We start from the raw sequence: 115,343 nt of genomic DNA on the forward strand, positions 1-115,343 counted from the left end.
GTTAAGCCATTCAACCAAATTTCATAATTTTTAAAACCATCTTTTATACCTTCTTCCGAAAAATATTTTACCAATCCCACCGCAACGTGCGCCTTTCCGTGGGTTAATAAATTATGCGCCAAAATTTCTAGTTTGTTGGGTTGCATAATATCATCGCTATCCATGCGGGTAATAAGTTCGCCGTTACTTTTAGAAAAGGCAAGGTGCAGCGCATCAATAATACCCTGCCCTGTGTTTTTAAATAGCTGGATTCTTTCATCTTTACAGGCAAAAGCATTGACAATATTGAAGCTGTTATCGGTAGAACCATCGTCTACAATAAGTAATTCCCAGTTGCTATAACTTTGATTAAGTATAGAGGTTAAGCAGGGTTTTAAATAGGCTCCCGTATTTTTAAACGGAATTAAAATGCTGATGAGTGGGTTTTGCATGCCGCTAATTTAACAAAACCTTAGTAGAATAATATATAACATAATAGTAATTTCGACCTCACTTATTTATACAGTAAAAAGTAAGCAAGAGTGTATTGAAAATTCTTTGTATTTTGCTAAAATAAAGCCTGTGTAAATTACCGTTGTGCCAAGCTATATCTAGCACAGCATTAATTAAATTAAAAGTAATATATGAATATCAAGTTCCTTTCCGCATCTGTCATGATGGGGCTTTTGTTAGCCAGTTGTAGTGCAACAAAAAACGCAAAAAACGATTTAGCCGTAAGTTTACCAATAGAGACTTCTATTAATTTAAACAATGTGGTTAACGATAAAGCACCGGTAACCATTAATCCTGGCCGTTTTACAGTGCCTAGCGTAACCTATAGGTTACCAAGAGTGGTACAAGGCACTTATGCCGTTAGTGATTTTGGGAAATATGTGGACGATTTTAAAGCCTTAAATTATAAAGGTGAAAGTATGCCGGTGGTAAAGGTTGATAAAAATACCTGGACCATTGCCAACGCCAAAGAACTCGATAAAATAACCTATTTAGTAAACGATACTTTCGATATTGAAACCAAAGGCGGTATTGGGGGCGATGAGCCTTTTTCGCCATCGGGAACCAATATTGAGCCTGAAAATTATGTGCTTAATTTACACGGGTTTATTGGGTATTTCGATTCGTTAAAGAACAATCAATACAAATTAGAGGTTACAGGTCCATCAGGTTTTGTGCGTTCCTCTGCATTACAAACTGTAGATTCTAAAACCAGTACCGATGGAAAAAGCATAACCACCAGTTATTTTGCACCGCGTTATTTCGATATTACCGATAACCCAATGATGTATGGCGATTTGGATGTTGAAGAGTTTATGGTAGGCGATATTAAAATTGTATTGAGTGTGTATTCTCCAAATAAAGTGCATTCCGCAGCGTCTTTAAAAGAAACAATTTTTAAAATGATGCAAGCGCAAAAAGCCTTTTTAGGCGATGTTAATACCACCCCACGATACGATATTTTCTTATATTTATCTACTGGAGAAGATGATGCTCCAAAAGGTTTTGGTGCCCTAGAGCACCATAAATCTACGGTTGTGGTATTGCCTGAAGCCATGGATGAAGAGATGCTTGCTTCGAGTATGACCGATGTGGTCTCTCACGAGTTTTTCCATATTGTAACGCCGTTAAGTGTACACTCTGAAGATGTGCATTATTTCGATTATAACAACCCAACATTTTCCAAACATTTATGGATGTACGAAGGCGTAACCGAATATTTTGCTAATCTATTTCAAGTGAAAGAAGGCTTGATTTCAGAAGATGAATTCTTCAATAAAATGATGGAAAAAGTAGCGGCTTCAAAAGATTTAAACGATGCCATGAGCTTTACCATAATGAGCGAAAATGTATTAAAAGCTCCTTATAAAGATCAATACCTAAATGTGTATCAAAAAGGCGCATTAATAGGCATGTGTATCGATATTATGTTGCGTGAAGAAAGCAATGGGCAACGCGGTATTTTATCTTTAATGAAAGAATTGTCTAATAAATACGGGAAAAATAAACCGTTTGAAGACGATAAATTAATAGACGAAATTGTCGCCATGACTTACCCGTCGTTACGCGATTTTTTCGATAATCATGTTATTGGAGATATTCCAATTAGCTATAACACCTATTTAAATAAAGTAGGACTAGAAATTGGCGAAGGCCAAGTAGAAACGGGCTATGTGCAAAATGGAGGAACCCTTTTATTTGGTGCCGATCCACAAAAAGGACAAGTGTTTTTTACCGATGGCGTAACCGATAATAGTTTCTGGAAAGCCCAAGGCGTACAACCAAACGATGTGTTAAAAGCCGTCGATGGCGAGCTATTTACTATGGCAAATGCAAACGATTTATTACAAAAAATGTTTATGTGGACACCAGGAACCGATATAAATGTCACCTTGGAGCGCGATGGAAAAGATATTGAAATCAAGACCAAAACCACAAAATCTTATACTACCGGAAGCGGTATTTTTGTAAAGGCCGATGCTACCGATGCTCAAAAAACATTACGTGAAGCTTGGTTAAAAGGCTAGTCTTTTAAAACAACTTATAATTTAAAAAACGATTGATGAACGGTTAAGTTTATCAATCGTTTTTTTTTGGCGTTACCCGAAAAGGGTCGGGCTTTCCGCTATATCTTTTTACAATAGGATTCCGTTTTATTTCAACTATGAAAAGGAGATTAAACATAGGTCATAACCAGAAAAAAAGTAATCGTGATTTTTGTAAAAAGGATGCCGCATCAATCCCTAACGCACCCGTTTGCCAAGGTCGTTGTTTTATTATAGTTCGTTTTATGTATAAAAAAATTAGAGGCATTATTAGAAAAACCTAAAGATATAATTAGATAAAAAAGAGAAGAGCTATTTGTACATTTTCTATCTTTGCAGCATGAGTGAATTTAAAGATTTTTTTGAAGCCTTACAGCAAAGTGTACAAAACGATGAGTTTGTAAAATTAACATTAAGCAAACCGCTTAGAAAGCGTGAAGGCTTAATTAATGTATATATGCGTTTGTTTGTGGTCGATGGTAAAGACATTTTTCAACTTAAATACCGTCATACCGAAGAGGAACTGTATAAGCAGTTTTCTTTAAAAGAAGCCATTGCCGAATTGGAGATCTTGTTAACCGATACGTTTAGAACAGGAACCTTATTTACTTTAAACGAAGATTTATTAGTAACGGTTTCTAAGAAAAAACTAGTATCGTACAGAACCACAGCACCAAGTTTTAAAAATAAATTACCAGAAGTCCCATTAGAATCTTAGAGTTTTTCAAAAAGCAGAGGCTTTCGTTTTACTATTTCGCCAATAAGTTTTTCATAGCTTCAACCGAATCTGTATAATCCGACATTTTTCGTCCTTTTCCTAAATGAATTGGGATGGTGTTCATTCGGTTTGTTAAGTCGTTTATTGGCATGTTTTCTAAAGTTCCAAATTCATCTTTCCACCAATCCAATAGTTCAATACTTTGGTTTTGGAATCCAGCTGTACTTCGGTCGTTATCGGTTGGTAGAAAATTCAATTTACCAATCATAGTATCCAGCGTTTCAAAATTCATTGGGATACCATCATAAATAAATTGAGTACAAAGCGCCTCTTTAAAAGTTTGATCCATTTTTTTATAATCCGATGCTTTTATATCGGTGAGAATAACATTGTATTTCGTTAATCCGTTTGTAATAAGCCAGCATTTTTTTCAATTCACATAAAATATGGTGGCCTTCCATTTACCAAGAATTCCGGGATTAGATGCTTGTTCCGTTGAGATCAGTTTTTTTACTAACTTTTCTAACTTTTTTGTGGTATGGATGTGTGTTGTTTTCAAAATGGCAGGCTAATTTATTATAAAATCGCTTTCGTATAGGCTACTGTAATAGTCCTATAAAAATGGAAATATAATATAATCCTGTCAATATAAAAACGACACCGGCAACGGTTCGCATCACTTTTTCAATTTTGGTGATTTTATTATAGAATAGCCCAACTTTACCGGCCGTAAATGCTAATAAATAGGTGAATAAAATAACGGGTAATCCTGTGCCGAGTGCAAATATTATGGGTAAATACAATCCATCTGCCGATGCTATCGACATGGGAATTAGCATGCCGAAAAATAAAGCCCCACTATACGGGCAAAAGGCCAAAGCAAAAACCACACCGATTAAAAACGCGCCTAATAATCCTTTGTCTTTAAATTTATCGGATAGTTTGTCTTGAAAATTAGAGGTTCCTAAAAAATTAAGTTTGATAATATTCAGCATAATTAACCCAATAATAATGAGTAATGGGCCCAAAAATTTTTCACCATTCTGATTAAAAAACCGCGCAATATGAAATTTACTAGCCCCAAAATATAATATGAACCCAATAGCGGTATAACTAAAACCTCTACCTAAAGAGTATAGCAAGCCGCTTAAAAAGACTTTCCGTTTGCTCGAAATATTTTTAGAAATAAAGGCGGTTGCAGTAATATTGGTTGCCAATGGGCAGGGGCTTATGGCGGTCATAAGCCCCAAGATAAAGGCAGATACAATTGGAATGTTATAATTTTCTAAAAGTGATTTTAAAAAATCCATTTATAGCGTTTTTAGTGCGGTATCAATTTTAGTTTTTAGTGCTTTGGAAAAGGCGTCTTGGTCGTTTCCATTCATAAAAGCAAAATCGGTTAAATCCATTTTAGTTTCCGTTCCGTTTTTAATTACATTTATAATTAATGCGGTACCAGCAGCTTCAAATTTTTCGGCAACCTGTTCATTTTCTTTTTTATCAACATCAATTACTTGAAATGTGATTATATTGGTTTTTAGTTCTTTTGAAAAATAAGTATCTAAAGTATATTTTGTGTTGGCTTCAATAGCTTTACAGGTTACACATCTATGCGTCGAGTGAAAATCTAGTACTTCTATTTTAGAAACGGATTGATTTACAGCTTGAGCTTTGTCTTTGTTTTGTCCGTTACATGCTGTTAATAGGAATGTAAGGGTTAAAATGGTGATGAATTTTAATGTTTTCATAGTATGTTAATTATTGATGTTTTTATAGTATAATATTGAATAAATATCCCGAAATGATAATACAAAGTGTAACCACTCCAAAAAAGATTCCAATGAGTTTTAAGGTCATTACTTTCTTTAAAAGCATCGCTTCGGGTAAGGAGAGGCCAACAACGCCCATCATAAAAGCAATGGCAGTTCCTAGCGGAATCCCTTTAGCAACCAAAACCTGTGCAACGGGCAATATTCCGGAAGCATTAGAGTACATAGGCACGGCTAAAATGGTTGCAATGGGCACGGCAAAAAGGTTGTCTTTTGCCATATATTTTTCAAAAAAGCCTTCAGGAATATAGCCATGCATAAGGCCGCCAATAGCGATACCAACAATAACATAAGGAATGACACCTTTCAGGATATTCAGGACTTCATCCCAAATAATGGGCAAGCGTTCTTTTAAAGATTTTTTTTCAGCAATAAAGGACTCTTGTTCTTTTTGTGCATTGGCTAAAACGCCTTTTACCCATGGTGTTAAATAGGTTTCTAATTTTAATTTTTGAAGAATGACGCCAGAAATGGTTCCTAATAGAATACCACTAATAACATAAATAATAGTCGTTTTAACTCCAAATAACCCAATAAAAAGTCCGATAGCAACTTCGTTAACTAAAGGAGAGGTAATTAGAAAAGCAAACGTAACACCCAATGGAATACCACCTCTTACAAATCCTATAAACAACGGTACCGAAGAGCAGGAGCAGAAAGGCGTAACTACACCAAACAGACTTGCCATAAGGTATTCCAGGCCGTATAATTTATTTCTAGATAGGTAATTTTTAACTTTATCTATCGGAAAATAACTGTTTACAATGCCCATAAAAAAGATGATTACAAAAAGTAATATGAGAATTTTTACGGTATCGTAAATAAAGAAGTTGAGGGCTTCGGCTAAATGTTGGCCTTTGTTTAAGTTTAAAATATTATAAACAAACCAATCGGCTAAATGTTGTATCCAATCAAACATGATTCATTTGGTTTATAGTTCCTGAAATGGTACAGGATAATTTTATGGTATTATAGATAGTTCCAAACTTTTCAATATTCCTTTTTAATAAATCGGTATTCAATTTATTATCGTCGCTATAGATGGTTAAATTGTAGGTAATCTCGTCCAATCGTGGTGGGTTTTCTAGACGCGTAGCTTGGACTTCAAGCGTGGCTTTGGAATAGTTAAATGGCATCATACCCGAAAAGCGTTCCACATTTTTTAGCATACAAGCAGCAAAAGACCCCAAGAATAATTCTGCCGGATTGGGTAAAGTTTGCGCGGTTTTAGTGGTAGTGCCAAAATCGATTTGAGATGCTTTTATATGAATAACAGCATCTTCATTCCAAAGGGAGGATGCTTTGATATGATAATTCATAACTAAAGTTGTTTAGTTTAAAAGCGACAATACTTCATCTTTTGATGGGATTCTTCCTTTTATGGTGATCACATTATCTATTACCAAAGCGGGTGTGCTCATCACGTTGAACTTCATAATTTCTTCAATATCCTCCACTTTTTCAATGCTGGCATCTATGTTGTTTTCTGAAACAACATCTTGAACAAGACTCGTCATTGTTTTACATTTTGGACAACCGGTTCCTAAGATTTTAATTACTTTACTCATGATATTTGTATTTGTTTATCGTAAATAAACGATAAGGTTGTTAAAAAAATATCACTCAAAAAATTGTTGAAATAATGATTTTGCAATATTCCAATTTTCTTGATTGATACAATATTTTATTTTGGGTGGTTTTAATTCCCCTTGAATTAAACCCGCATTTTTCAATTCTTTAAGATGTTGAGAAATTGTAGATTGTGCTAAAGGAAATACTTCTACCAAATCGCCTGTAAAACAACAAGACTGATTGTCGAGATGTTTTAAAATAGCAATACGAGTAGGGTGCGCCAAGGCTTTAGCAAATTTTGCTAAGGCTTCGGTGTTTTCTTTATATTCTATAGGTTCTAAATTTCTTTTCATATTTCTTATCGCAAATATACGATTGGTTTTTTCGTTGGAAAATGACAAATATCATGTTCGTCTAAAGATATAGATTACAAGCTGGATTTAAAAAAAATAAAGCTCAAAAGAAAGAGTTCCTGTTGAGCTTTATAAAGTGATTCTAATTAATGAAGATAAGTTGTGTTTTATCTGTACCCATTAATTTACTGAGTTTATATTTATTTCAAATCAAATCGATCGGCATTCATCACTTTAGTCCATGCTTTTACAAAATCGATTACAAATTTTTCTTTGTTGTCGTCTTGTGCATAAACTTCAGCATAAGAGCGTAAAATAGAGTTAGATCCAAATACTAAATCCATACGGGTTGCGGTCCATTTTACAGTACCTGTTTTACGATTACGAATTTCGTATAATCCATTTTCTGTTGGCTTCCATGTGTTATCCATATCAGTTAAATTCACAAAGAAATCATTGGTTAAAGCTCCAATAGTATCTGTAAACACTCCGTGTTTTGTGTTGTCATAGTTTGTACCTAACATTCTCATACCTCCAACAAGCACGGTCATTTCTGGAGCTGTTAACCCCATAAGTTGCGTTCGGTCTAGCATTAATTCTTCAGGACTTACTACATAATCTTTTTTGCTATAATTACGATAACCATCAGCAAGAGGTTCTAAATATTCAAAAGATTCAGCATCGGTCATGTCATCTGTGGCATCTCCACGACCTGCAGAAAAAGGTACGGTGGTGTCAAAACCAGCCGCTTTTATAGCGTGTTCTAAACCAACATTACCGGCTAATACTATGGTATCTGCTATGCTAATTCCAAATTCAGCCGCAATAGGTTCTAAAACAGATAAAACATATGCTAAGCGTTTAGGTTCATTACCTTCCCAATCTTTTTGAGGGGCTAAGCGAATACGGGCACCATTGGCTCCACCACGCATATCCGATCCACGATAGGTACGTGCACTATCCCAAGCGGTAGCAACCATTTCTGAAATAGATAATCCCGATGCTGCAATTTTTGCTTTTACAGCTTCTACATCATAATCTGTAGTGCCAGCAGGAATAGGATCTTGCCAAATTAAATCTTCTTGAGGCACATCTGGGCCAAAATAATTCGCTTTTGGTCCTAAATCTCTATGGGTTAATTTAAACCAAGCACGGGCAAAAGTTTCCGAAAAGTATTCTTGGTCGTTCATGAATTTTAATGATATTTCCTTATATATAGGATCTACTTTCATAGCCATATCAGCATCTGTCATCATTGGGTTATGACGAATACTTGCATCTTCAACATCTACCGGTCTGTTTTCTTCTTTAATGTTCACAGGTTCCCATTGCCATGCACCAGCAGGACTTTTTACAGATTCCCATTCGTGGTTAAATAACATATCGAAAAAGCCACCATCCCATTTTGTAGGGTGTGTGGTCCATGCGCCTTCTAATCCGCTAGTTACCGTATAACGTCCCTTTCCAGATTTATAAGGATTATGCCAGCCTAAGCCTTGTTCTTCTACATTTGCTGCTTCAGGTTCTGGTCCTAAAATATTGGCGTCGCCATTACCATGTGTTTTACCAACGGTATGTCCACCAGCTGTTAAAGCAACAGTTTCTTCATCATTCATAGCCATACGTGCAAATGTTTCACGTACTTGAGCTGCTGTTTTTAACGGATCTTGTTGGCCGTTAACGCCTTCTGGGTTTACATAAATTAGCCCCATTTGTACCGCGGCTAAAGGATTTTCCATTGTAGAAGGTTTGTCTACATTATCATAACGCTCATCACTTGGTGCTAACCATTCTTTTTCTGCTCCCCAATAGGTGTCTTTTTCGGGATGCCAGATATCTGGACGTCCAAACGCGAAACCATAAGTTTTTAAGCCCATGTTTTCATAAGCAATAGTACCAGCCAAAACAATTAAATCTGCCCAACTTACTTTATTGCCATATTTTTTCTTGATAGGCCATAATAAACGTCTTGCTTTATCTAAACTCACATTGTCTGGCCAAGAATTTAAAGGCGCAAAACGTTGGTTACCAGTACCACCGCCACCACGGCCATCGGTTATACGGTACGATCCGGCAGCGTGCCAAGACAAACGAATCATTAACCCTCCGTAATGTCCCCAATCTGCAGGCCACCAATCTTGACTATCCGTCATTAAGGCGTGCATATCTTTTTTTAGAGCTTCAACATCTAGTTTTTTTAATTCTTCATGATAATCAAAATCGGCTCCTAAAGGATTTGTTTTAGTATCATGTTGATGTAAAATATCTAGGTTTAGGGCATTGGGCCACCAATCCATAACATTAGATTTTGTAGCGGTATTTGCGCCATGCATTACTGGGCATTTTCCTAAGGAGGAATTATTATTAGCTTCAGTAATTATTGGAGCTTCATTTTGTTGTTGATGGTGTGGGCATTTACTTTTATCATTTTCCATAGTGAAAGGGTTATGTTTTTAATATGTTTCTTAGTGTCAAAGTTAGTCTAATAGTTCGCTGTTAATTCTAGTGTTTAATTTTCATATTTTATTTAGTCATAAGAAAAATTTATAGATAAAACAAAATATATAGCTATATGTTATTTGTTGTGATGCAATGAAGAAATGAAATTAATAGATTGTTACATAGAGAAAGTGATATTTAAAATTGTAAAAAAATATGAATTTCATAATGCTCTAAGATAACTTATTTTTTAACCAAAGTCAAACGTAACTAGGGAATTAACGGGATACTTTTTAGGTCGATGTGTTTTATTATGATAAAACCGAATAGTTGTTTTTTGTTTTTGGTAGCATAAAAACTAAATATAGTGTAATTTATTTCATTCATTTTTTTGAATTTTACCGCTTTAATTTTAGTAAAACCTTGAATTTGGTTTAAGTAAAATATGTTTTGGTTCGTGTAGAAGTTTCTATGATTATTATTTGTTAATAAAAAAGAAAGCGACCTTTTTTAGGAGCTAATACATCTAAAATTAATACTATTGCGTATATATTAGCAGGTAAAGCAAAAGCTTTAGCATTTGCAATTAAACATTAAAAAACAAAGAATATGGAAAATAATAGTAAAAGTACAGGTTTAAAAATAGCATTAGGGGTGGCTTTGGTTTTATTTTTAGGAACTGGTTTTTATGCCTTAAATCTTAGTAAAAAAAGTAGTGAAGTTGAAAAAGAGTTAACCGAGCAAAAACGTTTGGTGATGGATGACCTTAATACTATGGCAAAACAATATGATGAGGCTATTAGTGAAAATAAAATATCAAATAATAATTTGATTGAAGCTAGAGGACGAATTCAAGGCTTAATAGATTCGTTAAAAATATCTGAAACCAATGTAAAAAGTTTGTGGCGATACAAACAAAAATATGTATCGTTACAAAAAGAAATGAATGCCTTACTAGCACAAAACGATTCGTTACGTGCACAAAACTCGTATTTAGCAACCTCTTTAGATAGTACACGCGTACGATTGGAGGAGCGTACCATGTTTAACGATTCTTTATTAAGTCAAAACACGGCTTTAGCCGAAGTCGTAAACAAGGCATCGGTTTTAGGTGCGTATGGATTAAAGGGTTCGGGAGTTATAGAGCGGGCATCGGGAAAATTAATACCAACCGAACGTGCTAGACGTACCGATAAAATTAGAGTGTGTTTTACAGTAACCAAAAATACATTAGTACAAAGTGGCGATCAAGAATTGTATGTACAAATTATAGATCCATTAAACCATACTTTGGGTTTAAATGAACAAGTTCAGTTTGATGAAACGATCCTGAATTATTCTCTAATTAGTAAATTTAATTATGAAAATGCAAGCCTAGATATTTGCGAATATATAGCCACAAAGGATAAAGAAAAATTTGAAGAAGGACGCTATGTGGTTAAGGTTTATAATGAGCAGAATTTAGTTGCCACTACAGAATTTACTTTGAAATAGATTTAATACGTATCACTTAATAATGAAAACTCAAGTTTTTTAGACTTGAGTTTTTTTATGTTGTAAATACAAAACAGATACCCCTGTATGTTGTTTTTCTTATAAAATTATAATTGAATAACTATTGTAACATGAATTATATAAAATTATTTTTAGGTTTAACCTTATTAACGACTTTTTTTTGTTGTGATAAATTGGACGAGTTAACCAAATTTGAAATGACTTTAACCGAAGAGGTGGTTATAAAATCTAATACCGTTATTAATTTACCTTTTTATGTAGAAACTCCCGATATAACGACCAATTCCGAATCTACTTTTGAGAGTAATAATACCCGTAAGGATTTAATAGAATCGATTACACTTACCGATTTAGAATTAAAAATAACGGTTCCCGAGACCGGAAATTTTAATTTTTTGAAATCTATTAAAATATACATGTCTGCTGAAAATGAAGACGAGATGGTGTTGGCTTGGCTTGATGAGGTGGTAGCAAATGATGCCGGTATTTTATTTTTGGAAACATCGACCGAGGATTTGAAAAACTATATTAAAAGTGACAAAATAACCTTGAGAACAGAAAGTGTTACTGATGAATTAATTACTGAAGACCACCATATTGATATAAAATCTACATTTTTCGTAGATGCTAAAATATTAGGATTATAGTATTTAGCCTTAAAATTTGAAAAGAATATGACCATTGGTTTAAGATTTAGCGCTGCGAACCATGCGCAAGGGATAGTAGTGGAAAGCCCACAGTAAACCCGATGGTAATCGGGTTTGCGAGGACTTGTAGCGGATAGCCCGACCCTTTAGGGATGCGCCCAAAATAAAGTTATTGGCTATGGTTTCTACTTAGAATTTTTTGCATTACCTTTGTTTTCCACAATACGTTTGGAACATTAATATGAGTCAAAAAGTTTTACTTAACGCTAAAGCCATAAATATCATTCTTCACAGATTGGCTTGCCAACTTATTGAAGGACATCACGATTTTTCGAATACCGTTTTAATTGGTTTACAGCCGCGTGGTGTGTTTTTAGCGAGCAGATTGGCTAAAATTTTATCTGAAGATTATAAGATTAAAGATATTAAATTGGGGTTATTGGATATCACCTTTTTTCGTGATGATTTTAGACGAAGTGATAAACCTTTGGAGGCCAATGCTACAAAAATTAATTTTTTGGTTGAAGATAAAAATGTAGTTTTTATAGACGATGTTTTGTATACAGGACGTAGCATTCGTGCGGCCTTAACGGCTATACAGTCGTTTGGAAGACCAAAAGAAATTGAACTTTTAACCCTTATTGATAGACGTTTTAGTAGACATTTACCCATACAGCCTAATTACCGTGGTCGCCAGGTAGATGTGATTAATAATGAAAAAGTGAAAGTAAACTGGATGGAACAGGATGGTGAAGATTCGGTTTATTTAATTGAGAAATAGTTTTTTTAAGCTAGACAAACAAAAATAAAACAACGGGCAACTTTTGGGGCCAACAGAATACTAAAATCATGAGCGAATTAAGTGTAAACCACTTATTAGGAATAAAATACCTGAATAAAAAGGATATTAAACTTATTTTTGAAACAGCCGATCATTTTAAAGAAGTGATAAACCGACCAATTAAAAAAGTGCCTTCGCTGCGTGATATTACCATTGCCAATTTGTTTTTCGAGAACTCTACCCGAACAAAATTATCGTTCGAACTTGCCGAGAAACGTTTGTCTGCCGATGTGTTGAATTTTTCCTCGGCACAATCATCGGTTAAAAAAGGAGAAACTTTAATAGATACGGTAAATAACATTTTATCTATGAAAGTGGATATGGTGGTTATGCGTCATCCAAATCCTGGAGCTGGTGTGTTTTTATCGAAACATGTTAAGGCTAGTATTATAAATGCTGGCGATGGTGCACATGAGCATCCTACACAAGCCTTACTAGATTCGTATTCTATTCGCGAAAAGCTTGGTGAGGTTAAAGGAAAAAAAATAGTTATTGTTGGCGATATTCTGCATAGTAGAGTGGCGCTATCTAATATATTTGCCTTGCAATTACAAGGGGCGGAAGTTATGGTTTGTGGACCAAAAACATTATTGCCAAAATATATTGGTAAATTAGGAGTAAAAGTAGAGACCGATTTAAGAAAAGCCTTAAATTGGTGTGATGTTGCTAATATGCTACGTGTGCAAAACGAACGTATGGATATTAGTTATTTTCCATCTACTCGAGAATATACCCAGCAATTTGGTGTCACTAAAGCATTACTAAATTCGCTGGATAAGAAAATTACCATTATGCACCCAGGCCCAATAAACCGCGGTGTAGAAATTACGAGTGATGTTGCAGATTCTGACCAAGCTATTATTTTAGATCAAGTACAGAATGGAGTAGCGGTTAGAATGGCAGTCATTTATTTATTGGCGTCTAAAATAAAACAGTAATTATGATAATTGATCAAAACGAAAATACAGCCATTATTACTCAAGAAAAAGCAACGAGTATCGAATTGGTAAAAAAAATACAAGCGTTATATCCTAAGTTTAAAAACAACAATATTATTGTTGCTTTAACGTCTTTAAATACTATTAGTTTGGCAGAGGTTGTGGAGTTTTTAGAATTATCTAAAACGCATCGTGCCGCAAAACATTCGTTTGTTATTGTGTCTAACCAGATTGATTTGGATGAAGCGCCTGAAGAATTGGCCATTGTGCCAACTTTACAAGAAGCTCACGACTTAATTGATATGGAAGTTATGGAGCGCGATTTAGGATTTTAATATGAGTAAATTTCATTTAGCTCAAGTTAATATAGCCAAATGTTTAGCGCCATTAAGCGATCCTATTATGCAGGGTTTTGTAGATAATGTGGATAAAATGAATGCCATTGCAGATATGAGTGAGGGCTTTATTTGGCGTTTAAAGGATGAAGATAAAGATGCCGCTGTGCTTGTTTTTAAAGAGGATGCTTTAATTATTAATATATCGGTTTGGGAAAATCGTGAAGCCCTTTTTAATTACACTTACAATTCTGGGCATATTGAAGTTTTTAAACGAAAAAAGGAATGGTTTAGCAAAATAAATATGCTACACATGGCTTTTTGGTATATTCCGGAAGGTTATATTCCAACGTTTCAAGATGCTAAAGATCGCTTAGATTATTTAAATACACATGGGGAAACACCTTATGCGTTTACCTTTAAAAGTAAATTTTCTGTTGAAGATACTTTACAATATAAACCACTAAATTAAAATTATGAAGCTCACTATTTTAGGCTGTTATAGCGCAACTCCAAGAGCTTTAACCAATACAACTTCTCAGGTTTTAGAAATTAATAACCACATGTTTTTAATAGATTGTGGCGAGGGCACTCAGGTACACCTACGTCGACATAAAATTAAATTCAATAGAATTAAGCGGGTGTTTATTTCGCATTTACATGGCGATCATTTTTTTGGATTGGTGGGCTTAATTTCAACCTTTAGATTATTAAAAAGAGAAGCCGATTTACATGTTTACGGACCAAAAGGCATTAAAGAAATTGTAACCTTACAAATGAAATTGGCCGATTCTTGGACCAATTATAATTTATATTTTCATGAATTAACTTCCAAGGAATCTGAATTAATTTATGAAGATGATGTGGTTGAGGTACATACCATTCCGCTAGAACATCGTGTTTATACAAACGGTTATCTTTTTAAAGAAAAGGAAGGTGAACGTAAATTAAATGTTTCTTTAGCCGAAGAAGCCAATATAAATGTAGCCTACTACCGAAAACTAAAACAGGGTTTTGATGTTGAAAATGAAGATGGCGTTTTAATCCGAAACGAATCGGTTACTAGTCCGGGTGCAAAACCTAAAAGTTATGCTTTTTGTAGTGATACGGTTTATAAAGAAGATATTGTTCCTATTATAAAAGATGTGGATGTGTTGTATCACGAATCCACTTTTTTAGAAAAACATGCCGATTTAGGTCCGAAAACAAAACATTCTACCGCAAAAGAAGCCGCAAGAATAGCTAAACAAGCTAATGTGGGAACATTATTGTTGGGCCATTTTTCTACACGATACGGTGGTTTAGAGCCGTTTAAAACAGAAGCTCAGGAAGTTTTTGATAACGTACAGTTAAGTGGTGATGGTAAAGTTTTCGATTTTAATTAACTTATGTCAAGACTTTCAGTTCTTCTAAGTTCTCCATCCAAGTAATAGCTTCATCGAGAGATTGGCAGCGCTTTACACTTTTTTTAGAAAAATGCTTTTCTAGAGTTGCTACTTTATAACTCGAGTCCGAGTAGGTTACAATACTAGCAGCAACCATAAATTGATACTTGTTGTGTACTTTTATCCAATTTTGCGGGTCTGTTGAAAAGCTGTTAATTCTATTTGAAATAAATCCAATTCGTGCATTTTTACCGTAAAAATTAAGAAGATCGGTAATTACAATTTCTGCTTTTTCCCAGTCGAAATGAATTTCTTCTTTCACTTCTGAAATTATAAATTTAGGACAAAGGTAATATGTGCCGAAAGAATACTCTAGTTTGTTATGCCTTAGGCTACTAAAGTATTTAGAGTTTTTAAATTGCATTGGTTGGTATTTGTGGATTAAATATAATAGAATTCAGGTGGTATAAAAAAGATATAAATCATATTTTTTTGTTAATTTGTACTTATGGAAAATGATTTAAGTAACTATAGAAAATCTTACGATAAAGGCGAATTACTTTTGGAAGATGTACCCGAAAATCCAATGGAATTATTTCAAAAATGGTTTCACGATGTCGATGTACATTTTACCGAAGATGAGACAAACGCGATGACGATTTCAACCATAGGACTGGATGGATATCCAAAAAGTCGTGTAGTGTTGTTAAAACGTTATACTTACGAAGGATTTATTTTTTACACCAATTATGAGAGTGAAAAAGGAAAGGCTATAGAAGCCAACCCGAACGTTTGTTTGTCTTTTTTTTGGCATGGTGCAGAACGTCAGATTATTATAAAGGGTAAAGCTGAAAAAATAGCCGAGAATATGAGTGATGGTTATTTTGAATCGCGCCCAGTTGGGAGCCAATTAGGTGCTTTGGTATCGCATCAAAGTGAAGTAATTCCAGATAGAGCTTATTTGGAAAATAGACTAGCTGAATTGGAAAAGGAATATGAAGAAAAACCTATTTTACGACCAAAATATTGGGGAGGTTATATCGTTAAACCTGTTGAAATTGAATTTTGGCAAGGCCGCCCGAATAGATTACACGACAGAATTCGTTATCAATTACAAGCCGATTATAATTGGTTAATAAACCGATTATCATCATAATAAAAAATAAATTGAGAGCATAAAAAAACCTCTATAGTGCAAAACTATAGAGGTTTTTTATAAGTTTTTATCCTATAACATAATAGATAAACTTAAAATAAGCTGGTCTGGACGTGTATCCAAAGTAGCTTCATTAGGGTTTATATTATTGTTAATTACTTTAGCTTCATTTTCTTTAAAACCACGTTCGTATCTCACATCAATTCCAATGTTATTAAAGTTAAGGCCAACTCCAAAATTGAGCCCAACCGAAAAATCTTCTTTAATATCATTAATAGTTATGGTATTATATTCTGTATCTAAAATATATTGAAAAGCTGGACCAGCAAAAACGCTAAGCGGGCCTAAAACTTTTACGCCTACCAATACAGGTGCGTCAAGTTTTTCCATTTCAAAACTGTCATTATCATAATCACTTTTAGTTTTAGTGTAAATCAATTCGGGTTTAAGGTATAGTTTGGTTCCAATTTTTCCAAAAACACCAACATGATAGCCTACATTTCTTTCTGGGTTTTTATATGTGTTTGTAGCAGATTCAAAATATTTACCATTGGCGTTGTAGTTTAAACCTCCTTTAATACCAATGCCACTGCCGGTTTGAGCAAATGCCGCCGTTGGTATTATTATAGCAACGACTAAAATTAAAATTAATTTTTTCATAATGTTTGTTTTAAGATTTCAGTTATTATAACAAGAACGTTGCCAAAGATATATTATTTCTTTTTTATAAATATGGCTATCGGTTTATAGTTAATTATCTTTGCCAGCAGATACAAAGATATAGATGAAATTTGAATTAAACGCAAAAGACCCGCAGAGCAAAGCTAGAGCAGGGAAATTAACAACAGATCACGGGGTTATTGAAACGCCAATATTTATGCCAGTAGGAACTGTTGGAACGGTTAAAGGTGTGCATCAAAGGGAGTTAAAAAATGATATTAATCCCGATATTATTTTAGGAAACACTTATCATTTATATTTAAGACCACAAACTAAAGTGCTTGAAAAAGCGGGTGGACTTCATAAATTTATGAATTGGGATCGAAATATTTTAACCGATTCTGGAGGGTATCAAGTGTATTCACTTTCGGCAAATAGAAAGATAAAAGAAGAAGGTGTTAAGTTTAAATCGCATATTGATGGGAGTTATCATACATTTACACCAGAGAATGTTATGGAAATTCAACGTGCCATTGGTGCCGATATTATTATGGCTTTCGATGAATGTACGCCATACCCATGCGATTATAATTATGCAAAACGCTCTATGCACATGACGCATCGTTGGTTAGATCGTTGCATTAATCATTTAGAAAAAACACCATTAAAATACGGTTACGATCAAGCGTTTTTTCCTATAGTACAGGGGAGTACCTATAAGGATTTACGCCAACAATCTGCCGAATATATTGCAAATTCAGGAGCTGTAGGAAATGCTATTGGAGGACTTTCAGTAGGGGAGCCCGCTGAAGAAATGTACGCCATGACCGATGTCGTTTGCTCTATTTTACCCGAGGAAAAACCGCGTTATTTAATGGGAGTTGGAACACCAATTAATATTCTAGAAAATATTGCGTTGGGTGTAGATATGTTCGACTGTGTGATGCCTACTCGGAATGCTAGAAATGGGATGTTATTTACAGCGCATGGAACAATAAATATTAAAAATTTAAAATGGGCAGAAGATTTTTCTCCAATCGACGAGATGGGAATAACTTTTGTAGATACCGAATACAGTAAAGCGTATTTACGTCATTTATTTACTGTTAACGAGTTATTAGGGAAGCAAATTGCAACCATACATAATTTAGGTTTTTATTTATGGTTGGTTCGCGAAGCTAGAAAACATATATTAGCAGGCGATTTCAGTATTTGGAAAAACCAGATGGTAAAACAAATGGATAATAGACTTTAATTTAAGAAATAAATATTGAAACTGCTTATTTATTGAGGCTGTAAAAGGATGAAAATATTAGATTGGTACATATTAAAACGCTATTTGTTTACATTTTTAATGATGTTGCTACTGTTTGTTCCCATTGGAATTACGGTGCATTTAGCAGAGAAAATTGGTAAAATTTTAGATAATGAAGTTCCTTTTGGAGAGGTACTTATTTATCTATTAGATTTCACAATCTATTTTGCACACTTGCTTTTTCCTTTATTTTTATTTTTGTCGGTAATTTGGTTTACCTCCAAATTAGCAAATAATACCGAAGTTATTGCCTTTTTAAGTTCTGGTGTCTCTTTTACAAGATTTTTGCGTCCTTACATGATTGGTGCTACTATTGTTGCCTTATTAGCTGTTCTCTTGGGGTTATATTTAGCACCCAATGCTAGTAAAGGTTTTAATAGTTTTAGTTATAAATACTTAAAAAAGGGTAGGAGTGCCGTAGATAATACCAATGTTTTTAGACAAATAAATGATAGCGATATTATTTATGTAAGTAATTTTAATGTAAATAATAAAATAGGTAGAGATTTTACCTTAGAGCATTTTGAAGGAAATAAGTTGATTTTTAAAATTTCGGCTTCTAAGATTAAGTATATTGAAACCGATTCGTCTTCTACTTACCAATTAACCGATTATACCAAACGCTATGTTGGAGTTAATGAAGATGGGTTAGAGGTGATAAAAACAAAAGATACGCTTTTTGCTTTTGAAGTAGACGATCTTATACCTGAGATTTACGCGGCCGAAACAAAAATGTACGGCGATTTAAAGCAATTTATAGACAAAGAAGAGGCAAGAGGTTCGTCTAATGTTGGTCGCTTTAAATTGGTTTTATATAGAAAATGGAGTTTGCCTGTTTCTGTGTTTATTTTAACTATTATAGCGGTAGCAGTATCTTCAAATAAACGCCGCGGTGGTATGGGTGTTAATCTGGCTTTGGGTATTTGTATTGCTATGGTATTCGTGTTTTTCGATAAAATTTTCGGAGTTATGGCAGAACAGTCAGATTTTAGTCCGCTTATTGCCGTATGGTTTCCAAATGTAATTTTTGGGTTTTTAGCTGCTTACCTCTTGTACCATGCCAAACGCTAATTTAAAAGATTATTTTCATTTACATATTCTCGTTTTTATAGCTGGTTTTACCGCTATTTTAGGAGACCTAATTACTATAACGGCCATTCCTTTAGTTTGGTTTCGTATGTTAATGGCCTTTATTTTACTTGTTGGATATGCCTTGTTTTCTAAAGTGAAATTAAAAATTAGTCCAAAATCTCTTTTAAGGCTTTCGGCTGGGGGTGTTATTATAGCCTTGCACTGGATTACGTTTTTTGGGGCAATTCATGCTTCAAACGTATCTACTACATTGGCTGTTTTTTCTACAGGAACATTTTTTGCATCTATTATAGAACCTATTGTTTATAAGCGTAAAATACTATGGTATGAAATTTTTTTCGGGATACTCGCAATTGTAGGGGTTTGCATTATAACTCAAAGTGAAATGAGATATTTAACTGGTGTCATTTTGGGTGTACTATCAGCTTTTTTATCATCATTATTTGCTGTTCTTAATGGTAGTTTTTTAAAAAAACATTCGGCAACAGTGATTTCTTTTTACGAATTTATAAGCGGCGTGTTGTTTATCACCATTTATATTTTGTGTTTTGGTGGTGGTTTTTCAATAGAATTTTTTAGTTTAAGTACTTCAGATTTTTGGTTTCTTTTTATTTTAGCATCCGTTTGTACAACGTATGCTTTTATAGCTTCAGTTTATATTATGAAAACCGTAAGTCCTTATACTGTAGTGCTTACCTATAATTTAGAGCCTGTTTATGGTATAATATTAGCTTTAATTTTATTTCCTGAAAAAGAAAAAATGAGCCCTACCTTTTATTACGGAGCGTTTGTTATTATTACGGTTGTGCTATTAAATGGTCTTGTTAAAAATAGTAGAAAGTTAAAAAGAAGTCGCGCATAATGTTTTTACAAAATTAAAGTTTTTATATTTGCAGACTAACTCTAATAAATCAGTCAAAACAAATTTCCTATGGAATATTTAGAATTTGAACTTCCAATAAAAGAGCTTGAAGAGCAATTACAAAAATGTAAAGTTATTGGTGAAGAAAGTGATGTGGATGTTTCTGAAACATGCACCCAGATAGAAAAGAAGCTTAAAGAAGCTCAAAAAGATATTTATAAAAATCTTACAGCTTGGCAACGTGTACAAATGTCTCGTCACCCAGAGCGTCCATATACTTTAGATTATATTCATGCTATTTGTGGAGATTCGTTTTTAGAATTACACGGCGATAGAGGTTTTAAAGATGATAAAGCCATGATTGGTGGTTTGGGTAAAATTGGCGATCAAAGTTTTATGTTCATTGGTCAGCAAAAGGGCTACAATACCAAAACTAGACAATACCGAAACTTTGGGATGGCAAATCCAGAAGGCTACCGCAAAGCGTTGCGTTTAATGAAATCTGCTGAAAAATTTGGGATTCCTGTAGTTACATTTTTAGATACGCCTGGCGCTTATCCTGGTTTAGAAGCCGAAGAGCGCGGACAGGGTGAAGCTATTGCCCGTAATATATTAGAAATGACACGACTAAAAGTACCGGTAATTACAGTTGTTGTTGGAGAAGGTGCATCGGGTGGAGCTCTAGGTATCGGTGTAGGAGATGTGGTTATGATGTTAGAAAACACGTGGTATTCGGTAATTTCTCCAGAATCTTGTTCCTCTATTTTATGGCGTAGTTGGGAATATAAAGAACAAGCTGCAGAAGCGTTGAAATTAACGGCTACGGATATGAAAAAATTAAAATTAGTCGACGAGATTATAAAAGAACCTCTAGGCGGAGCACATCGTGATCGTACAAAAACATTTACTTCAGTTAGTAATGCAATTACAAAACATTATGAGGTGCTTAAAAAGTTATCACAAAAAGATTTAGTTGCTCAGCGCATGGAAAAATATTTGGAAATGGGAGTTTATAAAGACTAAACACCCTAAAACATACTTAAGAAAAAATCTGGAGTAACTCACTTCAGATTTTTTTATGCTTATTCACAATATTTTTAAGTTATTAACAGTTAAATTGTTAACTACCAGTTAACAATCGAAGACCCGAAAATCTTTTTACATCCTGCAATTTTAGTTACTTTCGTAGTTATGAAACAACCAAACCCAGTTAAGGGCTATAAAGTCGATAAAAGCACCATTATCAGTCTCGAAAAAGGAAAAATACCTCCTCAAGCTATTGATTTAGAAGAGGTTGTGTTGGGCGCAATGATGATTGATAAAAAAGGTGTCGATGAAGTTATCGATATTTTAGCACCCGATGCTTTTTATAAAGAAGCACATCAGTTTATATTTGAAGCTATTTTTACTTTGTTTGAAAATAGTGAACCTGTGGATTTATTAACGGTTTCAACCCAATTAAAGAAGAACGGGAAATTGGAGCAGTCTGGAGGCGATTTTTACCTTATTTCCTTAACTCAAAAAGTGTCATCTTCGGCACATATTGAATTTCACGCTCGTATTATTTTACAAAAGTTTATTCAACGAAGTTTGATTAAAATTTCGAATGAAATTATAGAAGAAGCTTACGATGAAACTAAGGATGTTTTCGATCTATTAGATACAGCCGAAGCTAAATTATACGAAGTAACACAGGGAAATATTAAAAAATCCAGTGAAACAGCACAAGATTTAGTTATCCAGGCAAAAAAGAAAATTGAAGAAATTTCTAATAAAGAAGGTTTAAGTGGAATTCCAACAGGATTTACAAAACTAGATAAGTTAACATCGGGATGGCAACCTTCCGATTTAATTATTGTAGCAGCACGTCCTGGTATGGGTAAAACAGCTTTAACCTTATCTATGGCACGAAATATTGCTGTAGATCAAAATGTACCTGTGGCATTTTTCTCTTTAGAGATGGCATCGGTACAATTAATTATGCGTTTAATTTCTAGTGAAACTGGATTATCTTCAGAAAAATTAAGAACCGGTAAATTAGAAAAGCACGAGTGGGAACAGCTTAATGTTAAAGTGAAAGGCCTTGAGAAAGCGCCTTTATTTATCGATGATACGCCTTCTCTCTCTATTTTCGATTTACGTGCCAAAGCCCGCCGTTTATCATCGCAACATGGTATTAAATTAATCATGATTGATTATTTGCAGTTAATGACCGGAGGTTCCAGTCATGGAGGAAATCGAGAGCAAGAAATCTCAATGATTTCTAGAAACTTAAAAGCTTTAGCTAAAGAATTAATGGTGCCGGTAATTGCGCTTTCGCAGTTATCACGTGCCGTAGAAACCCGTGGAGGAAGTAAACGTCCGTTACTGTCCGATTTACGTGAATCTGGAGCGATTGAGCAGGATGCCGATATTGTAAGTTTTATTTACCGTCCAGAATATTATAAAATTGATGAATGGGATGATGATGAACGTTCGCCAACCGAAGGTCAAGCTGAGTTTATCATTGCGAAACACCGTAATGGTGGTTTAGAAAATATTAGATTGAAATTCCTTGGACATTTAGGTAAGTTTGACAACTTAGATGATTTTGATTCGCCGTTTGAATTTCATTCAAAAATGAATGCAGGTGGTAATGAAGATTCGTTCCAAGCCGATAATTTTAAAGCCAGCCCAGATCAGGCATTTGGAAGTTCGTTTAACGATGATGATAACGAGGTACCGTTTTAATTTCATTATAAATGGAGTAAAATAAATTAGTTATTTGATAGGTTTCAATTTGTAATCGCCTTGTTAAATGCGTTTTTTATCCCATAAAAATTAAGTATCTTTCGCTTATATAATTAAATTTCTCAGTGCTTTCTAGTTTGAATGCGCTGAGAAATTATTTTAGCCAAATATAAATTGAAAAAGATATTTCTTACCATATTATTTATATGCTTAGCATGTAAAACCTACGCCTCATACATTTTAATTCCCATGGGTGTCGATAATCAAAAAAATCATTTAAAAGCTTACGGTATTACCTATTGGGTGCTTAGTAAAGAATTGAAAGTGAAATGGCTTCTTAATTATCAAGGCGGTGCTTTCTTGCTACCCGATACCGAAAATATTCAAAGAGAATGCCAAATTAGAGGGGTGTCCTTCAATGTTATTTCAAACGCTAAAGCGGAACGTATTTTGGAAGAAATAAGCAGTCCGAGTCAAAATATGGAAGCTGTAGTTTTAGAAAAAGCGCCAAAAATTGCCGTATATACTCCAAAAGGAAAATTACCTTGGGATGATGCGGTAACCATGGTTTTAAATTATGCCGAAATCCCTTATGAAACCGTTTATGATGAAGAAGTTCTAAACGATGGTCTGTTATTGTTCGATTGGTTACACTTGCACCACGAAGATTTTACAGGGCAATACGGTAAGTTTTACGGCTCTTACAGAGCATCGTCCTGGTATATTGAAGAAAAAAAATCGGCAGAAGCTTTAGCAAAGAAGCTTGGCTACAATAAGGTTTCAGAAGAAAAACGGGATGTCGCTTTAAAGATTCGTGATTATGTTGTTGGCGGAGGGTTTATGTTTGCTATGTGCAGTGCTACGGATAGTTTTGATATTGCTTTATCAGCTGAAGGAATAGATATTTGTGAGCCCATGTTTGATGGGGACGGTAGTGATGCAGGGTATCAAAATAAAATAGATTATAATAAAACTTTTGCATTTAAAAATTATAGATTAGAAAGAAGCCCAAATGTTTATGAGTTTTCCTCTATTGATATGACTACGAAGCGAAAAGTTCCTAAAAATACCGATTATTTTTCGTTAATGGAATTTTCGGCGAAATGGGATCCTATTCCTACTATGTTATGTCAAAATCATACGGCTTTAGTTAAAGGTTTTATGGGACAAACAACGGCTTTCTCTAGAGATGAAATAAAGGCTAATGTGTTAGTTTTAGGTGAAAATAAAGCGAATGGTGAAGCAAAGTATATCCATGGTATAAAAGGGAAAGGTTTTTTTACATTTTATGGAGGGCACGATCCTGAAGATTATCAGCATCGAGTTGGCGATCCAAAAACAGAATTGGATTTGCATTCTACTTCCCCAGGATATCGGTTAATTTTGAATAATGTATTGTTTCCAGCAGCAAGAAAAAAGAAACAGAAAACTTAAAGAAACGGGAAGATCAAAGAATCAAGAACCCAGAATCAAGAATCAAGAACACAGAACAAAGAAAAAAGAAAAAAGAAAAAAGAAAAAAGAACAAAGAACAAAGAACAAAGAACAAAGAACAAAGAATCAACAACCAACATCATGGCATCGAAAAAAGCAATACTTAATAAAATACAAATTGTACTAACAAATCATTTTAAAACTCCCGAGGATGCATTTAACTTTTTTGATAAAAGTGGCGATGGTACTTTAGCTAAAAGTGAAATTGTAACGCTTTTAAAGGAGGCTGAAATTAATGGGTTTATACGTGGTTTGGTATCATCCAAACTTATTGATGGCTATGATAAAGATGGCGATGAAAAAATAAATTGGAAAGAGTTTAAAACAGCAATTTCGGAAATTGTAAAGGATGCCGAGTAAGCATTGATAATTAAGAACCAGCCTTTTGTTTTGTATTGGAACCTAACGGATTTAGAGATTGAACTGTTTGTTTGAGCACCCCATAACAAAGGGAGAGAGTGAGTAGTAAAATATTTATGAGTTCTTTAATTTAAAATAGAAATCGACAAATAAAGACTGCCTCTGGTTCCTGATCTTGTTTCAGGATAAAAAAAAAGACCATAAAAAAGCGCACTTAAAACAAATGCGCTTTATAAGGGGTTCCGGTAATTTAATTTTGGTGACTAACTCAAATAATTAAATAATAGTGGACTGCCCTAAATGTATGTTAGTAAAGTTGAGGTTGGTTTCATCGGGATGATTTATAAAATCCTCAATAAAATCGCCAACTTTGGTGGTGGAAATATTGTCGTATTTATTATTTAAATCGGGGGTGGTAATATGTAATTTTAGAGATTTATCTACGCCTTCACGAACTCGGTTGGCTTCTTCATCTAAACCAAAATAATCTAAAAGCATGGCAGCCGATAAAATAGAGGCAATAGGGTTAGCAATACCTTTATTGGCTGCCTTGGTGTAAGCCCCATGAATGGGTTCGAACATAGCGTGTTTGTCGCCTATTGAAGCAGATGCTAAAAGACCGATAGAACCAACGATAACACTAGCTTCTTCTGAAAGAATATCACCAAACATATTTTCGGTTAAAATAACGTCGAATTGCTTTGGATTAATAATGAGTTCCATGGCTGCATTATCAATATACATGTATTTTAACATGACATCGGGATATTGCGGAGCTATTTCTTGTACAATACGTCTCCAAAGTCTAGAACTTTCTAACACATTTGCTTTGTCGACTAGAGACATTTTCTTTTTTCTAGATTGTGCGGCTTTAAAAGCAGCATGAACAATACGCTCTATTTCGTATCTGTGATAAGTGCAGGTATCGGTTGCTGTATTGCCATCTTCACTTAAGGTTTTTTCTCCAAAATAAATACCTCCAGTAAGTTCACGGTAAATAAGAATATCAACATCTTTTATCTGTTTGGCTTTTAATGATGATTTGTGTAGTAAATCTTCATAAGCTATAACAGGACGTATGTTTGTGTGTAAGCCAAGTGCTTTTCTAATGCCTAAAAGTCCTTGTTCTGGGCGTATTTTTGCATTGGGATCTAAATTAAAAGAGGTGCGGCCAATGGCTCCAAAAAGAACAGCATCTGCTTTCTTACAAATATCTATAGTCGCTTCTGGTAACGGATTTCCTGTTTTATCAATAGCTGTTGCTCCAACGACGCCATGTTTGAACGTAAATACGTGGTTAAAATTCATAGCAATGGCTTTTAACACTTTTACGGCCTGGGAAGTGACTTCGGGGCCAATTCCGTCACCTGATAATACGGCTATATTTAGTTTCATTTGTTAGAATTTGTTTTTGTCAAAGGTCGTATCTTGCTTTGATAAAAACAATTTGTTTAAAGTTATTTTTTAATTAAGAAGATACAATTTCGTTATATACTGCACTGTTTTCTATAATTTTATGAATATCATTATCTACGACTTCTTTTTTCTTATCGGCATAATCTAGAAAATTGGTATAAATAACGTCGAGTTGAAGTTTAGTTAACTCGTACCCAATGTTTTTTGCTCTGTATGCCAATGCCGCACGGCCACTGCGAGCAGTTAAAACAATAGCAGATTCTGTTACTCCAACATCCTTAGGGTCTATAATTTCGTAAGTTTCGCGGTTTTTTATGACGCCATCTTGATGAATTCCAGAACTATGAGCAAAAGCATTTGCCCCAACAATAGCTTTGTTTGGTTGGGTATAAATCCCCATACTATCCGATACCAATTGGCTTAATCCGTAAAGCATTTCGGTTTTTATGTTTGTATCTAGATTTAGGTTTGGGTGTTGCTTTAAAATCATAACAACTTCTTCTAAAGCCGTGTTTCCTGCACGTTCACCAATACCATTAATAGTACATTCTATTTGGCGAGCACCATTTATAACACCTTCTATTGAATTCGCGGTTGCTAGACCTAAATCGTTATGGCAGTGGCAAGATAAAATGGCTTTATCAATACCTTTTACGTTCTCTTTTAAATATTTAATTTTTGCTCCGTATTCACTTGGTAGGCAATAGCCTGTAGTGTCAGGGATGTTTAGTACGGTTGCACCAGCTTTAATTACAGCTTCACAAACACGTGCTAAATATTCGTTATCTGTTCTACCCGCGTCTTCGGCATAAAATTCAATATCTTCTACAAAAGATTTTGCATAACTTACCGCTTTTACGGCACGTTCTATTATGGCATCTTGTGTAGATTTAAATTTAAATTTTATATGAGAATCCGAAGTTCCAATACCTGTATGTATTCTTGGGCGTTTTGCGTATTTTAAAGCTTCTGCAGCTACTTTTATGTCATTTTCTACCGACCGAGTTAATCCACAAACGGTAGCGTTTTTTACAATTTTAGAAATTTCTTCAACCGATTTAAAATCGCCAGGGCTAGAAACGGGGAAGCCTGCTTCAATAACATCTACACCTAAAAAATCTAGCTTTTCTGCTATAATTAATTTTTGATTGGTATTTAGCTTACAACCAGGGACTTGTTCACCATCTCTTAGTGTGGTATCGAAAATTTGGACTTTATTATCAGACATTTATTAAAATATATTTTCTTATTGCGCTACGAAGTTATATTTTGCTTAACTAAAATGATAACACCAGCTGTTATTATTACGATGTTTAAAGTTCTGATAACACAGTTAAGTTGTTGTTTATCAATTTTTTAATGTTTAATTTGTAACTATGACGAAAGAGCAAAAAGATAATTTGTTTGTACTCGTGAAATCACTTTCTAAATCCGAAAAGCGGCAATTTAAGCTTTATGTGGGACGATTAGGGGTGAATGAGGACTCTAAGTTTTTAATGCTATTTAATATTCTAGATAAATTATCGGCTTATGATGAATCTGTAATATTAAAAAAAGGGATTGTTAAAAAACAACAGCTTTCTAATCTTAAGGCGCACCTTTATAAACAAATTTTAATTAGTTTACGTTTAAATCCATCACATAAAGATATTAGGCTGCAAATACGCGAACAGCTAGATTTTGCAACTATACTTTATCATAAAGGGCTTTATAAGCAAAGTTTAAAGATTTTAGATAAAGCTAAAAGTTTAGCAATTTTAAAAGAGGAAAAAAATGTTGCTTATGAAGTTGTGGAGCTAGAGAAAGTTATCGAGTCTCAATACATCACACGGAGTTTAAGTAATCGTGCCGATGAGCTTACTGTGCAAGCCAAAGAGCTTAGTTTGCATAATGTTTTAGCTAGTAAATTATCTAATTTATCATTACAATTATATGGACTTTATTTAAAAATAGGCTACATTAAAAACGATGAAGATTATAAACAGGTTACCCAGTATTTTAATGATCGCTTACCTAAGTACGATATACATGAACTTGGTTTTCGAGAAAAATTATGGCTATATAAATCCTATTTATGGTATAGTTTTTTAACCGTAGATTTTCTTTCGTGTTATAAATATTCTTTAAAGTGGGTCGATTTATTTTATGATAAAGAAGAAATGATCGAGTTGAACCCTGTGTTTTTTTTAAGTGGAAACAATTATCTATTAGAGTCGCTTTATTTTTTAAGAAAATACAATAAATTTAAAGAAAGCCTAATTAAGTTTGAAAGTGTAACAAAAGAAAAATGGTTTCCAAAGGATGATAATTTAGATGGTTTGGCTTTTCTATACCTTTATAATAATAAATTTAATTTACACTTTATTGAAGGTAGTTTTGAAGAAGGTTTACCTTTAGTTGATACTGTTTTAAATGAATTGAAATTTTATAGAAACCGCACCGATGAACACCATATTATGGTGTTTTATTATAAAATGGCAAGTATGTATTTTGGTGCCGGCGAAAATAAAAAATGTATAGAGTTTTTAGATAAAATAATTAGCAATAAATCTCTACAAATGAGAGAAGATCTTCTTTGTTTTTCGCGTATATTAAATTTGGTCGCGCATTACGAAGCAGGGTTAGATTATAATTTAGATGTACTTATAAAATCGACTTATAAATTCCTTATTAAAATGGAAGATTTGTATGAAGTCCAAAAAGAATTTATAAAATTTCTACGTGGTCTAGGTGATATTTACCCACACGAAGTTAAAAACGAATTTATAAAACTTCATAAAAAATTGAAGGAATATGAAAACGATCCCTACCAAAGTCGTGCCTTTTTATATCTAGATATTATATCTTGGCTAGAATCTAAAATTCAAAATCGTCCTATAGGTTTAGTTATTCGGAATAAATTTCATGCATTAAACGATAAATAAGATGTACTTAGTACCTCAGGTTTATTTTTTATTAGAGGTTTTCCCATATCTAGAACGGGTGGATAGTCGCTCTGTTGCTGCCAAAAGATTATTAATAAATATTTTCCAATGCCATTGTTGAAGCAATAATTGCAGAGCTAGAGTTACTAATATAAATCCAAGGATTGTAAATAATCGTATTTTTACAATAATTAATTGGTTTAAGGTTTTACTTTTTTACCATTATTTTTTTTGTTGTTATACCACCGTTTTGAGCAATGATATTCAAAAAATACATACCGTCTTTTAAATGGCTTACTTTAAATGTGTTGGTGTTTGAAAGTTTAATAAGTATTTGTTGTCCTAACACATTGTATAATTGTATTTCGTTTATGACTACAGTGTTATTGTTAGGAATGATATTAACGATACTTTTTGCTGGATTTGGAAATACAGAAATACTTTGCAAATCTACTGAATCAATATTCAAAGCAGAAGCTTCGGAAAAGGTCCATAAAGAAAAGGCATCTATATTAGAAACAGCATGATGATATGTATTGGGAGTACCAGCTTGGTTGGTAAATGTTGTGCCATTATCGGTGCTTCTATACGCTACTAAATTATTTCTATTAAGTCCGTTAAGATCGTCGTTCAATAAATAAAAACGGACATCCAAATTTAATCCAGAATTAACAGTTGGGGTAATTTTATAATACCGTTTTACGGAAGGAGTTCCGGCTATTGTAAAAGCACCGTACTTTCTAATAATTTCTGTAGAACCCATAGATACGGTTCCATTTCTGGTTTCTACTCCAATTAGTCCAAAATCATTTGTTATACCTGCTACGTGGTTTCTTGTTGTTGTAATGTAAGTGCCATCTGCTCCGCTAATTGGGTTTATGTCGGATTCTCCAACAATTTCAGCCGTTGGCCCAAGGGTAACAAAACTGCCAGAGGTTAGATTAAAACTAGAATTGTCGTTTAAAAAAAGTTCGCTCTCAATAGTTACTTGACCATTAAAATTGACCGTACCTGTGCCATACAATTCTAAATACTTAATCGTATTTGGGTTGGTTAATTCTAGGTTATAGGTATTACCATCTAAACTTGTCATTTGAAGAGCTCCGCCATTAAATCCTGTTGTACTTGTATTTATAACATGACCGTTAACTACGGTTATTCTGTCATTTTCAATATCTAGAGAACCTCCAGAAACGATATAGAGTCCGTTTTGGGATATGGTAATCTGCCATATTGAAAAAACTGCTATGAGTAATATATTTTTCATGTTATTTTAAATTTAATAGTTAAGATCATCAACTAGAAAACCGCGAACATTCACTTTAATTAATTCTGTAGCAGACGTGGTGTAATTATACGCATTTAAGTATTCCCCTGGTTTTAATACAAAAATTGGTGCACTATCTCCTAAATACGGTATTGTAGCATCCATTTTAAATGAAAGCAACACTTGAGTCTCTGAATATGTGCCTCCGTTTTCGGATGGTGAAATACCCATTGAAATTTTAATTTGGCCATTACCTACCGCCGAAGTATAGTCTCTTGGGTAAATACCTGTTATTATAAGAAGTTTTCCTGCAGGAGGTGTTTTAAATGAGCTTGAAGATGTCCAAGTTCTAAATGACAAAGACAAACCTTCATTCCGACTAATATTAGGACTGTACCCGTATATGGGTACAGGGTTCGATGGTAGTGCACTAGTTTTTTTAGAATTAAAACTGTTCCATTGTGTGCCATCATGGCCTTCAAAAGCGCTGTCTGTATTGTTATAGCGCATGGTACCTGCAGTTGGAGTGGTCGCATCATCCGATAGTTTAATTTTTCCGTTAACATCTAATGCTTGGTCTGGGGTCGAGTTGTTTACGCCTACTTGAGCTATTGCGGTAAAACAAAAAAGTAGCATAAAAAGTGTGTGAATTTTTTTCATGGAAATTGATTTAATGATTAATTGCTGTTAATTTAGGTTGTAATCATGTTAAATTATAAACGATTAAATAATTTTCTCTAAACTGTATATGTGTTTTTTATTTTTTTACAACCAAATGTTTAGATGCTGTACCGTTTTTTGAAACAATTTTTAACAGATACATACCGTCTGATAAATTGGTAACATTTATAGTGTTGTCATTAGATAGATGGGTGTTAATTTTTTGTCCAGCTACATTAAATATTTCTACAGAAGTTATGGTGGTTCCTTTATTAGCTTTGATAGTTACTAGATGACTTGCTGGGTTGGGATAAAGACGTACATTGAATTCGTCGAGTTCTTCTTTAATTTCTAAATAAAGTGTTGGATTTGAGAGGTTTATTGAGTTGTATCCATCGCCATTACCACCTTTAAATAATATAGAGAAATCGAAGTTCCCTAGATTTGTGTTCATTAAGCTTACCACATCATGCCCGTCTCCATGGCTACCCTTATAGAGTACAGAGAAATCGAAGTTCCCTAGATTTGTGTTCATTAAACTTACCACATCATGCCCGTCTCCATGGCTACCCTTATAGAGTACAGAGAAATCGAAGTTTCCTAGATTTGTGTTCATTAACGTTGCCACATCATGTCCGTCTCCATGGCTACCCTTATAAAGTACAGAGAAATCGAAGTTCCCTAAATTTGTATTCATTAACGTTGCCACATCCTGTCCGTCTCCATGACTACCTTTATAGAGTACAGAGAAATCGATATTGCTTAGATTTGTATTTATTAACGTTGCCACATCTTGCCCGTCTCCATGACTACCTTTATAGAGTACAGAGAAATCGATATTGCTTAGATTTGTATTTATCAACGTTGCCACATCTTGTCCGTCTCCATAGCTGCCCTTATATAATACCGAGAAGTCAAAATTCCCTAAATTAATATTTGTTCGGCTTGCAATGTCATAGCCATCACCATTTCCGCCATTAAATTTTTGAGCCAGCAACGCATGTATAGAAAGCAATAAAAACGATAATATAATTATTGTTTTTTTCATATCTATACTATTAAGGTGCTGTTCTTGCCGCTCTAAATCCTATTCTAGAACTACCACTTGGAATTAAACTTGCACCATCAAATCGATCGGATATTCTTATAAAACCAGTTCCGTTGGCATAGCTTCCACCACGGTAACCATACCCGTCTCCTGTTGCGTTTTCTGGCCAATTAGTAACGGTTCCGTTTCCAGATATAGAACTAACAATGCCATTGCCGTGTGTGCCGGAGAAAGCTCTACCTTGTACCGTTCCAACAGTAATACAAGTTTCGTAAACATTACCGGATAGTTCCATAATTCCGTAGAAACTACCCCCAGTTTCTTGTCTTGTTTTGTTTATTGCACTGGCTGCAAAAATGCCACATCTTGCAGGACCACCAAAGTTGGTGTCTGTTAAATTATATAGAGCATTTCCTGTATTAGTACCCGGGTTAGTTATCTGTTCGTTAGGTAATCCGATATTGTTAATGTTATAGTCAACATTATTTATCTTAGAGGTTCCCCAAGCAAATTCACCAGCAATTGGAGTGTTTGGTCCTCTAGCTGCTTTTTCAAATTCTAGTTCGGTCATAGGTCGCATGGCAGCCCAATCTAAATAGGCATTTATATTGTTTACATGTACATATGCTATTGCTCTATCTGGAGCTGTGCTAGTAGCATCTGCTGTACCGCCGGACCAAGCAATAGTGTTTCTAAATATTTCTGTATCACTATTTTTATGGGTTCCATCGGTAAGGTCATGATAGGTTTTTTGCTGTTCTGTTAATGTGTTGAAAAAAGATAACCATTGCGCTTCTGATGTTTCATATTTCATTACGTAAAACGCTCTAAATCCTTTTGGAAAATTAGCTGTTAATATACCTGTTTGGTCTCCTCCATTAAGGTTATCTTCAGTGTAAAAAAGGTTGTTAGCCGTATTCTCTATTGTAATGGCGTTCTCACTTGTTACTCGATATGAAGTAGAAGTAGAAGAACCTCCATTATAAAATTTATTTTTTTCATCACCGCTAGTTCCACCAACATAGAAAGGCCCTTCTGGTACATACACCATTTCAATAGCAAATACTTGTATATCTAAAATATCGGCAGTATTAATACTACCATAGTCCCATCTTAATTGAATATCACTAAAATTAATTGTACCATTACCATCGGTATCTCTATAAATAAAGGCTCCTTTATTATCACTAGAAACTTCAAGGGTGCTTCCTGCTGCTGTCACAGAATTTACTTGGTTTAAGTTTGCATGCCTCCAATCACCGTTATTAGTGCGGTACTTTACAAAAATCCAAGCGGCATCCCAATTGGAGGGGCCAGTACTAATGCGCCAAGAATTTTCCCATGATAAATCGAATTCTACATGAACCCAACTATCAGCTTCGTTTAAATTTTCTAATGAAATGTTTGAAACCTGAATGTTATTTGCATATCCGGTTACATACATCATCATAATTGTTAAAAATGTAATTGTTTTTTTCATAATGTGTTGATTAATAGTTTTGTTAATGCAATTTAAGCAGGAAATACATTACGTATTACAGGTTTTGTATAGATGGTTTTAAAAACTGTATACTTGGTAAGTATTGTTAATATTAGTCTACGATTTGTATCACTTTAGTTTCCAATTGTACATTATTTAATACCATATATACTTTATAAAGCAAGATGTATTTTATAAAACCATATATTTATGTTCAAAATGTGTTTGTTATGTTAAAAACCATACTTATTGATGATGAATCTAAAGCATTGGAAGCTTTGGTGTGGGAATTAGAAAACTTTAGCGATGAGGTACAGATTTTGAAAACCTTTACCGACCCCAAAGCGGCTTTAAAATATATAAGCAACAATGATATTGACTGTATTTTTTTAGATATAGAAATGCCGACAATGGATGGATTTCAATTTTTAAATACTATAAAAGTTAAGGATTTTGCAGTTATAATTACCACGGCTTATGATGAGTATGCCATAAAGGCAATTAAACAGCAGGCTATCGACTATTTGTTGAAACCTATTGATATTGACGATTTAACTATAGCCATTAAAAAGGCTAAAGATTTTGTTTTTAAAGGGGATTTACTTTCAAACAAACTAGAAAGTATTTTAAAAACCTATAACAACACGATAAAAGATAAAAAAATAACTATAAATTCAGACGGAAAACTTATTTTTCTAGACATTGAAACCATTTTATTTGTTGAATCAGACGGTAATTACAGTACGTTGTATCTTACCGATGCTAAAAGTATTTTAGTTACAAAGAAACTAAAGGAAGTGAATGCCTTGTTGCCTAAAAGTCAGTTTTTTAGAATACATAATTCCTATATTGTTAATCTGGAAAAAATAAAAGAGTATGTTAAAGCAGATGGTTATGTTGTTTTGGAGGGAAATCATAAAATACCAATCTCCAGACAAAAAAAAACCGACTTTCTAAACAGAATGTAATGCAGAAAACGTTCTTTTTTAAATATTTAGTGGTTTTGCTGGCTTTTTCTTTTGGCCATGGACATTCGCAGTCCAATGTTAACGAAAAGCATATAAATCTAGATAGTATTGTAAGTTTACAAATAACATCCTATGAGGCAATAAATAAATTGTTTAAACCTTTTTCTAGAGATTCTTTAATTATAGCGTCATTTTTAAATAAATCTCAAGCTAAAAACTATAATTTCGGGTCTAGCTTTGCTTATAATTTGTTAGGTGTTTATTGCAGGAATACATCGCAATATGAAAAAGCTATCGCTTTTCATTTTAAAGGTCTGCAACTAGCAAAAGCACTTAATAACACAGAAATGAAAATACTGCACCTTAATATGTTAGGTGTTGTTTATAGGCGCAAAGATGCCGTGCGTTCAGCATTAGATTATCACAAAGAAGCCCTAGTGCTAGCCGATATGGTTAGTAATAAAACAGAAACAATTAAACGAAGCCGGGCAGTATCATTAAATAGCATTGGTAATATTTATTTGGCACTTAACCAGTATAAAATTGCGATAGAGCAATTTACAAAATCACTAAAGATAGAAGAAAATCTTGGTAATATTTTAGGCCTAGCTATTAATTACCATAATATTGGTTATGCGTATGAAGGTTTGGGAGATTTAAATAAAGCATTAGAGTTTTATAAAAAATCATTAAATTATAACAAACAAATTAACTCAAAATTGGGTAAGGTTATTTGTAATAGTAGCATCGCTAAAATTTATATAAAGCAAGATAGGACAGAGGAGGCGATAAAAATTAATGAAACAATACTGAATGATGCCAAAGGATTTCGTGATAAGTTTCATTTAGTGGACATATACACAAACCAAGGTTGGGCGTATTTAAAATTAGGCGACTTAAAAAAAGCAAAGTTTAATTTAGACGAAAGTTTAAAAATTGCAATAAACCATGATTTTAAAAGTGCTATAGAAGAAAACTATAAGTATTTAAGTCTCCTTGCAGAACAGGAAAAGGACTTTAAAAATGCCCTTTACTATATAAAAGAATCTAGGAAATATAGCGATGAACTTAAAAAAGAACAGAATTTTCAGTATGTAAATGATGCAATTATAAAGTATGATACCGAGAAAATAGAAGATCAACTTTCGTTTTTGGAACGAGAAAATGAAATTGTAAAACTTAAGTTTAAAAAGAACATGAATCTCGTAATTATTTGCGGATTAGTTCTTTTTATACTCATCATATTAGGTTATATATTATACCGCCAGCGCTTACTTAAAAAAGAAAAACGGATACTTACGTTAGAGCAAGATGTTCTTAGAAGTCAAATGAATCCTCATTTCATGTTCAATTCATTAAACTCCATAAAACAATATATTATTTCCAATGAGAAAAAAAATGCGGTTTATTATCTTAATAAATTCGCGAAACTTATGCGTAAGATATTAGAAGCATCAAAAGCTAAAGAAGTTAGCCTTTTTGAAGAACTTGAAACCATAGCACTATATTTTAATATAGAGAACATTCGGTTTTCCAATACCATAGAATTTACTACTAAAATTGACGACACTATTAATCTTGAAGGTATAAAATTACCCTCATTGGTATTGCAACCTTTTATAGAAAATGCTATTTGGCACGGGCTATCTTCAAAAAAAGGAGATAAAAAAATAATATTGGAAGTATTAAAAACTTCTAAAAATCACATAACTATTAATATAACAGACAACGGTATTGGTCGAGAACAATCTGCATTTATAAAACAAAACAAGACCATCAAAAAAAAATCTGTAGGCTTAACACTAACAAAAGAAAGATTGTTAAATTTTGAAAAGAACTATAAGCATAAATTTCAATTAAACTTTGAAGATTTAAAGGGTGAAAATAATATCGCCATTGGTACAAAAGTGATTCTTAAAATACCCATTCGCTAGACACCATTTAAGTTGTTTTTAAATAATGCACTAAAGTTAATATCTTTATTCAATTCGCTCCTAATTATATTTAGGAGTAACCCAATCCATAATTTCTCATGGTATCGTAAAGCTTCAAATGAATTGCCCTAAAAAAGCACTAACATGTCTCTTTTATGTGGAGGGTTTTCTATTGTATTTTTTTATATTTTTCTATGGCTGCTTTAATTTTTTCAATTCTATTATCTGGATCCGGATGCGTGCTTTGAAATTCAGGAACTCGATTTGGTCCAGCCGCATTTTTTAAAATTTCCATAACTCCAATCATCTCTTCAGGATTATACCCTGCTTTTAGCATAAACCGAACCCCTAGTTCATCACTTTCAAGTTCGTCATCTCGGCCATTGGTTAGTAATGTGTTTTGTCCAATGCCGTTTATTAAACCTCCCATATCAGCTCCAACAGAACCAGCAGTTGTTAAGCCTTGCCAGTATTCGCTTTCAGCAATGCGTTCGGCACTGTGTCGACCAAGAACATGTCCTATTTCATGACCTAAAACCCCAGCTAATTGATGTTCATTTTCTAATTTTGAAAACAAGGCATAAGTAATAAATATTTGTCCGCCGGGTAGAGCAAATGCGTTTATAGTGCTTGGATCGGCAAGTAAATGAAATTGGTATTTGTAAGGTGTTGTTTTAGCGATACTATTATTTACTAATTTATTACCAACATTATCAACAAGAGCTTGATATTTGGTGTTTTCATGCAAACCGCCATGTTGTTGTGCCATTTGTGGTGCGTTTTGTAGACCAATAGCTATTTCTTCGTTAGCATTCATGGAAATAGTTTGTGTTCGACCTGTATATGGGTTTTCTTGCTGTTGGCTACATCTTTTAAAAATAAAAAATAGAGCAATTGTTACCCCAATTAGTAGCCTTACTTTTAAATTTTTTCCTCTCATTTTGATAGCTGTTAAGTTATAATAAGTTACGCTTACAATTTAGACGCTTTTTTAAGGGGTAAGTCACCTAAGTCTAGTTTACTGCGTTAAGTTTTTTTTCATTGTAAAATGTGGTCCAATATTTTTTATGTGAAATGAATTACCTATAATATGATATCCGTTTTTTTTATAAAAATCAACGGCAATTTCACGAGCATTGCACCAAATTAAATCTGCATGTTTTTTTTTCAAAAAGGAATCGCAATAAGTTATAAGTTCTTTGCCAACACCTAAACCCTGGTAAGGTTTAAGGACAGCCATTCCTCGTAATTGATATTGTGTTAATGCTGTAAAATTGGGGTTACGTTTTTTTAAAATAGAGCAAACACCAATTAAAATAGTATCATAAATTCCAAAATGTATGGTTGTATCTAAATTATCGCCATCAAAAAAACAAGATTCTATGGGTTTACCGGGTCTAAGCACAGGATGTCTAACAGAGTGTGTGTCCGTGGCTATAATTTGTTTTATGTAATAATGTTGCTTTTTCATAAAATCAAACATAAGTAAAATATTTATCTTCATAAGGAAAAGAAGGATGAGTTACATCTAAAAACACGTAATAGTGATTACTTTTTAAAAGCGAAAATGATAAAGTATAAGTTGAGGTAAATGTTTTTTTGGATAGATTTAATAATGCCATAAAAAATATGTGGTACTATATTTAAGCTAAATGTCTAGGTATCAAACTATGGCTGCTGGTTGTTTTACACTTACTGCGTATTTATATCTTTTTGGTTTATTTTTTTAAAAAAAAACATAAAATTTATTTGGAAAAACACGTTAATATGTTGTAAATTTGCATCCGGAATTGCGAGAGTAGCTCAGTTGGTAGAGCGTCAGCCTTCCAAGCTGAATGTCGCCGGTTCGAACCCGGTCTCTCGCTCAAAAAGCTTCATAGAAATATGAAGCTTTTTTTATGCGTTACGTTTATTAAGTAAGGGTTGCTTTATAAAAGGCTGTGGAGCGTGCCAAAAATGGTGTTGGATGATGCTTACTTAGTTACAACATTTTATAATTATAAATTAATACTGATAAACCTAAAATAGAAACATCTAAAGTGTCTTATTACAAATAAACAGTACTTTAGTAGCTTTGGTTTAGTTACAAGAAAATAGATTCATATTTTTCGTACTTCTAAAACTAATAAAAATATAGTTCTAGAAATAATACTAAAGTTTAATTTGTTTATGAAAGAAAAATATAAAATGAAATAGTAATAAGTATTAGTATGGCTCCATATGCTTTTACGTTTGCCCACTGTTTCTCGTTAGAGATATTTTCTTTATAAAGAGAATGCTTTTGGCTTGTAATTGAATATTTTGAAACTAAAAACATAATGCAAAAGTTTAAAATAAATTCGATACCCCATAAATGCACAAAATGAATGTTTAAATTAAGGATAAATGTACTTAAAATATAAAAGGCAAACCCGAAAAATAAACCAGCCTTAGCTCCTTTAGTATTTATTTGTTTAAAAAATAGACCAGCAATAATAATGGATGAAATAGGTATAAAAAAGATACCATTTAATTGTTGTAAAAGTTGGTACAAACCATCTGGAGCATAAGCAACCATTGGAGCAACAACAATAGCGATTATAGCCAAAACTATTGATGAAATTTTACCATATTTAACCAGTTTTTTATCTGAAACGGTTTTATTAATTAGTTTTTTATAAATATCAAAACAGAAAATAGTACTTGCGGAATTTAGCACACTGTTAAATGTGCTTAGTACTGCTCCTAAAATAACTGCTGCAAAAAAGCCATATAAATAGTTTGGCAGAACTTTTTTAACTAGCATAGGGTATATTAAATCTGGTGTTTCATAAAATTGATCTTGAAAATAATAATAGGCTATTAAACCTGGCAAAACAATAATTGCTGGTACAAATAGTTTTAATATACCTGTGTAAATTAGCCCTTTTTGGGCTTCAACTAAGTTTTTAGCACCAAAAGCACGCTGTATAATAGCTTGATTCATTCCCCAGAAATATAACTGATTAATCATTAAACCTGTAAAAAGTACCGAGAAAGGAAGTACAGAGTCTGGTTTTCCGATAATATTAAATTTATCTGGAGCAAAATTGTAAACGGTACTTAAGCCGTTAAATAAATTTCCATTTCCTATTTTATAGAGCGCAATAGCGGGAATTAATAATCCACCAGCCATAAGGCCAATACCGTTTAATGAATCTGAATAAGCAACCGCCTTTAAACCTCCAAAAATGGCATATAGTGATCCAATAATTCCAATAACTAAAACGGTATAAATTAAAGATTGTTCTTTTGAAATCTGAAATATAGTAGAAAAATCGAAAACACTTTCAATATTAATAGCTCCAGAATATAATACAATAGGGAGCAAAGTGATTACAAAAGAAGACATCAGTAAAAACGCAACTATTGATCGGATAGCACTATCAAAACGTTTTTCTAAAAACTCAGGAATCGTAGTTAATCCCATTTTAATAAATTTTGGAATAAAATAAATAGCTGCAATTACTAGCGCTATTGCAGAGGTAACTTCCCAAGCAATAATAATAATTCCATTTTTGTATGAGCTCCCATTCATTCCTATTAAATGCTCGGTAGAAATATTTGTGAGTATCATAGATCCAGCAATTATAGGACCGGTTAAGCTTTTTCCTGCTAAGAAATAACCTTCAGAAGTTGTGAGTTTATCTTTTCGGAGTTTATAGGTGGTATATAGTATTACAAAAAGCGTAAAACCGAAAAAGCCTAAATAGGTGTAAAACATAAATTTTAGTGGTTTAGTTGATTAGTAATAGTTTAAAATTTCAACACATCTGGTAAGTATTTTTTTACGATATCTTGATAGTAAGGTTTAAGAGCTTGTGAATCTGGTTTAACAGGGGCTTTTGTATACAAATCGTATGGGTTAAACTTTTTTACCCATTCAAACATTTCTTTGTCTTTTTCATTCATTAAATATTCATATTCATTTTCACGATGTTGTGAATAAAAAGAATGGTAACGAATTATGTATAAAGCGGGTTCTGGTAGATAATCTTTTAAAATTTGATATAAGTACTCATCATGTCCCCAACTCATTTTTACATTATCGAGGCCACAGTTGGGAGAATAAACCCCATATTTTGTATTGTATTTTGGGTTTGTAAAATCTGGGTTGTTTTTAAAGAATTCGGGATATACTATTTTGTTCGAAAATCTACAACCAACAGGAAAAGTATCACCAACTACGGCCCATTGTGGTTCCCCAAATAAACAAAGTACTTTGCCTAAATCATGGATAAAGCCTGTAAGAACAAACCAATCTGGATGCCCATCTGCTCTAATAGCCTCACTAGTTTGCAGTAAATGTTGTAATTGGTCTAAATCGATATCTGGATCACTATCATCAACTAGTGTATTTAAAAAGTCTATAGCTTCCCAAATAGACATTTCTTTTTTGTTAAACTTTAAGAACTCTTCTTCTTTTTTACATACAAAATCATAGGTTTGATTCATGTGGTTAATTCGGTAAAACTCTTTAACCGTTTCTACACGCTCAGAATCTACATAATTTCTAAAGGCTTCCTTTTCTTTACTAGAGGTTTTAGGGTCGGGATACCTTTCTTTAAGGTTATCTTCCCAATCGTCAATATCGTTTAAGGGGTTTTGGTAATTGTTTTTAGTATCCATAAAATTATAGTTTAATCAGTTTTACCAAATTTATTTTGTATTAAAGTATTTAATATGGATAATATGTTCAAATTCATGTAAAAAAAAGCCTGTTGAGTACTAATTAATAGGTTTTAGGTATTATGAATATGGTATAAGTATGACGTTTTCTTTAAGGAATAAGTGATTCCTACATGCATTTATGAATAAAAATAAAAAGGAAAGGTTGTTTTGCTGTTTAAAAAAATATATAAATCTGATAAAGTCAACTTTTACAGCACTCCTGTAAATAGAACGCTGCTAATTATAATTAAAAATATGTGTGTTATGCAAGGTGGTAGCTCCTTTTTAGAGCGGTTTCGGATAAAGTTTATAGATGGATTATGTTTTTATTTCCATAGAAAATAAGCCTAATCTAAGAACTCGAAAATTTTAATGGGGCGAGGGCTTAAACATAAAGTTATTATTAAGATAATCTAAAAATTACATATAAATGAATTGATTTTCTAGGTCTTTTTCAGATTTAGAATGTAGTTTTAACAAAAATTTACTAACTAAACTTTATAATAATGAAACAAAGAAAATTACTGTTATTAGTTTTGCTCTTTAGCTTGTCTTTAGCTTCATGGGCACAATCAAATCAAATTTCTGGAGTGGTTTTAGATACACAAGGTATGCCACTTCCGGGAGCCAATGTTCTTGAGAAAGGAGCAAATAATGGAACCGTTACCGATTTTGATGGAAACTTTACCTTAAATGTATCTAATATTAACGGCGTGCTTTCCGTGTCCTATATTGGTTTTAAAACTAAAGAGGTAAATTTAGATGGATCTAGCATCTATAATATTAAGTTAATTGAAGATACTCAGGGTTTAGATGAGGTTGTTGTTGTTGGGTATGGCTCCGTAAAAAAGAGTGATGCTACTGGTGCTGTTGTTTCTTTAGGTTCTAAAGCTATTACGGAGACCAGAAAAACCGATGTAGCTGAAGCCGTTCAAGGTAGAATGGCTGGTGTTGATGTAAGACGTACAAATTCTAAACCAGGATCTCCTTTGTCTATTAAAATTAGAGGAAATACGGTTATTAGGAATGCTAACGTTGGGAATGATGGGGTAAGCGATGATTTAGGGTTAGATTTGTCAAGACCTTTATACGTAGTTGATGGTATTTTTGTTGGAGATCTTAGCTTTCTTAATCCATCTGATATAGAAAAACTTGATGTATTAAAGGATGCATCAGCAACCGCTATTTATGGTTCTCGTGGCGCAAATGGAGTGGTAATTGTTACTACTAAATCTGGTATTGAAGGTAAAACTCAAATAACATATGATGCTACTTTTGGTGTTAACAGTGCGGTAAATGAACCCGATATGTTTAATGGCGATCAGTATGTTTCGTTTGTAAGTGATGTTTTAAGAGGAGAGCAATGGGTTGGAGAATGGACTGATGGTACGGCTACAGTTGAAGATTTTAACAACCTTACTATAGATACCGATAATGAATTTATTGGCCAAATTGAACGAGATAATGTAGCTAATAGAAATTATACAAATTGGAGAGAATTACTTCGTCATGATATACAATTACAAACTTCGCACACTCTTGGGGTTTCAGGAGGTGCCGATGGGTTGGTTTACAACGCTACTTTAGGCTATACTAGTGATAAAGGTTTAATGGGTATTGAAGATTTTGAACGCTCTAACATATCTCTGTCATTAACAAAAAAATTTAAAAATAATTTTACTTTAGGTGTAAAAGGTTACTTTACTGCAACAGAAAGAGAAGGGGGATCTTTAGAACTTTTTAGAAGTTCGATGAGGTTAGCCCCTACTGTAGAACCTTATAATGAAGATGGGACTATAAAACTTTTACCAGATGCGCAAGATGAACGATTTATAAATCCGCTTTACGAGGTCGATGGATCGTGGACTACCAACCAAAGAAATACAAGTTTTATAGCCAATGCATTTTTAGAATATAAACCAGTAGAATGGCTAAAATTGAAAACCAATTTTGCACCTTCTTTTGCAACCGGTCGCGGTGGTGAGTACAGAGGCTTGTTAACCAAAGCAGCTAGAAATGATCAATCTAGAACTAGAGCCGTTTATAATTCGGGATTTAGTAGAAGTTATAACTGGGATAATACCGCCGATATTAATTTTGAATTTAATGACAACCATAGTTTAAATACGACGTTAATTGCTGCTATAAGTTACGAGGATTCTGAGGGATCAGGAATTCAAACTCGAAACTTAAGTTCAGATTTGTTTAGTTTCTACAATACTCAAGCAGGAGCCGATGTAAGAAGTTATGCTACAAGTTTTAGAAAAGAAACAGTGTCATCATTTGCAGCTAGAGTTAATTATAGTTTATATAATAAATATTTATTAACCTTTACAGGAAGGTACGATGGGGCTTCAAAATTAGCAGAAGGGCATAAATGGGCTTTTTTCCCATCGGCAGCATTAGCGTGGAAAGTTTCAGAAGAAAACTTTATGAAGGACATTAATTGGATTTCTAATTTAAAATTTAGAGTAAGTTATGGTGAATCTGGGAATTACAATTCTGTAGGTGCTTATGCTTCACAAGCTACACTTCGTCAATTAGATTATCAATTTGGAGATACCTATGCTTTAGGGAATATGCTTGGTAATTTAATTAATGACGAGTTAACCTGGGAACGCTCAAAAGAATTTAACGTAGGTGTTAATGCTAGTTTCTTTAAAGGACGAGTTAGAGCGGAAGCTGAGTATTACAATAAGAAAACAGTAGATGCTATTTTAAATAGAAACCTCATGGGGCTTACCTCGTTCTCTGGTACTGTAGGGAATTTTGGTTCAGTAAGAAACAAAGGTATAGAATTAACATTAACAACCGTGAATATAGATACGGGCAACTTTAAATGGCAAACCAGCATAAACTATGCGCGTAACGAAAACGAGTTGTTAGCATTGGATGGTGATATTGATAAACAACCATATGGTAGACACGGTGTGCTAGAGGTAGGGCAACCTATAGATGCTATGTATTCCTATGAAAAATTAGGTATCTGGCAAATAAATGAGGCTACAGAGGCCGCTGTTTACAATGCTGTTCCGGGAATGTATAAATTTAAAGATCAAAATAACGATAACCTTATTAATGAGCAAGATCGTGTGGTTATTGGTAATCATGCTCCAGATTGGATTGGAGGTATGACCAATAGTTTTACGTATAAAAATTGGGATTTTAATGTTATGGTTTATACAAGACAAGGTGTGTTTGGGCACTCGGAGTTTTATCAAAACTTTGCTACTCATAACCCAGATAATGCAAAATTTAATAAAATAGATTTAGATTATTGGACACCAAATAACCAAAATGCTAAATATCCTTTACCAGGGGCTGCACTATCTAATGGACAGGCCAATGAGTGGTTTTTTGAAGATATGTCTTTTGTAAAAGTAGGCAACATTGGTATGGGATATTCATTTCCTTCTAGTTTAGCTGAAAGGTTACATTTAAGTTCATTAAAACTGTCTCTAAATATTAAAAACCCATTTATTTTTACAGATTATAAAGGGCCAGATCCAGAAACAGGTCTGCAAAATTCCTACGGTATGGCTTATTCTGTTAAAACAGCAATTTTTGGTATAAAAGTTAGATTTTAAAAAATAAAAGATCATGAAAATTAACAATAAAATAAAATATATAATTATGACTGCGGGCTTGTTTTTAAGCTTGGTAGCATGCGATAGTTATCTTGAAGAAGAAAACAAATCAGCGGTAACGGCTGAAAACTATTATACTTCAGATAATGCAATAGAATTGGTTAATGCGGTGTATACGGCAACGAGACAACCTTATAAGTATTACAGCGAAGCCTTTTTAGGTACAGATTTGTTTACTCAAAATGGTCAGCTTTTTAGCATAAACAATCTAAATGAGTACAGCAACATGGCATCTGGAGATGGAGCAGGACCATGGTATGGTAATTATTCGGTAATAAGTGCCGCGAATATCGCCATCAATAGATACGAAAATCAAATTTCATGGGAGTCTGCATTAATTAATCAAAGAGATTTAGGAATAGCGCAAGCCAAAGCACTAAGAGCCTTAGCGTATTTTAATTTAGTGCAACAATATGGTGGAGTTGTGGTTTATTTAGATGAGGTTTCAGAAATCAGATACGATTACGCTCGTTCTTCTGAAGAAGATACTTTTAAACAAATTATAAAAGATTTAGAGGAAGCCATACCGGATTTAGAAACTGCTCCAGCCGAATTTGGTCGTTTTTCTAAACGTGCAGCACAACATTTATTAGCTGAGGTTTATTTAACAAAAGGTTATAAAGATTTTGGTACAACTCAAGATTTTGAAACAGCGGCGCAACTTGCAGAAGCAGCTATTGGAAATTATGATATAAGAAGCCAAACGTATGCCCAGGTATTCGATTTTGATAATCAATTGAATCCAGAAATACTATTTTCTATACAATACGGTGCTGAAGGCGTAAATAATAGAAGCAATAATAAAAATGGCATTTTTATGAACGTACCTCATAATTATGCAGGAATTTCCCGTACAACAACACCTTATGGAGAACCTACATTTTCAGGGATGCCAACCGATTTTTTCTACAGTTTGTTCGAAGCTAATGATTCTAGAGATGACGTTACGTTACATAGAGTGCTATATGCAACTGTAAATTCACCCGTCTCTGAAAATGGTGTGGAAAATATAGCTGTAGGCGATACTATTGTGTATTATCCTAAAACAGCTTTACCAGCAGGAGAGTTAAAAGATAGGCTAGATCGTTACTGGGTTTTTCAACCAACAGATTATGGATTTGATGTTGCTGAGAACGTTTCTGGTGCAAAGTATCAATATTCAAACAACTTAAATAATGTAAACTTTCCAATTTTTGCAAAATTTGATGAACGTGCACAAGATGGTAACGGGTACAGAGATGTTTTTGTATTTCGTGTTGCAGAAACTCATTTAATTGCTGCAGAGGCCTATTTGGGGGCGAGTAATGTTACTGCGGCCTTACCTCACATAAATAGAGTAAGAGAACGTGCAACTGGAGTGGCAAACTACTACAATAGTTTAACTATTGATGATATTTTAAACGAGCGTGCATTAGAGTTAGCAGGTGAGTCTAATAGATGGAATGTTTTAAAACGTACCGGTAAATTACAGGAGCGTGTTGCCATGTACAATCCACATTTTATAGATCATGGTTCGTTTGATCCAGCTAAACATACAGTTCGACCAATTCCTTCTCAGGAAATAGAACTTTCAGATGGAAGTTTAGATCAAAACCCAAAATATTAGTTTAGTTTAAGTTAAAAGTGTTTTTTGAGTTTGTTTAGTTAAAAGGCAGGCGCTTTTTAGTCTCCTGCCTTTGTTATTTTAAAAATAATTTTCTTTATGAATAAGCCTTACTTATATATATATATATTTTTATTAAGTATATTGGGATGTAAAAAGGAGGTAAATAGTTCCTCTGTAACAGAAAAAAACATAGATAATGCAAGTTACATTAACCCATTTATCTGTACTTCAGATGATCATGGGCAAACAGATGTAGCGGCAGCTGTACCATTCGGTATGGTAAAACCTTGTCCTGATACCAACCCGATATCACATTCTGGATATGATTACAGTGCCAAAGAAATAGTAGGGTTTTCCAATACCAGATTTTCAGGTGTTGGTTGTAGAGGTGTTGGAGGTAATTTAAGAATTTTACCTTTTGCTATTTCAAAAGGTGATACAATTCCTCAAAGCGTTACATATTCAAAAGAAAGTGAAAAAGCTCAAGCCGGGTATTATTCGGTAGATTTAAATAATGGAGTAAAAACTCAGCTTACAGCAACCAGACAAGTTGCGTTTCATCAATATACATTTCCTAAGTCAGAAAAATCTGGTTTTACAATAGATTTAGAAAGCTCTTATGTAGGGCATATATCAGATAACTTCAATATAAATAATGGAGTTGTTAGTGGAGAAATTACAAGCGTGAATGTTTGCAAAAAGGGAGCTTATACATTTTATTTTGCAATTGCTTTTAATAAGGAAACTTCAGAAATAACTAAAGAAGGCTCTAAACTAATAGTTAAATTTTCAACTGCCAAAAATCAAGATGTCCTGTTGCGTTGTGCCTTATCGGTTGTTGATGAAAATAGTGCTATTAATAACCTTAAAAATACAAAGACGTTAAGTTTTTCTCAGGTTAAAACACAGGCTTTCCAGTCATGGAACAACTTTTTAAGCACAATTGATGTTGAAACAGAAAATGATACTTTAAAGGAATTATTTTACACACACCTATACCATACCTCACAATCGCCTTTCATTATAAATGATGAAAACGGAATGATTAGAGGAAGTAATGGCGAAAAATATAAAATAGATACACCCTATTATCATGGGTGGTCTGTTTGGGATACTTTTAGAACCAAGTTACCCTTGTTCTCTCTATTGTATCCAAACCAATATAAAGACATGTTATGGTCTTTAAGAGTATTATATAAACAAGGTAAACCCGATTGGGCAACCAAAACGGAGCCTTTTTTAACTATAAGAACAGAACATACTATTCCCGTTTTATTAGATGCGCATCAAAAAGGAATTTTACCTTATTCGTTAGCCGATGTATATAATGAAATGAAAGAAGAAGCAAAACATTTGCCTTTTAAATCTCCTGATAATGTATTAGAGTCAAGCTATGATTTATGGGCGCTTTCTAAAATAGCACAAATACTTGGTAAAGATGAGGATGCTCAGTTTTATAAAAATAAAGCTTTTGAGTATAAAACACTTTGGAAAGATAAATTCTTAGTGATGGATGATAATTCTGATATCATGCATGGCGATGGTTTATACGAAGGAACTTTGTGGCAGTACAGGTGGTTTGTTCCCTTTGATATTCAAGGCATTCAAACGATGATGGGAGGAAAAGATGAATTTGAAAAGCAGTTGGATTATTTTTTCAATAATGAGTTGTTTAATATAGGCAATCAGCCCGATATTCAAGTACCATATTTATACAATTACACCAATTCACCATGGAAAACTCAAGCCTTAATTCATAAATTATTAAACGAGAAAACTAACAATTGGTATGGCACACATGAAAAATTTAAAACACCAATTGTAAAAAAGATTTTTACGGCAACACCAGATGGTTTTATTAAAGAAATGGATGATGATGCCGGTACCATGTCGTCTTGGTTTCTTTGGTCGTCAATGGGTATGTATCCTATATTTCCAGGTAGTACAGAGGTGGCTTTAACTGCACCACAGTTTAATAAAATAACAATTAAAACTAATAGTAAACCTTTAGAAATTACCACGTCAAAAAAAGGTTTAAACAATATATACATTCAAAAAGTAACATGGAACAACAAAATAGTTAATTCTAGTATTATAGATTTCAATACTATTTCTAAAGGAGGTGTTTTGCATTTTGAATTAGGTGATAAGCCCAATAAACAATGGGGAAAACAAAATTAAATTATGAAATATAGATTAAGTTGTCATACTTCGGTTTTTTGCATTTTTGTAATGATGTTTCTTTTTGGAGCTTGTAATGATGTTGCCAAAACAAAACCAGTAGATGCTGAAGTAAAAAAAACATACCAAAAGAAAACAAATAACAAGGAATACTTGGTAACAGATTTTGATGTGGTTGGAGATGGTATAACTTTAAATACAATAGCCATACAGACACTAATAAATCGGGTTCATGAAAATAAAGGCGGTACCCTAGTATTTCCTAAAGGACAATATCTTTCTGGAAGTTTGGTAATGAAATCTAACGTAAGTTTCTACTTAAAAAAAGATGCTGTTTTGCTAGGGAGTACCAATCCTTACCATTATAAAGATGTGCCAATGCCAGACAGACCCCAATCGCCAAAAAGAGATGATTATTCCAATATGGCATTTTTAGTAGCTTATAAAGCCAATAATTTTAAAATTTATGGCGAAGGTAAAATTGATGGTCAAGGCAGAAAATTAGCACTGGCGGTAGATAGTTTGCATCATTCAGGAGAACGCATAGATCCAAAATATAACTACAGGCGCATGCGTCCCAACGAAACGGCAAGACCTAAGTTGTTAAGATTTTCTATGTGTAAAAATGTAGGTATATTAGACTTAAACCTTCAAAATGGATCCTGTTGGGGATTGTCATTCGAGTTATGTGAAAAATTAAAATTAGATAACTTAAAAATAGTTAACAGGGCTTATTGGAATAATGACGGTATGGATATTACCGATTGCAGAAATGTGCAAATTACCAATTGCGATGTAAATTCAGCCGATGATGGTATTTGCCTTAAATCTTATTTTCCTAATTTTTATAATGACAGTATTTACATAGCTAATTGCACAATAAAAAGTAGTGCAAGCGCCATAAAATTTGGCACAGCATCATATGGTGGTTTTAAAAATGTAACTATTGAAAATATTGAAGTTTTTGATACCTTTAGATCTGCCATAGCTATTGAAAGTGTTGATGGTGGTGATATTGAGAATATTAAAGTATCTAACATTATAGCTAAAAACACCGGGAATGCTATTTTTATTCGTCTTGGGCATAGAGGCGGAAAAGCCCCCGGAAGTGTTAAAAATATCCATTTAACAGACATCAAGGTTGAAGTGCCTTTTGGAAGACCCGATATTGATTATGATTTAAGAGGGCCAGAGGTAGATTTCTTTCACAATCCTTTTCCTTCTTCCATTGTTGGTATACCAGGGCATAGTATTGAAAATGTGTCTATTGAAAATGTAGAGATTACTTATCCGGGAAGAGCTACAAAAGGGATGGCCTATGTGCCGTTAAGCCGATTAGAACAGGTTCCCGAAAAAATAAAAGACTATCCAGAGTTTTCAATGTTTGGCGAATTGCCAGCGTGGGCATTTTATGTAAAACACACCAACAATATCACTTTTAAAAATGTAAAATTACAATTAGAAAATCCCGATTTTAGACCCGCTTTTGTCTTTCATAATGTAGAAGGAGCACACTTAAATGCCGTTAATGTACCAAAAGCAACACAAAAGCAATTTGTTTTTAAGGAACACAAAAATGTCGTGTTTAGTGATAACATAAAAGAAAATAGTCTTATTATTAAATAAACGTATGAAAAATTATATAGTCGCAGTAATCACGGTGTTATTAATGTTTTTTTCTTGTGAAAAGAACAAGAAAGAAACATCTGTTATTAAAGAAAATAAACTCGTAGATTATACTAGTTTAGTGTATCCTACTTTAGATACTGAAAATTCAAGGTGGTTCTTTTTTTCATCAGCAAGCCGTCCTTTTGGTATGGTAAATCTAAGTCCAGATAATGAAATAGATGGCGCTTGGGGCAGTGGTTATCGTTATAAAACCGATACTATAAAAGGCTTTAGCCATATACATGGATGGCAAATATCGGGGGTGTCGGTTATGCCTTTAACGCTTTCTGATGCGAATACCGATAGTGTTTTTAAAGACTTTTATTCAAAATTCAGTCATGATAACGAAGTCGTAACTCCTGGTTATCATAGCTTAGCACTACAACGCTATAATATTAAAACAGAGCTTACCAGTACCACAAGAGTTGGTTTTCACAAATATACATTTCCAGAAAACACCAAAAATGCGGTTCTTTTTAATTTAAATACTGTGCTCGGTCCATCAGATAATGCCGAAGGAAAACTGCGCCAAATTAATAAGAAAGAATTTGTAGGTTCGGTAGTGGCAACACCAACCCACAGAAGACCAAAAGCACTAAAGATATTTTTTAAAATAGAACTCAATGCATCTGTAAATACTTTACAAAAAGATGAAGAAACGGGGAACTATTTAATGCATTTTAACAATTTAAAAGAGCCTTTGCTAATGAAAGTGGCTATTTCATATACTTCAGAAGAGAATGCTCAGTTAAATTTAAAAACAGAACTACCTCATTGGGATTTTGAAACCGTTGTTCAAGATTCTAAAGACCATTGGAATTCGTTATTAAGTATAATAAAGGTTGAAGGCAATACCGAAAAACAACAAAGACGTTTTTATACAGATTTATGGCATGCGCTTCAAGGCAGACGTATTATTAATGATATCAATGGTGCATATCCAGATAATACAGGGGCTGAATTTAAGATTGGGCAATTACCATTGGATGCTTCAGGAAAACCAAAATTTAATCATTACAATTCTGATGCACTTTGGGGAGCGCAGTGGACACTAAATACCCTTTGGGGATTAGCATACCCCGATATTTATGAGGAGTTTGCCATGTCTTTTCTTCAATATTATAAAGACGGCGGTTTGGTTCCCAGAGGACCATCAGGTGGAAATTATACCTACGTTATGACAGGCGCACCAACCACACCGTTTTTTGTTAGCGCGATTCAAAAAGGTATTTTGAAGGAAAATCTAGAAGATATTTATGATGCTTTGAAGAAAAATCATTTAGAAGGTGGTATCATGGAAAAAGCGGGTTACGAGCATAAAACCAATATAGGTGGCGGACTCGACTTTTACATGGAAAAAGGCTTTGTGCCACATCCTAACCCGAAAGGAAAGTTTGGCGGGCATCAAGATGGTGCAGGTTTAACTTTAGAATATGCCTATCAAGACTGGACACTAGCTCAATTAGCCTTAAAACTAAATAAGTCTGAAGACTATAACTACTTCATGAAGCGCTCTAAAAATTATGCGACGCTTTTAAATGAAGAAGGCTGGATGCAACCCAAAAACATAAAAGGGCAGTGGCAAAAAGAGTATAGCCCATATAATTATGAAGAAGGTTTTATAGAATCAAACGGTGCACAATCTACGTGGTTTGTGCCACACGATTATGAAGGACTTGCTGAACTTATGGGAGGCAAAAAAGAGGCTGTTGAAAAATTAAATACTCAATTTAAAGAAGCAGAGCAATTAAACTTTACATCTGGGACATCTCATGCTTCAGAATTACATCCAGAATATCGCAAAATCCCCATAAATTATGGTAACCAACCATCTATTCAAACAGCCTTTATTTTCAATAAATTAGGTCGACCAGATTTAACCCAATATTGGTCCAGAAAAGTTACTTCTAAAGTTTTTGGCGGTTTATCTCCTTCAACAGGATATAATGGCGATGAAGACCAAGGACTAATGGGAAGCCTTGCTGTATTAATGAAAATTGGGCTGTTTCAAGTAAATGGTGGTACAGAGGAAAATCCAGAGTATCAAATTGGTAGCCCTATTTTTGATAAAGTAACTATTCAACTACACCCAGACTATTATACGGGTAAAACTTTGCAAATTAAAGTGATAAATAATAGTGATTCTAATGTTTTGGTAAAAAAGGCTACTTTTAATGATAATCTTTTAACGGATTTTAAAGTGTCTCATAAAGACCTAACAAGCGGAGGAATATTTCAGTTTAAAATGCAGGGTAAAAACGAGTAATAAACCATAGTTTTCTCGTAAATTATAAAGAAAAAAAATGACTAGCAGAAGAAAATTTATAAAACAAAGTGCTTTGGCAACAGTAGGGTTTACAGCTTTAAGTGGTTCGGCTTTTAGTTTTACAAAAAGTATTGAAGACTTTAAATCTAATAGGCCGCCACTTGCAAATAGAACTTTTGTAAGTAATGAAGTTGAGAAGGTTATAAAAAAAGTAAAAAAAGGAATTCGTAGCGAAGAGTTAGCGTGGATGTTCGAAAATTGCTTTCCAAACACTTTGGATACTACCGTAGATTTCGAGTTTATAAATAATAAACCAGATACCTTTATTATTACGGGCGATATTGATGCCATGTGGTTGCGCGATTCTACAGCTCAAGTATGGCCTTACTTACCTTTGGTTAACAATGATAAAAAACTAAAAAATCTTTTTAAGGGTTTAATAAATAGACAGGTAAAATGTATCTTGTTAGATCCTTACGCTAATGCGTTTTATAAAGATGCTACCAGAGCAACAAAATGGAAAGATGATAAGCCAACAGCCAAGCCAGGAGTTCATGAGCGTAAGTGGGAGATAGACTCTTTGTGCTACGCTATTCGTTTATCTTACGGATATTATAAAGAAACTGGAGATACCTCAATTTTTGATGAAGATTGGGACAAAGCCATGAGATTAGCTGTAAATACCTTAAGAACAGAGCAGCGAAAACAAGGAGAAACGCCTTATTATTTTGAACGTGTTAGACGAAATAAAAATGTTACAGCACCATTTAGCGGAAAAGGCAGGCCAATAAAACCAGTAGGGTTAATATGTTCTGCTTTTAGACCTTCAGATGATGGCACCATGTATCCGTTTTTGATTCCTTCTAATTTATTTGCCGTAGAATCATTGGCGCAATTAAGTAAAATTTATAACAATGTTTTAAAAAATTATTCATTTTCAAATGAATGTAAATCATTTTCAGAAGAAGTATTACAGGCTGTAAATACGTATGCCATTTCAGAACATTTAAATTACGGTAGAATATACGCTTATGAGGTGGACGGTTTTGGAAATCAAGTATTTATTGATGATCCCAATATTCCTTCATTAATAGCAATGAAATATTTAATGAACGAGCGGTATTACGATTTAGAGGTATATAAAAATACAAGGGCTTATCTCTTAAGTGATGATAACCCTTACTACTTTAAAGGAAAAGCAGGAGAAGGGCAAGGTGGTCCACATGCAGGACTAGATACCATATGGCCCATGGGTATTATTTTAAGGGCGATGACTAGCGATAGCGATGACGAAATTGTTTGGTGTATTAAGCAACTGATGAATACCCATGATGGTACAGGCTTTATACACGAAACGTTTCATAAAGATGACGCTTCTAAATTTTCTAGATCATGGTTTGCTTGGGCAAATACACTATTTGGGGAGTTAATTTTAAAATTATATAACGAGAAGCCAGAACTCTTAAAAATCATTTAAATGAAATATACATATTTGACTGCGCTGTTTTTGATTTTTTGTATAAGTTCCTGGAGTCAGCAAACTATCAAGTTTCCAATAGTTGAAAACGGAACTATGGCATCAATTACCATTGATGAAAAAGATGCTAAAGTTGTTGCTTTAGCTTCTAAAATCTTATCAAACGATGTTAAACAAGTTTCAGGAAAAAATATGGTAATCAATAAAAAAAAAGCGAAATATCAAATTATAGCAGGAACATTAGGAAAAAGCAAATACATTAATCAAATTGTTTCAAAACACAATATGGATGTTTCTCAAATTAAAAACAAATGGGAAACTTATAGTATTCAAGTTATAAAAAAACCTTCACAAAATGTCGAGAAAGCTTTAGTTATTATTGGTTCAGACCGAAGAGGAACAGCTTATGGATTATTAGAGATTTCTAGAATGATTGGTGTTTCGCCTTGGGAATGGTGGGCCGATGTTACCCCAACAAAGCAGGAAAATATAGTGCTTAATGTAGAAAATAAAATTTATGGAGAACCATCAGTTAAATACCGTGGCATCTTTTTAAATGACGAAGATTGGGGATTGCAACGGTGGTCGGCATTAAATTATGAACCAGAAACAGGCGATATTGGACCAAAAACTTATGCTAAAGTATTTGAACTTTTACTGCGTTTGCGTGCCAATACCATTTGGCCTGCAATGCATAAATGTACTAAAGCATTTTACCATTATCCGCAGAATAAAATAGTGGCAGACGATTATGCCATAGTTATCGGTACATCGCATGCAGAGCCTATGTTATGCAACATTAATGCAGAATGGAATCATGATATTATGGGCGATTATAGATATGATACCAATTCAGAATCCATAAAAACGTTATTCAAAAAGCGTGCTAAAGAAACTGCAAATTTTGAAGGTATTTATACCCTTGGTATGCGTGGAGAACACGATTCTCCCATGATTGTTGGGGAAGATGATACCCAATCGCAAGTAAAACTATTAGAACAGGTTATAACAGATCAACGCAAGATTCTAAAAGCAAATTCTAAAAAAGGTGTTATAAAACCTCAGGCTTTTGTGCCGTACAAAGAGGTGTTGCATTACTACCAAAGTGGATTGAATTTACCAGAAGATGTTAGTTTGGTTTGTACCGACGATAACTACGGTTATATGCGCCAGTTAAGTAATACCAAAGAGCAAAAACGTAGTGGTGGTGCTGGTGTTTATTACCATACATCGTATTGGGGAAGACCTCATGACTATTTATGGTTGAATTCTACAAACCCCGTTTTAATGTGGGAAGAAATGACTAAAGCATATGAGTTTGGTTCGCAAAATATCTGGATTTTAAATTGCGGAGATATCAAACCTCATGAGTACAATATAGAATTGTTTTTGGATATGGCTTGGCATATTGATGCTTTTAAAAATAACGATGCTGTTAAAAAACATCATATAAATTGGAGCGCAAGAGAATTTGGGAATAGCAATGCAGAAGCTATTACTAATTTAATGTTTGATTATAACCAATTAGCATTTCAGCGCCGACCAGAATTTATGGCTTGGAGTCAAGTAGAACCCGTTACTAAATCGGGTAAAACCGAGTTAACTCAGTATCATTATGGTGATGAGGTTTTTAAGAGAATTGAAGCGCACGAAAACCTGATAGACCAAGTAAAACAGTTAAAGCAAACTATTCCCAGTTACAGAGCAGATGCATTTTATCAGCTAGTTTATTACCCAATTGTTGGCGCATCAAACTTAAATTTAAAATGGCTTTACAGTTATAAAAATGAGTTTGTGGCTTCACAAGGCCGAGAGAGTGCTAAGGATTTTGCATCGAAATCTTTAGAGGCTTACAAAACTATTAAAAAAGAAACCGACTATTTTAACAACACACTTCAAAACGGTAAATGGAAGCACATCATGAGCATGTCGCCTAGGCACTTACCTGTGTTTGCAGAACCTACAGCGTCCATTCCTTTAACAGAAAAACATAACACTTTGGGTATAGCCATAGAGGGGTATCAAATGGAGGTAAATAATGAGATTATAAACTCTTATGCCGATGTTTTTCCTGTGTTTAATGCTTATACTAAAAATAAGTACTATATGGATGTGTTCTTAAAGGGACAAGGCGAATTGGAGTGGGAATTACAACCTAAAGCCGATTGGATTATACTTTCTAAAGCCTCGGGAAAATTAGATAAAAACCAATTAGAAGCGCGTATTTGGGTTACTATAGATTGGGATAAAGTACCACAAGGCGAAAATAAAAAGGAAGCTCCGTTAGGGCATGATTACCAGCTAATACCACCAAGTAACAAAGTGAATTCGGCCATAGATGTAATAACAAAAAACAAAACTACAACGCTTGGTGTTTCAGTCTTCAACCCAAAATTTAAGGATTTAGAAGATTATAAAGGTTTTGTTGAAGACAAAGGTTTTGTATCAATAAACGCTGAAAATTATACTAGAAAAACTAAAGGAAAAGAAGCTGAATGGACTACTTTTAGTGGTTTAGGCTATACAGGAAATGTTAGCGTAGCTCTTCCGCGAAGCGCAACTTCTGAAACTCGTGTTGAGGCTATAAAACAAAATAGCCCTGTTTTGGAGTATGATTTTTATACCTTTAATTTTGGGGAGGTAGATGTGTTTTTGCAGGCTGTTCCTACACATGCTTTTAATAATAATTCAGGTGTGCGTTGTGCAGTGGCTATAGACAATGCAGAACCTGTAATAATCGATTTTCAAACCTCTGGAAGAAGTGAAACTTGGAAACAAAATGTGTTAAAAAATGCATCGGTTAAATCCGTTAAGCAAATAGTAAACACGTCAGGAAAGCACAAATTAAAAATCTGGATGGTAGATCCTGGAGTAATGTTAGACCAAATTTTAATAGATTTAGGAGGTTGGAAAACTTCGTATGCATTTCCACCAGAAACCAAAATGTAATATTACATGCGTAAACTTATTGTATTCGTACTTTTTGTACTATCTGTGTTTTCTTGTTTAGAAAAGAAAGACAATAAAAGTTTTCAAGTAGCCTTTATGGCCGATGTGCACTTACAAGATATTTACGGAAGCTTTTCAGATAATAATTATAAAGGTGTTTTAAATCCGCAAACAGGCAAATATACCTTAGCCAGAACAATGCAATCTCAATTGCAATCTACAAGACTATTTAACGAAAATTATTTTGCATTTTTGGCCGCTTTAGATAATGTAGTCTCTCGGAATATAAAATATGTGGTATTGCCAGGAGATTTTAGTGATGATGGCCAAATGCTCAATATTAAAGGTTTAAAAAGTATACTAGATAGTTACACAAAAAATCATGGCATTAAATTTATTCTAACCACGGGCAATCACGATCCTGTACGTCCATTTTATCAAGAATCTGGTAAAGAAGATTTTCTTGGAGAAGGAGGCAAACAAAAAGCTATTTTTAGTTCGAAAAAAGCATTCAATTCAAAAGACAATTCTAAATTAAAACCGGTGTTCACAAAAGATATCGCCAAATTAGGATATACCGAAATTCTTTCAGAATTAAGGGACTTTGGTTTTTTTCCAAAGAAAACAGATGTGTACTGGGAAAGTCCTTTTTCAAACTATAATTATTCAGATTATACTTTTAAAGACGCTGCAAAACAAGCAGAATTAGATAATAGAAAGTATAAAATGGAACCCAATGGATCTGAAATTCCAGATGTAAGTTATTTGGTAGAACCAGCAGAAGGCATTTGGTTTTTAGCTATTGATGCTAACGTGTATGTCCCCAAAGATGAAAACACTTTTTCTAGCGCAAGTATTGGCTATAATAATGTGTTAACGCATAAAAAACATCTTTTTAAGTGGATAAAAACCATTACTAAACGCGCAAAAAGACTTAATAAAAAGCTAGTTGTATTCAGTCATTACCCAACGGTAGAATTTAACGACGGAGCCTCAGAACATATACGAATGCTATTGGGAGAAGATAAAATGCAACTCCATCGTGTTCCTCAAAACGAAGTGGCCAAGGCATTTATAGAAGCGGGTGTTAAGGTACATTTTGGAGGTCATATGCACATAAATGATACTGGTGTTGCAGCCTTTGAATTAGGTACTTTGGTAAATGTGCAAATACCTTCGTTAGCCGCTTATATCCCTGCGTATAAAATTGCAACATTTTCATCTAACGAGATTGAAATTAAAACTATAGTAATAGATTCCGTTCCTAGATTTAAGGAACTATTTCCTCTTTACAAACAAGAATATGCCTTTTTAAAAAATAATGATGAGAAAGCATTATGGGATTCTACTATATTAGAGGCGAAAAACTATAAGGATTATACCCAAAACCATTTAAAAGGACTAATTAATAATAGGTTTTTAGAAAACGAATGGAACATGCCGTTTACCCAATTTTTACTAGGCCTAAATAAAAAAAGTGTTGCTGAGTTTGTGTCAATTGAAGAAACAGCTTTAAAAGATTTTGATGACTGGACAGGTTTTGATATGTTGTTCGATTTGTACCGCTTACGTTCTGCAGATGTCTTGGCTTTTGATGATATTGGAACAATAAGATTAAATAATTATAAATTGTTAATCAATTCCTTTTTAAAAAAAAATAGGTATCTTGAAAATCCTTCAAACAACCAAAAACATTTTTATCATTTTTGTGTTATATTTAATAAGTTTTTAAAAGGAGCTCCAAGTGGTAATTTTAGTATAGATTTAAATACTAATAAAATTACAATCAAAAAACCATAGATGTTATTATGCTTAAAAAAGAGATTTTATACTTTTTCGTTTTATTGTTTTGCTTAAAAAGTGTAGCACAGGAGCTACATTTTGAGCATTATAATGAAACTCATGGATTGTCTCATAATTCGGTTAGAAGTATAGTACAAGACGAAAAAGGTTTTTTGTGGTTAGGTACGTTTGGCGGTGTAAACCGTTTTGACGGTTATGATTTTAAAGCATTTACAGCCAAGGAAGAAACTTCAAATCATCTTAATAATAATGATATATTACAAATAATATCCGATGATAAATCTAATTTATGGATTGCAACAGACAATGGTTTAACGAAATACAATATACCAACATCTAGTTTTAAAACCTTTCATGCAAACCCTCAAGATAAACATGCTTTAGTAGACGATAGAGTTAGATCTATATATATCGATGAATCCCAAAGAATTTGGGTAGGAACCTTAAATAACGGGTTGTGTTATCTAGATGCTATTGCCAATAAATTTCATAGGGTAGATTTAGGGAAAATTGATAACATTAGAGGAATAACCCAAACACATGATGGAAGAATTTGGGTAACTAGTTTTACAAATGGAGTGTATAGTTTTTTTATAGATGATTTTGGTAAAGTAGCAGATTTACAAAATTATACCTTATTTCCAAATAGTATTACAGAAAAGAATTCCAATGCTTATTTTGTGTTTGAAGATAAAGCATATAATATTTTTGTAGGAACTCGAGAAGGACTGTTTAAACTAGATAAAATTAATAATAAGTTTAAGCTTATAAAAGCAAATACACTTAGTAATTATTTTAGATGTTTTACCAAAGGACCAAATGGGAGCTATTGGTTTGGTACGTCTAACGGAATTATTCAATGCGCTTCAATAGAAGACTTTATTAAAGGAAAGTTTAAGCAGCATACTACCGATTTAAACAACCCCAATTCACTTGTAAATAATTACATTATATCCTTGTATTTTGATTATTCTGGTGTGCTTTGGATTGGTACAGAAAATGGACTGGAAAGCTTAAACCCATTTGATAACCAGTTTAAAGCTTTAGGACTAAATTTTACAGGAAACAATCAAATCCCAATTATAAGTTCTTTTGCAAAAACATATAACAATAACCTTTTAATTGGTACCCATGCCAAAGGTTTGTTCTTGAATAAAAACGACAGTTTTGAAAAAGTACTCGATAGCTATACTCATGTAAGCAGTATTTACACAAAAGACAATATGGTGTTTTACATTGGGTTGTGGGATGGTGGTGTTGTGGAGTATGATTATAGAAATAAACAAGAAAAGAAACTAAATGTAGGTTTTGTTAATTCGCCAGTGTTTGCTTTTTATAAAATATCAAACCATGAGATTTTAGTAGGCTCACAAGGTGAAGGGCTTGTAAAGTTTAATTTAAAAACAGGAGCGAAGCAGTTTGTAAAAAACAATAACCCTAAATTTAAGGATATTAATAAAATAGTGTATTCAGAAGCGCAAAACTTATTTTGGGTAGCCACAGAAGAAGGCGTTTTTAGTTATAACATGCAAGCAAATACCATAGAACAATATGTATGTAGCGACCATAAAAAGGGGCTATCTAACAACAAAGTAAAAGATTTGTTTTTTGATAAAGAAGGACGTTTATGGGCAGGAACAAGAGAGGGGCTAAATTATTATGACCCTTCAACCAATAACTTTGTACACCAAACCGTACCCAAGGAATTGGCAGACGATTGGATTACAGACATAACCACAGATAGTTTAGGTGTTATGTGGTTAAACTTAAATTATAATAAAATAAGTAAATACAATCCTAAGAATAACGACTACAAAACATTTTATGTTAATAACGGGGTACGTTCAAATTTATTTAATAAACGTGGTTTTTTACATTTTAACAATAGAAAAATATATATCGGAGGCAATAAAGAAATCATACTATTCGATCCTCTAAATATAAAAGAAAACAAAAACGCTCCAATTCCTGTAATATCCGAATTTAAAGTTAGTAATAACAACATTAACCCCGGAGAAAAATATGGAGAAGTTGTCGTTATAAATACAGATATAAATTTTTCCAAACAAGCTCAATTAAGTTATAATAATAGAAATTTTACAGTAAAATTCTCTATACCGTCTTATGTTAATCAACGACAAAACACCTTTTATTATAAACTAGAAGGCTTAGATAAGCAATGGAATAAAACGGGCAGCGGTTCTCGTGCTATACAGTATGCAAACCTGCCTCCTGGAAACTATAATTTAAAACTTAAAGCAACCAATAATAACGGGTATGAAAGTGAAGTGTCAAGCTACAGCATTAAAGTACTCCCACCTTTTTGGCTCACTCCTCTCTTTTTTATATTTATTTTAATACTTATTATTATTGCTGTATATTTTTTAAATAATCAGTTAAAAAACCGAAGACTATTAAAGGAGGAATTGCTTTTTGAAAGAGTAAAACGTGAACGTGATGAAAAGTTGAATAATGAAAAACTCCGGTTTTTTACCAATATATCACATGAATTACGAACACCACTTACCCTTATTTTAGGACCAGCAAAACAGCTAATAAACAATCAAAAAGATGGTTATACTTTAAGTCGGGCTAATTTGGTATATCAAAATGCCAATCGTCTGTTAAGGTTGGTAAATCAAATTTTAGATTTTAGAAGAGCAGAAACAGGCGAACTAAACCTTAAAGTAGCAAAAACAGATGTTAGTGAACATGTAAAAAGTATATGCAATTCCTTTACAGAACTGGCGCTAGAAAAAAGCATCAGTTTAAACCTGAATATTGAAAACGAAGCGTCGCTTATTTGTTGGGTAGATATCGATAAGTTTAGTAAAATTTTATACAATCTACTTTCAAATGCTATAAAATTTACCGATTCGAACGGAAATATAGATTTGTTTTTAGGTCTAAAAGATAATGATTCTAAAAAACTAATATTGGAAGTTAGTGATAATGGTATTGGCATACCAGAAGAGAGTCTGGAAAAAATATTCGATAGGTTTTATCAAGCCAGAAATAGTAGAGAAAGTACCACGGGAACCGGAATAGGGCTCTCTTTAGTTAAAGCACTGGTAGATATACATAAAGGCGAAATTAAAGTTAAAAGCTTACCAGGAAAAGGGAGTGTTTTTACAGTAGAATTACCAGTAAGTAAAAAAGCTTATAACCATGAAGAACTATTTAAAGCTGTAGAAACTAAAAAAATAGAACAACCAGTAAACGAACATACCACTATTAAACAGCAAAAAATTACTGAATCTTATCAAATAGGAGAAAAGCCTTTGCCAAAACTCCATATAAAACAAAAGATTCTTGTTATTGAAGATAATACAGAACTTAGAGATTATGTTGTGCAATATTTATCTACTTATTATAAGGTTTTAGAGGCTAAAAATGGGCAGGAAGGTCTTGAGATTTGTAATAAAGAAAAACCTGTTTTGTGTGTGGTTGATGTTATGATGCCTGTAATGGATGGATTTGAATTTGTTGAAGCCTTAAAATCTGACGATGATATTAGCCATATTGCAGTTATACTTTTAACGGCTTTAGCCGAAAATGAAAACAGAATAAAAGGTTATGCTATAGGAGTAGATGGTTATTTAACTAAACCGTTTGACCCAGCTTTGTTAAAAACACGTATTGATAATATTATAAAATTACACTTTGATTTAAAGCAACGTTTTTCTGGAGAAGTAGAAGGCGATATATTAACATTAGCGCACTCTCAATTAGATATTGATTTAGTTTCTAAAATAAAAGAAATTATTGAAAATAATATGAGTTCTTCCAAACTATCACCAAATTTTATTGCTGAAGAAGTAGGTATGAGTACTTCAAAATTATATAGAAAAATTAAACAACTTACCGATTTAACACCTTATGAATTTATTAGAACTATTCAATTAAAAAAGTCGGCACAATTATTAAAAACCAAAAGATATAATGTTTCAGAAGTTTCAGATATGATAGGTTTTAATGATCCCTTTTATTTTAGTAAAGTATTTAAGAAACAATTTGGTTATAGCCCTAGTAAACTTTTAAAGTAAACTTTTAATTCAATATTAGTCTCTTTTTTTCCATAGAAATGTTAAAATTATGGTTCAAAAGTATTTTACGAACACACAAACAATAGTAACCAATACATTCTAAAAACCAATGAGATTTAAAATCTTGATTTGAGATTAATTAAACCGTTTTAAGGTTTAAACGTTTATGTATAAGGAAAGTTGCGTGTTTGTGTGCGAGGATTTTCCGAAGGAAAATCAGAAGCTAGCAAACGAGCAACTAACTTTGGTTTAGCTAAAACTAGCAATTTTTTTATACGGTGTTGTAAAACGTTTTTATTTATTCAGGTTTGCAATAATGTCTTTAGTCAGTTCAGGTTTATTTTCGGTTTTTAAATAGATGAATTTCATTCCCCAACCATTGTCAATATTTAAAAGTCCGTAGTTTTCGTTAAAAAGCATTGGACCGTTTCCATCAGTAACAGACTCTTTTAATTGAAACAGGTCAAATTCCATATTTGATAATTCAGAATCCGAGTATTTACTTTTTTCGGCTAATTCAAATTCCCAGAAGTCGAGAGATAGAACTTTTGAATTGAGATTGTAACGCACTGTTACATTTTTTTCATTATCAGTTAGATTCCGATATTGATATTTTAAAATACTGTCTTTTGTTTCAATTGTCAATTTATAGTTTTCGGTTCGTTTAAGAGAATCCAAGTCAAAAACATAAAGGGTTCTTTTTTCAGTTATATTTTCCTTTTTAGATTCGGAACAAGAAACTGAAATCAGTATTAAAATTAATATTTGGAATGCTTTTTTCAAATGTTTTACAACTTTATTATAAGGATACGCCTCTTTTCCAAGGAATAAAATCATTTTGGTTTAATAATTTGGCTTTAGTGCTTATGTTTCCGCTAGCGACTTCAATAATAAAACCTAACAATTCATCGGCCATCTGGTCTATTGTTTTTTCACCACGTATTACGGCTCCAGTTTCAAAATCAATAATATCTGGCATTTTTTGTTTCAACTCTGTATTTGAAGCCACTTTTATTATTGGAGCAATAGGATTGCCCGTTGGTGTGCCCAAACCCGTAGTAAACAATACTATATTGGCACCAGAGCCAACCAAACCCGTAGTGCTTTCTACATCATTTCCAGGGGTACACAATAAATTTAAGCCTGGTTTATTTATATATTCACCATAATCTAAAACGGCTTCTATTGGAGATGTCCCTGCTTTTTTAGCTGCGCCAGCAGATTTCATAGCGTCCGTTATTAGTCCATCTTTAATATTTCCAGGAGATGGGTTCATATCAAAACCAGAACCCGCATTAATAACCGATTCTTCATAAGCGTTCATAAGCTTTAAAAACTTATCACCATCTGAATCATTAACACATCGATTTACGAGTTCCTGCTCTACACCGCATAATTCAGGAAATTCAGCCAATATTGCTGTACCACCTAAAGCTACCAATAAATCGGAAACAACTCCTAAGGTTGGGTTAGCAGAAATGCCAGAAAATCCATCTGATCCTCCACATTCTAGTCCTACCTTTAATTTTGATAATGGTGCTGGTTTACGCTTCATATTATTGGCTTCTTTCATTGCTAAAAATGAATCTTTAACAATGGTTGATAGCATGTTATCTACTGTTCCCATTTGCTGCTGTTCATAAATTAAAACAGGTTTATTAATGTTAGGATTAATAGTTTTTAGTGCTTCCTTAAAAATATTAATTTGTAAGTTTTGGCATCCTAAGCTCAACACGGTTACTCCTGCTACATTAGCATTGTTTACGTAACCCGCCAATAGTTTGGCCAAACTTTCAGCATCTTGACGAATTCCTCCACAACCACTTGCATGGGTAATAAACTTAACTTCTAAATTATCAAATACATCTTTAGGTTCTTCAATGGTTTTAACTTGGTTATTACCGTATATTAAAGATCGTAGCAGCATTTGGTGTGGGTTATCTTTTTTCTTTAAAAGTTCATTTTCAAATATCTCTTTTAACTTTTCAATATTACGATTCTCGCAAAAAACCAAAGGAAAAAACAGCCAAACGTTTTCGGTTCCTACTTGGCCATCTTCTCTGTGATATCCCATAAAAGTACGGTCTTTCCATTTCTCAATGTAGGGTGGTATCCAATTAAAAGGTGCTGTTTTTCCAAAAACTTTTTCGCTGTCATGCTTTACGTTTTTGGTGGTAAGTAGATCGCCTTTTTCTATAACAGCATTTGCTGTGCCTACTAAAACACCGTACATCAAAATACGATCTCCAGGGGCAAATTTGTCCAGCGCTATTTTGTGCTTAGATTTAACGTTTGAAAGAATTTTTACAACTTGTCCTTCAAACGGAATTATGTCCCCAGCCTTTAAATTTACCAGTGCAACAGCAACGTTGTCTGATGTGTTTACTTTTATAAGTTTATTTTGCATCCTATTAATGGATTTGTTTTTTGGTATACTTTACTTACTATATGTAGTAAAGCTATTTTTTGTTTCGTTGGCTTCAATTTTTTCTAAACCGAAGGCAATTGTATTATTCAGTTTTGTTAAGCCTGCTTGTCAATTTTATTTTTATCTTAAGGTTTCATTGGCTATTTTTTTGTAGTTATTATATTTCTAAATTTAGCCATGATATTTTTTTATTAGTAGATTGATATTTTTGAAGTACTTAATGAATTTAAAGTACGTTTACTGAACAGTAAGTTATTTTAGCGCGAGCATCAATTTTACAAATTTAAAGATTAATTTGAAGTATTGCCTGGGATAGATGATGCTTAATTTATAAAATGTCAAAAGGTTTGTGGAATTAAAAAACTTTAGTTTCGACAAACTTATATTTAAACACAAAAATATATTAAATTATTAAAACGTCATTATTTTAAATCATAATTAAAATAACAAAAAGCAGTAAAACTATTAATAGTTTAAAAATAGAGGCGGCTAATGGTTTTCAGTAATTATAAACTTTATGTTTAATATAGGTTAGGTTAGCTGGTTAATTTAAACTACTAGGTTTTTGTGTCTATGCCTTGTTTTTAATGGGATTACCGTTTGTTGTTAAGAGTAAATTTTTAATGTATGTGTAATTATTCCATGTTTTTGCATATAAATTCGAGGTTATTTTTTAACTAATTTATAATTTTTGTTTAACAATTAATTAAAATATAAAAATGAGTAATAAAACAAAATTGCAAATAGTGCCAAAAAATATGCTTTTACCATTTATTTTAGTAACCTCGCTTTTTGCTTTATGGGGTTTCGCTAATGCTGTAACCGACCCCATGGTACAGGCTTTTAAAAAAGTTCTAGAGCTTAGCAACTCGCAAGCTGCTTGGGTTCAAATGGCATTTTATGGAGGGTATTTTTGTATGGCATTACCGGCTTCAATATTTATGCGTAAATATTCTTATAAAACCGGTATCTTAATTGGTTTGGCATTGTATGCTGTTGGAGCTCTTTTGTTTTATCCAGCGGCCACTACAGAGGAGTTTTGGTTTTTTTGTCTTGGTTTATATATTTTAACTTTTGGTTTAGCGTTTTTAGAAACAGCCGCAAACCCATATGCTTTGGCAATGGGACCAAAAGAAACTGCCACACAGCGTTTAAATTTAGCTCAAGCATTTAATCCTGTAGGGTTAATTCTAGGTTTATTTGTAGCTCAACAGTTTGTGCTTAAAAATTTACAGTCTGATGATATTGAAAATTTCTCTTCACTGGATGCAGCTTCTAAAATATTAATTAAAACGTCCGATCTACTTGTAATTAGAAATCCGTATGTTATTTTAGGTTTAGTGCTTATTGGCGTTTTTGTGCTGTTTTTGGTAAGCAAAATGCCACAATCTAAAGAAGAAGGAAGCCTACCAAGTATTAAAGAAACATTTAAAAATTTAGCAAAAAATAAAAACTATTCTCTTGGGGTTTTAGCGCAAATTTTATATGTGGGGGCGCAAATTATGTGTTGGACATACATCTATCAATATGCCGAAGGTATTGGTGTAGATAGCGTTACAGCAGGATATTATCAAATGGTCGCGTTTATATTATTTACTATAGGAAGGGCAGTTGGTACTTACATGTTAAGGTTTATTGGTTCTGGGAAATTATTAATGTTTTTCGCATTGTTAGCCATTGCTTTGGTGTTAGGAACTATTTTTATTCAAGGAAGTTTTGGCTTATATACACTTGTGGGAGTATCCTTTTGTATGTCTTTAATGTTTCCAACGATTTACGGTATTGCTTTAGGAGACTTAACAGAGGAACAATCTAAAATTGGGTCTGCAGGTTTGGTTATGGCCATTGTAGGTGGTGCCTTGATGCCTAAATTACAGGGTATGATAATAGATTTAGGTGGCAATGGTGTTTCAGATACGCAAATTTTAGGGGTGTCTGAGGTGAATTTTTCCTTTATACTTCCTTTATTTTGCTTTATATACATTACATGGTATGGGGCTTCTGTAAATAGACATTCTAACTAATTTTGTGATTTTATAACTAATTAAACTTATTTAGTTAAAATTTTTTACTATTATTACATGTGTAGACATATGGTCAAACTAATGTTTTGTATAATATATCGTTAGGTTCAGGAATTGCATGGTTTATAATTAAAGTAGTAAAAGCAAAATTTTATTTTTTTGAAATAAGTTAACCGATTAGGTTTTGAAAAACAAATAATTATGATAAAATGAAAAGAAAACATATAATTTTAACACTATGGTTTATAGTGCCCCTTATTGTGTTGCTATGTATTAGATACTTGTGGCAAACTTCAAATAGTGAATATGTTTCTATACCGCATTCAGGAAATCAACTTGAAGCGGGTAAAGTAGCGTCAGCTCAAAAACTTCCGGATAGTGTAGATTTTATTTTTCATATAAAACCTATTCTGTCAGATCGATGCTTTTTATGTCATGGTCCAGATGCAGGTACCCGAGAAGCAGGCTTGCGTTTAGATACCGAAACAGGTGCATTTGCGGCAATAGGAGAAAGCTTAGATAGACATGCTATAATTCCAGGTCAACCAGAAAAAAGTCAACTTATACTAAGAATAAACGAGGCAAATCCAGAAAAAATAATGCCTCCTAAATCCTCTAATCTAACACTTTCAGATTATGAAAAAAAACTGTTTACCAAATGGGTAGAACAAGGAGCAAAATATAAACAACACTGGGCTTTTGAGGCTCCTAAGGCTGTAACAGTACCAGAAATAAATAATCCAAATTGGGGTACAAATGAAATAGATCATTTTATAGCCAAACGTTTAGAATTAGAAGGTTTAAAGCCTTCTGAAGAAGCATCGAAGGAAAAATTAATTAGGAAACTTTATTTTGATCTTACTGGTCTTCCTCCTTCAATTGATGATATAGATGCTTTTTTATCGGATGATAGCTCAAATGCTTATGAAAAAGTTGTAGATAAATTGTTGACATCATCTGCATATGCCGAAAGAATGGCTGCAGATTGGTTAGACTTGTCAAGGTATGGAGATACCCATGGCTATCAAGAAGATTATGAGCGCACCATGTGGCCATGGCGAGACTGGGTTATTAGTGCTTTTAATAAAAACCTACCGTACAATAAATTTGTAACTTGGCAAATAGCAGGAGATTTATTACCAAATGCTAGTTTAGAGCAAGTTGTGGCAACAGGATTCAATAGAAATCATAAAATAACTCAAGAAGGCGGAGTTATTGAAGAAGAGTATCGAGTTGAATATGTTATGGATAGAACAGGAACAACGGCTAAAGCTTTTTTAGGTTTAACTATGGAATGTGCGAGGTGTCATGATCATAAGTACGATCCCATTTCCCAAAAAGAGTTTTTTGGATTTTATAGTTTTTTCAATAAAGTTAAGGAAAAAGGCGTAATAGGTTTTAAAGAAATTCCAGAACCTAAAATAGAAATTACTCAAAAGGAAGTGGATGAAGTACTGGCGTTTATTAATATGCCAGATTCAATTTCAAAGCTTGGATTAATGGTCATGAGAGATGATGCAGCTCATCGTAAAACTTATCTTTTAAATAGGGGTGTATATGATGCTCCCAATAAAGCAGAAGAAATTTTACCACATACCCCAAAAAGTGTATTGCCTTTTACCGAACAGTATCCTAAGAATAGATTAGGGTTGGCAGAATGGCTTTTTGATGAAAAAAACCCTTTAACGGCTAGAGTGGCAGTAAATAGAATGTGGCAACAAATATTTGGTGTGGGTATTGTGTCTACATCAGATGACTTTGGTAATCAAGGGGCATTACCATCGCACCCCAAACTTTTAGATTGGTTAGCTATAACCTTTATGGAAGAAGAATGGGATATGAAAAAGATGTACAAACGTATGGTAATGTCTAGTGCCTATCGTCAAACATCAAAAGTAACTCCTAAATTATTACAAATAGATCCAGATAACAAGTTTTTAGCCCGTAGCTCCCGTAGCAGACTTACATCCGAAATGATTAGAGATAATATGTTAGCGGTAAGTGGTTTACTGGTTAATAAAATAGGAGGGCCTAGTGTTAAACCTTATCAACCTAAGGGGTTGTGGCAAGAAACATCATCTGGAGTGGAAGGGGTGCTTCTTAAATATATACCAGATAAAGGTGAAAACAAATACAGAAGGAGTTTATATACATTTTGGAAAAGAACGGTGCCACCCCCAGCTATGTTAATATTTGATTCGCCAACAAGAGATTTGTGTGAAGTAAAACGTCAAAAAACAAATACGCCTTTACAAGCTTTGGTTATGATGAACGATCCGCAACTTATGGAAGCTTCTAAAAATTTGGCTAAAACAATACTAAAGGATACGTCTAAAAATGAAGTTGAGAAAATAAAATATGTGTTTAGAAAAATAACCTCTCGTTATCCAGATGAAGATGAATTAGGAAAGCTTCGAAATTATTTAAATGATCTTAGAAGTAAACATAAATTGAATAATCAGGAAACCGAACTTACAAAAAATACAGAAACAAAAAACATTGTTTCTAAAGATTTAAGAATATATACAAACTTAATTAGCCTGATTTTTAATCTTGACGAGGCAATAGTTAAAGGATAAATTATGGATGAAATCACAAAACATTTTCTAAATAATAATAGAAGACAGTTTATAAAAAAACTAGGCGTAGGGCTTGGCGGACTTGCTGTAGCATCTATGACAGATCCGCTTTCCTTTTTAGGAGGGCAAAAAAAAGTTGCTCAAAACATATTGCCAGAAAACGCGCTTCATTTTGCACCAAAGGCAAAGCGAATCATTTATCTTTTTCAAAGTGGTGGACCTTCGCAATTAGAGCTTTTTGATTATAAGCCCCTTTTAAGTAAAATGAGAGGGCAAGATTTACCAGATTCTATTAGGCAGGGGCAAAGGCTAACAGGAATGACTGCTGGTCAAGAAAAATTTCCTTTGGTAGGAAGCCAGTTTAAGTTTAATCAATATGGAGAGTCTAGAGCTTGGATGAGTGAACTTATGCCCCATACCTCCAAAATTGTAGACGAATTATGCTTTGTAAAATCTGTACATACAGATGCTATTAATCACGACCCTGCAATTACATTTTTTCAAACAGGATCTCAACAAACCGGTAGGCCTAGTATGGGCTCTTGGTTTAGCTATGGTTTAGGTAGCTTGAATGATAATCTGCCAACTTTTTCCGTTCTTTTATCTAGAGGTACAGGGCGCCCGGTTGCACAGCCTCTATACTCTAGGCTTTGGGGGAATGGTTTTTTAAGTTCCCTGCATCAAGGTGTGCAATTTAGATCGGGTAAAGATCCTGTGCTTTATTTAAAAAACCCAGAGAGCATTAGTAAAACGGATAGGCGATTAATGTTGGATTACATGGGCGAACTGAATATGAAGCAAGAAGCCGAGTTTGGAGATCCTGAAATAAGCAGTAGACTTTCACAATATGAAATGGCTTACCGCATGCAAACCTCTGTACCTGAAACCATGAATGTGGATGATGAACCAGATTATATTTTTGATATGTATGGAGAGGACTCCAGAAAACCGGGGACTTACGCCGCTAATTGTTTGTTGGCTAGAAGGCTTGCCGAAAGAGATGTAAGGTTTATTCAACTGTATCATATGGGATGGGATCAACATGGAGATCTTCCAGGAGATATTAAAAACCAGTCCAAAGACGTTGATCAAGCTACAGCGGCTTTAATAAATGACTTAAAACAAAGAGGCTTACTAGACGATACTTTGGTAATTTGGGGAGGTGAGTTTGGTAGAACTAACTATTGCCAAGGCACCATGACCGATACCAATTATGGAAGAGATCATCACCCTAAATGCTTTACCATGTTTATGGCTGGAGGCGGTGTAAAACCAGGATTTACCTACGGAGAAACGGACGATTTTGGTTATAATATAACCAAAGACCCAGTACATGTACATGATATACAGGCCACAATAATGCATCTTATGGGGGTAGATCATACAAAATTAACTTATAAACATCAAGGACGTAGATTTAGATTAACCGATGTAGGAGGTCATGTTGTAAATGACATTCTTACTTAAAAATAAAAATTATGAGCAGAAGAAAATTTTTAAAACAATCATCATTAGCATCATTAGGGGTTTTGGGATACCCACTTTATGGAAATGCCTTTTCGTTTAGTAATAATAAAGAGGTAATTGTTGGGCATAATAATTACAAGTATAAAGTAGATATGCATTGGGGAGATTTAGACCCAACAAAAACCCCTGTAAGAGACTGCCACGAAATTGTACAAGACTCAAAAGGCCGTATAGTGATGCTTACCAATCACACAAAAAATAATGTTATTATATATGATAAATCTGGAAAACTACTTGATAAATGGGGAACCAATTACCCTGGCGGACATGGTTTAACCTTGGTGAAAGAAAATGGTGAAGATTTTTTATTAATTACAGATTATGAGCGTCATCAAGTGATAAAAACAACTATAGATGGCAAAGTTGTTTTCGAGTTAGATTTCCCGTCAGAAACAGGTAAATATAAAACCAAAGAGGAATTTAAACCCACAGAAACAACTGTTGCAGCTAATGGTGATTTTTATGTAGCAGATGGGTATGGTAACCAGCATATTATTCATTACAATCATAACGGAGAGTTACTTAATATTTTTGGAGGAAAGGGTGAAAGTGACGAGAAATTTATAAATGCCCATGGTATTTGTTATGATGATAGAGATAAAAATAACCCAACACTTTTAATTTCGGCAAGAGCCTTAAATATTTTAAAACGTTTTGATTTAAAAGGCAACTACATAGAATCTATACCTGTACCTGGAGCTATGATTTGTAGACCAGTTATTCATAAAGAAGATATTTATTTTGCTGTGTTGGCCGAAAAACCAGGAGAAAAAGATTCTGGCTTTTTATTAATAATGGATAAAGACAATAAAGTAGTTTCATGCCCCGGCGGCACATATCCTACTTATGAAAACCAAAATTTAAAAAAACTATATCAAGGCACCAGATTGTTTAAGCACCCTCATGATGTTTGTGTTGATGATGATGATAATGTTTATGTGGCGCAATGGAGCTCTGGAAATACCTACCCTATTAAACTAACAAGGACATAATTAATGAAAATAAAGTTGTACGGAATAATTTTAGCATTGTTGCTAATTGGTGTTTTCATATGTAGTAGTATATTCTTTAACTCGTTTTTTTTAACGTTAGGACGTTTACATCCACTTGTTTTGCATTTACCTATAGGGGCTTTAGTTTTGGTCTTTTTTCTTGATATTTTAAGTCGCGTTAAAGGACATTATCCTAAAAGTATAATTACATATGCCTTAGGTTTTTCGGCATTTTTTGCTAGTCTAGCTTGTATATTTGGTTATATATTATCTTTAGAAGGTGGATACTTAGGAGACACGCTAGATATTCACTTTTGGACAGGTATTCTTTCTGCTGTTTTAATAACCTTGTTGTTTTTATTAAGTTGCTCTAATAATAAAATACTTAAAAAACTTTTTCTACCTTTTTTTATAGTAACATTAGGTTGCATAAGTGTAGCGGGCCATTATGGAAGTGTATTGACTCATGGCTCAGATTTTTTAACAGAACACTTAAAACCTACTGTTTCAGTTAAGCCTATCACTAGTATAGATAGTTTAAGTTTATATAATAATGTTGTGCATGAAGTTTTTGAAAGTAAATGTATTGAATGTCATAATTCAACAAAGAAAAAAGGTGGATTATCGCTAGCTTCAAAAGGGAGTTTATTGATGGGAGGAGATTCTGGATTAGCTTTTGTGAAAAATAACGCAAAAGAAAGCTTGTTACTAGAGCTTTGTACCTTGCCTATTTCAGATGAAAACCATATGCCACCAGAGGGAAAGCCTCAGCTTACAAAAAAAGAACTTTGGTTGCTAGAATATTGGATTAATAATAGTGATAAAACGGACGATAGAATTGCTTTCCTTGATAAAACGGATACATTACAGAATTATTTAAAAGATTACATAGCTATAGATCAAGTGTCCATAAAACATGCGTCTGTTAGTGTCTTAATTTCATTAAAAGAAAAAGGATTTACCATTCGGAATATAAGTCCTAAACATGGAGGGGTATGGGTTACTTATAAAAATAAGGACTTACCAGATGATGGTTTAAAAGCTTTAGCAGCCATTAAAGACCAAATTGTAGAATTGGACTTGGGTAACACAAACTTATCTGATGATACGACCGAAGTTTTGAAAGAGCTAAAAAACCTTAAAAAGCTTTATATTAATAATACCAATATTACAGACGTTTCCTTAAGTTATTTAGAGAAATTGAAACAACTAAAAATATTGGTTTTTCATAATACAGCAATAACTAGGAGTGGTTTAGAAAATATTTTGAGTAACGTAAAACTTACTAAAGTTTATGCTTGGAAAACTAACATAGACCATTCTGTAGCATCAGTATTAGAAAAAAAATATAATGTAATTATTGATTTAGGGAGTGATAATCATACTTATTAATAAAAATAACTAACTTAAATGTTGTTGGGTTAATATATACTAAATAAAAGTTCAATCGCATTTAGTTTGTATAATAAAGAGAAAATCATGAAAAGATTACTCAAAAAGCAAATATACCTGATGTATATTTAGTATTCATTACAGTCACTTTGGGTAGTTTGCTATTTGAGTACGACGCTGCTGAATAACTGGGGCTATTGATTTTCTTCAAGTTAAGTTTGAATTGTCTGGAATGGTGACGAGTTGGGCAGATTCTATGGCTTTATAGGCTGTTTTTTAGGCTATATTAGTGATGCGTCTGGAAGAAAAAAGTGCTGGTTATAACTTTAATTTTAACAAAAGGATTAGCTTTACCCGAGCTATTAGTACCGTTTCATTTTAGGTTTTTATTGGTTTTATTTATAAAAACTACTAGAAACCAAGAAAAAACACTTGTACAAATTAAAGAAATCAGAAAAAAATATTTAAATAAAATATAGAAGGTATAATGTCATGGGGAGTGAAATTTAGTTGCTTTGTGCCCACTTTTTTCTATAAGCCTTCGGAGTTAAATTTTCATATTTTTTAAATTTAGAGTTAAAATGTTGAATACTAGGAAAACCCGATTCAAAAGCAATATTCCCTATAGTCATATGAGGTTTATCTCTTAGCAGGTTTTTTGCATGTCCTATTCTGTATGCATTAAGGAAGTCAATAAAAGATTTTGAAGTTTTCTTTTTGAAATATCTACAAAAAGCGGGTTTTGATAAGTGAGCTATTCCTGCAATGTCATCAAGTGTTATTTTGTTTTTAAAGTTCAGGCGTACATATTCAAAAATATTATTTATTACTGTGCTATCTCTACTTTTTAAGTTAGGCTCATAATGGAGATTTGTAAGCGGAATGTAATCTTTTGTTTCCGTAAGCAAACAAAATAATTCAAAAACAAGAGTCCATTTTCTCAACCCAAATGTTTTACTAATTTCAATAAGTTTGGGCGTAACTTGGGCACTGAATTTTTTTGAAAATAAAAGTCCTCTATCTGCTTTTTTTAATAGTATAGATAACGCATGTAATTCTGCTGAGTTTTTAAAATTAGTATCTGTTAAATCCTTGGAAAACTGAAGTACTACAGCTTTAGCTCCTTTTTGATTACTTTTAAAATCAGTTCTATCACTTTCCCATAAATGAGGTAATCCAGAACCTAATAAAACCAAATCTCCATTAGTAAATCTAGATATGTTGTTCCCTACATATCTAGTACCGTTACCTTCTAGTATTAAGGTTAGCTCTATTTCTGGATGAAAATGCCAAGGGTGGTTAAAGTATGGCAATTCTAAATATTCGCAATGAAAAGTATTTGCATAATCAAATGTTATCTTAATAAGTGATGCTTTCATAAAATTTATGGTATCCAATCTTTACAATATTACATTAATATAAATGTATTAATTTATTTTTTAAGTATACAAAGTTAATATTCATTCATTTTATGCTAAGAATCGTGAAAAAGACAACTCGCTTATTCAATAAATTGCAAATTCTTAAAATGAAATTTATGATAGCAAAAGCAGCTATAACTAATGGAAGAGGAGATTATACCATTGAAACAGTAGAAATGTTTCTTCCAAAAAGAGATGAAGTATTGGTTAAAATGAAAGCGACAAGTATTTGTCATACAGATTATGATTCTTTGAATTGGAATACTCCTTTAATTTTAGGACATGAAGGAGCTGGTATAGTAGAAGCTATAGGTAGTGAAATTACTAAAGTAAAGGTGGGAGATAAGGTTATATTAAATTGGGCTATTCCCTGCGGTAGATGTTTTCAATGCGATCAAATGAATCAAAATCTTTGTGAAAATAATTCGCCTGTAACCGTTGGAAATCAAACAAGTGGAGGAGCTATCTCTAAAGGTCATGCAAGATTAAGTAGTACAAAATTTAAAGGCAAAGCAATACAGCGTTCATTTAATATAGGGACTTTAAGTACACATACTATATTAAAAGAACAAGCATTAGTAAAATATGATATACCAATCCCTTTTGGTTCGGCATCAATTTTAAGTTGTGGAGTCATGACAGGTTATGGCTCTGTAGTTAATTCTGCTCAAGTAAAAGCAGGTTCGTCTGTTGTGGTGTTGGGCACGGGTGGCGTAGGTTTAAGCGTTATTCAAGGCGCTAAGATATCTGGAGCCTCCAAAATTATAGCCATAGATATTAATCCAAAACGTTTAAAAATGGCTGTTAAATTTGGAGCAACACACACAATACAGGCAGATAAAGATGATGTTAACTTGCTAAATGCCGCCGAAAAAGTAAAAGCACTAACACAAGGTCGTGGTGCAACCTATGCTTTTGAGTGTACAGCAATACCAGCCTTAGGAGCAGCACCATTAGCCATGATTCATAATGCAGGAACTGCAGTACAGGTAAGTGGCATTGAAGATGAAATAACCATAGATATGAATCTTTTTCAATGGGATAAAACCTATATAAATCCTTTATATGGAAAGTGTAGACCAGAAATAGACTTTCCTATTCTGTTGGATTTATATGAAAAGGGAGATTTACTCTTGGATGAAATGGTAACTAATACTTATAAATTTAATGAGTTGCCAAACGCTTTTAATGATATGTTAGCAGGTAAAAATGCAAAGGGTGTAATACTTTTTGAAGATTAAATTATGGCATCAAAATTTAGAACAATAACAATATCAAAACCAGAGTATGAATCTAATAATTTAAGACAGATTACTGTAAAAAGTAATCACTTAAAAGGAAGGGGAGACATTTCGGTATATGTTCCACAGGGAAGTAACTATAAAAATCTACCAATGGTTATATTGTTACACGGAGTTTATGGTAGTCATAATTCCTGGATACATTATGCAGGAATTCATTTTAAAATGAATAAATGGATTGCAGAAGATAAACTAAAACCAATGGTTTTGGTTATGCCTTCCGATGGATTATGGGGTGATGGTAGTGGCTATATACCGCATTCCAATAACAACTTTGAAAAATGGATAACAGAGGATACTGTAGATGCTGTTATTGAATGTGTTCCACAAGTTAGTACACAGTCAGATTTATTCCTCACAGGGCTGTCTATGGGAGGTTTTGCAGCTTTACGTTTAGGAGCAAAGTACAGTAATAAATTTAAAGCATTTACCGGTTTATCGTCCATAACGCATTTAAATCAAATGAAGTTATTTATAGAGGAAAATATATATCAACTTCAACAAGAAAATAAACAAGAAGAATCTGTTTTAGAAACATTAATAAAATACAAACAAACTCTTTCTCCCTTTCGGTTTGATTGTGGTACTGATGATGGTTTAATTAATGAAAACAGAAAGTTTCATGAAGCACTTGAGCAGGAAAATATACCACATATCTATAATGAGTATCTGGGAGCTCATAATTGGAAATATTGGGAAGTACATATTTTCAACACACTAAACTTTTTTAATAATATTTAAATTTTATAGAATCATGGGATATTTAAAATCAAACGATTTATCAAAACATAATAGTCCTTTATCTAATCTATTCAAACAGCCAGAAACACCTGAAGAATGGATGCAATACGCATTAACCGAGGAGCAAATAGCATTTTATAAAAAGAGCGGATATCTATCTGGAGTTAAAATAATGACAGAAGCACAAGTAGATATTTTAAATGAAGAGCTGGAGAAATTACAGAAAGTGAATGAGGAACAAAAAAAGTTGTTTTATCATTATAAAAGTAATGAATCAGAAGACCCAAACAAAGTACTTTTTCATGCTATAGGCGGGTGGCGTGTTATGTTAGGTTTTCATGATTTATTATGGGCACCAGCTTTTAGAATGGCAGCTTATCAATTAATGGGAAATTCATATAGGCTATTTCATGACCAGCTATTTTGCAAGCCAGCTAAACACGGTGGTGTAGTGGCGTGGCATCAAGACTTTTCTTACTGGACATTTACCAAACCAATGAATCACTTAACATGTTGGGTGGGACTTGATGATGCCAATACAGAAAATGGCTGCCTATACTATATACCAAACAGTCATAACTGGGGGTTGTTGCCAATTACAGGGCTTACTGGAGATATGGATGCTGTAAAAGAAGTGTTAAATTCAGAGCAATTAAAAGATTTTAACAATAAAAAAGCAAACGTGCTTCCTAAAGGATATGCCAGTTTTCATCATCCACTAATGATGCATGGGTCTTACACAAATAATTCGGAACGTTCTCGAAGAGCAGTTGTTGTTAATGTGATGGATACCAACACAAAATCTAATATATCCAGTTTCGAGAGACAAGAGGATTTAAAGGATTTTCCGCCTATGGGAGTAGACGGAGATATATTAAATGACAAATGTTTTCCTATTTTGTTTAATCCAGATATTGAGTTAGGAAAATTAAAAAAAGAAATTTTAACAGTAAATAATGCATAGAGTAAAATAAGGAATTTGCAATTAAAACACTAAATAAGAATTACCATGAAATGGAACAAAACATCAGTATTTAACATAATAGTGCTATTAGTATTTAATAGTACAATAATGTTAGCGCAAAGAAATCAAAGACCAAATGAAATATTTATATCTGGGTATCAAGAAAAAATATCTGGAAATGAAATTGAACACCGCTCAAAAGAAGTAGAAGGGCTAAATCAAACGTTGGTTTCTAGAGCTAACGTAGGGAATCAAAAAATAGAGTGGGAAACAGCTCCCGTTTCTGTAAATAAAAAAAGTGGAGAAGTAACTTTTGTACATTATGCAGGATATTATGGAGACCGCCCCGGGACTAAATTTAATTTCTTTGTAAACGGAAAGAAAAGAGGGCAAATAGCTACAGCTACTGCTAAACAAACTAGGTGGACTTTACCTCTTGAGAATAATGAAACACTAAGTTTTGAACGTCATTATTTAGATGATAATTACGGATGTTTCGGTTTTTTGTATTATACCGTGCCTGCTAAAAGCATAAAAAAAGGAACAACTTTAAAATTAAGTATTGAAGGAGTAAATGAAAAATCAAATACCTATTTTAAAATATTTAAAAAGAACTTAACAGAAGCTATAAACGTAACCCCTTTACCAGCACTCATTAACACAAAAAATGGTAAAGTACAAACGTTATCAACAGAAATTGTTTTTATAAAAAAACCAGCAAAAGGAAAACTTTTTATTGATGGGAAATTTGATAGAGAAATTAATTTAAAACCAGGAGCACAAACTATTAAAATACTTTACCCTGAGGTGAAAAAAGAGAAAATAGTAACTCTAAAGTTAGACTTAGGTGATGATGAAATAGTTACAAAAGTAAAATTGAAACCCATAAAAAAATGGCATGTAAACTTTGTACAGCATTCACACACAGATATTGGATATACAAGGTCTCAAACCGAAATTTTAGCTGAACACCCACGTTATATAGATTATGCTTTAGATTATTGTGATGCTACTGACGATTTTCCTGAAACCTCAAAATTTAGATGGACTTGTGAAGCATCTTGGGCGGTAGATGAGTTTTTAAATAGTAGGTCTCAAACCCAAATTGATAGATTAAAGCAACGTGTTAAAGAGGGGAGAATTGAAGTAACAGGAATGTATTTTAATTTTAACGAACTACCTGATGAGCAATCATTAGCTGCTTCTTTAGCACCAATTAAAAATATTTCAGAGAAAGGAATAAAAATAACTTCAGCAATGCAAAACGATGTTAACGGTATTGCGTGGTGTATGAACGATTATTTTAATTCTTTAAATATTAAATATTTAACCATGGGTACCCATGGGCATAAAGCACTTATATTTTTTGATACTCCTTTAGCATTTTGGTGGGTATCTCCTTCAGGAAAAAAGATGCTAACCTTTAGGGCAGAGCATTATTTGGCAGGTAACGCTATAGGTGTGCATACTGATGATTTTGAAGATTTTGAAAAACGACTACTTGAGTATTTAGTTAAGCTTGAGGAAAGAGGTTATCCCTATGATAAAACGGCATTGCAGCATTCTGGTTTTATGACTGATAACTCACCGCCATCTATGAAATCTAGCCATTTGATTAAACAATGGAATGAAAAATATGAATGGCCAAAAATAAAAACAGCTGTAGCAAAAGATTTTTTCGAAGATTTTGAGAAACATAACGGAGATGAATTAATAGAAGTAAAAGGGCACTGGCCAGATTGGTGGACCGATGGTTTTGCTTCTGGAGCCAGAGAAGTAGCAGCCACTCGAAATGCTCACGCAGATATTATTGCAGGACAAGGTGGTTTGTCTATGGCTAAATTATTGGGTTCTAAAATGCCAAAAGGTATAACGAACCGCATATTTGAAACAAATAAGGCACTCTTGTTTTATGGAGAGCATACATTTGGAGCACAAGGAAGTGTTGGAGATCCTTATGGTAAAGCCACAATGGAGCAACGCGAAATTAAAGAATCATATGCTTGGGAAGCTTCAAGACGTTCTAATATGATTGTTGAAGAAGCAAAAGGTTTATTAAGCGAATATATGGGGAAAACCAAAACACCTTCTTTAGCAGTATTTAATACATTAAATTGGGAACGTGAGGGTATGGTTAAAATTTTTATAGATCATCAACAGATACCTCATGGAAAAAGTATACGTTTAGTTGACAACAATGGTACAGAATACCCAACACAACTTTTAAAACCTTGGCACGGTGGTAGCTATTGGGGGGCGTGGGTGAAAAATATTCCATCATTTGGGTATAAAAAGTTTAAAGTAGAGGTGGTAGAAGATAATCACTCACATTCTCATGGTGGCACAAAACATAGCCATAATATCAACTTTGATTATAAAGAAAAAGGCGATAATATACAACTAGATAATTCTTGGTATTCTATTAAAGTAGATAAGAAAAATGGAACTATCGAGCAGGTTTACGACAAAGATTTATCTAAAAATATTATTGATAAAACATCAAAATATAACCTAGGTGAATTTATTCTGGAAAAGTTAAAAGGTAGGGAACAATTGTTTACCAATAGAACAATAAATGGAGAGAGCAACGGTCCGTTAACAGACTATACAAGGCAATCATTGGATAGCGTTTGGTTATCAGAAATACGTGAAGGTGAAATTTGGAATACTATTAAATTCAGAGGTAAAACTGAAACAGCTTATGATGAAGCAGATGCATTTTCATTTGAAATTAGGCTTTTTAATACTACAAAAAGAATAGATTTTGCTTTTGAACTAAAGAAAAAACCTATTACTGATCCTGAAAGTTTTTATATCGCTTTCCCTTTTGAATTAGATGATGCAAACATTCATTTTGAAATCTCGGGAGGACCTATGGAAGCAGGCGTAGAACAAGTACCAGGATCGGCAAACGATTGGAACACAGTTCAAAACTTTGTGCAAATTAAAAATGACAAAGAACAAATAATATTGGTGTCTCCAGAAGCTCCTATTATGCAATTTGGAGATATTAATACAGGGCGTTTTGAGTATGGAGCTGTACCAAAAAGTAATAACTTGTTTAGTTGGCCAATGAACAATTATTGGACTACAAATTTTAATGCAGATCAACGTGGTATGTATACCTGGACTTATAATCTTACCAGTACAAATGATAATAGAGCAAAAACAGCTACAAAGTTTGGTTGGGAAAACAGAGTGCCTTTTTTGGCACGAGTTATTCCTGCCAGTCCAATAGAGAAACAGGCAACCAATTCGTTATCTATACTTTCAAACATTCCAGATAATGTACTTATAATTAATGCAACACCTTTAGAGAATGAGAGTGCAATAATTTTACACTTAAGAGAAGTAGGAGGTTTGGATAGTGCGTTTATACCAAAACTTTTTTCAGATAAACCTGTAAAACTTTTTGAAGCAAATGTTATTGGAGAAGAAATTAAAGAAACCTCAGAATTAAGTATTAAAGCTTTAGAAAATAAATTTTTTAAATTAACTTGGAAATAGATCTAACATACTTTTAAAACTTAAGCTACAAGTTTTAATATTCTCAGATGAAGCTAAAGCTATGTGCTTTTTAGTACATCCAGCTTTAGCTTCTAATTTTTTTTAAGCCCGAATGCACAAATTAATTAGTGATGTTTCGAGAATTTTACGAGACATATTTTTAGTTTGATAACTAAACCTACGGATTGCCAGTTCATAATGATCTAGTTTTAGAATTAGATGGAAATAGACTAAAGCTGTCTCAAAATATAAGAAACCTATAATTTAGATATGTCTTTTAGAGGCTATTGGGCACGCCTCATTCCTAGAAATAACAGCAATTATTTTTTATTCCTGAATTAAAAACATTATGTTTTTTTAAAAATATTAGTATATTGCGTAATCTTTAATTGTCTATACATATGGACAAAACTAAATTTAAACTAGAGTGAAGCATAATAAAATAATATTAGGAGTAGATATTGGTGGCGGGCACATCACAAGTGCCGTAGTCGATACTGCAAATCTTAAAGTAATTACAGGAACATTACATTCAGCTAAAATAGATAATAAAGCATCTAAAGAGGCTATTTTTTTTAACTGGTGCGAAGCTATCAATAAAACACTATATAATCTTCCAAAGGATACCATTGTAAATATTGGTTTTGCAATGCCCGGACCTTTTAATTATAAGGATGGAATTGCCATACTTAAAAATAACGATAAATATGAGAGTTTGTATAATGTATCTATCCAAGAGGAGTTAGTTAATTTTATTAATACAAAATCTGTTAATATGCGATTCATTAATGATGCTACAGCTTTTGGAGTAGGGGCATCGTTAATGGGTAAAGCAAAAAATTATAAAAAAGTTATCGCCATAACGCTTGGTACTGGTTTTGGTTCTGCTTTTATTGAAAATGGGATACCACAAATTAGCTCTTCTAATGTACCTCATGGCGGGTGTTTATGGAATAAACCTTTTAAAGATGGTATTGGCGATGATTATTTTTCAACACGTTGGTGTATTAAACGATACTATGAATTAACTTCGAAAAAAGTTAGTGGTGTAAAAGAAATTGCAGATATAAATAGTGCCGCGTCAAAAAAACTTTTTAATGAGTTTGGTGTTAATATGGCAGAATTTTTAACCCCTTTTCTTAAAAAATTTAATCCAGATTTAATTGTGTTGGGAGGTAATGTTTCATTAGCCAATGCGTATTTTCTTCCTGTTTTAACCGAAAGAATTAAAAATTCTGGATTGCATATAAAATTTGAAATGTCTAAACTTATGGAAGAAGCTGCTCTTATTGGCAGTGCCAAACTGTTCGACCCTAATTTTTGGAACCAAGTTAAAACCGAATTACCAACAAACTAAAAACTAAACTAAAAACTAAACTAAATAATTTCTAAGTATGAACGATTCAAATCAAACAACAAACATGTCTTATGTCTATCTATTAAGTAGTACAGCTGCTTTAGGAGGCTTGTTATTTGGGTATGATACGGCTGTTATAGCTGGCGCTATAGGCTTTTTGCAAACAAAGTTTGAGTTATCGGCTACCATGACAGGTTGGGCGGCTTCAAGTGCTATTTGGGGTTGCGTTTTAGGTGCTATGGTTGCTGGTTATTTTAGTGATAAGTACGGACGAAAAAAAGTGTTGTTTGTAACAGCTGTTCTTTTTTCTATTTCAGCTTTGGGGTCAGCAATGCCAGACACATTAACACAATTTGTAATAGCAAGGTTTATTGGTGGGGTAGGCGTAGGTGCAGCTTCAATGTTATCCCCATTGTATATATCTGAAATTGCTCCAGCAAAAAAAAGAGGCATGTTGGTAACCTTATATCAACTAGCCATAGTTTTAGGTATCAATATTGTGTATTTTATCAATTTAAAAATAGCTAGTTCAGGAACAGAAACTTGGAACGTTGAGATGGGATGGCGTTATATGTTGGGCTCTGAAATTATACCTGCCGCATTGTTTTTTGTTATGCTATTGTTAGTTCCTGAAAGTCCAAGATGGTTAGCTTCAAAAAATAGAACAGAAGAAGCTTCTAAAATACTTAATAAAGTTAATGGTAACATACAAGGAGAAAAAGTGTTAAATGAAATAAAAGAAACACTTAAAACAGAAAAGGGTACGGTAAAAGAACTGTTTTCCAAAAGTCTCCGTCCAGCTTTACTTATAGGTATGGTTTTAGCTCTTTTTTCACAAATAACGGGTATTAATGCTATTATTTATTATGCACCAGAAATTTTTAAAAATATTGGTTTCGATGCCGAATCATCTTTATTTCAAACGGTTATTATTGGAGTAGTAAATACTATATTTACATTTGTGGCTATTGGTTTTATAGATAAAGTGGGACGCAGAAAACTTTTATTATGGGGATTAACAGGAATGATTATTTGTTTGTGTAGCGTTGGCTTTGTGTTTTATACAGAACAAAGTGCTAGTATATTAACATTAATTTTTATACTTGGTTTTATTGCCTGTTTTGCTTCATCTTTAGGTCCAATTCCATGGGTAATTATATCAGAAATTTTCCCTACAAAAACAAGAGGTTTAGCCATGTCGTGTGCTACTTTTATGGTTTGGCTTGGCGTGGTTGCCATAACGCAGTTTACGCCTGTTATGCTAGAAAATCTTGGCGGTGCATTTACATTTTGGGTATTTATGGTAAATGCTATATTTTTATTAGGCTTCATATATAAAAAATTACCAGAAACGAGCGGAAAGACCCTAGAAGAAATAGAAGAAAGCTGGAAACAATAGTTTTACTAAAAAAATGAATAGCTAAAAATATTTGTTTTAAATTATTAAAATAAAAATATTAAACATACAAAAGGTTTATAATAATTTTTCTTAAAAAAATGAGGTTTTAATACCTGCCGCCATTATTTTTTACAGAAATTTTATTTTAGTAGGTAAACCTTTATATTTTTTTATATATTTGAAATGTATAGACATATGTACAATTAATATATTGTTGAAATTTATTAAAAATAACAAGAACACTATTGTTTTTTAGTGTTCTCCGTAACTAAACCTAATTAAACCAATTAAACTAATTATTATGAAATGTAGATTTTTAATTTTTAGGCAGGAACATTTTAAACATTTATTGTTTGTGTTTTGCTTCTTTTATTTATCGTTTGTCTTTGCTACAGGACCTCATGTTTATTTTGCAAAAGAGCATCCTGCTCTAAATACCACGGGTCACAGTAATATACAACAACGATTATCTGGGATTGTAACCGATGAAAAAGGCGTGCCACTTCCGGGTGTAACTGTTTTAGAACAGGGCACTCAAAATGGAACTGTTACCAATTTCGATGGTGAGTATGCTCTAAATATTTCCAATGAAAAAAGTGTATTAGTGTTTTCTTATATTGGATATGCTACAAAAGAAATAATTGTAGGGAGTAAAGAGAGCTTGAATGTTCAGTTAGTGCCTAGCCAAGGTGAGCTAGATGAAGTTACCATTGTAGCATTTTCTAAGCAAAAAAAATCCAGTGTTATTGGTTCCATGTCAACCGTTCAGCCTAGCGAGTTAAAAATACCTTCAAGTAATTTAACTACGGCTTTAGCAGGTAGAATACCAGGGATTATTTCTTACCAAAGAAGTGGAGAACCAGGGCAAGATAATGCTTCTTTTTTTATAAGAGGGGTCACTAGTTTTGGCTATAAGGTGGATCCTTTAATTTTAATAGATGGGGTAGAATCTTCAACTACAGAATTGGCACAATTGTCGCCAGATGATATTAGCTCATTTTCAATTATGAAAGATGCTACTGCAACCTCTCTATATGGTGCAAGAGGAGCAAATGGCGTTATATTAATAGCTACTAAAGAAGGAAAAGAAGGCGAAGCAAAGGTATTTGTACGTTACGAAACTTCCTTTTCAAGTAACACAAAGCAATTAAAACTGGCAGATCCCATAACATACATGCAATTAGAAAATGAAGCAGTACTTACACGAAACCCTATTGGTTTTTTGCCGTATTCGCAAAATAAAATAGATAATACCGCAGCGGGTTTAAATGAGTATGTCTATCCTGCTAATAATTGGATGGAGCAATTGTTAAAAGATTATACTGTTAATAAGAGGCTTAATTTAAATGTTAGTGGTGGTGGTAAAGTGGCAAGGTATTACATAGCCGGAGTTTTTAGTAAAGATAATGGCATTTTAAAAGTAGATGATCGAAATAACTTCAATAGTAATATTAACCTTAAAAATTATCAGCTTAGATCTAATATAAATATTGATTTAACAGAAACTACAGAAGCTATAGTAAGATTAGCAGGTTCTTTTGATGATTATACGGGACCTATTGATGGCGGTTCGCGTATGTTTTCTAAAATTTTGGGATCTAACCCAGTAATGTTTCCTGCTTATTACCCATCAGAAGTTAAACCTTTTGCTAAGCACATTTTATTTGGTAATAGTAGTAATGCGTCTAGCGGTAACGAACCTAGTTTTATAAATCCTTATGCCGATATGGTTAAAGGGTATAAGGATTACACAAGGTCTAATATGTCTGCTCAATTTGAACTAAAACAAGATTTATCTTTTTTAACACCTGGCTTATCTGCAAGGATGTTATTTAATACAGAGCGCTACTCGTTTTTTGATGTTTCTAGGTTTTATAACCCACATTTTTATTCGGCTTATGGCTATGATAAATCTAACGATTCTTATAAGTTGAATTTACTTAATGAATTATCTGCAACAGATTATTTAAGCTATAACGAAGGCCAAAGAGATATAAATTCGGCAACTTATACAGAGGTTGCCATAAATTACAGTAATACATTTTCAGAAAAACATGAGGTTACCGGTTTATTGGTTGGTACAAGAAGAAACCAATTGTTTGCTAATCAGGGGAGTTTGCAAAAATCCTTACCCTATAGAAATCAAGGTATTTCGGGGCGATTAACTTACGGGTATGATTCAAGATATATGAGCGAATTTAATTTTGGGTATAATGGCTCAGAACGTTTTCATAAATCTCATCGGTATGGGTTTTTCCCCTCAGCAGGTCTTGGTTGGTTTGTTTCCAATGAACCATTTTGGAAAGGTTTAAAATCTACCATAACTAAACTGAAATTACGCGCAACCTATGGTTTAGTTGGTAACGACGCTATTGGTAGTGCTGCAGATCGGTTTTTCTATCTTTCAGAAGTGGACTTAAATGCTGGAGGTAGAGCCGCATGGTTTGGTACCAATTTTCAATATGCAAGACCTGGGGTAAATGTAAATCGTTATTCCAATGAAGATATAAGCTGGGAAACTGCAAAGAAAATGAATCTTGGTTTAGAACTTAATTTGTTTAATAGTTTAGAAATTCAAGCCGATTATTTTACAGAAAACAGAAGTAATATTTTAATGGATAGAGCTTTTATTCCTGCTACAATGGGGCTATCTGCACCAATTAGAGCAAATGTAGGAAAGGCAAAATCAAATGGGTTTGAAATTTCTTTCGATTACAACAAATCGTTTACAAACGGGTTTTGGTTACAAAGTAGAGCCAACTTCACTTATGCCCATAGTGAGTTTCTTTTCTTTGAAGAACCACAATATTCTGAAGAAAATAGTCATTTATTCCATAAAGGACAGTCATTATCACAGCAATGGGGGCTTATTGCAGAGCGTTTATTTGTTGATGAGTATGATGTAGCAAACTCACCAAAACAAAATTTTGGAGAATACCTTGCTGGAGATATAAAATATAGAGATGTTAATGGAGATGGAGAAATTACTAATTTAGATAGAGTACCCATAGGACACCCTACGGTTCCTGAAATAATATATGGAGGCGGATTGTCTTTTGGGTATAAAAATTTCGATTTCTCATTTTTTCTGCAAGGTTCTGCTCGATCTTCCTTTTGGATAGACCCCGTAAGAACAGCTCCCTTTGTGGCAAATCCCGATTTAGGTGCGGGATCTCAAAATGCGCTTTTACAGGTTTATGCAGATAATCACTGGTCCGAATCCAACCGAGATTCTTATGCGCTTTGGCCTAGGTTAAGTAGTACATTAAATACAAATAACACGCAAGCAAGTACCTGGTTTATGAGAAACGGCGCGTTTTTAAGACTAAAATCTGTAGAGCTAGGGTTTAGTTTGCCTGAAACGATTATCAAAGATTTACATTTATCAAATGCCCGCTTATATTTTAGTGGTATAAACTTATTAAGTATTAGCGGTTTCGATTTATGGGATATAGAAATGGGAGGTAATGGTTTAGGTTACCCAATTCAACGTGTACTTAACTTTGGAATGACCTTTAATTTTTAAACAAAAAAACATGAAAACAATAAAAAAAATAAATATACTGCTTGTTTTAACTTTTTTTGGAATAATCAGTTCTTGTAGTGATTATCTAGACGTTGTTCCAGATAACGTAGCTACCATAGACAATGCTTTTGTTGATAAAACACAAGCAGAAAAGTACCTTTTTACTTGCTACTCTTATTTACCTCGGTTTGATGATCCAGAGGGGAATCCTGAATTTTATGCAGGCGATGAGTATTGGATTTTTTGGCCAATTCCTGATGGTTATGCAACCTCGTTAGATCCTTACCAAATTGCTCGTGGTTTACAAAATAGAGTAAGCCCTCTAATGAATTTTTGGGAAGGAGGCGGTCGGGTTCCTCCGCTATGGCAAGGGGTTCGATCTTGTAATATTTTTCTAGAAAATATTGAAAAGGTAACCGATTTAGAACCGTTTCTTAAAAGCAGATGGATGGCAGAGGTTAAATTCCTTAAAGCATATTATCATTGGTATTTAATGAAATTGTATGGCCCAATACCTATTGTAGATGAGAACTTACCTATATCGGCAAACTCTGATGAGGTTAGAGTAGAAAGAAGACCGGTAGATGAAGTGGTAGATTATATAGTAAGTTTAATAGATTCTGTTACAGAAGAAGGAACAAACGGCGGTTTACCCGATAGAATTGATAATAAAACCACAGAACTTGGTAGAATTACAAAACCTATAGCTTTATCTATAAAAGCTCGCATTTTAGTAACTGCGGCAAGTCCGTTATTTAATGGTAATACAGATTACGATAACTTTTTAGCCAATGATGGTACTCCTTTATTCAATACTAATTTCGAAATAGAGAAATGGAACAAAGCGTTAAAAGCTTGCGAAGAAGCTGTTGAAGCATGTGAGGCCGCAGGAATTACGTTGTATGAGTTCGATGAAAACGCTCAAGGAGTTACAGATAGAATTCAAACTGAAATGAGCATTAGAAATGCAGTTTGCGATAAGTGGAATTCTGAGCTTATTTGGGGTAACGTAGGATCCGATGTGCCTTCATGGGCGGTACAGTTAACCGCTAGCCCTAATTTAGACCCCAATATAACTAGTTTAAATCTAAAAGCACATTTTGCTCCAACCTTACGTATAGCAGAATTATTTTATACCGAAAACGGAGTGCCTATTGATGAAGATAAAACATGGAGTTACCAAGATAGATATAATTTACGTACCGTTGAAGCCAGTGATGAAGGCATGCAAGAAGGCTACAAAACAGTAGGTCTACATTTTAATAGAGAACCACGATTTTATGCAAATTTAGGTTTCGATGGCGCTACATGGTTTATGCGTAATAATACCTGGGATTTAAAAACTAAAACAGGACAGTTTGCAGGTAAAAAACAGAGTGTTTTGTATTCTATAACAGGATATTATGCTAAAAAACTGGTTAATTGGGATATGGTAATATCGCAAGGAGGTGGAGTGAGTTTAGAATTTTATCCTTGGCCCGTAATGCGATTAGCAGATTTGTATTTACTGTATGCCGAAGCATTAAATGAAACCGATAATAACGCTTTAGCTTTAAACTATATTAATAAAGTACGAGAAAGAGCTGGTTTGGAAACAGTAGAAACATCCTGGAGCAATTATTCAACAAATCCCGGAAAATATGGAAATAAAGATGGGTTAAGAGAAATAATACAGCAGGAACGTTTAATAGAATTAGCTTTAGAAGGAAAACGTTTTTGGGATTTAAAGCGTTGGAAAAAATCTGGAACCTTATTAAACGCGCCGATTTACGGTTGGGATATTGGACAAGAAGATTATGAAACCTATAACCGAAAAACGTTATTGTTCGATCAAAAGTTTAATGTGCCCCGAGATTATTTTTGGCCTCTGTCCGATAATGTACTCACAACTAACCCTAGTTTAATTCAAAATCCTGGGTGGTAAACTAAACTAAAAAATAAAACTTTAAACCATGAAAAAATATATATATCATCTAAGTGCTGTCATACTAATAGTGGTATTTTCTGTGGGCTGTACAACAGATTTGTTAAAGCCAACAGAAAATGATGGTACGCCACCAGGTCCTATTTCAGATGTACAGATTGAAAATCTCTCTGGTAGTGTAGTATTGAGCTATACACTTCCAGACGATCCAGATGTGTTTTATGCTAAGGCCGTTTATAATACAGAGCGAAATGTTGTTAGAGAAGCTAAGGCGTCATATTATACTAATGAAATGACACTAACTGGTTTTGGAAACAACAAGCCTTATGAGGTACAACTGTATGCTGTAGATCGGGGTGAAAATGTTTCAAAACCAATCACAGTAACGGTAAATCCAGAAAAGGCACCATACCAAAATGTTAGTGAAAGTTTAAATATTGGACCAGATTTTGGAGGGATTTTTGTTGATTTTGAAAACCCAACCGAAGATAACCTAGCTATTGTTGTATTGGCTAACGATTCGCTAGGTAATTTTATTCCATATAACACTTACTACACACAGAAAATAGAAGGACGTTTTTCTACTAGAGGATTTGAATCTGTAGAGACCGACTTTGGTGTTTATATTCGAGACCGTTGGGGAAATATTTCTGATACCACAATGGTTAGTTTGACTCCATATTTTGAAACGGAAATTGATAAAAGTGAAATTACAGATTTAACCTTACCAAATGATGCTATTTTAGGATACGGAGGTAATATACCAGCCTTGTTTAATGATGATATTACAGAAGGCGGTGGGTTTTATTCTAGTGGAGACCAAGCAAGGATGCCTCAATGGTTTTCTTTTGATCTTGGGAAAAAAGTAAAATTAAGTAGGTTGACTTGGTGGATGAGGTCGGATGGTACGCGTTGGCTATATAGTTTGCATAATCCGAGAAACATTGAAATTTATGGGTCTAATGATCCCGCTCCTGATGGTAGTTGGGAGTCTTGGGATTTAATAATAGAATATGAGCAAATAAAACCTTCTGGATTGCCAAATGGACAATTATCTAACGATGACCTCGCTGCAGCTGAAGCAGGGGAAACAATTGTATTTCCTTTAAACACAAAGGGATATAGATATATTAGATTTAAAACATTACGTAATTGGTCAAACGGAACGTATGTTAATTTTAATGAGATATCACTATGGGGGCAACCAGTAGATTAATTTAGATGGTCACTTTAAATATAAAAAAATGAAAACTATAAAAAATATAAGTATTATTTGTTTAATTCTTGGGTTGGTGGTTTTTGCTGCTTGTACGCCTATAGATGAATTTAATAAATATAAAGAAGGTGGAGATATTGTATACCCAGCCAAGGTAGATTCTGTAATAGTTCACCCAGGAAAAAACAGGATACAGTTAGCCATGGTACTCGGTAGCGATCCTACAGTTAATAAAATCACGGCTTTTTGGAAAAACAGACAAGATTCTACAGAGGTCATGTTTTCTAGAACCAAGGCTAATGATACTATAGATTTACTGATAGAAAATTTACAAGAAGGCGTATATAACTTTCAACTTTATACGTTTGATACATTTGGAAACCAATCTGTGGTTAAGGATGTTTCAGGAACTGTTTTCGGTAATACGTTTCAAAACTCTATTTTTAATAGACAAATTGAGTCTGCCACTTGCGGCATTATAAAATGGGGTATGCCTATTTCTACTATGATAGGAGTAGAGGTTAAATATATAAACGAATTAGATGAAGAACAGACCATAGTAGTAGCTAACCAAGACCAAACAACAACTTTAGAGGGGATAAAAGCGGGAACGTCATTTGAGTACAGAACCCTTCATGTTCCAGATACTAAGTCAATTGATACGTTTTATACCGCCTTTAAAACGGAAACCATAAAAACTATTGAATTAAAAACAGGTGATTACGAGGTGGTTTCAGAACATAATACACCTCATGGGTGGATGCCTAATAAAGGCCATAAGCGAGAGGTTACTAAAATAAGTGACTATCAATATTCTTATATATTATCAACCGATGCAGGAAATGCTGTTCCAATGCTAATAAATGTAGACCCCGTAACATTAAAGACTTCGGTAGATTTACAAGAAATAGGAAATTTTGGAGCACCCTGGTACATGACCGCAGAAAGTATTGAAAGTGATGATAATTTTATTTCTTATTGCGATGGTATTATTAGCGTAAGGCTACATATTGATAACCTAGATAGAAGTAATCTGTGGGGCGACTTCACTGTGGCTGTGAAATTACAAGATTAAACGTTTCACTTCATATAAGTGCAAACCTAGTATGGTATTAAACCTTAATAGTTTATGTTTATTTACAACAGGAACATTTAAGGTTTTTTCCATTAAAATGCACACAAATTCTAGGTCGATAAAGAATAAATTATGTTGTTTTGTAAAGAGCAAACAAGAGTAAAAAAATACCAGATAAAATTAAAAATGAAACTATACCCATTAAAATTTGCACCAATATTCAAATACAGAATATGGGGTGGAGAAAAATTAAAAACCGTATTAAATAAAAAATATTCAGAAGAAAATATAGGAGAATCTTGGGAAATTTCAGGAGTAGAAAATGATGAGACTTTAGTTGCAGAAGGACCATTAAAAGGAAAAAGCTTAAAAGAGTTACTAACTATTCATAAAGGAGATTTTTTAGGAGAAATAGTTTATGATATTTTTGGAGATACATTTCCGTTACTTATAAAGTTTATAGATGCTAAAACACCGCTTTCAATTCAAGTACATCCAAGTAATGAAATAGCAAAAGAGCGTCATAATTCCTTTGGAAAAAATGAAATGTGGTATGTTATGCAAGCCGATGATGATGCCGAGTTAATTGTTGGTTTCGATAAGCAAATTACACAAGCAGACTATAAAACGCATTTGGAAAATAATACAATTTTAAATGTAATGCATCATGAAAAAGTAAGTAATGGCGATACGTTTTATATTCCAACTGGTCGTGTGCATGCTATAGGCGCAGGTGTTTTACTGGCAGAAATTCAGCAAACCTCCGATATAACTTATAGAATTTACGATTACGATAGGGTAGACGCTAAAACTGGAGCGAAAAGAGAATTACATAACAATTTGGCCATAGATGTTATAGATTATAACGTACATAATACTTATAAAACACATTATAATCTTGATAAAAATGTATCAAACACTCTAGTACATTCTCCTTATTTTAAAACCAATATATTAGATTTAAATCAAGAGGTAAAAAAAGATTATTCTACAATAGACTCATTCGTTATTTATATTTGTGTCCAAGGCGAGGTTATTGTTACCAGTAATGGCGAAAATTATCAGTTAAAACAGGGAGAAACATTATTAATTCCTGCAAGTTTAAATCAATTACAGTTAAAAGCCACAAAAGCTAAACTTTTAGAGGTTTATTATTAATAAAACATTATTTATGAAGAAGTTATTTTATTTAATATTATCATTATTCGTTGTCTCTTGTGTTAATACAGAAGACGGACATGGAGAAACCAACACAACAATAAAAGACGAAAGTTTTGTAGATTTTGTAAACCCCTTAATGGGAACAGACTCTTCTTTTGAACTATCAAACGGAAACACATATCCCGCCATAGCAACACCATGGGGTATGAATTTTTGGACACCCATGACCTCTAAAATGGGAGATGGATGGACCTATAAATATGATGAAAATAAAATTCGAGGCATTAAGCAAACTCATCAACCAAGCCCTTGGATTAATGATTATGCCGCTTTTTCATTAATGGCAGTAACCGGAGACTTAAAATATAAAGAAAACGAGCGTGAATCTTGGTTTTCTCATAAAGCAGAAACTGTAAAACCACATTATTATAAAACTTATTTAGCCGATTATGATGTTGTTGCAGAAGTGACCCCAACAGAACGAGCAGCACATTTCAAATTTACATTTCCCGAAAATCAATCTTATATTCTACTAGACGGTTTTTTTAAAGGGTCCATGGTTAAAATTATTCCTGAAGAACGTAAAATAATCGGGTATTGCAGAAACAATAGCGGTGGTGTTCCAGAGAATTTTCACAACTATTTTGTTGCCGAATTTGATAAAGATTTTGAATTAACCCATACATGGGGCGATAATTGGGAATTAGCAGAAAACAGTACCGAAAATGAGGGTGAACACGTTGGAGCAATAATAGGTTTTAAAACCAAAAAAGGTGAAGAAGTACACGTAAAAGTAGCCTCTTCTTTTATAAGTCCAGAGCAAGCACAACTTAACCTAAATAGAGAAATAGGAGATGATAATTTTAAAACCACTTTAACAAAGGCAAAAGCTTCATGGGAGAAAGAACTAGGAAGAATAGTGATTGAAGATGATAATATTGATAATTTAAGAACTTTTTATTCTTGTTTGTACCGTGTATTGTTATTTCCAAGACAATTTCACGAAATTGATAAAAACAATGCTATTGTACATTACAGTCCGTACAACGGAGAAGTTTTACCAGGATATATGTTTACCGATAATGGTTTTTGGGATACCTTTAGAGCTGTGTTTCCATTTTTCAACATGATGTATCCAGAGTTAAATTCAAAAATTATGGAAGGTCTTGCTAATACCTATAAAGAATCGGGTTGGTTACCAGAGTGGGCAAGTCCAGGCCATAGAGATTGCATGGTAGGGTCTAACTCAGCACCCATTATAGCCGATGCTTTTTTAAAAGGCGTTCACATAAAAGACCAAGAGGTGCTATTTGAAGCCATGTTAAAAAATGCAACGACTTCCAAAGGAAGACCGCTTTCTAAAGGCGGGAATACCCTAAAATCTGTAGGGAGAGAAGGCGTAGAATATTACAATAAATTAGGTTATGTACCCTATAATGTTGGTATCAACGAAAATGCAGCAAGAACATTAGAGTACGCCTATGCCGACTTTACCATGGCTCAAATGGCAGATAAATTAGGGAAGAAAGATGTTGCAGAACGTTTCTACAAACAATCTTTGAACTACAAAAACCTATTCGATCCAGAAACCAAATGGATGCGTGGTAAAAATGAAGATGGTACATTTCAGAAACCATTCAACCCACTTAAATGGGGCGATGCCTTTACTGAAGGGAATAGCATTCACTATACATGGTCTGTTTTTCACGATGTAAATGGGCTAATGGAATTAATGGGTGGTAAAAAAGCTTTTGAAAGCAAATTGGATGAAGTGTTTGAAATGCCTCCAGTTTTCGATCATTCATACTACGGATTTACCATACACGAAATTCGTGAAATGCAAATCATGAACATGGGTAATTACGCGCATGGTAATCAACCCATTCAGCACATGATATATTTATACAATTACGCCAATGCATCCTATAAAGCGCAAGAAAAAATAAGAGAAGTATTAACTAAATTATATGCACCTACACCCGATGGGTATTGTGGCGATGAAGATAACGGTCAAACTTCTGCTTGGTATGTGTTTAGTTCGTTAGGATTTTATCCGGTAACACCAGGTGTAGATCAATACGTTATAGGGAGTCCATTGTTTAAAAAGGCAACTATTCATTTAGAAAATGGAAACACTTTCGAAATTTCAGCACCACAAAACACTAAGGAAAATGTGTATATCCAATCTGCAACTTTAAATGGTAAGGATTACAATAAATCGTATTTAGATTATAATGATGTGATGGCAGGCGGAACCTTAAAATTTGAAATGAACGCCACTCCTAATAAAAATTGGGCAAATACAGACGAATCGGTTCCTTATTCATTAAGTATAAAAAACTAGAATCAAAATAATTATGAATAAAATAGTAATTGTATTACTAGGTTTCGCTTTATCATTAAATTCTTGTAATAGTAATTCAAAAAAAGAAAATACAGATACAGGGCATAAGAAAGATGCTAAAGTTTATAATGATCAGTACGATTCTTTTGAAGATAAAGGGCAATATTGGCACTTAGAAATGCAAATAAAGCCCAAAAAATACTGGAGTATTACAGGTTTAATACCCAAACTTCATAAAAATGAATTGGGCCATAAAGAATTAACAAAAGGTATGCAATACCATTTGTTATGCCAATCTATTTCTGGTTTGGTAAACAGGGCTGTAGATCAAGGAAAAAGCGATATTGGCATATGGTTGCATGACCATAGTGGCAAAGAATCCTATAAGTTAGCAAAACAAGGATTAGCCCAAATAGGTGTTGAAGAACACGGTGAAACAACAGGAATAGAGCTTGTAACGAAAGCTTATACTGAGGTTAACGGTGTAAAAGTACAAGTGAAAGATTTATTTAATGGTTATGTGTTAACAGATGTTGAAAATAATCCAGAAAGTAATACGGTAGCTACCGTGGCTTCGCATGTGTATAATGCTATTATTGTTGATGTTAGAGATAAAGACTATTTTGATTCATTAGGTTATAAAATGATGTATGATGCGTCAAAAAAAACCACTCAAGATGCATGGAACGAGTTTAAAGATAAATGCAATAATAATGCTTTGGTGGTTATGCCGCTTCAAACAGGAGAACAAAGAGAATTTGCTATCAAAAACAATTTATTTGTAATTAATTTAAACAAAAAATATAACGATGCCTCGGCAGGACAAAACACGGCTTTGTTTAATGAGGTATTGCAGTGGTTAAAACCTGGTTCACCCATTTATGGATGGGAACATGGTGTAGGCGAAGATTTATTTGTAAATAAAGTATCAGAAACTGGAAATATCATGGTTCCGGCAGACTGGATGTACAATTTAAATTTAACGTCTCTACTTTATAAAAAACGTCAAAGTGGGTTAGCAACAGTTCTGGATCCAAAATCGATAGATTTTTCTGAAAAAGGCAAAAAATACGTATCCTATCATTTATCTGATGGCGATAACGTGCAATGGATGATGAATGGCTTTGATGGAGAGTATTATTTTACACACCCCGAAGCCGATAACATGAAAATAGCCTTTGGTCTCCCGGTTGATAATTTATCTATGATGGCTCCAGATGTTATGCAGTTACTGTTCGATAAACAAGGTGAAAATACCTCAATCGTACAGACTTTTGGGGGAGGTTATAACTATGCCGATCTTTTTGGAATAAAAGGAAACAGAGCAGAAAGTTTAAAGCAAATCGCTAATGCCACAGCTGCACATATGCGCCAACACCGCATTAAAGTTTTATCGTTAATGGCAAAAAATGTGAGTTCAAATGAAGCAAAAGAAGCCTACCGAGCCTATATACAAGCCAACAATCAATTAGAGGGTATATTGGCGGTACAATATTCGCCCTATGCCGGTGGTAAAGGTGACATTTATTGGGAAACCAATAGTGATGGTTATGATATTCCAATAATAACCGTTAAATATTCGCTGTGGAATTTTGGAAACAAAAATCATGAACGCGAAGGTACGCCAACATACATCGCCAATAAGTTAAATTCAGAATCTGACAGTAATCCTTTTAATTTGATATCCATTCATGCATGGAGTAGGTTTTCAGATACGGGTAATTCAAAAGATGAAGTGGCAGAAAATGTTTTAGGTCCTATAATAGGTCCGGGAATAGCTAAATTAAACGCTAGCAAATTAAACGATAACTTTAAAATAGTAAATGTAGAAGAATTGATTTGGAGGGTAAAAATGTATTATAAATCAGAACAAACTAAAAAAAGATTAGAATTATTCTAAAATAATGATTAGTTTAGCAGACTAAATCGGTTTAGTTTTGGTTAGAAATAAAAAATACGCGTTAAAAGATATTGCTAATGATTTAAATATATCTAAAACAACAGTATCTTTCGTGCTTAACAATAAAGGTGACGAAAATAAAATTAGTGCCGATACCCAAAAAAGAATTAAAGAATACGCCAAGAAAAATGGATATGTTCCAAACCAATTAGCTAGAGGATTAAGTAGAGGAAAGAGCGAAACCATTGGTTTAATTATACCAAATATTTCAGATACGTTTTATTCTAAAGTGGCGGGTGTGATAGAAAAAGAAGCCCAAGAACAAGGATATACAGTGCTTTTTAGTAGTTCTTATGAAGATCCTAAAAAAGAAGGTAAATTGATACATTCCATGTTAAATAGGCAAGTAGATGGATTAATTATAGCATCTACTCAGCAAAATCAAAAAGAAATTGATTTTTTGAAAAAAGAGAAATTTCCTTTTGTTTTGTTTGATAGATATTATCCTGATAAAGATACAGATTACGTTGTGGTGGATAATTATTTAGGAACAAAAAAAATAACAAAACACTTGTTAGGGCTAGGACGAAAAAAAATAGGACTAATTACCTTAAAACCAGGATTAGAGCCTATTGCGCAAAGATTGCAAGGTTATAAAGACGCTTTAATAGATTTCGATATTAAACCTGAAGAGTCACATATTGTAGAAATTGAGCGAGAATCGTATTTTAAGGAAATAGAAAATGCTATAATAAATCTGATATCTGGTAAAAAAACAGTGGACGCTATTGTGTTTTCTACACATTATTTAGCTTCTCAAGGTTTAAGAGTACTTAAAAAGTTAAGCATAAGTGTACCAAAAGATGTCGCTATTGTTAGTTTTGATGAATTAAGTGCTTTTGATATTGTAGACCCTCCAATAACATCTGTAATTCAACCTACAAATGAAATTGGAAGCACCGCTGTAAAAATATTATTAAATAAGATGAATGGGGCTATTCATGGAAAAACAGAAACCAAAGTGTTAGAGACAAAACTTGAAATTAGAGCGTCTTGTGGTGAGTTAGAATAACTAACAACTTTTTTTAACCAACAACTAAACCGATTTAGTAAGTAAGAATTAAATAAATTAACAATGAAAAAACACTCAATTTTAATCCTGATGTTCGTTTTTAGTTTTGCTTTTGGACAAAAAACGATTAACATTAAATATGTAGAACCTTATGAATATAAGGAGGTCACTGGAAATTTACTAGCAAAAGCTAGTTTAGATATAGCGAATCCTCAATTATTTAAAAAAGTGCTTTTTGATAGTGGAGAAACTATAACAATAAAGCAAGAAGATGGTAAAGCATGGCTTTGGCTACCCGTTTTTGGAACACCAGAAAACATAACCTTTGTCGCTACTTCTAGAAAAAATTCTACAAAACAACTGTTTACCCCATTAGTTACAACAGATTGGGGGTATTTTAATGAAGGTACATTTCATATTATATCATCCTCTCATCAAGACATTGCATGGATGGATACGCCAGCATACTGCAGACATGAACGTATACACGACATTATAGCACCTGCTTTGGATATGATGGATACAGATAAAGCATTTCATTTTGGGATGGAGCAAACACTAAATCTTAAAGAATTTATAGAAGAATTTCCCGATAGAAAAGGAGAAGTTATGCTGCGCTCTAACGAAGGCAGATTTACCTGGGGGGCAACATACAACCAACCTTATGAAGGGATGCAAACCGATGAACAGTTAATTCGTGAAATGTATTTTGGAAGACGCTGGCTTAAAAAGAATTTTGAAGGTAACGATGTGGTAACTGCTTTTAACACTGATGTTCCAGGAAGAACATTACAGTTCCCTCAAATACTAGCCAAATCAGGTGTAGAAAACCTGTTTGTTTCTAGAATGAAAGAAGGTTATTACAATTGGTATTCTCCAGACGGTTCTAAAATACCAACATACAGTCCTGGAAATTATGGTTGGGCGGTTATGTTTTATAAGCTTTTTGAGCAAGATGCTATAGAAGCCATGCATAAACTACAGTCGAGAGTAAAAATGTGGGGAGATTATTATAAAGAAAGAAATTTGCCTCCTCATTTTGCAATACTAATTAGTAACGATGCTGCTGGGCCTGCTAATTATGGTCATATAGTAACAGAATGGAATAATATTATAAAGAAAACAGGTGTTAAAATGCCAAAACTAAAGCATTCTTCTGTAACTGCATTAATGAATGAAATTAAGACACCAGATGCTATTTTTGAAAAAATTTCTGGAGAAAGACCAAATTTATGGTCTTACATTCACGGTCCTGGGCATGCAAAAGCTATTACGGCTTCAAGAAAAGCAGGACGCTTATTGCCTTCAGCAGAAATTTTTGCTTCTATAGATGCTATTTTAAAAGGATCATTTGATAGTTACCCAACAGAAGCCTTATCTAATGCTTTTGAAGAGTCTATTTATCCAGATCATGGATGGGGAGGAAAAAACGGACATATTACCGATAGTATTTTTCGCGCTAAACTAGAATTTGCCGCTTCGGAAGCCGATAGATTAATTGAAAAATCTCTTCAATCCATATCTAAAAACGTAAAAACTAAGCGCAATAATGCCGTTATTGTTTATAACGACCTGTCTTGGGAAAGAACTGCTACAGCTACTTTAGAGATAAAAGACAATTCAAGCTATTATGTGGTTGATGCTAATGGAACAGCTGTGCCTTCCCAAATAAGTAACAGAGATGGTAAAAGAATATTAGAGTTTGTAGCTCCAAATACGCCTCCTTTGGGTTATACTACATTTTATTTAAAACAAGGAAAAAAATCTGTTAAGGTTAAAAAATCAGTCACACCAAATGCCCTAAGTAATGAGTTTTACACCTTGCGTTTAGGAGATGGAGGTTTAACGTATTTATTTGATAATAAATTAAATAAAGAAGTTGTAAAATCAACAAGGTTTTCTGGAGGCGATATTATTACTATGAAATATGATGGTAATGGAGCAGGTGAGTTTACACAAATGACAGAACCTAAAATGGATGGTTTTAATAAAGCAAGTATGCATACAGCAAACTGGGAGATTATTAGTGATGGTAGTGTGTATACGGAATATAGCAACAAAGTTAAATTTAAACATGCAGAGATTGTACAGTATATAAAAGTGCATCACCATATTAAGAAAATTGATGTTTCTGTAGATATTTTAAATTGGGATGGTACTCACAATCGTGAGTTTAGATTTATGTTGCCTTTAGATATGGAAGATTCTACTATCAAATATGAAGTGCCATTAGCCATTGCTGAAGTAGGAAAATCTGAAATGAAACAAGCACCACGTGGATGGGCTTGGGGTGGAACCTATGACCAAAAACCTGTTGAAATCCATCCAAGAGAAGTCATGAATTTTATTTCTTCAGAAAAAGAAGGATTTCAAGTTACCTTGGCTACTGATGTAGCATTGGCAGATTGGATAGACCCAACTAGGGAATCTGTAGAATATACAGTACTTCAAGGTATTCTTATGGCTTCGCATAAAAGCTGTCATGGAGAAGGAAACTGGTATCACCAAACAGGAGATCACCATTTTAAATTTTCAATAACCTCTCACGAAGCTAATGATAATACATCTTATCAATTTGGAAATGGTTCAAATCACCCGTTACAAGTAGTACGAAAAGAAAAGAAAAATTATACAGGTATTTTGTCTACCACTCATAGCTTTTTTAATGTTTCAGATCCTATGGTACGTGTGAGCACAATTAAAAAAGCGGAAGATGATAATGCTATTGTTTTAAGATTAGTGGAACTTAATGGAAAAGCTAGTGAACCAACAATTACACTACCAAAAGCAGCTTCAAAAGTTATAAAAACGAACTTAATTGAAGAAGAAACGGAAACATTAGGATTAAAAGGTAAGAACATAAAAATTGATATAGGTAATAACGCTATTGAAACCTATAAAATTCTAATAAACAATTAATTATTTTAATATACGATATGGATACCACTAATAAAATATGGCAAAATGATAAGGAACTTTACGCCATAGCAAAGTCTGAATTATTTGTTGCCTTAGTCGGCGATATACTTGACACCCTGGGATATCAACATCAATTTTTACCTCCAAATATTAAACCTCTAAATGATGATTTTGTTTTAATAGGCAGGGCCATGCCCGTTTTAGAGGCCGATGTATTTGAAGAAAGTTCTAAAAGCACCAACAACCCAATGATGAAAAAACCTTTTGGGATTATGTTTGAAGCTTTAGACGATTTAAAAGAAGACGAAGTTTACATCTGTTCGGGCTCATCTCCAAGGTATGCACTTTGGGGTGGACTTATGAGTACAAGAGCTATGAAGTTAAAAGCATCAGGAGCTATTCTTCATGGCTATTCTAGAGATACAAATGAAGTTTTAAATCTCAATTTCCCAACCTTTTCTTATGGAGGTTATGCTCAAGATCAAGGCCCAAGAGGTAAGGTAATCGATTATCGTATACCTATAGAAATTGAAGGAACTCGCATTAATCCTGGCGATATTATTTATGGCGATAGAGACGGCGTGGTTATAGTGCCAAAAGAAGTAGAGGAGAAAGTTTTTATAGGGGCTATAGAAAAAGCTAGAGGCGAACAGTTGGTAAAGAAAGCTTTAGAAGAAGGTATGAGTACTGTGGATGCTTACAATAAATTCGGGATTATGTAATATTATACTATGCAAAACTTAAATTAACTAAACTAAAACCAAATATTTATGAGTACTAAAAAATCTAACTACTTATTAGGAATAAGCTTTGTGTCTACCATCGGAGGATTTTTGTTTGGATATGACACCGCTATTATTTCTGGATGTAATTCGTTTTTAGAACAGCATTTTCAATTGTCTGCAGCCATGTTAGGTTGGGTAGTATCATCAGCATTACTAGGTACAATTTTAGGATGTGTAGTGGCTGGGTCTATAACAGATAAATTTGGAAGAAAAAAGGCACTCATTTTAGCAGCAGCTTGTTTAACGGTTTCAGCTTTAGGCTCCATGTTGCCTCCTCAATTTTTAGGAAATTTAGATAATAGTTTTTGGATAACCTCTAATGTTAATTCAGCTTTTAATTTTTTAATAGTCGTGCGGTTAATAGGCGGTATTGGTGTAGGTATAACCTCTGTAGTAGCACCAATTTATATTTCGGAACTTTCTAAACCAGAGAATAGAGGTAAAATGGTTTCTTTGTATCAATTGTCCATTACTTTAGGTATCCTTTTAGCTTTTTTGGTAGATTGGATAGTATTAAGCAATGCTGGCGATGCAGCTGGAGTTATATCAAACGAAGCAAGTTCATTTTGGAATTGGTTATTTGTAGATGAGTTATGGCGTGGTATGTTCGGAACAGAAGTGCCTATTGCATTACTATTTTTATGCTTACTTTTTATAGTACCAGAAACCCCTAGATGGTTAATTACTAAAGGTAGAAAAGTTGAAGCTCTTAAAATAATGGAGAAAATACTCGGTAAAGAAGAAGCTCAAATAGAGATGAAAGCCATAAACGCTTTAGAGAGAGAAGAAACAGGCGGATTTGCTGAACTGTTTCAGCCGTTTTTAAGAATACCACTTTTAATAGGTATTCTACTCCCTATGTTTGCTCATTTAAGTGGTATTGCAGCAATAATGTATTATGCACCAAATATTATTAACGAATCTGTAAAAAGTGTAGAAAGTGCGTTTTTAGGAGCTGTTTTAGTAGGTGTTGTAAATAGTGCGTTTACGTTTGTCGCGATTTCTCGGATTGAAAAATTTGGTAGAAAAAAATTATTAATGATAGGGGTTATTGGTGCATTTATTTCACTGTCTGGCGTAGGTATATTGTTTGCAGTTGGCTCTCAATTCGTTATTATACCATTATTGATGTATGTTGCTAGTTTTGCATTCTCATTTGGTCCAATTGTTTGGGTTATAATTAGTGAAATTTTCCCAACTAGAATAAGAGGTTTGGCAGTGTCCATAGGGAGTTTTTCCTTAATGGTTACCGGTTTTGTAGTCACGTTAACTAATCCTATTTTAATAGAGAAAATTAATGCTTCAGGCACGTTCTTCTTATATGCATTTTTAACCATGCCAGCCATTTGGTTTATCTGGAAATTTGTACCAGAAACTAAAGGCAAAACACTAGAAGAAATTGAAAAGCATTGGCACTCTAAAATTAAGTCTAAAAAGAAAATATAAAATGATAGAAACATACAAAATAGAAGGCGATGGATATCATCCTTTTTTAATTCGAGATGGTTGGCAAGTAGCGCAACTTAACTATCAAGAAGAACAACATATAGATAATATAACAAGATTAGATGTACATCTTAAAACTGATGAGGTTTTTGTTTTAACAAAAGGAAATTCAGTTTTAATTGCAGCCAAAATAGAAAATAATGAACCCGTATTTGAGTTGGAATTGATGGAGCAGCATAAAGTGTATAACATACCACAAAATATGTGGCATAATATAGCCATGGAAAAAGGTAGTGAAGTTATAATTATAGAAAAAGCAAACACACACATTTCCGATTTTGAATTTTTTCCACTAAGTGAAGAAAAACAAATTGAATTAAAACAAAAGGTTAAGACGCTTTTTAGTACAGCTTACTAATAAGAAAATAGTTAAGCTTAATCGATTAAAAATAAGTAATATGAATCATATTGATTTAACAGGTAAAACCGCTTTAGTTACTGGGGGTAGCCAAGGTATAGGCGCCGAAATTTGCAAGCAACTCGCAGCTTGTGGTGCTAATGTTTTTATAAATTATTACAGTAATAAAGAAAAGGCAGAAGTTGTTGCAGAAGAAATTAAAACGGCTTTTAATGTTAAAGTAGCTATTGGTAAAGCAAATGTGTCTAAATATAAAGAGGTTAAAGCTATGTTTAATACATTGGATGAAACACTTGGTACTATAGATATTTTAGTAAATAACGCAGGTAGCGAGAGTGTAAAACATGTTTTAGATTTAGAAGAAGCGGAGTGGGATAGAGTGCTCGATATTAATTTAAAAGGGCCTTTTTTATGTGCTCAAGAAGCAGGACGACGAATGGAATTAAAAAAATCTGGTGTTATTATCAATATCTCATCTATCCATGATACGGTACCAAGAAAAGGTTTAATTCATTATTGTTCTGCAAAAGCGGGTTTAAAAATGTTATCCAAATGTTTGTCTTTAGAATTGGCAGAAAGTAATATAAGAGTGGTTTCGGTAGCACCAGGAGCTATAGAAACCAATATGAACCGAGAAGAAATTAACAAATTTGGTCGCGAAAAATTCAATACATGGATTCCATCAGGACGTGTTGGTAGTGTTTCTGAAGTGGCACATACAGTAGCTTTTCTTGCAAGCGATATGGCGGCTTATATCAATGGTTCAGATCTTTATATTGATGGTGCATATATGAATCATACGATACAGTACGACCCGCGTCCACCTCGTAAAAAACAATAAATTATAATTTTACAAATGAAACTAATACTCTTAACATTAACACTACAAAGTATGGCTATATTCTATACAGGAAGTTACACGCAAGATGGATCACCTGCGGAAACCCCAATAGGTAATGGCATAGGGTGCTTTCAGCTAAATTTAGAAACAGGAGAAATACAAAACCTGTTTTATATCAAGCAACGTAACCCTAGTTATCTTACTATTTCAGCAGATAAAAAATATCTCTATGCTGTAGAGGAAATGCCTGAAAAATTAAACCCCAAGGTATATGCGTACAAAATTGAAGAAGGTGGAGAGTTAACTCTTTTAAACTCACAAAAAATAGAAGGAGACTATGCATGTCACTTAGCTATTATTCAAGATAGGTTGGTTTTAGCCAATTATGTATCAGGAAATATATTGTCTTTTCCAATTCAAAAAGATGGTAGTCTAGGCGTTTGTTCTCAAAATATAAAACATATAGGGACGGGTCCTAATAAGGTAAGACAGGAAGCGGCACATGCCCACATGATTTATCCTTTTGGAAAAAATAGCATGTTTGGGGTCGATTTAACTTTAGATATTGCCAAAGCCTACAAACTAAACAATATATCTAAGCAATGGGAAACCACACCAAACCTTGATATTAAAATTGATGATGGTAATGGTTCTAGACATATGGTAATGAATAGCAATCAAGATTTTGCCTATATATTGGGTGAATTAACTGGTGAAATTTCTGTTGCAGACATAAGAGACAGTAAATCTAAAGTTATACAAAAAATAAGTTTTATTCCAGATGCTCATGCTGGTGCTATTGGTGGTGCAGCCATAAGAATACACCCAAACGGAAAATTTCTATATGCTTCAAATCGAGGTTCAGATACTATTGCAATATTCAAAATTAATAAAGAATCTAATACATTAAGTCTTGTAGGGCATCAATCTACCTTAGGAAAAACGCCAAGAGATTTTAATATTGATAAAACGGGTAAATGGCTCATTGCAGCAAATCAAGACTCGAATACTTTAATAGTTTTCAAAATAAATCCAAACAATGGAATGCTACAAGAGACGTCTAAACTAGAAGCCAATACACCAGTTAATATTTGCTGGTTGTAAACATAAAACTATAAGCTAAAATGATTGAACTTAAAGGTATAGCTTGGGATCATCCAAGAGGGTATGAGCCCTTAATGGCAGCATCCAAAGCGTTCAAGAAGATAAACCCCAAAGTAAACATACAATGGGATGTTCGCTCTTTAAAAGAATTTGGAGACATGCCTATAGAAGAGTTAATTGGCAAGTACGATTTTATAACTATAGACCATCCTTATATGGGGCAAGCCGATAAAAATGGGCTATTACTTAATTTAGAATCATGTATTTCTTTAGAAGAATTACAACAACTAAAATCAGATTCTTTAGGAAATTGTTTTGATATATATCATTACAACAGTCGTTTCTATGCAACGCCTATAGATGCAGCGGCTTTGGTAGCTTCATACAGAAAGGATATTTTTGAAACTTTAGGATTAAGTTTACCCAAAAATGGTAATGATCTTAAAAGCTTTTATAAAAAAATACCATCAGAATTTTCAGTAGCATGGTCATTATGTCCTACTGATATTTGGTGTACATTTTTAAGCCTATGTGCACAAAGCTATGGTCGTCATTTTATCGAAAACCAACATATAAATGCTACAGTAGGTGTAGAGGCTTTAAATGATATAAAGTTTCATATCGCTCATAGTCATCCAGAGTCTTTAAATTGGAATCCTATTCAAATATTAGACAAAATGGGTAATGAAAATGAAATCATTTATTCACCGTATTTATTTGGATACACTAACTATTCCAGAAAAAACTATACTAAAAACATTGTGCATTTTACCAACAGTCCAGTTGGTGCACAACAAGATGTTTCAACCATTATGGGAGGCGTAGGCTTAGCAGTATCAGCTTTAAGTAAACACCCTAATATAGCAGCAAATTTTGTAATGTATGCTGCTAGTTCAGAGATTCAAAAAGGTGTTTTTACTTTAAATGGGGGGCAACCCGCAAGCAAAACGGCTTGGGAAAATGCAGAGAACAATGTGCTATGTAATAACTTTTTTAAAGACACTAAGTTAACTATTGAAAACGCTTACATACGACCACAACATCCAGGATGGAATCAATTTCAAGAGCATGGTGCAGATATTATTCATAAAGGAATATTGAGAAATATAAGTTCCGAAATTATTATGAAAGATTTAAACGCACTTTATAAATCAGTTGGAAATAATGAAGATGTTTAAAACGATACAGATTGAAGTTACCGATAAGATCGCGGTATTAAAATTTAATCGCTCAAGCCAATTGAATGCCATGAACCGCCAAATGATGGATGAAATTGTTGAAGGTATCCGATGGATTAATTCAAATGATGACGTAAATGTCGCTGTAATAACTGGAGAAGGGAGAGCGTTCATGGCAGGAGCTGATATTAAAGAATATGGCAATCAAACGGCAGAAGAATTTGATACGTTTCAGGAAAAAGGAATGCAATTATATGATGCTATCGAAAACGCATCAAAACCTTGGGTTGCAGCTGTAAATGGTTTTGCCTTAGGTGGTGGTTTTGAAATTGCATTGTCTTGCGATTTTATAGTTGCTTCGGAAGATGCAAAAATGGGACTGCCAGAAGTATTTCTAAGTTTAATTCCTGGCGGCGGTGGTACGCAAAGATTAATTCAGAAAATAGGCGTTAACCGCGTTAAAGAAATGTTGTTTTTAGGAGGGCAGTACCATGCTAAAACCTTAAATGATTGGGGTGTTGTAAATGCTGTATTTCCAAATGAGAACTTTCTGTCTGAAGCTATGGATTATGCAGGTAAATTATCCAGAAGACCTCAACAATCTATTGCAGAATTAAAGCGTTTGGTAAATTTAAGTATGACAGCTACCCCTTTTGAAGAACGCATAAATAACGAAGCGCAGACGGTTAAGAAATTGTATTTACAAGAGGAAGCACAAGCGGCTATTCAAAAATTTATAAAAAAATCTGACCAATAAATTATGGAGCAACACGGACCATTAAAAGGTTTAATAGTAGCCGATTTTTCGCAATTGGCGCAAGGCCCTTGGGCTACCCAAATGTTGGGAGATATGGGTGCAGAAATTATTAAAATAGAACCACCTAAAGGCGATTGGATGCGACACTATGCTTATGGCAATATGTATCCAGAAGGTGAGAGTATCTCTTTTGTTAGTTTCAATAGAAATAAAAGAAGTATTGCTTTAAATTTAAAAGATGCTACTGATAAAAAAATAGCAATTGATATTATTAAAAAGGCAGATGTTTTAGTAGAAAATTTTCGTCCTGGAGTTATGGAACGGTTGGGGTTAGGTTATCAAGATATGCGAAAATTAAACGAGGGTTTAGTGTATTGTTCAAGCTCAGGATATGGAGCCTCGGGACCTTATTTACACAGACCTGGTCAAGATTTATTGGCGCAGTCTATAAGTGGAGGGCCCGCTTTAAATGGTTTTAAAGGGCAGATTCCGGTGGTAACCGCTGTAGGACAAGCAGATTTGTTAACAAGTTTATTTATCAATCAATCTGTTTTAGCTGCTATTTACTCCAGAGAAAAAACGGGGAAAGGACAAAAAATAGAAGCTAATCTACTCAATTCAGCGGTTGGGTTTCATGTACAGGAAATTACTGCTTTTTTACATCGAGGAAGTAACCCTGAACGAAGTGAAAGCGGTATTCCAAATCCATGGATTGGGGCTCCTTATGGTATATATCGTACTAAAGATAGTTATATCTCAATAGGGATGTGTTCTGTGCAGAAAATAGCACAAACTATTGGTCTTGAAAAATATAATTCTGAAACATTTAACTCTAATAACATTATTGAAAATCGTGATGTTATCAAGTTGGATATTGAAGCGGTTTTAAAGACTAAAACAACTAAAGTATGGTTAGAAGAGCTTTTAGCACAAGATATTTGGTGTTCTCAGGTTAATACATTTAAGGAAATGGTTACCGACCCCCAAATAAAACATAACGAGATGATATTGGAGTACAACCACCCAAAAGTAGGCAAGGTTAAAACAACAGGATTTCCTGTAAAATTTAGTGATACACCGCAAAATATTGATAGACCAGCACCTCTATTAAATCAGCATGCCGAAGAGATATTAAAAGAGATTTGTGGTTATTCGGAAGAAACAGTTAAAGCATTTAAAAAAAATATATAAAACTACTATAACATGAAATTAGGATTTGGATTATACCGTCACATGCTTAACGAACAGCATTATAAATTTGCTAAACAATGTGGTGCTACGCATTTAGTAGTGCACATGGTAGATTATTTTGGTAATACAGATAATAATAAATCAAATGCCAACCAACCCATTGGAGGCGATAGAGGTTGGGGTAACGCAGGAAATGGCGAGCTATGGACTTTAGAAGAGCTTCTAAAAATTAAAGCAGATATTAATAGTCATGGTTTAGAGTGGTACGCTATTGAAAATTTCGACCCTTCTATTTGGCATGATATTCTTTTAGATGGGCCAAAAAAAGAGGAACAAATAGCGTTGGTAAAAGAGCAAATTAAAATTGTAGGACAAGCAGGTATTCCTGTTTTTGGTTACAATTTTTCATTGGCAGGAGTTTCCAGTAGAGTTGAAAAACCTTTTGCCCGCGGTGGTGCGGTTTCAGTAGGAATGGAAGGTTCGGTAGATGAAACACCTATACCAAACGGTATGGTATGGAATATGGTCTATGACGACAATGCCCCAAAGGGCACCGTAGAAAGAGTGTCGCACGCTATACTTTGGGAACGCCTACAATACTTTTTAGACCACATAATACCAGTAGCTGAAGAAGCCGGAGTTAAAATGGCAGCACACCCAGACGATCCACCAATGCCTTATGTTAGAAACACACCAAGATTGGTGTATCAACCAGATATGTATCAGCGTCTTATAGATATCAAACCAAGTGATAATAATAACTTAGAATTCTGTTTAGGAACCATTTCTGAAATGACCGAAGGCAATGTGTATGAAGCCACAGACCAATACAGCAAGCAAAACAAGATAGCCTATATTCATTTTAGAAATGTTGTTGGTAAAGTGCCTAATTATAAAGAGGTATTTGTAGATGAGGGCGATATTGATATGTTTAAGATTTTAGAAATTTTAAAACAAAATAACTTTGAAGGTATATTAATTCCAGATCACACCCCACAAATGAGTTGTGATGGCTCATGGTATGCTGGTATGGCATACGCTATGGGTTATATGAAAGCGGCATTAAGAGCCATTAATAATATAACCTAGTACGAGGTAATATGTACGAAAACATGATAGTTTAAAACGTTCTAGGGCTTACTATTCTTAATGGTCGTTTTTTTATTTTTCTAACCTGCAAAAAAGCAGAAAACATCATATTTTTTTATCGTATTGGTTTAAAAGTAGTTAAGTACAAGTAAATATAGAACGAAGTACATGACCTCAATCATTGGAGTGAATCATTAGTGCCAATATGGTATTTTAGTCTTAAATGATACCAACGTTAATTTTCTTAATTTACCATTTTATGAAACTGGAACTATAAAAAAAGAATAGTATTAGTAATAAAGATATTGCTGTTTTAAAGGCATTAATACACGAGGTAAAACCACATCCAATATATGGCGCTGGAGATTTAGCAGACCCGCATGGTACACATAAAGTATGTCTTGATGGATTGTTCATGACCATAGATGAGTTATAAAATGTAATGACTATATGAAAAATTGTTGGGTGTGGTTATATAAAGGAGCATAGCATGAAAGGGAATCTTATCAAATAGAAAATGCTGTGCCTTTAAGTCCAGATGAGGTGTTAAAAAAACGACATGCCATTTTTTATTATCAATCAAAAAAAAGATGGCGTTATGTTTCAAGGAGACGATACTAGGGCGTTTTTGGAAAGAGTTGAAGGTAGAAATAGGCTAACCGCTATGAAATATAACCGTTTAGGTCTAGCAGATTATGTTGCTATTGAAGCATTTAAGCCCAACCTTTTTTAAGCGCTTTATGCTGTTTTTGTTAGTATTTTTTTCTTAGCTTTTTCGAGGTAAGAACGACCTATAGTATATCTCATCCCTTCTATTTCAATACTGTTTCCTTCAACAACATCTATTTTATTTAAAGCTATAGTGTAAGATCTATGGATACGAATAAAGTCTTTTTCGGGAAGTAGTTCTGTAAAATCGGATAATGTGCTGTGTATTATGTGTTTACCGTTTGTGGTGTATATTTTTAAATAATCTTTGAGGCATTCAATAATTAGAATTTCATCTAAGTATATTTTTTTCATTTTCTTTTTATCAATTTTGATAAAGAGGTGTGGGCGAGATTTAGATAAACTAGTGTTAGCTATATCTTTATTGTTGCTATTTAATCTTCTTTCAACTTTGTTTAGAGCTTGCATTAACCTTGAAAACTCAATAGGTTTAAGCAAGTAATCTAGCACATCAAGCTCATAAGTTTCAACAGCAAATTCATCATAAGCCGTGGTGATGATAAGGATTGGTGGGTTTTTTAAACTTTTAATAAAATTTAAACCATCTAAAACAGGCATATTGATGTCTAAAAAAATAACATCTACAGAGGCTGTTTTTAAAAAGTTTAAAGCATCAACAGCATTACTAAAGGTCTTAATTAATTCATAGCCTTCTATTTGCTGTAAATAGTTTTTAATAACATTAATAGCCAATGGCTCGTCGTCTACAATTAAGCATTTTATACTCATGATACCTTTATTTTTAGTTTAACAAAAAAAGTATTGGTGTTTTTATTTTCTTTAAGCGTGAGTTGATAGTCATTTTCATTATAGCCTAAAGCAAGTCGTTTTCGTACGTTTTTCAACCCTATACCTCCTGAATCGCTAATAGAACTGGATTGTGTAACTTTTGAAGGTAATGGATTAGTAACCGTAAAGTAAAGAAAGTTTTCTAAAATATCTAAAGTTATAGTTATTTTTATTAATCCAATATTTTTATTCACACCATGTTTAAAAGCATTTTCTATAAACGAAAGTAATAAAATTGGGGCAATTTTTTTGTCTTTAATCTCTCCAGAGATAGCCATTTTAACCTCTAAGGAATCATCATGCCGTATTTTTTCTAAGTCTAGATAATTTTGAATACAAAGAATTTCGTTCTCTAATGTTTGTCGTTTTTTTCTTGTTTCATATAATAGATACCGCATTAATTCGGATAGCTTTAGAATTATTTTTGATGTTTTGTCAGATTTCTCTAAAGCTAATGCGTGGATGTTATTAAGCGTATTAAAAAAAAAGTGGGGAGAAATTTGAGTTTTAAGAAAAAGTAATTCTGTTTCTAAATTTGCCTTTTCAAGATCAGCAACATGTTTATGTTCTCTTAAAAAATCAAAGGTAATTTTAATAGCCGTTACAAATGTTATTACATAAAGTTCCCCAATCATCATATCTATGGCATAATTAAATGTGAAGTTATTGGTTACAGAAGGACCTTCGGGCCAAACATTTGTACTAACTAAAAAGTAGGTTAAATTAAATTTTATAACAACCATCAAGAATATACTAGATAATAATGAAATTATAAAGGTTAAATACCACTTTTTAAAAAGTAGTCGGGGAATTAGTACATAAATAACAAAATAACACAATACCATATGGATAGGAAACCCTATCAAATTAGTTTTTAAGGAATAGGCATAATCATTAAAGTAACTTCCCCATCTCAAAGCATTTGATAAAAAGTAGATTATCCAAAAAATAACATGATACATAAAGGATATTTGATGGTTACGTCCAGAATCGAGTTTTATTTTTGCCATAAATAGAAGTGGGGTTTTAAACTAATGGGGTTTAGATTAAATAATGGTGTTTAGCTTGGTTAATATGTTATCCGTCTAAAATTATTTGTTACCTCCGTAAAATTATGAATTTTTACATTAAGAGAATTAATTATTTACTATGAACCGTTATATTACACTTTTTTTATTGCTATGCTTTTTAATTAGTTGCAAAAATAAAGAGCTAATAAATAAAAATACCAAACCTATTTTAATAACTAAAGTAAATCCATTTATAGGCACTGGAGGTCATGGGCATACGTATCCTGGAGCTACTACTCCTTTTGGAATGTTACAAGTTAGTCCCGTAAATGGCATAGCTAGTTGGGATTGGTGCTCTGGTTATCATTATTCAGATTCTATAACTATAGGGTTTAGTCATTTAAGTTTAAGTGGTACAGGTATTGGAGATCTAGCCGATATTCTTTTAATGCCTACAAACAAGGAGTTTGATTTATCAATAACCCCAAATTCTAGAGACCGTTTAGCATACAAATCTAAATATAGTCATGGAAATGAAATTGCTACACCAGGATATTACCAAGTTTTTTTGGAAGACTCAGGAGTGAATGTAGAACTAACAACATCTCAAAGAACGGCTTATCATAAATATACTTTTAAACAAAATGAACAGCAATCTGTTGTTGTTAATTTGGGTTTTGCTATAAATTGGGATAAGGCTACAAAATCTGCAATAACTATTGAAGATGAGCAAACCATAAGTGGTTACAGGTTTAGTGAAGGATGGGCAAAAAATCAAAAAGTATTTTTTGTTGCCAAATTTTCAAAACCGATATCACATTCAAAACTATATTCTGATGGCATAGTAAGTGATACTAAAAGTTCTGAAGGAATGAAAACGGCATCACAACTATTTTTCAAAACTAATAATAATGAAGAGTTATTGGTAAAAGTAGCTTTATCTTCAGTAAGTATAGCGAATGCTAAAGACAATTTGGAAGCAAATGGTTTTAATTTTGATGCTGTTAAAAAAGACACCGAAAGTATATGGAATAATGCTTTAGCTAAAATTCAAGTAGAAACCCCAATAGACTCTTTAAAAACTATATTCTATACCGCACTATATCATAGCCAATTGGCGCCAGTAACTTTTAGTGATAAAAATGGGCAGTTTAGAAAAGAAAATGATAGCATTATAAAAGCAGATAATTATACAGCTTATTCTACCCTATCGCTTTGGGATACTTTTAGAGCTCAACAGCCTTTACTTACATTAATAGCTCCACATAAAGTTAAGGATATCATAAAGTCTATGTTGGCATACTACGAAACCAAAAAAATACTACCGGTTTGGACCTTGTATGGGAATGAAACAAATACCATGACTGGCTATCACTCCATACCAGTAATTGTAGAAGCTTACCTAAAAGGTATACGTGGTTTTGATGCTGAAAAAGCATATGAAGCTATGAAAACAACAATGATGCAAGATGAAAGAGGGTTAGCGTATTATAAAAAATATGGATATATTCCTTACCATTTGCAAGATGAATCTGTAACTATAACTCTTGAATATGCCTATGATGATTGGTGTGTGGCACAAATGGCAAAGGCATTAGGTAAAGAAGAAGATTATAACTTTTTTCATGAACGCTCTAAAGCATATCAATATTTATTCGATAATGAAACAGGGTTTATGCGTGGGAAATCTGACGATGGAATATCATGGAACGAACCCTTTGATCCTAAGTACTCTAACCATAGAGAGCATACAGATTATACAGAAGGAAATGCATGGCAGCATAGTTGGTTTGTGCCTCATAATGTTGAAGATTTTATTAAACTTCACGGCAGTAACACTATTTTTACCAACAGGCTAGAGCAGTTATTTACTGAAAATTCTAAAATTACAGGAGATAATGTGTCCGTAGATATATCTGGTTTAATTGGTCAATATGCTCATGGTAACGAACCTAGTCACCATATACCTTATTTGTTTAATAAAGCAGGCGCACCATGGCGAACTCAATATTGGGTAAGGCATATTTTAGATACACAATATAATACCACGCCAAACGGGTTAAGTGGTAATGAAGACTGTGGACAAATGAGTGCATGGTATGTATTAAGCTCCATAGGATTGTATCCTTTAAATCCAGCTTCAGGAGAATATGAAATTGGTAGTCCTATCTATGAAAAGACAACTATAAATCTTTCAAAAAATAAAGCATTTAATATTATAGCCAAAGGGGTTTCGAGTAAAAATATTTACATACAATCTGCAACTCTTAATGGAGAGGTTTTTAATAGAACCTCTATATCACATAAAGAAATATTAGACGGTGGCACCTTACATTTTGTAATGGGAGAAACGCCTAATAAGAGTTGGGGATTAACTAAAACTAGGGGAAATAATGAATAGTATTGATGTTGCAATTATTATATCTTATA

At 33.4% G+C, this 115,343-nt stretch carries 85 protein-coding genes, 1 tRNA gene and 2 pseudogenes (2 of these 88 running past the window's edge); 62 read left to right on the forward strand and 26 right to left on the reverse strand.

The genetic code is table 11. From position 1 onward, the window contains the following. A protein-coding gene (locus FQU21_RS10680) for a glycosyltransferase family 2 protein (protein WP_147677996.1) crosses the window boundary here: on the reverse strand, positions 1-431 show its start. Its footprint begins 577 nt before the window's first position; 431 of the gene's 1,008 nt are visible here — the first part of the coding sequence; it begins with the start codon at positions 429-431; its stop codon lies off the left edge, out of view. A 192-nt stretch (positions 432-623) separates the two neighbouring features. On the opposite strand from FQU21_RS10680, the gene FQU21_RS10685 reads away from it, so the two are divergent. Both FQU21_RS10685 and FQU21_RS10690 read left to right on the forward strand, forming a co-directional pair. Continuing rightward, the gene (locus FQU21_RS10685; protein ID WP_147677997.1) at positions 624-2,519 is read left to right on the forward strand and encodes a M61 family metallopeptidase; all 1,896 of its coding nucleotides are present in this window, start codon (positions 624-626) and stop codon (positions 2,517-2,519) included. Positions 2,520-2,877: 358 nt separating this feature from the next. Then, a complete protein-coding gene (locus FQU21_RS10690) occupies positions 2,878-3,255 on the forward strand; it encodes a hypothetical protein (RefSeq protein ID WP_147677998.1) in 378 nt (125 codons plus the stop codon). A gap of 31 nt (positions 3,256-3,286) precedes the next feature. Here FQU21_RS10690 and FQU21_RS10695 read toward each other — a convergent pair. The 8 genes and pseudogenes from FQU21_RS10695 to katG form a co-directional block, all read right to left on the reverse strand. Beyond that, positions 3,287-3,673, reverse strand: a pseudogene (locus tag FQU21_RS10695) (DUF6933 domain-containing protein); the annotation flags it as partial. Between the two features lie 181 nt (positions 3,674-3,854). Then, a complete protein-coding gene (locus tag FQU21_RS10700) occupies positions 3,855-4,565 on the reverse strand; it encodes an aromatic aminobenezylarsenical efflux permease ArsG family transporter (protein ID WP_147678000.1) in 711 nt (236 codons plus the stop codon). Then, a complete protein-coding gene (locus FQU21_RS10705) occupies positions 4,566-5,003 on the reverse strand; it encodes a nitrophenyl compound nitroreductase subunit ArsF family protein (RefSeq protein ID WP_147678001.1) in 438 nt (145 codons plus the stop codon). Between the two features lie 22 nt (positions 5,004-5,025). Next, positions 5,026-6,003: a permease gene (locus tag FQU21_RS10710; protein ID WP_147678002.1), complete on the reverse strand. Its 978-nt coding sequence runs from the start codon at positions 6,001-6,003 to the stop codon at positions 5,026-5,028. Then, on the reverse strand, positions 5,996-6,403 hold the full coding sequence (locus FQU21_RS10715; protein WP_147678003.1) for an OsmC family protein: 408 nt from the start codon (positions 6,401-6,403) through the stop codon (positions 5,996-5,998). Before FQU21_RS10715 ends, FQU21_RS10710 begins: the two co-directional genes overlap by 8 nt. Before the next feature lie 12 nt (positions 6,404-6,415). Further along, entirely contained in the window at positions 6,416-6,652 is a 237-nt protein-coding gene (locus FQU21_RS10720) for a thioredoxin family protein (protein ID WP_147678004.1), read from the reverse strand. Positions 6,653-6,703: 51 nt separating this feature from the next. After that, on the reverse strand, positions 6,704-7,009 hold the full coding sequence (locus FQU21_RS10725) for an ArsR/SmtB family transcription factor (RefSeq protein WP_147678005.1): 306 nt from the start codon (positions 7,007-7,009) through the stop codon (positions 6,704-6,706). Between the two features lie 200 nt (positions 7,010-7,209). Beyond that, a complete protein-coding gene (katG, locus tag FQU21_RS10730; RefSeq protein ID WP_147678006.1) occupies positions 7,210-9,444 on the reverse strand; it encodes a catalase/peroxidase HPI in 2,235 nt (744 codons plus the stop codon). A 613-nt stretch (positions 9,445-10,057) separates the two neighbouring features. On the opposite strand from katG, the gene FQU21_RS10735 reads away from it, so the two are divergent. The 7 genes from FQU21_RS10735 to FQU21_RS10765 all read left to right on the forward strand — a co-directional run bounded on the left by FQU21_RS10735 (position 10,058) and on the right by FQU21_RS10765 (position 15,109). Continuing rightward, entirely contained in the window at positions 10,058-10,942 is an 885-nt protein-coding gene (locus FQU21_RS10735; protein WP_147678007.1) for a chromosome partitioning protein ParA, read from the forward strand. A gap of 131 nt (positions 10,943-11,073) precedes the next feature. Next, positions 11,074-11,610: a hypothetical protein gene (locus tag FQU21_RS10740; RefSeq protein ID WP_147678008.1), complete on the forward strand. Its 537-nt coding sequence runs from the start codon at positions 11,074-11,076 to the stop codon at positions 11,608-11,610. Positions 11,611-11,851: 241 nt separating this feature from the next. Further along, the gene (gene pyrR, locus FQU21_RS10745; protein WP_147678009.1) at positions 11,852-12,391 is read left to right on the forward strand and encodes a bifunctional pyr operon transcriptional regulator/uracil phosphoribosyltransferase PyrR; all 540 of its coding nucleotides are present in this window, start codon (positions 11,852-11,854) and stop codon (positions 12,389-12,391) included. Positions 12,392-12,459: 68 nt separating this feature from the next. Further along, positions 12,460-13,389: an aspartate carbamoyltransferase catalytic subunit gene (locus FQU21_RS10750; protein WP_147678010.1), complete on the forward strand. Its 930-nt coding sequence runs from the start codon at positions 12,460-12,462 to the stop codon at positions 13,387-13,389. Positions 13,390-13,391: 2 nt separating this feature from the next. After that, complete coding sequence (locus FQU21_RS10755) at positions 13,392-13,724, forward strand: ribonuclease Z (RefSeq protein WP_147678011.1); 333 nt, start codon at positions 13,392-13,394, stop codon at positions 13,722-13,724. A gap of 1 nt (position 13,725) precedes the next feature. Then, the gene (locus FQU21_RS10760) at positions 13,726-14,196 is read left to right on the forward strand and encodes a DUF3291 domain-containing protein (protein WP_147678012.1); all 471 of its coding nucleotides are present in this window, start codon (positions 13,726-13,728) and stop codon (positions 14,194-14,196) included. A 4-nt stretch (positions 14,197-14,200) separates the two neighbouring features. Next, on the forward strand, positions 14,201-15,109 hold the full coding sequence (locus FQU21_RS10765; RefSeq protein ID WP_147678013.1) for a ribonuclease Z: 909 nt from the start codon (positions 14,201-14,203) through the stop codon (positions 15,107-15,109). A 1-nt stretch (position 15,110) separates the two neighbouring features. Here FQU21_RS10765 and FQU21_RS10770 read toward each other — a convergent pair whose 3' ends face one another. Next, entirely contained in the window at positions 15,111-15,533 is a 423-nt protein-coding gene (locus tag FQU21_RS10770; RefSeq protein ID WP_147678014.1) for a hypothetical protein, read from the reverse strand. Positions 15,534-15,617: 84 nt separating this feature from the next. On the opposite strand from FQU21_RS10770, the gene pdxH reads away from it, so the two are divergent. Beyond that, the gene (gene pdxH / locus FQU21_RS10775) at positions 15,618-16,265 is read left to right on the forward strand and encodes a pyridoxamine 5'-phosphate oxidase (RefSeq protein ID WP_147678015.1); all 648 of its coding nucleotides are present in this window, start codon (positions 15,618-15,620) and stop codon (positions 16,263-16,265) included. Positions 16,266-16,337: 72 nt separating this feature from the next. Here the strand turns inward: pdxH and FQU21_RS10780 are convergent, their stop codons facing one another. Further along, positions 16,338-16,925 carry an outer membrane beta-barrel protein gene (locus FQU21_RS10780; protein WP_147678016.1) on the reverse strand — a complete coding sequence of 196 codons (588 nt, stop codon included), beginning with the start codon at positions 16,923-16,925 and terminating at the stop codon, positions 16,338-16,340. 124 nt (positions 16,926-17,049) lie between these two features. Between FQU21_RS10780 and tgt the strand changes: the two genes are divergently transcribed. The 7 genes from tgt (at position 17,050) to FQU21_RS10815 (ending at position 24,778) form a co-directional block, all read left to right on the forward strand. Then, positions 17,050-18,180, forward strand: a complete 1,131-nt coding sequence (gene tgt / locus FQU21_RS10785) for a tRNA guanosine(34) transglycosylase Tgt (RefSeq protein ID WP_147678017.1) — start codon at positions 17,050-17,052, stop codon at positions 18,178-18,180. 48 nt (positions 18,181-18,228) lie between these two features. Beyond that, complete coding sequence (locus tag FQU21_RS10790; protein ID WP_147678018.1) at positions 18,229-19,311, forward strand: LptF/LptG family permease; 1,083 nt, start codon at positions 18,229-18,231, stop codon at positions 19,309-19,311. Further along, entirely contained in the window at positions 19,298-20,194 is an 897-nt protein-coding gene (locus FQU21_RS10795; protein WP_147678019.1) for a DMT family transporter, read from the forward strand. Before FQU21_RS10790 ends, FQU21_RS10795 begins: the two co-directional genes overlap by 14 nt. 69 nt (positions 20,195-20,263) lie before the next feature. Then, the gene (locus tag FQU21_RS10800) at positions 20,264-21,217 is read left to right on the forward strand and encodes an acetyl-CoA carboxylase carboxyltransferase subunit alpha (RefSeq protein ID WP_147678020.1); all 954 of its coding nucleotides are present in this window, start codon (positions 20,264-20,266) and stop codon (positions 21,215-21,217) included. Between the two features lie 168 nt (positions 21,218-21,385). Beyond that, positions 21,386-22,924: a replicative DNA helicase gene (gene dnaB / locus FQU21_RS10805; protein WP_147678021.1), complete on the forward strand. Its 1,539-nt coding sequence runs from the start codon at positions 21,386-21,388 to the stop codon at positions 22,922-22,924. Between the two features lie 249 nt (positions 22,925-23,173). Then, positions 23,174-24,358: an asparagine synthetase B gene (locus FQU21_RS10810; RefSeq protein ID WP_147678125.1), complete on the forward strand. Its 1,185-nt coding sequence runs from the start codon at positions 23,174-23,176 to the stop codon at positions 24,356-24,358. Positions 24,359-24,499: 141 nt separating this feature from the next. Beyond that, the gene (locus FQU21_RS10815; protein WP_147678022.1) at positions 24,500-24,778 is read left to right on the forward strand and encodes an EF-hand domain-containing protein; all 279 of its coding nucleotides are present in this window, start codon (positions 24,500-24,502) and stop codon (positions 24,776-24,778) included. Between the two features lie 276 nt (positions 24,779-25,054). Here the strand turns inward: FQU21_RS10815 and leuB are convergent, their stop codons facing one another. Continuing rightward, positions 25,055-26,173 (reverse strand): 3-isopropylmalate dehydrogenase, encoded by a 1,119-nt coding sequence (leuB, locus tag FQU21_RS10820; RefSeq protein WP_147678023.1) that lies wholly within the window; start codon positions 26,171-26,173, stop codon positions 25,055-25,057. A gap of 73 nt (positions 26,174-26,246) precedes the next feature. Beyond that, on the reverse strand, positions 26,247-27,422 hold the full coding sequence (locus FQU21_RS10825; protein WP_147678024.1) for a 2-isopropylmalate synthase: 1,176 nt from the start codon (positions 27,420-27,422) through the stop codon (positions 26,247-26,249). Between the two features lie 148 nt (positions 27,423-27,570). Here FQU21_RS10825 and FQU21_RS10830 point away from each other — a divergent pair, with 148 nt between their 5' ends. Beyond that, positions 27,571-29,118: a hypothetical protein gene (locus tag FQU21_RS10830; protein ID WP_147678025.1), complete on the forward strand. Its 1,548-nt coding sequence runs from the start codon at positions 27,571-27,573 to the stop codon at positions 29,116-29,118. A 208-nt stretch (positions 29,119-29,326) separates the two neighbouring features. On the opposite strand, the gene FQU21_RS10835 is transcribed toward FQU21_RS10830, so the two are convergent. The 4 genes from FQU21_RS10835 to FQU21_RS10850 all read right to left on the reverse strand — a co-directional run bounded on the left by FQU21_RS10835 (position 29,327) and on the right by FQU21_RS10850 (position 33,573). Next, complete coding sequence (locus FQU21_RS10835) at positions 29,327-30,385, reverse strand: T9SS type A sorting domain-containing protein (protein ID WP_147678026.1); 1,059 nt, start codon at positions 30,383-30,385, stop codon at positions 29,327-29,329. 12 nt (positions 30,386-30,397) lie between these two features. Further along, on the reverse strand, positions 30,398-31,045 hold the full coding sequence (locus FQU21_RS10840) for a hypothetical protein (protein WP_147678027.1): 648 nt from the start codon (positions 31,043-31,045) through the stop codon (positions 30,398-30,400). A 97-nt stretch (positions 31,046-31,142) separates the two neighbouring features. After that, positions 31,143-32,093: a T9SS type A sorting domain-containing protein gene (locus FQU21_RS10845; protein ID WP_147678028.1), complete on the reverse strand. Its 951-nt coding sequence runs from the start codon at positions 32,091-32,093 to the stop codon at positions 31,143-31,145. 10 nt (positions 32,094-32,103) lie between these two features. Then, entirely contained in the window at positions 32,104-33,573 is a 1,470-nt protein-coding gene (locus FQU21_RS10850; RefSeq protein WP_147678029.1) for an SUMF1/EgtB/PvdO family nonheme iron enzyme, read from the reverse strand. Between the two features lie 230 nt (positions 33,574-33,803). Here FQU21_RS10850 and FQU21_RS10855 point away from each other — a divergent pair, with 230 nt between their 5' ends. Both FQU21_RS10855 and FQU21_RS10860 read left to right on the forward strand, forming a co-directional pair. Further along, positions 33,804-34,541 carry a LytR/AlgR family response regulator transcription factor gene (locus tag FQU21_RS10855; RefSeq protein ID WP_147678030.1) on the forward strand — a complete coding sequence of 246 codons (738 nt, stop codon included), beginning with the start codon at positions 33,804-33,806 and terminating at the stop codon, positions 34,539-34,541. Next, positions 34,541-36,475 carry a tetratricopeptide repeat-containing sensor histidine kinase gene (locus tag FQU21_RS10860; protein ID WP_147678031.1) on the forward strand — a complete coding sequence of 645 codons (1,935 nt, stop codon included), beginning with the start codon at positions 34,541-34,543 and terminating at the stop codon, positions 36,473-36,475. The genes FQU21_RS10855 and FQU21_RS10860 overlap by 1 nt, the downstream gene beginning before the upstream one ends. Positions 36,476-36,644: 169 nt before the next feature. On the opposite strand, the gene FQU21_RS10865 is transcribed toward FQU21_RS10860, so the two are convergent. Further along, a complete protein-coding gene (locus tag FQU21_RS10865) occupies positions 36,645-37,415 on the reverse strand; it encodes a M48 family metalloprotease (protein ID WP_147678032.1) in 771 nt (256 codons plus the stop codon). A 78-nt stretch (positions 37,416-37,493) separates the two neighbouring features. Beyond that, entirely contained in the window at positions 37,494-37,946 is a 453-nt protein-coding gene (locus tag FQU21_RS10870; RefSeq protein ID WP_147678033.1) for a GNAT family N-acetyltransferase, read from the reverse strand. Positions 37,947-38,267: 321 nt separating this feature from the next. On the opposite strand from FQU21_RS10870, the gene FQU21_RS10875 reads away from it, so the two are divergent. Then, positions 38,268-38,340: transfer RNA gene (locus FQU21_RS10875), tRNA-Gly, on the forward strand. Positions 38,341-38,642: 302 nt separating this feature from the next. Here FQU21_RS10875 and FQU21_RS10880 read toward each other — a convergent pair. Together FQU21_RS10880 and FQU21_RS10885 are read right to left on the reverse strand one after the other, a co-directional pair. Beyond that, positions 38,643-40,217, reverse strand: a complete 1,575-nt coding sequence (locus tag FQU21_RS10880; RefSeq protein WP_147678034.1) for a solute:sodium symporter family transporter — start codon at positions 40,215-40,217, stop codon at positions 38,643-38,645. A 32-nt stretch (positions 40,218-40,249) separates the two neighbouring features. Continuing rightward, on the reverse strand, positions 40,250-41,122 hold the full coding sequence (locus FQU21_RS10885; RefSeq protein WP_147678035.1) for an inositol oxygenase family protein: 873 nt from the start codon (positions 41,120-41,122) through the stop codon (positions 40,250-40,252). A gap of 548 nt (positions 41,123-41,670) precedes the next feature. On the opposite strand from FQU21_RS10885, the gene FQU21_RS10890 reads away from it, so the two are divergent. The 9 genes from FQU21_RS10890 (at position 41,671) to FQU21_RS10930 (ending at position 62,807) form a co-directional block, all read left to right on the forward strand. Continuing rightward, complete coding sequence (locus FQU21_RS10890) at positions 41,671-44,751, forward strand: SusC/RagA family TonB-linked outer membrane protein (RefSeq protein ID WP_147678036.1); 3,081 nt, start codon at positions 41,671-41,673, stop codon at positions 44,749-44,751. Positions 44,752-44,764: 13 nt separating this feature from the next. Then, on the forward strand, positions 44,765-46,417 hold the full coding sequence (locus FQU21_RS10895; RefSeq protein ID WP_147678037.1) for a RagB/SusD family nutrient uptake outer membrane protein: 1,653 nt from the start codon (positions 44,765-44,767) through the stop codon (positions 46,415-46,417). Between the two features lie 96 nt (positions 46,418-46,513). Continuing rightward, a complete protein-coding gene (locus FQU21_RS10900; protein ID WP_147678038.1) occupies positions 46,514-48,598 on the forward strand; it encodes a GH92 family glycosyl hydrolase in 2,085 nt (694 codons plus the stop codon). Positions 48,599-48,601: 3 nt separating this feature from the next. After that, the gene (locus FQU21_RS10905) at positions 48,602-50,224 is read left to right on the forward strand and encodes a glycoside hydrolase family 28 protein (protein WP_246124823.1); all 1,623 of its coding nucleotides are present in this window, start codon (positions 48,602-48,604) and stop codon (positions 50,222-50,224) included. Positions 50,225-50,228: 4 nt separating this feature from the next. Then, complete coding sequence (locus FQU21_RS10910; RefSeq protein ID WP_147678039.1) at positions 50,229-52,532, forward strand: GH92 family glycosyl hydrolase; 2,304 nt, start codon at positions 50,229-50,231, stop codon at positions 52,530-52,532. A gap of 37 nt (positions 52,533-52,569) precedes the next feature. After that, complete coding sequence (locus FQU21_RS10915; protein ID WP_147678040.1) at positions 52,570-54,009, forward strand: glycoside hydrolase family 125 protein; 1,440 nt, start codon at positions 52,570-52,572, stop codon at positions 54,007-54,009. Then, entirely contained in the window at positions 54,010-56,958 is a 2,949-nt protein-coding gene (locus FQU21_RS10920) for a glycosyl hydrolase 115 family protein (protein WP_147678041.1), read from the forward strand. It begins immediately after the preceding gene. Between the two features lie 6 nt (positions 56,959-56,964). Continuing rightward, complete coding sequence (locus FQU21_RS10925) at positions 56,965-58,758, forward strand: metallophosphoesterase family protein (protein ID WP_147678042.1); 1,794 nt, start codon at positions 56,965-56,967, stop codon at positions 58,756-58,758. An 8-nt stretch (positions 58,759-58,766) separates the two neighbouring features. Then, positions 58,767-62,807: a hybrid sensor histidine kinase/response regulator transcription factor gene (locus FQU21_RS10930; RefSeq protein ID WP_147678043.1), complete on the forward strand. Its 4,041-nt coding sequence runs from the start codon at positions 58,767-58,769 to the stop codon at positions 62,805-62,807. A 294-nt stretch (positions 62,808-63,101) separates the two neighbouring features. Here the strand turns inward: FQU21_RS10930 and FQU21_RS10935 are convergent, their stop codons facing one another. Beyond that, positions 63,102-63,644 carry a hypothetical protein gene (locus tag FQU21_RS10935; RefSeq protein WP_147678044.1) on the reverse strand — a complete coding sequence of 181 codons (543 nt, stop codon included), beginning with the start codon at positions 63,642-63,644 and terminating at the stop codon, positions 63,102-63,104. Next, positions 63,607-65,214 (reverse strand): UxaA family hydrolase, encoded by a 1,608-nt coding sequence (locus tag FQU21_RS10940; RefSeq protein WP_147678045.1) that lies wholly within the window; start codon positions 65,212-65,214, stop codon positions 63,607-63,609. Before FQU21_RS10940 ends, FQU21_RS10935 begins: the two co-directional genes overlap by 38 nt. Positions 65,215-65,954: 740 nt before the next feature. On the opposite strand from FQU21_RS10940, the gene fucP reads away from it, so the two are divergent. The 5 genes from fucP (at position 65,955) to FQU21_RS10965 (ending at position 73,749) form a co-directional block, all read left to right on the forward strand. Beyond that, positions 65,955-67,259, forward strand: coding sequence for an L-fucose:H+ symporter permease (gene fucP, locus FQU21_RS10945; RefSeq protein WP_147678046.1), 1,305 nt, complete (start codon positions 65,955-65,957; stop codon positions 67,257-67,259). A gap of 209 nt (positions 67,260-67,468) precedes the next feature. Continuing rightward, the gene (locus FQU21_RS10950) at positions 67,469-69,838 is read left to right on the forward strand and encodes a PSD1 and planctomycete cytochrome C domain-containing protein (RefSeq protein WP_147678047.1); all 2,370 of its coding nucleotides are present in this window, start codon (positions 67,469-67,471) and stop codon (positions 69,836-69,838) included. Positions 69,839-69,841: 3 nt separating this feature from the next. Then, positions 69,842-71,305, forward strand: a complete 1,464-nt coding sequence (locus tag FQU21_RS10955; RefSeq protein ID WP_147678048.1) for a DUF1501 domain-containing protein — start codon at positions 69,842-69,844, stop codon at positions 71,303-71,305. A gap of 11 nt (positions 71,306-71,316) precedes the next feature. Next, positions 71,317-72,357, forward strand: a complete 1,041-nt coding sequence (locus tag FQU21_RS10960; protein ID WP_147678049.1) for an NHL repeat-containing protein — start codon at positions 71,317-71,319, stop codon at positions 72,355-72,357. Positions 72,358-72,360: 3 nt separating this feature from the next. Further along, the gene (locus FQU21_RS10965; protein ID WP_147678050.1) at positions 72,361-73,749 is read left to right on the forward strand and encodes a c-type cytochrome domain-containing protein; all 1,389 of its coding nucleotides are present in this window, start codon (positions 72,361-72,363) and stop codon (positions 73,747-73,749) included. A 506-nt stretch (positions 73,750-74,255) separates the two neighbouring features. On the opposite strand, the gene FQU21_RS10970 is transcribed toward FQU21_RS10965, so the two are convergent. Then, positions 74,256-75,128, reverse strand: a complete 873-nt coding sequence (locus FQU21_RS10970) for an AraC family transcriptional regulator (RefSeq protein WP_147678051.1) — start codon at positions 75,126-75,128, stop codon at positions 74,256-74,258. A gap of 158 nt (positions 75,129-75,286) precedes the next feature. Here FQU21_RS10970 and FQU21_RS10975 point away from each other — a divergent pair, with 158 nt between their 5' ends. The 25 genes and pseudogenes from FQU21_RS10975 to FQU21_RS17710 form a co-directional block, all read left to right on the forward strand. After that, entirely contained in the window at positions 75,287-76,411 is a 1,125-nt protein-coding gene (locus FQU21_RS10975; protein ID WP_147678052.1) for a zinc-binding dehydrogenase, read from the forward strand. Between the two features lie 3 nt (positions 76,412-76,414). Continuing rightward, positions 76,415-77,212 (forward strand): alpha/beta hydrolase, encoded by a 798-nt coding sequence (locus FQU21_RS10980; RefSeq protein WP_147678053.1) that lies wholly within the window; start codon positions 76,415-76,417, stop codon positions 77,210-77,212. A gap of 13 nt (positions 77,213-77,225) precedes the next feature. Then, positions 77,226-78,176: a phytanoyl-CoA dioxygenase family protein gene (locus FQU21_RS10985; RefSeq protein WP_147678054.1), complete on the forward strand. Its 951-nt coding sequence runs from the start codon at positions 77,226-77,228 to the stop codon at positions 78,174-78,176. Positions 78,177-78,221: 45 nt separating this feature from the next. Further along, on the forward strand, positions 78,222-81,683 hold the full coding sequence (locus FQU21_RS10990) for a glycoside hydrolase family 38 N-terminal domain-containing protein (RefSeq protein ID WP_147678055.1): 3,462 nt from the start codon (positions 78,222-78,224) through the stop codon (positions 81,681-81,683). Positions 81,684-82,110: 427 nt separating this feature from the next. Then, positions 82,111-83,040 carry an ROK family protein gene (locus tag FQU21_RS10995; RefSeq protein ID WP_147678056.1) on the forward strand — a complete coding sequence of 310 codons (930 nt, stop codon included), beginning with the start codon at positions 82,111-82,113 and terminating at the stop codon, positions 83,038-83,040. A gap of 37 nt (positions 83,041-83,077) precedes the next feature. Then, positions 83,078-84,439 carry a sugar porter family MFS transporter gene (locus tag FQU21_RS11000; RefSeq protein ID WP_246124824.1) on the forward strand — a complete coding sequence of 454 codons (1,362 nt, stop codon included), beginning with the start codon at positions 83,078-83,080 and terminating at the stop codon, positions 84,437-84,439. Between the two features lie 301 nt (positions 84,440-84,740). Beyond that, entirely contained in the window at positions 84,741-87,965 is a 3,225-nt protein-coding gene (locus FQU21_RS11005; RefSeq protein WP_147678057.1) for a SusC/RagA family TonB-linked outer membrane protein, read from the forward strand. Positions 87,966-87,975: 10 nt separating this feature from the next. Further along, on the forward strand, positions 87,976-89,889 hold the full coding sequence (locus tag FQU21_RS11010; protein WP_147678058.1) for a RagB/SusD family nutrient uptake outer membrane protein: 1,914 nt from the start codon (positions 87,976-87,978) through the stop codon (positions 89,887-89,889). A gap of 28 nt (positions 89,890-89,917) precedes the next feature. Further along, positions 89,918-91,105: a DUF5000 domain-containing lipoprotein gene (locus FQU21_RS11015; protein ID WP_147678059.1), complete on the forward strand. Its 1,188-nt coding sequence runs from the start codon at positions 89,918-89,920 to the stop codon at positions 91,103-91,105. Between the two features lie 28 nt (positions 91,106-91,133). Further along, the gene (locus FQU21_RS11020; RefSeq protein WP_147678060.1) at positions 91,134-92,180 is read left to right on the forward strand and encodes a DUF4998 domain-containing protein; all 1,047 of its coding nucleotides are present in this window, start codon (positions 91,134-91,136) and stop codon (positions 92,178-92,180) included. Between the two features lie 186 nt (positions 92,181-92,366). Beyond that, the gene (locus FQU21_RS11025; protein WP_147678061.1) at positions 92,367-93,338 is read left to right on the forward strand and encodes a type I phosphomannose isomerase catalytic subunit; all 972 of its coding nucleotides are present in this window, start codon (positions 92,367-92,369) and stop codon (positions 93,336-93,338) included. A 13-nt stretch (positions 93,339-93,351) separates the two neighbouring features. Beyond that, complete coding sequence (locus FQU21_RS11030) at positions 93,352-95,685, forward strand: GH92 family glycosyl hydrolase (protein ID WP_147678062.1); 2,334 nt, start codon at positions 93,352-93,354, stop codon at positions 95,683-95,685. A gap of 13 nt (positions 95,686-95,698) precedes the next feature. Further along, the gene (locus FQU21_RS11035; protein ID WP_222708007.1) at positions 95,699-97,585 is read left to right on the forward strand and encodes a GxGYxYP domain-containing protein; all 1,887 of its coding nucleotides are present in this window, start codon (positions 95,699-95,701) and stop codon (positions 97,583-97,585) included. Between the two features lie 37 nt (positions 97,586-97,622). Further along, a complete protein-coding gene (locus FQU21_RS11040; protein ID WP_147678064.1) occupies positions 97,623-98,657 on the forward strand; it encodes a LacI family DNA-binding transcriptional regulator in 1,035 nt (344 codons plus the stop codon). A gap of 63 nt (positions 98,658-98,720) precedes the next feature. Beyond that, on the forward strand, positions 98,721-101,576 hold the full coding sequence (locus tag FQU21_RS11045) for a glycoside hydrolase family 38 N-terminal domain-containing protein (protein WP_147678065.1): 2,856 nt from the start codon (positions 98,721-98,723) through the stop codon (positions 101,574-101,576). A gap of 17 nt (positions 101,577-101,593) precedes the next feature. Continuing rightward, positions 101,594-102,298, forward strand: coding sequence for an RraA family protein (locus FQU21_RS11050; RefSeq protein WP_147678066.1), 705 nt, complete (start codon positions 101,594-101,596; stop codon positions 102,296-102,298). 48 nt (positions 102,299-102,346) lie between these two features. Continuing rightward, positions 102,347-103,807 carry a sugar porter family MFS transporter gene (locus FQU21_RS11055; RefSeq protein ID WP_147678067.1) on the forward strand — a complete coding sequence of 487 codons (1,461 nt, stop codon included), beginning with the start codon at positions 102,347-102,349 and terminating at the stop codon, positions 103,805-103,807. A 1-nt stretch (position 103,808) separates the two neighbouring features. Then, positions 103,809-104,225, forward strand: coding sequence for a hypothetical protein (locus FQU21_RS11060; RefSeq protein ID WP_147678068.1), 417 nt, complete (start codon positions 103,809-103,811; stop codon positions 104,223-104,225). Between the two features lie 40 nt (positions 104,226-104,265). Further along, complete coding sequence (locus FQU21_RS11065; RefSeq protein ID WP_147678069.1) at positions 104,266-105,066, forward strand: SDR family NAD(P)-dependent oxidoreductase; 801 nt, start codon at positions 104,266-104,268, stop codon at positions 105,064-105,066. 15 nt (positions 105,067-105,081) lie between these two features. Further along, positions 105,082-106,170: a lactonase family protein gene (locus FQU21_RS11070; protein WP_147678070.1), complete on the forward strand. Its 1,089-nt coding sequence runs from the start codon at positions 105,082-105,084 to the stop codon at positions 106,168-106,170. A 20-nt stretch (positions 106,171-106,190) separates the two neighbouring features. Beyond that, complete coding sequence (locus tag FQU21_RS11075) at positions 106,191-107,348, forward strand: extracellular solute-binding protein (protein WP_147678071.1); 1,158 nt, start codon at positions 106,191-106,193, stop codon at positions 107,346-107,348. Then, positions 107,335-108,105 carry an enoyl-CoA hydratase/isomerase family protein gene (locus FQU21_RS11080; protein ID WP_147678072.1) on the forward strand — a complete coding sequence of 257 codons (771 nt, stop codon included), beginning with the start codon at positions 107,335-107,337 and terminating at the stop codon, positions 108,103-108,105. Before FQU21_RS11075 ends, FQU21_RS11080 begins: the two co-directional genes overlap by 14 nt. A gap of 3 nt (positions 108,106-108,108) precedes the next feature. Continuing rightward, positions 108,109-109,296 carry a CaiB/BaiF CoA transferase family protein gene (locus FQU21_RS11085; RefSeq protein WP_147678073.1) on the forward strand — a complete coding sequence of 396 codons (1,188 nt, stop codon included), beginning with the start codon at positions 108,109-108,111 and terminating at the stop codon, positions 109,294-109,296. A 12-nt stretch (positions 109,297-109,308) separates the two neighbouring features. Then, the gene (locus FQU21_RS11090) at positions 109,309-110,385 is read left to right on the forward strand and encodes a mannonate dehydratase (RefSeq protein WP_147678074.1); all 1,077 of its coding nucleotides are present in this window, start codon (positions 109,309-109,311) and stop codon (positions 110,383-110,385) included. 225 nt (positions 110,386-110,610) lie between these two features. Continuing rightward, positions 110,611-111,118: pseudogene (locus FQU21_RS17710) on the forward strand (glucosamine-6-phosphate deaminase); the annotation flags it as partial. Positions 111,119-111,123: 5 nt separating this feature from the next. Here the strand turns inward: FQU21_RS17710 and FQU21_RS11100 are convergent. Both FQU21_RS11100 and FQU21_RS11105 read right to left on the reverse strand, forming a co-directional pair. Continuing rightward, positions 111,124-111,843 (reverse strand): LytR/AlgR family response regulator transcription factor, encoded by a 720-nt coding sequence (locus tag FQU21_RS11100; RefSeq protein ID WP_147678075.1) that lies wholly within the window; start codon positions 111,841-111,843, stop codon positions 111,124-111,126. Continuing rightward, positions 111,840-112,913: a sensor histidine kinase gene (locus FQU21_RS11105; RefSeq protein ID WP_147678076.1), complete on the reverse strand. Its 1,074-nt coding sequence runs from the start codon at positions 112,911-112,913 to the stop codon at positions 111,840-111,842. Before FQU21_RS11105 ends, FQU21_RS11100 begins: the two co-directional genes overlap by 4 nt. A gap of 139 nt (positions 112,914-113,052) precedes the next feature. On the opposite strand from FQU21_RS11105, the gene FQU21_RS11110 reads away from it, so the two are divergent. Further along, positions 113,053-115,314 carry a GH92 family glycosyl hydrolase gene (locus FQU21_RS11110; RefSeq protein WP_147678077.1) on the forward strand — a complete coding sequence of 754 codons (2,262 nt, stop codon included), beginning with the start codon at positions 113,053-113,055 and terminating at the stop codon, positions 115,312-115,314. Next, on the forward strand, positions 115,307-115,343 hold the beginning of the coding sequence (locus FQU21_RS11115; RefSeq protein WP_147678078.1) for a sodium:solute symporter family protein. Its footprint extends 1,841 nt past the window's final position; 37 of the gene's 1,878 nt are visible here — the first part of the coding sequence; its start codon is at positions 115,307-115,309; the stop codon falls past the right edge of the window. Before FQU21_RS11110 ends, FQU21_RS11115 begins: the two co-directional genes overlap by 8 nt.

This window comes from Algibacter pacificus (genome assembly GCF_008033385.1).
In the GTDB taxonomy this organism is placed as follows: domain Bacteria; phylum Bacteroidota; class Bacteroidia; order Flavobacteriales; family Flavobacteriaceae; genus Algibacter; species Algibacter pacificus.

Bases quoted from the DNA above. Each gene is read 5' to 3' on its own strand.
- FQU21_RS10685 (WP_147677997.1), top strand. From the start codon at position 624: ATGAATATCAAGTTCCTTTCCGCATCTGTCATGATGGGGCTTTTGTTA.
- FQU21_RS10690 (WP_147677998.1), top strand. From the start codon at position 2,878: ATGAGTGAATTTAAAGATTTTTTTGAAGCCTTACAGCAAAGTGTACAA.
- FQU21_RS10700 (WP_147678000.1), bottom strand. From the start codon at position 4,565: ATGGATTTTTTAAAATCACTTTTAGAAAATTATAACATTCCAATTGTA.
- FQU21_RS10705 (WP_147678001.1), bottom strand. From the start codon at position 5,003: ATGAAAACATTAAAATTCATCACCATTTTAACCCTTACATTCCTATTA.
- FQU21_RS10710 (WP_147678002.1), bottom strand. From the start codon at position 6,003: ATGTTTGATTGGATACAACATTTAGCCGATTGGTTTGTTTATAATATT.
- FQU21_RS10715 (WP_147678003.1), bottom strand. From the start codon at position 6,403: ATGAATTATCATATCAAAGCATCCTCCCTTTGGAATGAAGATGCTGTT.
- FQU21_RS10720 (WP_147678004.1), bottom strand. From the start codon at position 6,652: ATGAGTAAAGTAATTAAAATCTTAGGAACCGGTTGTCCAAAATGTAAA.
- FQU21_RS10725 (WP_147678005.1), bottom strand. From the start codon at position 7,009: ATGAAAAGAAATTTAGAACCTATAGAATATAAAGAAAACACCGAAGCC.
- katG (WP_147678006.1), bottom strand. From the start codon at position 9,444: ATGGAAAATGATAAAAGTAAATGCCCACACCATCAACAACAAAATGAA.
- FQU21_RS10735 (WP_147678007.1), top strand. From the start codon at position 10,058: ATGGAAAATAATAGTAAAAGTACAGGTTTAAAAATAGCATTAGGGGTG.
- FQU21_RS10740 (WP_147678008.1), top strand. From the start codon at position 11,074: ATGAATTATATAAAATTATTTTTAGGTTTAACCTTATTAACGACTTTT.
- pyrR (WP_147678009.1), top strand. From the start codon at position 11,852: ATGAGTCAAAAAGTTTTACTTAACGCTAAAGCCATAAATATCATTCTT.
- FQU21_RS10750 (WP_147678010.1), top strand. From the start codon at position 12,460: ATGAGCGAATTAAGTGTAAACCACTTATTAGGAATAAAATACCTGAAT.
- FQU21_RS10755 (WP_147678011.1), top strand. From the start codon at position 13,392: ATGATAATTGATCAAAACGAAAATACAGCCATTATTACTCAAGAAAAA.
- FQU21_RS10760 (WP_147678012.1), top strand. From the start codon at position 13,726: ATGAGTAAATTTCATTTAGCTCAAGTTAATATAGCCAAATGTTTAGCG.
- FQU21_RS10765 (WP_147678013.1), top strand. From the start codon at position 14,201: ATGAAGCTCACTATTTTAGGCTGTTATAGCGCAACTCCAAGAGCTTTA.
- FQU21_RS10770 (WP_147678014.1), bottom strand. From the start codon at position 15,533: ATGCAATTTAAAAACTCTAAATACTTTAGTAGCCTAAGGCATAACAAA.
- pdxH (WP_147678015.1), top strand. From the start codon at position 15,618: ATGGAAAATGATTTAAGTAACTATAGAAAATCTTACGATAAAGGCGAA.
- FQU21_RS10780 (WP_147678016.1), bottom strand. From the start codon at position 16,925: ATGAAAAAATTAATTTTAATTTTAGTCGTTGCTATAATAATACCAACG.
- tgt (WP_147678017.1), top strand. From the start codon at position 17,050: ATGAAATTTGAATTAAACGCAAAAGACCCGCAGAGCAAAGCTAGAGCA.
- FQU21_RS10790 (WP_147678018.1), top strand. From the start codon at position 18,229: ATGAAAATATTAGATTGGTACATATTAAAACGCTATTTGTTTACATTT.
- FQU21_RS10795 (WP_147678019.1), top strand. From the start codon at position 19,298: ATGCCAAACGCTAATTTAAAAGATTATTTTCATTTACATATTCTCGTT.
- FQU21_RS10800 (WP_147678020.1), top strand. From the start codon at position 20,264: ATGGAATATTTAGAATTTGAACTTCCAATAAAAGAGCTTGAAGAGCAA.
- dnaB (WP_147678021.1), top strand. From the start codon at position 21,386: ATGAAACAACCAAACCCAGTTAAGGGCTATAAAGTCGATAAAAGCACC.
- FQU21_RS10810 (WP_147678125.1), top strand. From the start codon at position 23,174: ATGGGTGTCGATAATCAAAAAAATCATTTAAAAGCTTACGGTATTACC.
- FQU21_RS10815 (WP_147678022.1), top strand. From the start codon at position 24,500: ATGGCATCGAAAAAAGCAATACTTAATAAAATACAAATTGTACTAACA.
- leuB (WP_147678023.1), bottom strand. From the start codon at position 26,173: ATGAAACTAAATATAGCCGTATTATCAGGTGACGGAATTGGCCCCGAA.
- FQU21_RS10825 (WP_147678024.1), bottom strand. From the start codon at position 27,422: ATGTCTGATAATAAAGTCCAAATTTTCGATACCACACTAAGAGATGGT.
- FQU21_RS10830 (WP_147678025.1), top strand. From the start codon at position 27,571: ATGACGAAAGAGCAAAAAGATAATTTGTTTGTACTCGTGAAATCACTT.
- FQU21_RS10835 (WP_147678026.1), bottom strand. From the start codon at position 30,385: ATGAAAAATATATTACTCATAGCAGTTTTTTCAATATGGCAGATTACC.
- FQU21_RS10840 (WP_147678027.1), bottom strand. From the start codon at position 31,045: ATGAAAAAAATTCACACACTTTTTATGCTACTTTTTTGTTTTACCGCA.
- FQU21_RS10845 (WP_147678028.1), bottom strand. From the start codon at position 32,093: ATGAAAAAAACAATAATTATATTATCGTTTTTATTGCTTTCTATACAT.
- FQU21_RS10850 (WP_147678029.1), bottom strand. From the start codon at position 33,573: ATGAAAAAAACAATTACATTTTTAACAATTATGATGATGTATGTAACC.
- FQU21_RS10855 (WP_147678030.1), top strand. From the start codon at position 33,804: ATGTTAAAAACCATACTTATTGATGATGAATCTAAAGCATTGGAAGCT.
- FQU21_RS10860 (WP_147678031.1), top strand. From the start codon at position 34,541: ATGCAGAAAACGTTCTTTTTTAAATATTTAGTGGTTTTGCTGGCTTTT.
- FQU21_RS10865 (WP_147678032.1), bottom strand. From the start codon at position 37,415: ATGAGAGGAAAAAATTTAAAAGTAAGGCTACTAATTGGGGTAACAATT.
- FQU21_RS10870 (WP_147678033.1), bottom strand. From the start codon at position 37,946: ATGAAAAAGCAACATTATTACATAAAACAAATTATAGCCACGGACACA.
- FQU21_RS10880 (WP_147678034.1), bottom strand. From the start codon at position 40,217: ATGTTTTACACCTATTTAGGCTTTTTCGGTTTTACGCTTTTTGTAATA.
- FQU21_RS10885 (WP_147678035.1), bottom strand. From the start codon at position 41,122: ATGGATACTAAAAACAATTACCAAAACCCCTTAAACGATATTGACGAT.
- FQU21_RS10890 (WP_147678036.1), top strand. From the start codon at position 41,671: ATGAAACAAAGAAAATTACTGTTATTAGTTTTGCTCTTTAGCTTGTCT.
- FQU21_RS10895 (WP_147678037.1), top strand. From the start codon at position 44,765: ATGAAAATTAACAATAAAATAAAATATATAATTATGACTGCGGGCTTG.
- FQU21_RS10900 (WP_147678038.1), top strand. From the start codon at position 46,514: ATGAATAAGCCTTACTTATATATATATATATTTTTATTAAGTATATTG.
- FQU21_RS10905 (WP_246124823.1), top strand. From the start codon at position 48,602: ATGAAATATAGATTAAGTTGTCATACTTCGGTTTTTTGCATTTTTGTA.
- FQU21_RS10910 (WP_147678039.1), top strand. From the start codon at position 50,229: ATGAAAAATTATATAGTCGCAGTAATCACGGTGTTATTAATGTTTTTT.
- FQU21_RS10915 (WP_147678040.1), top strand. From the start codon at position 52,570: ATGACTAGCAGAAGAAAATTTATAAAACAAAGTGCTTTGGCAACAGTA.
- FQU21_RS10920 (WP_147678041.1), top strand. From the start codon at position 54,010: ATGAAATATACATATTTGACTGCGCTGTTTTTGATTTTTTGTATAAGT.
- FQU21_RS10925 (WP_147678042.1), top strand. From the start codon at position 56,965: ATGCGTAAACTTATTGTATTCGTACTTTTTGTACTATCTGTGTTTTCT.
- FQU21_RS10930 (WP_147678043.1), top strand. From the start codon at position 58,767: ATGCTTAAAAAAGAGATTTTATACTTTTTCGTTTTATTGTTTTGCTTA.
- FQU21_RS10935 (WP_147678044.1), bottom strand. From the start codon at position 63,644: ATGATTTTATTCCTTGGAAAAGAGGCGTATCCTTATAATAAAGTTGTA.
- FQU21_RS10940 (WP_147678045.1), bottom strand. From the start codon at position 65,214: ATGCAAAATAAACTTATAAAAGTAAACACATCAGACAACGTTGCTGTT.
- fucP (WP_147678046.1), top strand. From the start codon at position 65,955: ATGAGTAATAAAACAAAATTGCAAATAGTGCCAAAAAATATGCTTTTA.
- FQU21_RS10950 (WP_147678047.1), top strand. From the start codon at position 67,469: ATGAAAAGAAAACATATAATTTTAACACTATGGTTTATAGTGCCCCTT.
- FQU21_RS10955 (WP_147678048.1), top strand. From the start codon at position 69,842: ATGGATGAAATCACAAAACATTTTCTAAATAATAATAGAAGACAGTTT.
- FQU21_RS10960 (WP_147678049.1), top strand. From the start codon at position 71,317: ATGAGCAGAAGAAAATTTTTAAAACAATCATCATTAGCATCATTAGGG.
- FQU21_RS10965 (WP_147678050.1), top strand. From the start codon at position 72,361: ATGAAAATAAAGTTGTACGGAATAATTTTAGCATTGTTGCTAATTGGT.
- FQU21_RS10970 (WP_147678051.1), bottom strand. From the start codon at position 75,128: ATGAAAGCATCACTTATTAAGATAACATTTGATTATGCAAATACTTTT.
- FQU21_RS10975 (WP_147678052.1), top strand. From the start codon at position 75,287: ATGATAGCAAAAGCAGCTATAACTAATGGAAGAGGAGATTATACCATT.
- FQU21_RS10980 (WP_147678053.1), top strand. From the start codon at position 76,415: ATGGCATCAAAATTTAGAACAATAACAATATCAAAACCAGAGTATGAA.
- FQU21_RS10985 (WP_147678054.1), top strand. From the start codon at position 77,226: ATGGGATATTTAAAATCAAACGATTTATCAAAACATAATAGTCCTTTA.
- FQU21_RS10990 (WP_147678055.1), top strand. From the start codon at position 78,222: ATGAAATGGAACAAAACATCAGTATTTAACATAATAGTGCTATTAGTA.
- FQU21_RS11000 (WP_246124824.1), top strand. From the start codon at position 83,078: ATGAACGATTCAAATCAAACAACAAACATGTCTTATGTCTATCTATTA.
- FQU21_RS11005 (WP_147678057.1), top strand. From the start codon at position 84,741: ATGAAATGTAGATTTTTAATTTTTAGGCAGGAACATTTTAAACATTTA.
- FQU21_RS11010 (WP_147678058.1), top strand. From the start codon at position 87,976: ATGAAAACAATAAAAAAAATAAATATACTGCTTGTTTTAACTTTTTTT.
- FQU21_RS11015 (WP_147678059.1), top strand. From the start codon at position 89,918: ATGAAAAAATATATATATCATCTAAGTGCTGTCATACTAATAGTGGTA.
- FQU21_RS11020 (WP_147678060.1), top strand. From the start codon at position 91,134: ATGAAAACTATAAAAAATATAAGTATTATTTGTTTAATTCTTGGGTTG.
- FQU21_RS11025 (WP_147678061.1), top strand. From the start codon at position 92,367: ATGAAACTATACCCATTAAAATTTGCACCAATATTCAAATACAGAATA.
- FQU21_RS11030 (WP_147678062.1), top strand. From the start codon at position 93,352: ATGAAGAAGTTATTTTATTTAATATTATCATTATTCGTTGTCTCTTGT.
- FQU21_RS11035 (WP_222708007.1), top strand. From the start codon at position 95,699: ATGAATAAAATAGTAATTGTATTACTAGGTTTCGCTTTATCATTAAAT.
- FQU21_RS11045 (WP_147678065.1), top strand. From the start codon at position 98,721: ATGAAAAAACACTCAATTTTAATCCTGATGTTCGTTTTTAGTTTTGCT.
- FQU21_RS11050 (WP_147678066.1), top strand. From the start codon at position 101,594: ATGGATACCACTAATAAAATATGGCAAAATGATAAGGAACTTTACGCC.
- FQU21_RS11055 (WP_147678067.1), top strand. From the start codon at position 102,347: ATGAGTACTAAAAAATCTAACTACTTATTAGGAATAAGCTTTGTGTCT.
- FQU21_RS11060 (WP_147678068.1), top strand. From the start codon at position 103,809: ATGATAGAAACATACAAAATAGAAGGCGATGGATATCATCCTTTTTTA.
- FQU21_RS11065 (WP_147678069.1), top strand. From the start codon at position 104,266: ATGAATCATATTGATTTAACAGGTAAAACCGCTTTAGTTACTGGGGGT.
- FQU21_RS11070 (WP_147678070.1), top strand. From the start codon at position 105,082: ATGAAACTAATACTCTTAACATTAACACTACAAAGTATGGCTATATTC.
- FQU21_RS11075 (WP_147678071.1), top strand. From the start codon at position 106,191: ATGATTGAACTTAAAGGTATAGCTTGGGATCATCCAAGAGGGTATGAG.
- FQU21_RS11080 (WP_147678072.1), top strand. From the start codon at position 107,335: ATGAAGATGTTTAAAACGATACAGATTGAAGTTACCGATAAGATCGCG.
- FQU21_RS11085 (WP_147678073.1), top strand. From the start codon at position 108,109: ATGGAGCAACACGGACCATTAAAAGGTTTAATAGTAGCCGATTTTTCG.
- FQU21_RS11090 (WP_147678074.1), top strand. From the start codon at position 109,309: ATGAAATTAGGATTTGGATTATACCGTCACATGCTTAACGAACAGCAT.
- FQU21_RS11100 (WP_147678075.1), bottom strand. From the start codon at position 111,843: ATGAGTATAAAATGCTTAATTGTAGACGACGAGCCATTGGCTATTAAT.
- FQU21_RS11105 (WP_147678076.1), bottom strand. From the start codon at position 112,913: ATGGCAAAAATAAAACTCGATTCTGGACGTAACCATCAAATATCCTTT.
- FQU21_RS11110 (WP_147678077.1), top strand. From the start codon at position 113,053: ATGAACCGTTATATTACACTTTTTTTATTGCTATGCTTTTTAATTAGT.